The following is a 115,343-nucleotide window of genomic DNA, read 5'->3' on the forward strand; positions in this document are numbered from 1 at the left end:
GCCTCGGGATAGGTGTTGGTGTGCTCCAACTCGCGCACCGACGGCCGCACCTCGCGGTCGACGAACGTGCGGACGGTCTGGACCAGCATGACCTCTTCGTCGCTCAACACCCGTCCATAGTGACCGGGGCCGAGCCGGCTGCCGGCATGGGGCGCGCCCGAGATGGCAGGCTCAGCTCCGAAGCGGCGGACCTGCCCTTACCGTGGAACGGGAGATGGCGCCCCAACCTCGCAAGCTCCGGAAGGACGCAGCGGAGAACGCTGAACGCGTGATGGCAGCTGCGGTCCGATCGGGCTTGGCCGAGGGCAGGTTCGTGCCGCTGGAACAGATCGCGGCGGACGCGGGCGTGGGCATCGGCACCCTCTACCGCCGGTACCCGAGCCGCGAGGCACTGCTCGAAGCGCTGGCGGTGCGCGCCTACCGCTTGATCCTGGCCGAGGCGCACGACGCCATGGCACACGGCGAGACGGGCCTTGATGCGATCGGCCGGTTCCTGCGCCAAACGTTCGACCACCGCGACGAGCTGGTGCTTCCCCTGCACGGCGCACCCATGACGGCGGACACCGAATCCGCCGAGCTGCGCAGTCAGATGCACCAGATCATGGAGGCGATCGTGGCGCGCGGCCACCGCGACGGCAGCGTCCGTCCCGACGTGACCGCGGGAGCGGTCGTGCGATTCGGTGCCATGCTCGCGCGCCCGATGTCCAATGTGCCCGACTGGCCGGACGCCGCGGCCGAGCAGCGGGCCATCTTCCTGCGCGGCATCGCAGCGCACGACGGGTAGGCGTCGGCCGCTCTGGCTTTAATGGAGGATTTCCTCCGCTTGACCTAGGGTGAGGCGGGTGGCCGTCGGCGTGTGACCACCGTCTCCCACCGGGCGGAATTGCTTCGACGTCGAAGCGGTTATAGGCCGCGTAACTGCTTCGACTTCGAAGCAACAACCGAGGAGGAAATCATGAAGGCTGTCCGATTCCACCGTTATGGCGGTAGCGACGTGCTGCAGTACGAGGACGCCCCGCAACCGGCCCCGGGGCCCGGGCAGGTGCTGATCGAGGTCGCCGCCACGTCGTTCAACCCGGTCGACGCCGGCATCCGCGGCGGTTATCTCGCGCAGGTGTACTCGATCGCCTTCCCGCACACTCCGGGGGTCGACGTGGCCGGCACCATCGCCGCGGTCGGCGAGGGCGTGCACGGATGGGACGTCGGCGATGCCGTCGTCGCGTTCCTGCCGCTGGACGCCGACGGGGCCGCCGCGGAGTACGCGATCGCGCCGGCGGAGTCACTCGCCGCCGCCCCGACGTCGGTGCCGCTGGCCGACGCCGCCGCGCTGCCCGAGGCCGCATTGACGGCGTGGCAGTCGCTCTTCGAGATCGCCGGTCTCACGAGCGGCCAGTCGATCCTGATCAACGGCGCGTCTGGTGCGGTGGGCGGCTACGCCATTCAGTTGGCCAAGCAGGCCGGAGCCGTCGTCACCGCAACCGCCAAGCCGCGCGACGCCGACCGGCTGCGCGCCCTCGGCGCTGACCGTCTCGTCGACTACATCGACTTCACGCAGTCGCCGATCGTCGTCGAGGGTGCGCCCTTCGACGTGGTGCTCAACCTGGTCGGAACCACCGACGAGCAGACCGAGGCCTTGATCGGCGTCGTCGCCGACGGCGGCGTCCACGTCGGCACCATGGTCTTCGGGCCGGAGAACCCGGGGCGCGGCGTCCGCAGCCAGCGGGTCTTCGTGCGCAGCGACGCCGCCCAGTTGGCCGAACTGGTCAGCCGCGTCGACGCCGGTCAGCTGCGCATCGAGGTGGCGCACCGCCGCCCGCTCGCCGACGCCGCGGCCGTACACGAGGAATCCGACACCGGACGCCTGCACGGCAAGACCATCCTGGTGCCCGGCGACCGCTGACCGACCGCTCCCGAATCCGACGGCAACACCGATAGCCCGGCGCCGTCCCGCCCGACATCGGGCGGGACGGCACCGTCCACGTCCGTCGTAACGCTTCGACATCGCAGCACTAGTGTGGGGCGCATGGCCGATGCCCTCGACCCGGCCGAGCTGCGCGCCTACTTCGCCCTGATGGAGGCCGTCAGCCTGCTGCAGTACGCGGTGCGGCAGCAACTGCAGGACGACGGTGGCCTCAGCTATGTGCAGTTCGAGATCCTGGCCAAGCTCGCCGACACCGACCATCCCGTGACGATGACCGAGCTGGCCGACGGCGTGGTGTACAGCCGCTCCGGGCTCACTCACCAGGCCAGACTGCTGGAGCAGCACGGCCTCATCACCCGGCAGCCGTCCCCGGACGACCAGCGCGCCACGGTGGTCGCTCTCACCGACCAGGGCCGCGCTCGCGTCGCCAAGGTCCTACCCGGCCACATCCGCGTCGTGCGTGAGCTGCTGTTCGGCGCCCTCGATCGCCGCGACGTGCGAACCCTCGGCGATCTGATGGAGACCGCACGTGACCACATGCGATCCCGACCGCCCCGCTCCGCCGCACCGCGGAAGCGCCGCGCAGCGCACTGACCGCTGCGCGCGGGCGTGGCCGCACGCCTGCCGCCGCCTCCTTGACCGGTGTCGAGCCGGCTGCCAGCATCAGGCGCTGTGACGGGCCCGTACTTCGACGACCTGCACCGCGGACAGGTCTTCGACGCGGCGCCGTCGATGACGCTGACGCCCGGCGCGGCGGCCGTCCACCAAGCCATCCTCGGGGACCGGCTGCGGCTGTCGCTGGACGCCGAGCTCGCGCGGACGGTGACGAAAGCGCATGCGCCACTGGCGCATCCGGCGCTGGTATGCGACGTGGCGATCGGCCAGTCGACGCTGGTGACGCAGCGCGTCAAGGCCAACCTGTTCTATCGCGGGCTGACGTTCCACCGATTCCCGGCGCTCGGGGACACGCTGTACACCCGCACCGAGGTCGTCGGACTGCGGCAGAACACCGCGAAGCCGGGCCGGGCGCCCACCGGGCTCGCCGCGCTGCGGATGACGACCATCGACCAGCTCGACAACCTCGTCCTCGACTTCTACCGCTGCGCGATGCTGCCGCTGCGCCCCGACGCCGGCGACACCGGTCACCACGACGACCTGACGGCGATCGGCAGCGAGGTGGCTCCGGTCGGCGACCCGGCGGACGGCTGGGACGCCGAGGCGTTCCGCGCCCGCGTACCCGGTCCGCACTTCGATCCCGCGCTGGCGGGCGCGGTGCTGCACGGCGCCGCCGACGTCGTGAGCAGTGCTCCGGAACTCGCGCGCCTCACACTGAACATCGCCGCGACACACCATGATTCGCGGGTCGGCGGCGGCCGCCGGCTGGTGTACGGCGGGCACACCATCGGGTTGGCGCTCGCCCAGGTCACCCGGCTGCTGCCGAACCTGGTGGCGGTGCTCGGCTGGCATTCCTGCGACCACACCGGTCCGGTCTTCGAAGGCGACACGCTCGTCAGCGAGGTGCACGTCGAGGCCGCCGAGCCGCGGTCCGAGGGGGGCGGGGTGCTCACGCTTCGCTCGCTGGTCCGCGCGGTCGGCGACGGGCAGGACCGCCCGGTGCTCGACTGGCGATTCCGGGCGCTGCTGTTCTGATCGGCGGCCACAATGGCGTGATGACGCTCGTCGTGCCGGCCGCGGTGGTGCGGGCCGCACAGCAGGTGGCCGACGACATCGGCCGGCTCGGCGGGGTGTGCGTCGACGCCGCCGACGAGCTCGCCGGACGGGCCGCACTGCGCGGGTTCCCGTCGCCGGGGCGGATATCGGCGGGCGGAGCGTCGCGGCTGATCGCCGGAGGCGATGGCTGGTGGGCGCTGACGCTGTCGCGTGCCGACGACGTCGCCGCGGTGCCTGCGCTGCTCGAGGTGGATGCGGTGCCCGACGATCCGTGGCCGGCGCTGCTGGACGCCGCCGCCACTCGGCCCGCCGCCGAGCTGGTGGCGCGGGCGCGGCTGCTCGGCTTGCCCGCCGCACGGCTGGGTGAGGCCGAGCCTGCGCCGCCGACCGTAACGCGTTGCGGCGACCAGCATCCGGTGCAGCTGCCCGACCTCCTGGTGGTCGACCTGTCGGCGATGTGGGCCGGGCCGCTGTGTGGCCGCATCCTCGCCGACGCCGGCGCGACCGTCGTCAAGGTGGAGAGCCCGCAGCGCCCCGACGGCACCCGCGCCGACCCGGATTTCGATCGGTGGATGAACGGCGGAAAGGTCCGGTATACCGTCGATCTCGACGACCCGGCGCTGCGCGAACTGCTCGGGGCGGCCGACGTCGTCATCGAGTCGTCGCGGCCCGGCGCGCTGTCGCGTCGCGGGCTGGGACCCGACGACTGTCGGGCCCGTCCGGGGCGAGTGTGGTTGCAGCTCAGCGGTTACGGCGCCGATCATCCCGACCGCGTGGCCTTCGGTGACGACGCCGCGGTGGCCGGCGGACTGGTGGGCGACGGCCCGGTGTTCTGCGGCGACGCGATCGCCGATCCGCTGTCGGGTCTCGAAGCCGCCCGCTGCGTGCTGGCGAGCCTGGCCGACGGCGGCGGCACCGTGATCGGGCTGGCCATGGCGGCCGTCGCCGCGCGGTACGCCGCGTTGAGCCGGGACGGCTGGGTGACGCTGCCGTCGCGGCGGCCGTCTTTGCGGTGGAAACCTGTGCGCCAGGCTGGTTTTCAGCAGCTGACGGCCGGGCGGGCGGCGCCGTGCTGATCCGCCGCGCTGCCCTTGCCGACGGGCGGCTCGCCGACATTCGGGTGGGCGAACAAATCACTGACGTCGCACCGCAGCTCGATCGCCGCCGGGGTGAGGACGAGTTCGACGCCGACCATGGCGCGGTGCTGCCCGGCCTGCACGATCACCACCTGCACGTGCGTGCGGCGGCCGCTGCGCTGCGGTCGGTGGCGGTCGGACCACCGCGGGTGAACGACGCCGGGCAATTTGCGGCGGCGCTCCGGTCGGCACTGCCCGACGCCGACGGCTGGGTGCGGGCCGTCGGCTACCACGAATCGGTGGCCGGCGACCTCGACCACGCGGTGCTCGACCGGATCGTCGGCAGCACGCCGTTGCGGGTGCAGCACCGCAGCGGCGTGCTGTGGTTCCTCAACAGCGCCGGGCTCGCGCGCGTCGGGATCGCCGGACACCCCGACGGCCGACTCCGCAGCGACGACCGCCGCTGGTCGGCGTCGCTGCCGCGGTTGCAGCCCGACCTCGCGGCGTTCGGCGCCCTGCTCACCCGCTATGGCGTCACCGGCGTCACCGACGCCACGCCCGACCTGCAGGACGCCGCGGCGTTGGCGGCGGCACTGCCGGTGCGGCTCCACGCGCTCGCCCCGGGCAAGCGGATCCTGCACGACGACGAGCTCGACCTCGACGAGCTCACCGCCTGGATCACCGCGCGCCACGCCGACGGTGTGCCGGTCGCCCTCCACTGCGTGACCGTGCCGCAGCTGGTGGTCGCCGTTTCCGCGCTGGCGGCGGCGGGCCGGCAGCCGCGCGACCGGATCGAACACGCCGCGATGGTGCCCGACGACATGGTCGCCGACCTGGTCGGCGTCACCGTCGTCACGCAGCCGGGCTTCGTCGCCGAACGGGGCCGCGAGTACGTCGCCGACGTCCCGGCCGACGAGTGGCCGCAGCTGTGGCGCGTCGCAACCCTGCAGGCGGCCGGCGTCCCGGTCGCCGGGAGCACCGATGCGCCGTTCGGGTCGCCGGACCCGTGGGCGGCGATGCGGGCGGCCGTCTCCCGGCGGACGGCTGCGGGCATAGTGCTCGGCGAGCGCGAATCCGTCACGGCCGCAACGGCGCTCGCGATGTTCAGCGGGCACGCCGCGGATCCGTGCCGGCCCCGCCGCATCGCGCCGGGCGAACCGGGCGACCTGTGCGTGCTCGGCCCGCCGCCCGACGAGGCGCTGCGTGCCCTGGCGTCGGACATGGTGACGGCCACCGTCGTCGGCGGCCGCCTGGTCCACGGTTGACTGTCGCTTGCTGGCGTCGAGATCCACGCCAAGTGCGGCGACACCCCCCGCGAGCGTGCGCGCACGACACGGCTTTCGCGGCGTGTCGGCGTACAGACACGCACGCTCGCGGTGCCGACGGGGGCACGCCCGGGAGCGCGCGGCACTCGCGGGCGACTGGGCAATCGGGGCGCGGGCGCTACTTGATCAGCGGGTCGCGGGGGAGGCCGAGGATGCGCTCGGCGATCGAATTGCGAGTGATCTCCGACGTGCCACCGGCGATGGTCATCGCGCGGTTGCCCAGATAGGTCTGCGTCAGCTGCGGCGTCTCGCCGATGACCGCCGCGGTGCCGGCAATGTCCATCGCGAGCTCGGTGAGGTGCTGCGACTGCTCGGCCACCAGGAGCTTGGTGACGTTGCCCTCCGGCCCGGGCTCGGCGCCGGTGATGGCCCGCGTCGCCCGGCGCAGGTTCAGCAGCCGCAGCGTGTGCGTCTCGGCGATCACCTCGCCCGCCCGCCGGACGTAGTGCGCGGCGGTGTCGGCGGGCGCGCTGTCGAGCAGTTTCACCAGGTCGTCGACGGTGTAGCCGGTCGGGGCGCCCGACCCGCCGCCGATGGAGATCCGCTCGTTGCCCAGCGTCGCCCGCGCCACCAGCCAGCCGCGGTTCACGTCGCCGACCACGTTCTCGTCGGGCACGAACACGTCGTCGAAGAAGACCTCGTTGAAGTGCGAGTCGCCGGTGAGCCCCCGCAGCGGATTCACCGTCACCCCGTCGACTTTCATGTCGATCGCCATCATGGTGACGCCGGCGTGCTTGGGCGCGTCGGGATCGGTGCGGACGGTGGCCAAACCCCACTGACACAGGTGCGCCAGGCTCGTCCACACCTTCTGCCCGGTGACCCGCCAGCCGCCTTCGACCTTCTTCGCCACGGTCCGCACGGCGGCGGCGTCGGAGCCGGCGCCGGGCTCGGAGAACAGCTGGCACCACATGACCTTGCCGCGCAGCACGTCGTCGACCCACCGCTCGCGCTGGTCGTCGGTGCCGGCCTGGGCGATCGTCAGCGCCACCCAGCCGGTGATGCCCAGGTCGGGGCGCTCGACGTCCCGGAACTCCTCCTCGACCACCAGCTGTTCGACGACGTCGGCGCCCCGTCCCCACGGCTTCGGCCAGTGCGGCACGAAGTAGCCGGAGTCCACCAGGAAGTCGCGGCGCTCGTCGGCCGGCAGCGCGCGTGCCCGCTGCGCCGCCTCGCGCGCCGCGCGGCGGTACTCCTCGGCCTCGGGCGGCAACGTGAACGCCGCCCCGTGCGCCTGACCGGAACGCTGCGCGTCGACGACGTCGAGCAGCGGGTCACCGCCGTCGGCGGTCACGGCGGCCAGCGTGCGGGCTCGCCGCAGGTACAGGTGCGCGTCGTGCTCCCACGTGTAGCCGATGCCGCCGTGCAGCTGAATGTTGTGCTGCGCGTTGAAGATCTGGGTGCGGATGGCGTGCGACGCGGCGACCGCCGCGGCGAACCACGCGCTGTCGAGGTCCTCGCCGCGGGCGGCGTCCCACACCGCGGCCGTGGTGGCCTCGGCGTTGACGAGCATGTTCGCAGCATGGTGTTTGACGGCCTGGAACGTGCCGATGGTGCGGCCGAACTGCTCGCGCACCTTGGCGTAGTCGACGGCCATCTGCAGGGTGGCCCAACTGGTGCCGACGGCCTCGGCCGACGCCAGGATGCGGAACGCGGTGCGCGCGGCCCGGGCGGCGCCCCGCAGCACGCGGTCGTCGGCGACGCTGACGCCGTCGAGGGCCACGGTGCCGATGCTGCGGGTGGTGTCCAGACCGGTGCGCGCGGTGACGGTGACGCCCGCGGCGGCGGCGTCGACCACCACGACGTCGTCCCCGGCGACAACAGCAATGACGTCGGCGTCGGGGGCGCCGAGGACCGCCCGGCTCTCCCCGGTGACCGTGCCGTCGCCACCGACGCGCGCCGTGCCGGACACCGCGAGCGCACCGACCCGGCTGCCGTCGGCCAGGCCCGCAAGCAGCTCGCCGCGAAGGCTTTCCGAGCCGGCGCGGTCGATCACGAGCGACGTGACGACGGTGGGCAGGAACGGGCCGGGGCAGACCTCGCGGCCCATCAGCTCCAGCACGATCGCCAGCTCTTCGATCCCGAATCCGGCGCCGCCGAACTGCTCGCCCAGGGCCATCGCCGTCCAGCCCTGCTCGGCGGCGGCCCGCCACACCTCGTCGGGATGCGCCGACCCGTCGGCCAGGGTGGCGCGCGCCAGCCCGCGACATCCCAGCCTCGACAGCTGACCGGCGACCGCGTCCGCCAGGTCGTTGTGTTCCTCGGTGATGGCCAGCGCCGACATGCTCACGAGATGTCCGTCCTTCGCGGGAGAGGTGCTGCCTTGACAGCCGTCAAGCGACGTTAACCGATGGGCGAGGCGGGCGGAACGCCGATCGCGAGAACCGCGACGTCGTCCTCGACGCCCGCGCCGAGCTCGGTGAGCAGCGCGCGCACCGCGGCCACCACGCTCGCGGCGGTGGCGGGCGCATGCCGTGCGGCGAAGTCCAGCAGCGCGCCGTCGTCGTCGAAGCGTTCGGCGCCGCGGCCGGTGCGCGCCTCGGTGAGGCCGTCGGTGTAGAGCAGCAGGGTGTCGCCGGGACAAAGCCGGCCGGCGGCGGCCACGAACCGCGGTGCCCGGAAGATGCCCACGGCCTGGCCGTAGCGGGTGTCCAGCAGTTCCACCGAACCGTCGGCGCGCAGCAGCAGCGCCGGCGGATGACCGCCACCGGCGATGCGCACGGTGAACCCGTCGTTGGTGCGCGACAGCAGCCCGTAGAGCACCGTGGCGAAGCGCATCGGGTCGCCGTGGGACTCCTGGCGCAGCACGGCCTGCAGGTTCTGCAGCACCGCGACCGGGTCGGCGTCGAACACCGCGGCGGCCCGCAGCGTGTAGCGCGTCAGCGACGTCAGCAGCGCGGCGTCGATGCCCTTGCCGCACACGTCGCCCAGGAAGAAGCCCCAGGTGTCGGAGGTCAGCGGAAAGAGGTCGTAGAAGTCGCCGCCGATCTCGCCGGCGGCCGCGGCGTGGTAGTGGGCCTCGGCCGTGAGCCCCGTCGGCGGTGCCAGCCCCGGCGGCAGCAGCGAGGACTGCAGCGTCCGCATCGCCACCTGCACCCGCGCCCGCTCCTCGTCGGCCCGGCGACGGGCATCCAGCAGCTCGCGTTCGTAGGACCGGCGGTCGCGGGCGTCGTCCACCGTGACCCGCCACCCGGCCGGTGCGCCGTCGTCGCCTGCCCAGGTGTTCGCGGCGAGGAACACCGGCATGCGGTTGCCGGCGAGCTCGGCGGCGACGCCCGACAGTTCGCCGCGCAACGTCAGGAGCGGCGCGAAGTGCGTCTCGAAGTGGATCCGGCTGCCGACGCTGAGCAGGTCGGTGAACCGCCTGCCCACCAGGTCCGCCGCGGGCCGGCCGACCCAGCGGGCCAGCGTGGCGTTGACGGCCAGGATGCGCCGGTCCGGCGAGGCGACCAGGAAACCGCAGGGCGCCTCGTCGACAAGCGTCGCCCACCGAGTGTCGTCGGATCCCGTCACGGTGCGGCGAACGACGCGACGGCGGCGGCGGTGTCCTCGGGATGGCTGAGCTGCGGGCAGTGGCCGGTGGCGTCGAGGGTGACCAGCCGGCAGTCCGGGATGTGGTCACGGATGTACGCGCCGACCTCCCGCGGCGCGATCGCGTCGACCGCGCACTCGACCACCAGCGTCGGCACGCTCACCCGCTGCAGGTCCGCGCGGTTGTCGCCCAGGAACGTGGCGCGCGCGAAGATGCGGGCGAACGCCGGGTTGGTGCGGCAGAAGCTGTCGGCGAGCTCGCCGGCGAGCTCGGGCCGGTCCGGGTTGCCCATGATGACCGGCGCGATCGCCTGCGACCAGCCCAGATAGTTGCTGTCGAGGGATTCGAGCAGCTCGTCGATGTCGGCTCGGGAGAAGCCGCCGCGGTAGTCGCCGTCGTCGACGTAGCGGGGCGAGGGCGCCAGCAGCACCAGCTTGGCGAACCGGTCGGGCTCGGCGTTGGCGGCCAACACGCCCATCATCGCGGCGACGGAATGCCCGACGAAGACGACGTCGGTCAGCTCGAGCGCGTGGACGATGTCGAGGATGTCCTCGGCGAAACCCTGCAGCGACGCGTACCGGTCGGCATCCCACGCCGCCGGGTCCGACGCGCCGGCGCCGACGTGGTCGAACAGCACCAGGCGGAATCGGTCCGACAGTGCGGGCACCATGAGCCGCCACAGGTTCTGGTCACAGCCGAAGCCGTGCGCCAACAGCAGCGTCGGCCGGTGCGCGTCCCCGACGATGCGGACGTTGTTCCTCGCGCGGACGTCCATCGGGGCATCTTCGCATCCGCGCGCAGCCCCCGGCGGACGGTCGGGTCAGGGCTGCCGGGCGACCCCGGTGGGCAGCTCCTCGGCCTGGGCGCGGAAACACTGCAGGCTGGCGACGAAGGTCAGCACCGCCACACCACCGGCCAGCGCCGCCGCCGTGACGTCGGCCGCGCCGAACGCACCCAGGGCGATGGCGAAGGCGATCACCGCCGTCATCATCAGCAGCAACCCGGCGGTGGCGACGGTATCGCCGCGGGTGAACTCCGCCGCGGCGGGAACCCGGTCGGTCATGGCCCCCGTGCCTTCCTTTTCTGACGTATGGGTGTCGAAATCGTGTGAAGCGGAGATACCCAGCGCCGCGGCAGGCCAATCACCCGTCCGCGCAGCAAATTCGGCGGAGCTCGGAGCGGCAGCCGCCGCCGAACCGGCCCCATGAGCGTATTTCGCACGCGCGCACAGCCGTTCGTCGACCGCCTCGCGCGTCGGCCCCGTGCCTGGTGAGGCGCACCGCGCGGGCGTCGGCGCCCCCGGCAATGTGCAACCGCGTGAATATCGGTTGGGCATTGCGGGTTTCGGAAAGGCTTCGCGACGGTACAGTGACGCAATGCACACGGCTCATCCCGGCCTGCCCGGGAGCCCAACCCTCCGCGAGCGCGCCGATTGGTGGGCAAGCGCGGGACCTTCCGACTACATTATCGCCCTGACCAGGGCATATGCCTCCCTTCCGGTGGTGGGGAAGCACTTCGAACCGCTCGGCGGGCTCGCCGCCTTCGGCATCTGGGGCTACAAGAACTTGCCCGACTTCGTCGCCGCGGCGGTGCACGCCAAGCTGCAGCCGGGCCGCAGCGAGCTGCGGGCGCAGGACCGCGCGAAGACCAACGAGGTCGCCGCGGAGGCGCTGGCGGAGCTCATCCCCACCGACAGGCTGCCCACCCGCTGGCCGTCGCCGGGGCGCAAGGCGCCGCTGTGGCGCTCGGCGCAGTACAAGCGCCAGTACTTACACCGCAGCTCCGTGCGGTACGGTCCCGCGGCCACCCAGGAGCTCGACGTGTGGCGCAAGAAGGAGCTGCCGGACACGCCGGCCCCCGTCATGATCTTCGTGCCGGGTGGTGCATGGGTGCACGGCAGCCGGATGCTGCAGGGCTACGCGCTCATGGCGCATCTGGCGGCGCAGGGCTGGATCTGTCTGTCCATCGAGTACCGGGTCTCGCCGCACCACCGCTGGCCGCGGCACATCGAGGACGTGAAGGCCGCCATCGCCTGGGCGCGGGCCAACGTCGACCAATTCGGCGGTGACCGCAACTTCGTCACCATCGCCGGTTGTTCGGCGGGCGGCCACCTCGCCGCGCTGGCCGGCCTCACGCCCGACGAGCCGCAGTGGCAGCGGGAGCTGGCCGCCGACGCGGACACCTCGGTGGACGCCGTCGTCGGCATCTACGGCCGCTACGACTGGGAGGACCGCTCCACCAAGGAGCGGCAGGGTTTCGTCGACTTCCTCGAGCGGGTGGTCGTCGGCCGCCGCATCGAGAAGCATCCCGCCGTGTTCCGCGACGCGTCCCCGATCGCGCGGGTGCGGCCCGACGCCCCGCCGTTCCTGGTGGTGCACGGCAGCGGCGACACCGTCATCCCGGTGCCGCAGGCCCGGTCGTTCGTCTCGACGCTGCGGTCGGTGTCGTCGTCACCGGTCGGCTACATCGAGCTGCCCGGCGCCGGCCACGGTTTCGACATGACCGACGGTGTGCGCACCGCGGCGGCCGCGACCGCGATCACCGCGTTCCTCAACGAGATGCATCTCGCCCACACCGCGCAGCAGCGGATCCGCCAAACCGGCTAGTCGCGCCGGCTCGTGGCGTACACCCACGACAAGAAGCGCCCCACCGCCTCCGCGCACTGGTACGCCCGCGGGGAACCGAATAGCTCGAAAGCGTGCTGCGCGCCGGGCAATTCGGCGTAGGGCGCCGGCGCGTTCGACACCCGCTGGATGGCGGCGACGAACTGGCGGGCCTCACCGACCGGGATGATCGAGTCGTCGGTGCCGTGCAGGATGAAGAACGGCGGCGCGTCGGGGTGCAGCCGCCGGATCGGCGACGCCGCCAGGAACACGTCGCGGTGCTCGGCGATGCGTTTCTTCACCACCAGCCGTTCGAGGAACAGCAGGAACTCCCGCCGGCCCTCGCCGTGCGCGGAGTACCAGTCGTAGCGGCCGTACACCGGCACGGCCGCCACCACCGAGGTGTCGGCGCCCTCGAAGCCGGGCTGGAACTGCGGGTCGTTCGGGGTCAGCGCCGCCAGGGCCGCCAGGTGGCCGCCGGCCGACCCGCCGGTGATCGCGACGAAGTCCGGGTCCCCGCCGTAGTCGGCGATGTGCTCCTTCACCCAGGCCAGCGCGCGCTTGACGTCCACGATGTGGTCCGGCCAGGTGTGCAGCGGGCTCACGCGGTAGCCGATGGAGACGCAGATCCAGCCGCGGTCGGCGAGGTGGCTCATCAGCGGGTAGGCCTGCGGGCGTCGCATGCCGATGGCCCAGGCGCCGCCGGGCACCTGCAGCAGCACCGGCGCCTTGCCGTCGCGCGGCAGGTCGCGGCGCCGCCACACGTCGGCGCGGTTCGCGCGGTGCGGGCCGTACCGGATGATGCTGGACCGGTCGACGTAGCGGCGGCGGATCAGCGTCGTGCGCAGGGCTCCGCTCGGCCGGCCGCTGCGCGACGGGCTGGTCGGCAGCGTCGCCAGCGCTTCGGGGTAGTCGGCGCCCAGACCCTCGTCGAGCGCGCGCCGCAGCACCGGTCCCGGCGTCGTCACGTTGCGCCGGTACAGCACCGCCAGCAGCGCCCAGGACAGCGCCGTCAGCCCCAGCGCCGCCCGGCCGCGGCGTCCGTCGAAGTCGCCGCGCAGCCCGCGCCGCACCGCGTCGAGCACCGACGCGACGCCCAGCACGTTCGGCACCTCCGTCGTCGGCCAGCCGAACCAGAACACCGCGATGCTGGCGTAGCCGCGACGGCTCAGCGGCCGGACCCCGTTGAGCGCGTTCGCCACTTCCAGCGACGCCCGCAGCAGCGGTCGCGGCCGGCGCAGCGTCCGCAGCGCGCGGCGGCAGTCGAGGACGGCCATGTCAGCCGAGCACCGGGAACCGGCGCTTGGCGCCGAGGCGGTCGAGCGCCCGCTGCATCACCGTGCGGACGTATTCGTCGGCCTCGTCGACGTCGGGGTCCTCGCCGAACCGCTCGATCAGGTCGATCGGCTCCAGCACCTCGGTGACGATCTTCGACGGCAGCGGCACGTTGAGCGGCAGCACGACCGACAGCCCGAACGGGAAGCCGAAGGAGATCGGCAGGATCTTGACGCGCGCCATGCGGGCGATGGGGCCGAGGCGCTTCGCCAGCCAGGTGCCGCGCGACAGGTACAGCTGCGTCTCCTGGCCGCCGATCGAGACGGCGGGCACGATCGGCACTCCCGCCTCGATCGCGGTGCGGATGTAGCCCTTGCGGCCGGCGAAGTCGATGACGTTCTCGGTGACGGTCGGGCGGTACACGTCGTAGTCGCCGCCGGGGAACACCACCACCACGGCGCCCGACCGCAGGGCGTCGGCGGCGTTGCCCGGGTTGGCGGCGATGAACCCGATGCGCCGGAAGAACGACGCGGTGGCGCCGGTGAGCAGCAGGTCGTGGCTCAGCGTGTAGACGGGCCGGTCGTAGCCGAACCGCTCGTAGTAGTCGGCGGCGAACACCGGGACGTCCATGGCGAACAGCCCGCCGGAGTGGTTCGACACCACCAGCACGCCGCCGGTCGGCGGGAAGCGGTCGAGGCCGCGGACCTCCGCGCGGTGGTACCGCTTGAGGAACGGCCGCAGCACGCCCATCACGCGTTCGGTGAAATCCGGATCGAAGGTGGCGATCTCCGCGGGCTCGGACTGCGTTTCGGTCACGATTCTCCCTTGTCCGGATGCGGGTGCGGATAAACGTGTCGATGGTACCGAGCGGCCAACAGTAGTGCGGTAGCGTCTGGCACTCGTGAGCGACACTGTGGCGCAGCCCGAGGAAGACCCGGTCCTCGTCGAGCGGCGCGACCGCATCCTGCTGATCACCATCAACCGGCCCCGCGCCAAGAACGCCGTCAACAAGGCCGTCGCCGAGGGGCTGGCGGCGGCCATGGACACCCTCGACGGCGACCCCGGGCTGTCGGTGGGTGTGCTGACCGGCGCCGGCGGTTCGTTCTGCGCGGGCATGGACCTCAAGGCGTTCGCCCGCGGCGAGCTGCCGATGGTCGAGGGCCGCGGCATGGGGTTCACCGAGCGCCCGCCCGCCAAGCCGCTGATCGCGGCGGTCGAGGGCTACGCGCTGGCCGGCGGCACCGAGCTCGCGCTGGCGACCGACCTCATCGTGGCGGCCCGCGACGCGGCGTTCGGCATCCCGGAGGTCAAGCGCGGCCTGGTCGCCGGCGGCGGCGGGCTGCTGCGGCTGCCGCAGCGCATCCCGTCGGCGATCGCGATGGAACTGGCGCTCACCGGCGAGCCGCTGACCGCCGAGCGCGGCCACGAGCTCGGGCTGGTGAACGTGCTGGCCGAACCGGGGCAGGCGCTGGCTGCGGCGATCGGGCTGGCCGAGCGCATCACCGCCAACGGCCCGCTCGCGGTGGCGGCCACCAAGCGCGTCATCGTCGAGTCGCGCGGCTGGTCACCGGAGGAGTTCTGGGCGAAGCAGAACGAGATCATCATGCCGGTGTTCGCCTCGAACGACGCCCGCGAGGGCGCGGTCGCGTTCGCCGAGAAGCGGGCGCCGAACTGGACCGGCACCTGAGCGGTCAGCGATAGGCGGTGATCCGGCCGACCAGCGCGGTCCGGCCGTCGTCGCCGATCGCCCGGGCGTCGCCGACCGCGGTGCTGCGCCCGATCCGCAGCGGGGTGCCGACGTAGCGGGACTGCTCGCCGGCGAGGAACGGGCGCAGGAAGTTCACCCGCACCGACGCGGTGTGCAGGGCGCCCGCGGCGTCGACGGCCGCCGACGCCGCGAGCTCCAGCCCGGCCGACGAGACGCCGCCGTGCACGATGCCGATCTGGTTGTTCAGCACCGGGTCCACGAGCTGGCGCAGCACCACCTCGCCGTCGTCGGCGGCGGCGGGCTGCACGCTCATCAGCTCCGCGAGCTGCGGGCGCGGCGTCTTGGGCAGCGTGTCGGCGGGCCGCGGCGGGAACTCGCCGACCCCGGGGATGTAGAACGACCGCACGGTGCCGCCGCCGATCACCGTGTCGCCGCACTGCATGGTGCACACCGCGAGCGCCGTCGCGCCCATCGGGCCCGACGGACGGGCGTGCGCCACCACCCGCTCGGTGCTCGCCGCCATCGTGGCGATGCCGTCGGGGCTGAGCTCCAGAGCCAGCTCGCTCGACACCGTCCAGCGGTCACGGGGCCGTCGCAGGTGGTTGGAGATCCCGCCGACGGCGTCGAGCAGGATCGCCAGCGGCGCCACCGACTGCACGCCGGTCAGCGGGTTCACCAGGCCCGCGACGGGCATCGACACCGTCGCGGTGCCGGCCGGGCCGTCGTAGTCGAGCACGTCGAGCCCGAACCGGGCGTGCACGGTGGTCGGGGTCTCGGTGTCGAGCTCGTCGACGCGCGGGGAGGGCATCGAGGTGAGCTAAGCACGCCCGACGGCACCGGGTGTCACAGCCCCCGCCGCGGGCACCCGAGTTCGCGTGCGCGGAGAGTACGATTCTCGCGTCAGGTGTAACGACCCGAAGCGAGGACCGTGAGCATTTCGCTGCTGTTGGAGATGTCGATGTCGACCGACCCCGACCGGGTCGCGGTGGTGTCCGACGACATCCGCCTCACCACCGCCGAGCTCAGCGAACTCGCCGACGGCGGCGCGGGCGTCGTCGCGGAGTCCGGCACCAAGCACGTCGCCTACGTCGGCACCGGCGGTGCGCTGCTGCCGCTGCTGATCTTCGCCTCGGCGCGGGCCGGCAAGGCGTTCACACCGCTGAACTACCGGCTGTCCGACGAGATGCTGCGCGGGCTGATCGACCGGTTGCCCGATCCGCTGGTGGTGGTCGACGACGAATACCGGGATGTGCTGAGCGGGGCCGGCCGGCAGCTGATGACGTCGACGGAGTTCGTCGCGGCCGCCCGCGGCGCCGAGCCGGCGTCGGAGTTCCCCGACCCGGACGACGTCGCGGTCGTGCTGTTCACCTCGGGCACCACCTCGCAGCCGAAAGCCGTCGAGCTCACCCACAACAACCTCACCAGCTACGTCACCGGCACGGTGGAGTTCGCTTCGGCCGAGCCCGACGACGCCGCGCTGATCTGCGTGCCGCCGTACCACATCGCGGGCGTCGGGGCGGCGCTGTCGAACCTCTACGCCGGCCGGAAGATGGTCTACCTGCGGTCGTTCGACGCCGACGAATGGGTGCGGCTGGCCCGCGACGAGGCCGTCACCACCGCCACCGTCGTGCCGACCATGCTCGACCGGATCGTGGCCGTGCTCGAACGCGACGGCGTCGCCCTGCCGTCGCTGCGCAACCTCGCCTACGGCGGCTCGAAGATCGGGCTGCCGCTGGTGCGCAAGGCGCTGCAGCTGCTGCCCGACGTCGGCTTCGTCAACGCCTACGGCCTCACCGAGACCAGCTCGACCATCGCCGTGCTCACCCCCGACGACCACCGCGAGGCGCTGGCCAGCGACGACCCCGCCGTCGCCCGCCGGCTCGGCTCCGTCGGACAGCCGGTGCCGGGCATCGAACTGCAGATCCGCGCCGACGACGGCGCCGTGCTCGGGCCGGGCGAGACCGGCGAGCTGTACGTGCGCGGCGAGCAGGTGTCGGGCAAGTACACCGGCATCGGTTCCGTGCTCGACGACGAGGGCTGGTTCCCGACCCGTGACGTCGCGATGCTCGACGAGGACGGCTACCTGTTCATCGGCGGCCGCTCCGACGACACCATCATCCGCGGCGGCGAGAACATCGCGCCGGCCGAATTGGAGGACGTGCTCGTCGAGCACCCCGACGTCCACGAGGTCGCGGTCGTGGGCGCCGACGACGCGCAGTGGGGGCAGATCATCGTCGCCGTCGTGGTCCCGGAGCCCGGCGCGACCCCCGACCCCGACGAGCTGCGCAGCTACGTGCGCGGCGCGCTCCGCGGCTCGCGCACCCCGGACCGCATCGTCTTCCGCGACGAGCTGCCCGCCACCCCCACGGGCAAGGTGCTGCGCCGCCAGCTGGTCGCCGAGCTGACCGCCTGAGCGCCGGTGTGCGCTGTCAGCCGGCGTTCTCGAGCGCGACCAGCGCCGCGGCCACCTTGAACAGCTTGTGATCGCCCAGCTGCCGGACGGTCTTGATGTTGAACGCGTCGGCCAGGTGCTGCGCGTCGCTGTCGGAGACGCCGGCCAGCGCCGCCGGCGAGGCGTCGAGAATCTCCTTGAGCGACTTGCCCTCGTAGGCCTTGTCCAGCGCCTTGGACAGGTCGACCGATACCGCCATGGCTCCTCCTCGGTGTCGCGTGGATGGCAGGGATAGCACGGATGTCGTGGGCCCAGCCTAGCGAGCGACCCGGCGGCCCGTCAGCTCTGCGGCGTGTAGCCGAACGGCAGCAGCGTGCTCTTGGCCTGGCAGTACTGCTCGATGCCCTCGGGGCCGTTCTCCCGGCCGATGCCCGAGTTCTTGTAGCCGCCGAACGGCGCGCCGGGATCGAACGCGTACATGTTGACCGCATAGGTGCCGGTGCGGATCTTCGCCGCGATCTGCAGGGCCTTGGCGTAGTCCTGCGTGAACACGCTGCCCGCCAGGCCGTAGGGCGAGTCGTTGGCGATGCGGATCGCGTCGTCCTCGGTGTCGTAGGGGATCACCGCGAGCACCGGGCCGAAGATCTCCTCCTGCGCGATGGTCATGGAGTTGTCGACGTCGGCGAACACCGTCGGCTCGACGAACCAGCCGCTGTCCAGACCCGCGGGGCGGCCGCCGCCGGTGACGAGCCGCGCGCCCTCCTCGGTGCCCTTCCTGATGTAGCTCTCGACGCGCTCGCGCTGCCGCTCGCTGATCAGCGGGCCGATCGCGGCGCCGGGATCGTCCGGGGTGCCGACGGGCATGTTCCGGACGGCTTCCGCGAGCCTCTCCACGACCTCGTCGTAGCGCGACCGCGGCGCCAGGATGCGGGTCTGCGCGACGCAGGCCTGCCCGGAGTTCATGACGCCGGAGAACGCCAGCATCGGCAGCGTGGCGTCCAGGTCGGCGTCTTCGAGGATGATGGCCGCCGACTTGCCGCCCAGCTCCAGCGTGCACGGCTTGAGCTTCTCGGCCGCCAACTTGCCGATCTCCTTGCCGACCGCCGAGCTGCCGGTGAACGTGTACTTGTCGATCTCGGGGTTGGCGGTCAGCGCCCGGCCCGTCTCGGCGCCGCCCGGCACGATCGACAGCACACCCTCGGGCAGGCCGGCGTCGGCGAACATCTGCGCCATCGCGAACACCGACAGCGGTGTCTCGGCGGCCGGCTTGAGCACCACGGTGCAGCCGGCCAGCAGCGCCGGGCCGAGCTTGTTGGCCGCCAGGAAGAACGGCACGTTCCATGCGGTGATGGCGCCGACCACACCGATGGGCTCGCGGGTCACCAGCGTCTGGCCGTAGATGCCGTCGCGGATCTCTGACCAGGTGAACTTGTCGGCGGCGCCGGCGTAGTAGTTGAACGCCGCCATCGCCGCGCCGTACTGCATCATGTCGACGATCGTCGCGGGCTGACCGGTCTCGGCGGCGAGCAGGTACTTCAGCTCGTCGGCGCGCTCGGTCATCAGGTTGACCGCCGCGGCCAGCACGTCCTGGCGCTGCTGCGGCGACATCGTCGGCCACGGCCCCTCGTCGAACGCCGTGCGGGCGGCCGCGCAGGCCGCGTCGACGTCGGCGGCGACGGCCAGCGGCACCTGCCCGACCTTCTGGCCGGTGGCGGGGGAGAACACCTCGATGACGTCGGGGGACGACGGCTCGACCCAGCGACCGCCGATGAACAGCTTGTCGTACTCGGTCTTGAAGGCGACGGTCTGTGTCACGGTCCTGCTCCTCGCGTGCGCGGATGTCTTGCCGGTCACAGTACCGACTCACCCGCAGAACGAGAACCTGTTCCAGTCAGGGCCGTAGCACGAGCACCAGGTTGCTCACCGCCACCTCCCGGACGCCGGGCACCGCGGTCAGCCACCACGCCCATCGCGGGTGGTAGCGGGGGAAAGCCGCGACCAGCGCGCCGGTGCCGCGGGCCCAGCGCAGGCCGTCGGCCGCCGACACCGCGAACAACGACGACCCGTAGTTGTTCTTGGGCGGATGGCCGTGGCGGCGGGTGTACCGGCGCGCCGCGCGGGCGCCGCCGAGGTAGTGCGTCAGCCCCATCTCGTGACCGCCGAACGGCCCCAACCACACGGTGTAGGACAGCACCACCAGCCCGCCGGGCCGGGTGACCCGCAGCATCTCGTCGCCGAGACGCCACGGCTGCGGCACGTGTTCGGCGACGTTCGAGCTCAGGCAGATGTCGCACGCGTCGTCGGCGAACGGCAGCGCCAGCCCGGACGCCCGGACGACGCTGCCGGCGGCCGGCCCGCTGCGCACGGGCGCGGCGTGCGCCTCACGCGGATCGGGCTCCACGCCGACGTAGCGCATGCCCGCGGCGGCGAAGGCACGCGCGAAGTAGCCCGGCCCGCCACCGACGTCGATCACCAGCCGACCGCTCGGCGCGCCGCCATGATGAGCCCGCCACAGGTCGCTGACCAGCTCCGCGGTGTCGGTGGCCAGCGGGCCGTAGAACCGGTCGGGATCCCGCTGCTCGAACCGGAACGACGCCAGCAGGCGCAGCGAGCGCCGCAGCGTCGCGCGCCGGGCCAGCGGGTCGGTAGCGGCCATCGAGAAGACCCTAGCCAGCGGTTAGGGTGAGCGACGATGTCTGTCCCACCCCCGCCGGTCCGCTCCGTGCTGCTGCTGTGCTGGCGCGACACCGGGCACCCGCAGGGCGGCGGCAGCGAAATGTACCTGCAGCGCATCGGCGCGCAGCTCGCCGCCGACGGCGTACGGGTGACGCTGCGCACCGCGCGTTACCGGGGTGCGTCGCGCCGCGAGTTGGTCGACGGCATCAGCGTCAGCCGCGGTGGCGGCGCGTACTCGGTGTATCTGTGGGCCGGCCTGGCGATGGTGCTGGCCCGCGTCGGCCTCGGCCCGCTGCGGCACGCCCGCCCGGACGTGGTGGTCGACAGCCAGAACGGCATCCCGTTTCTCGCCCGGCTGGCGTTCGGCCGCCGCGCCGTGCTGCTCACCCACCACTGCCACCGCGAGCAGTGGCCCGTCGCCGGCCCGGTGCTCAGCCGCCTCGGCTGGTGGGTCGAGTCGCGACTGTCGCCGCGGCTGCACCGCGGCCACCAGTACGTGACGGTGTCGCTGCCGTCGGCGCGGGAGCTCGTCGAGCTCGGCGTCGACCAGCGGCGGATCGCGGTGGTGCGCAACGGCCTGGACCAGGCGCCGCCCGACACGCTGCTGTCGCCCCGCTCGGCGACCCCGCGCATCGCGGTGCTGTCACGGCTGGTGCCGCACAAGCAGATCGAGGACGCCCTGCACGCGGTGGCGGACCTGCGCGACCGGGTGCCGGGGCTGCGGCTCGACGTCGTCGGCGACGGCTGGTGGCGCGGCCGGCTCGAACAACACGCGCGGCGGCTCGGCATCGACGACGCCGTCACGTTCCACGGCCACATCGCTGATGACGCCAAACACACTGTGCTGCAACGCAGTTGGGTGCACGTGCTGCCGTCGCGCAAGGAGGGCTGGGCGCTCGCCGTGCTCGAGGCCGCCCAGCACGGCGTGCCGACCGTCGGCTACCGCTCCTCGGGCGGGCTCACCGACTCCGTCATCGACGGGGTGACGGGCGTGCTCGTCGACGACCGCGCGGAGCTCACCGACCGGGTGCACGCGCTGCTCACCGACGCGGTGCTGCGCGACGAGCTCGGCAGCAAGGCCCGCGTCCGCAGCGCCGAGTTCTCGTGGCGCCAGAGCGCGGCCGCGATGCGCCGGGTGCTCGACGCGGTGTCCGCCGGCGAGCGCGTCAGCGGCCTGGTGTGACCCGCCGGCGCGCCACCGCGTAGCCCAGCGCACCGCCGGCCAGCAGCGCCAGCCACGCCAGATGGGCGGCGATGAGCACCTGGCGCTTCGACGGCGACACCCCCGACGCATACCCACCCACCCGGTACAGCGCGATGTCGCCGTCGCCGTAGACCTGCGGCAGCCGCCGCAACGTCTCGGCGGCCCGGCCCGTCTCGCCCGGGGTGCCGCGCTCCACGACGATCCAGCCGATGCCGGCCTCGGCCAGCGCGTCGGGTGGAGCGCCGTCGAGCAGCAGCCGCTGCAGCCGTCGGCCGTCGCGTCCTTCGCCCTCGACCACCCGGCCGGCGATCAGCAGGTCGCCGCTGCCGCGGACGTCGGCGCGCAGCCACCGCGGCAGCGGGTCGAGCACCGGCGCCGGCCCGGCCCACGCGAACACCCGCATACTGTCGACCGGCACGGTGAGCACCGGCCGCGGATCGGCATTGATCTGCGCGGCCACCGCCGACCAGCCCGCCGGATAGCGCACCGGCGCCACGGCCCCGCCGACACCCCACGCCAGGTCGGGCAGCGCCACGATCGGCAGCACGCAGCACGCCAGCGCGGCGCCGGCCGGTCGCAGCCGCCGCCGCAGCACCAGCGTGGCCGCGGCGGCCGCCAGCGCGTAGCCGGGCATCGCGAGCGCCACCCACTTCTGCCCGTCGCGCAGCATGCCCAGCCCCGGCAGCGCCCGCACCACCGCCTCCAACGCCGTGCGGCCCGGCCCGGTCGCCAGCAGCGCCGGTGCGACGACCGCGACACCGGCCAGCAGCAGCAGCGGCCGCGCCGCCCGCTCCCGCCACAGCCGCGGCAGCCCGCAGCCCACCACCGCGAGCAGCAGCACCGTCCCCACCAGCGCGTAGGCCGTGGTGCGGGTGCCCGGAACGGCGTCGGCGTTCCAGATTCCGCCCAGCCCGGCCAGGCTGCCGATGGTCGCCAGCCCCGGCTCGGCGCGGGCGGCGAACTCGGCGATGCCCGACGCCGGATGCGCGGCCAGCGACGAGCCCAGCAGCGCCGCGGAAAGCCACGGCGCGGCCGTCACCGCGGCGGCCGCCACCGCGCCGGCCGCGCACCGCAGCCGCGGCTGCCCGTCGCCCGGCGCGGCCGTCGCCGCCAGTGCCACCGCCGCGGCCAGCAGCACGCCGGTCGGGGTCAGCCCCGCCAGCGCGATGAACGACACCAGCAGGCACCCGCTCGGCAGCGCCGGGCCGCCCGCGCGCAGCCGCAGCACCGCGATCGCGACCCAGGGCAGCGCGCCGTAGCCCACCAGCAGACTCCAGTGCCCCTGCAGCAACCGCTCGGCGACATACGGGTTCCAGATCGCCACGGTCGCCGCGGCCAGCTCACCGGCACGGCTCGCCGCCGGCAAGACGAGCGCCGCGAGCCGGGCGGCGCCCCAGCCGCCGAGCCACACCCCGAGCATCAGCAGCGCCTTGACCACCACGCCGCCGTCGGAGAGCGTCGACGCCCAGGCGACCGCCGCGTCCTGCGGCACCGCCCGCGGCGCGGCCTCGGTGAGCCCGAGGGCGGCGTCGGAGAGAAACGACCGCGGCGTCGACACCGCGTCGCGCAGCAGCAGATATCCGGGCGCGAGCAGCGGCCCGCACACCAGCAGCGTCAGCGCCAGCGCGTAGCCGGGAACGACGAGCCGGGACGCCGGCCGCACCCTCAGCGGGGTGGGGGGTTGGCTTCGGGCGGCAGGCCCAGCGGACCGGGCGGGCGCTGCGTGGGGATCTTCTCGGTCTCGGCCTCGGCGCCCGGTGTCGGCTCGTCGGCGTCGCCGCGGGGGCGGAAGAAGCCGTGGCCGGCGGTGTCGAGGCCCGGATCGATCAGCGCCGACTCGGCCCGCAGGCTGAACACGCCGAGCAGCGCGCCGCCGATCAGCGCGATCAGGCCGACAGCGGTGAACGTGATCGGCAGGATCCGGCTCCACACCGCGATCCGGTCGCGCTCGTCGCTGGCGGCGGCGACCTGCTGTTCGACGGTGTCCTCGGTGGACGTCACGCGGTAGTCGATCAGCACCACCTCGGGCCGCTTGGCGTCGCGGGCGTAGTACTGGGCCGAATGCTCCTCGGCCTTGACGATGGTGCCGGTCACCGGGTCCACGTTCAGCTCGCGCTCGGCGGCGTAGTAGCGCGTCATGGTGATCGGTTCCTCGGGGTCGCCCTGCAGCCCCCACTGCGACGCCCGCGCCGTCACGGTGCCGTCCTCGTCGTTGTCGTACAGCGACGGGTACTTGATGGGGTCGACGAGGTTGCCCTCGGCGTCGTAGCCGATCTTCTGGGTGAACCGGTAGGTGGTGAGCCCGTTGACGGTCTCCTCACCTTCGTAGTTGGCGTCGAACGCCTGCTGTGCGATGGGGTCGAAGAGCGGATACGTCTTCTTCTCCACGTCGAACGGGAACCGGTAGGCCAACCCCTCGTGCGGCAGCGCGACGTCGACGGCCGGCTGGTCGCCCTCGATGCTGCGCGGCTTCTGCACCGCGCCGCCCGGATTGGTGTCGTCGGAGACCGCCTCGCCGGACCGGCGGTCGACGGTCACGGTGTCCACGATCGCCAGCAGCAGGCCGTTGTCCTGCTGCCGGTCGGTGCGGCGCAGCGTGTCGCCCACCTGCAGCGTGACGACGTCGGCGTTGGCGGGCGCCTCGACGGAGATCTGCTGCTGCTTCACCACCGGCACGTTCTCGTCCACGACGAACTTGGGGCCGGACAGCGACGCGGGGTCCAGCGCGAAGAGGGCGTTGCCCTCGCTGGCGAGGCTGGTGTCGACGTCGAGCGGGATCTTGGCGATTCGGCTGGTCGTGTAGGTCACCAGCAGCAGGGCGGCGATGAGCAGCGCCGCACCCAACCCGACAAGCCCGCACGCCGCGATTCGCATGGCCACTGCGCGGTTCAAAGTGCCTCCCTCTAACCTCCGGCGACCGACAGCCCGCAGACCTGCGCCGCCAGCTGGACTCGGCAGTGGTGGCGAAACTTCACTGACCCTAACAGGCGGGCAGCGGGCCGCCGCGGCACCGCGGATCACTCGGACGGCACACTGGTGCGATGCCCGGTGACGACCTCGCCGCCACGGTCGGCGGCACCCGCCCGTTCCTGCCGGCGGTGGAAGGAATGCGGGCCTGCGCGGCGATCGGCGTCGTGGTGACGCACGTGGCCTTCCAGACCGGCCATTCGAGCGGCGTGGACGGCCGCATCTTCGGCCGCTTCGACCTGGCCGTCGCGGTGTTCTTCGCGCTGTCGGGTTTCCTGCTGTGGCGCGGTCACGCTGCCGCGGCGCGCGGACTGCGGCCCGCGCCGCCGACCGGGCACTACCTGCGGTCGCGGCTGGTGCGCATCATGCCGGGCTACCTGGTCGCCGTCGTCGTGATCCTGACGCTGCTCCCGGACGCCGACGACGCCAGCCCGACGGTGTGGCTGGCGAACCTCACGCTGACGCAGATCTACGTGCCGCTGACGCTGACGGCCGGGCTCACCCAGATGTGGAGTCTCTCGGTGGAGGTCAGCTTCTATCTGGCGCTGCCGGTGCTCGCGCTGCTGGCACGCCGGCTCGGGGTCCGCGTGCGGGTGCCGGCGATCGCGGCGGTGGGCATCGGCAGCTTCGGCTGGGCACTGCTGCCGCTGCAGTCGGGTGGCGTGAACGCGCTCAACTGGCCGCCGGCGTTCGTGTCGTGGTTCGCCGCCGGGATGCTGCTCGCCGAGTGGGCCGTCGGCGACGTCGGGCTGCCGCACCGCTGGGCGCGGCGCCGGCTCCTCATGGCGGCGGTGGCGGTGGCCGCGTTCGGGGTGGCGGCCTCCCCGCTCGCCGGACCCGAAGGCCTGACGCCCGGCAGCCCGGCGCAGTTCATCGTGAAGGTCGCGATGGGCGCGGTGGTCGCCGGCGCGCTGCTGGCGCCGCTGGTGCTCGACCGCCCCGACACGCCGCACCGGCTGCTCGGCAGCCGCGCGATGGTGACGCTGGGCCGCTGGTCCTACGGGCTGTTCGTCTGGCACCTGGCCGCGCTGGCGATGGTGTTCCCGGTGATCGGCGCGTTCCCGTTCAGCGGCGACATGCCGGTGGTGCTGGCCCTGACGGTGGTGTTCGGGTTCGCGATCGCCGCCGTCAGCTACGCGCTGGTGGAATCGCCGTGCCGGAATGCGCTGCGGCGCTGGGAGCAGCGTCGCCGGCAGGTGCCGCCGCTGGACTCGTCGGTGACGGCGGATCCGGAGCCGTCGATCGCGCGGTAGCCCGGCGGCGCCGCGCGAAGACGTCCGGCGCGACCGCCGAGGCGGCCACGGCGGCGACGGCAACCAGCGCGATCAGCTGCAGCCCCCACGAGTGCCCGACGTAACCGCCGACCGCCCGCCAGGGATGGCGCGACAGCACCGCGCCCGCGAGGATCAGCGCCCCCGCCGCCGCGGCGGCGGTCAGCCGGTCGCATCGGCGCGGCCGGTCGCGCAGCAGCCGGCGCGCGGCGAGCGCGGTTGCGAAGACGGCGACGCCCGCCACGCCGGAGATGAGCCAGCCGACGGCCAGCACCCCCGCCGCCGCGGCGCGCCGCGGCTGCCAGCGCCGCGGCGGCTCCCCGCCCGCGCGCCGGCGGGCCGGCAGCAGCGCCAGCACCGCCAGTAGCGGAAGCAGCGCGAGCCCGCCGAAGAGCCCGGCCCGGTACACCGCGTCGGACGGGAACGTCAGCTCGATCGGCCCGGCGGTGCCCGCGGGCACCAGCCAGCCCTGCTGCCAGCCGTTGACCACCACCGACGTCAGCGGCCGCCCGTCGGCGTCGCGGGCGATCCAGCCGGGGTTGACGCTCTCGGGCACCACCAGCACCCGGTCGGCCCCGGCGGCCGCGGTGCCGATCTGCCGGTGCGCCGGCTGCCATGCGGTCACCTCGGCGGGCGCGGCCGCGGCGACGGGGATGCCGGCGGCGCGCGGTGCGGTGAGTTGCAGCCCGTCGGCGACGAACGCGGCGCCGGGGCTCATCAGCACTTCCTGCTCGCCGGCGGGCAGCGCGATCGGCGCCGGATCGCAGAGCGTCACCGGGATCGGCCCGCCGGCGAGCAGCGCCCCGACGGTGGTGTCGATCCGCGTGTTGACGAACCGGCCCGCGGCGGCGATCACCGGTCCGCGGTCGCAGCCGAGGCGCACCGGGCGGTCGTGGTTGCGGGCGGCGTCGGCGGCCGCGACCGGCGAGCCGGCGCCGTCGAGCAGCGTCAGCTCCGCCAGGCCGGGCGGCTTGAGCTGGTCGAACCCGACGGCCGTGCGGTCGATCACGTCCGCCCAGTCGAGCACGCTGACCGTCACCGCGGCGGTGGTGCGGCGCTGCAGCGGCACCGTGACGGTGTCGGACCCGGCGGGGATCTCGCGCACCTGCGGCCCGGCGCCGGCGTCGACGGCGATGCGGGTGGGCCGGGCGGGCACCGGGGATGCCGGCAGCGTGATCCGCAGCGCCGCGACGTCGGCGGGCCGGGGCAGGTCGAGGCGCAGCGTCGCCGGTGTCTTGCGCTGCACCACGCGCTGCGGGGCGGTCCACGCGGTGCGCGGGTCGCCGTCGGCGGCGGCGTACGCCGATCCGGCGATGTCGGCCAGGTCCGCGTCGCCGGTGGCCCGTACCGTGCCCGGCTGCCGCACCAGGTCGGCGAGCGCCGGCCCCTGCCGCGGCCGCACCCAGCCCGCCGGTGCCACGGCCACCGGCTGCGCCACGGCGAGCGTGCGGCTGAGGTTCACCGGCTCTTCGGGCGCCAGCGCCATCGTCGCGGCGCAGCGCACGCTGTCGGGGCCGTCGGCGCAGCCGGGCCGGCCCTGCAGTTCGGAGCCGAGATCCCACATGCCGACCGCCGACCCGGCCGGCGGGCCGGGCACGTCCACGGTGTGGCGCACGTCGACCGGGAACGCGAAGCCGGACGCGTCGTACTGCGTCACCGCCAGCTCGGTGATGCCGAACTGCACGCCGGCCGACCCGTTGTCGGTGCCGATCGCGGTGATCCGCAGCCACGGCGTCTCCCCGTTGGGCAGCGCGACGGTGATCGGCCGGCCGGGTTCGTCGACCCGGGCCGTCGTGGTGCCGTTGACCGTCGAGATCTGCATGCGGGTGACCTGCGCGCCGACGGCGGTCGCGCTGGGCGTGACGGTGACGGTCGCGCTGGTCACCGGGTGGTCGAAGTCGACCTGCAGCCACTGGCCCACCGCAGCCTGCAGCGCATTGGACACCCAGCCGGTGGCGTTGTCCTTGTCGACGGCCGCGGCCGGGCCCGTCGACGGCGACACGCTCGGCAGCGCGGTCGAATCGGCGGCCGAGCTGGAGACCGTCAGCCGGCCGCCCATCCAGTCGCCGCGCACCGGAAGCGCGCCGCCGGCCGGATAGTCCGGCACCCGGTTGAAGGTGTTGCGGCGGTCGCCGGCGGCGCGCACGGCCGACGAGTGGTCGTCGACGCGGCCGTAGTCGGTTTCGCGTTCGACGGGAGTGTCGGTCACCGCCACGACGGGCGCGGCCAGGCCCGCGGCTCGGGCGTCGTCGGCGAGCAGCACCGGCCCGAGCGGCGGCCGGCCCAGCAGGCGGCGGCGTTCGTCGAGCCGCAGCACCGCCTCCGGCCCGCCCTCGACGCGCGCCATGTCGTCGACGTCGGCAAAGTACGGCGCGACGGGCTGCGACGGTGCGACCCGGTAGATCTCGACGGCCGGGTAACGGGGCCGCAGCCCGCTGTCGGAGACGAAGCCCGCCAGTTCGCCGGCGCCGGTCGGCTCGCCGAACTCGGCGACCCGCTGCAGGCCGGGGGAGCCGTCGACCGCGCGGTGCACGAGCAGCGGCCGGGCCGACCGCGACGTCTCGGGGTCGAGGTCGTTGCGCACCACCACATAGGAGATGCCCTGCCGGGCGAGGGTGTCGGCGAGCCCGGCCGACGGCCGGCCGGACGCGAACAGCCGCTGCACCGAGTCGAGCGCCCGGATGGTCTGCGGCGGGGTCAGCGGGATCGAGTCGCGCACGCCCCACGGGCTGTCGCCGAGCACCTGCAGCGGCTCGTCGTGGCTGTTGCCCCACACCTGGGTGGCGAACGGCGCGCCCGGCGCCACGAGCACCCGGCCGCGGACCGGCTCGCCGCGGTTGTGTGCGTCGAGCCACGCGGCCGCCTCGTGCCAGTGGCTCGGCACCGCGGCGAACGCCCCCGGTGGCGTCAGCCGGCCGGTCCAGGCCAGCGACGTCGCCACCGCCAGCGCGACCAGCACGACGGCGCCGACCGCGACGCGGCGGTCGCGTTCGGGATGCGCCCAGGCCGTCACCCAGCGGCGGCGGGACACCGCGCCCGGCAGCGGCACCCGGCTCAACACGTGCGCCACGGCCAGCGCCAGCGGCAACCGGATGAGCGGTTCGAGCTTGTGCACGTTGCGCAGCGGCGCGCCGGCGGCGTCGAGGAACGCCTGCACCTGCGGGGCGATCGGCGAGCCGAGCCCGCCGGAGTAGCCGACCGCGAACAGCGCCAGGCCGACGAGCAGCATCGCGATCAGCGGTCCGCGGGCCGGCATGCTGCGCATCGCCAGGCCGGCCAGCCCGGCGGCGGCGACGAGGACGGTGGCCAAGATCGCGACGGCGCCGGTCACCAGCGACGCGCCGGCGGTCGCGGTCGGGGCGACGAACGGCGTCCAGGCGCCGGTGCCGCGCAGCACCTCGGTGAGCGACGCCCACTGCGTCGTGACGCCCGACGACTCGATGAAGTCCAAAAACGGCGGGCTGATCTGCCCGAGCAGCAGCAGCGCGACCACCCACCACGCGATCGCCAGCGCGATGCCCGCCGCCCACCACGCGGTGAACCGCCACCACCGCCGGTTCGGCCGGTGGCACAGCCACCACAGCACCGCGGGCAGGCACCCGGTGAAGGTGGCGACCGCGTTGACCGCACCCATCAGCGCGATCGCCGCCGCCGAGCGCATCGCCGCCCGCCGCAGCGAGGACGCCTCACCCCGCAGCGCGACGACGACCGGCAGCAGCACCCACGGCGCCAGCATCATCGGCAGCGTCTCCGACGAGATCGACCCGAGCGTGGTGAGCACCCGCGGCGACAGCGTGAACGCGACGGCGCCGACGATCCGCGACGGGGTGGAGCCGATGCCCAGCGCCTCGGCGACCCGGATGACGCCCCAGCAGCCGGCCGTGAGGAGCAGCGCCCACCACAGCCGCTGCGTCACCCAGCCGGGCAGGCCGACGGCGTCACCGAGCAGGAAGAACGCGCCGTGCGGGAAGAGGTAGCCGTAGGCCTGGTTCTGCGCCTGCCCGAACGGCAGCTCGCTGTTCCACAGGTGGGTGGCGCGCGCCAGGAACCGCAGCGGGTTGGCGGTGAGGTCGAGCTTGGTGTCGGGGGAGATCAACCCCGGCGACTGCGCAAAACACAGCAGCAGCGCCACCGCGCCGACGACGGCGAGCCAGCGTCGGCGCAGCCCGGCGGGCGCTTCGGGGAGCGGTGGAGCGGCGGAGATCAGGGTTAGCGGTTGCCGTACTCGACGCGGTTGAGCACCGACGACTGCGGGTCACCGGCCACCAGCGGCGGCTTGGTGTCCTGCTGCACCATCAGGGTCACCCCGAACACCGCGGCGGCGCCGAGCAGCAGGCCGACGACCACGCTGGCCGCCGCCGGAAGTACGAACCGGTCCATGCTGAGCTCCTCGAATCCGGGGGTGTCCCGGGTCGCCAACGTAGCACGTCGCCCGCCTGCGACGGCCGCCCCGCGTCGCACCCGAGCCCGTCCTGCGCGCCGCCGCGTGACAGCATGGCCCGATGGCCGTAACGCGCACGATCGTGACGCCGCTGGCAGCCGCCGCCGTCCTGCTGGGGTGCTCACCGGACTCCGCCGGCCCGCAGGCCGCTCCCGAGCCGCCCACGCCCGCCGCCACCAGTGCGGCAACCCGACCGGTGAGCACCGCCATGCCCGTCGCCCCGCCGGCGGGGTGCGTCACCGATCTCGCCGGCGTGGCCGCGCTGCCGCTGCGCGACCGGGTGGCGCAGCTGCTGATGGTCGGGGTGACCGGCGCCGACGACGCCCGCGCGGTGGTCAGCGAACATCACGTCGGCGGCATCTTCGTCGGCAGCTGGACCGACCTGTCGCTGCTCGGCGCGCCGCTGGCCGAGATCGCGGACGCGGCCGGGCCGCTGCCGCTGGCCGTCAGCGTCGACGAGGAGGGCGGCCGGGTGTCGCGGCTCGCCGGGCTCATCGGGTCGCAGCCGTCGGCCCGCGTGCTCGCGGCCACCAAGACGCCCGAGGAGGTCCGCGGCATCGCGGCCGAGCGCGGCCGAGCGATGCGCGCCCTCGGCATCACCGTCGACTTCGCGCCCGTCGTCGACGTCACCGACGCCCCCGACGACACCGTCATCGGCGACCGGTCGTTCGGCTCCGATCCGGCGACGGTCACGCGGTACGCCCACGCCTACGCGCAGGGGCTGTCGGACGCGGGTGTCACGCCGGTGCTCAAGCACTTCCCCGGCCACGGCCACGCGTCGGGCGATTCGCACGCCCAGGGTGTGGTGTCGCCGGACCTGGCGCAGCTCAAGGCCGTCGACCTGGTGCCCTACCGCGAGCTGACGACGCTGCCCGGCGTCGCGGTGATGGTGGGCCACCTGCAGGTGCCGGGGCTGACGGGCGGCGACCCGGCGAGCCTGAGCCCCGCCGCCTACGGCCTGCTGCGCAGCGGCGGCTACGGCGGCCCGGGGTTTCCCGGCGTTGTGTTCACCGACGACCTGTCGAGCATGCGGGCGGTGTCCGACCGCTACGGCGTCGCCGACGCCGCGCTGAAGAGCCTGCAGGCCGGCGCGGACGTCGCGCTGTGGGTCACCACCGCGCAGGTGCCGGCCGTCGTCGACCGGCTGGCGGCGGCGGTCAAGGCGGGCGAACTCGACGAGGGGAAGGTCAACTCGTCGGTCCTGAAACTCGCGCTGTCGCGCGGCGCCCGCTGCTGACGGGCCGCGCGCGGCCAGGGAGCCGGTTGCTTACCCTGAGGTGAGGAATTCGGCGAAAGGCTTGCGAATGGCGGGTGGCACCAAGCGGTTGCCGCGTGCGGTGCGCGAGCAGCAGATGCTCGACGCCGCCGTGCAGGTGTTCTCGGTGAACGGTTACCACGAGACGTCCATGGACGCGATCGCTGCCGAGGCGCAGATCTCCAAGCCGATGCTCTACCTGTACTACGGGTCCAAGGAGGAGCTGTTCGGCGCCTGCCTGAACCGCGAGCTGGGCCGGTTCATCGAGGCCGTGCGCGCCGACATCGACTTCACCCAGCAGAGCCCGAAGGACCTGCTGCGCAACGCGGTCGTGTCGTTCCTCAGCTACATCGACGCCAACCGCGCGTCGTGGATCGTGCTCTACACCCAGGCCACCAGCTCGCAGGCGTTCGCCCACACCGTGCGGGAGGGCCGCGAGCGCATCATCGAGATCGTCGCCCGGCTGCTGCAGGCGGGCACTCGCCACCCGGACCCCGACGCGGACTTCGAGCTGATGGCGATCGCGCTGGTGGGGGCGGGTGAGGCCGTCGCCACCCGCGTCAGCAGCGGCGACATCGAGGTCGACGCTGCCGCGCAGCTGATGATCAACCTGTTCTGGCGCGGCCTGAAGGGCGTGCCCAGCGAGGCGCCGGCGGCCGCCCGCAGCACCTAGCGGGCGACCGCCGACGACGTCGAGGCGCGACGTCGCTACCGGCCGCCCGACGGGGTGATCGTGCCCGTCAGATGCGGGTCGCCCTTCTTGAGGTTCCGCAACGCCAGCTCCCAGCCGTCGCCGACCTTGTCGACGTAGAGGCCCACCCGGGCGGGCAGCAGCACCGGCTTGCCGAAGCGCACCGAGTACTGTGCGGCGTCGGGCAGTTGGCCCTGCACGGTGCGCAGCGCCGCCGCGGCGCTGAACATGCCATGCGCGATCGCGGTGGGGAACCCGAACAGCTTGGCGCCGACGCCGCTGGTGTGGATCGGGTTGTGGTCGCCGCTCACCGCCGCGTACTTGCGGATCTGCCCGGCCGAGATCGTTAGGATCGCGTTCGGCGGCGGCGGCTTACGGGCCGGCTGCTTGGGCTGCTCGGGCTTCGGCTCGTCGGACAGGCTGGTCCGCTGCTGGTGCAGGAACGTGGTCACCTGATGCCACACCACGTCGTTGCCGACGCTGACGTCGGACACCAGGTCGACGAGCAAACCCTTGCGGTGCTCGCGCAGGTTCTCCGCGCGCACGGCGACGTCGACGGTGTCGGTCACCGCGATCGGGCGGTGCTGCGTGATGTGGTTCTCGGTGTGCACCGCGCCCATCGCGGCGAACGGGAAGTCGAACGCCGTCACCAGCTCCATGACCACCGGGAAGGTGAACACGAACGGGTAGGTGATCGGCACCGTGTCGCCGAAACGCAGGCCCGTCACCGCCGTGTAGGCGGCGACGTTCGCCCGGTCGATGTCGATGCCCTCGACGCGCAGTGTCCGGTCCGGCAGCTTGTCGCCGCGCCGCACCACCGGCAGCGCCCCGGCCGCCGCGCGCAACAGGTTGCGCAGCGGGTTGGGCTGATCGGTCGTCTGAACGGCCATCAGGCTCCTCGGTTCTTCGCGCAAGCGCTCATCAGGCTCCTCGGTTCTTCGCGCAAGCGCTCATCACGCCCCCAGCATGGCCTGGCCGCACACCCGGATCGTGTTGCCGGTGACGGCGTTCGACGCGGGATTGGCGAAGTAGGCGATGGTCTCGGCGACGTCGACCGGCTGGCCGCCCTGGTGCAGCGAGTTCAGCCGGCGACCCACCTCGCGGGTGGCGAACGGGATCGCCTCGGTCATCTTGGTTTCGATGAAGCCGGGCGCCACCGCGTTGACGGTGATGTGCTTGTCGGCGTACTCCTCGGCCAGCGCCTGGGTCAGCCCGATCATCCCGGCCTTGGTGGCGGCGTAGTTGGTCTGGCCGCGATTGCCGGCGATCCCGGCCATGGACGACAGCCCGATGATCCGGCCGTTCTCGGCGAGCGCGCCCCGCTCCACCAGCCCGCGCGCCAGCCGCTCGGGCGCCAGCAGGTTCACCGCGACCACCGAATTCCAGCGGTCGTCGTCCATGTTGACCAGCAATTTGTCGCGCGTGATGCCGGCGTTGTTCACCAGGATGTCGACCTTGCCGGAGTAGTGCTGCTCTAAATGCTCGACGATCCGGTCGACGGCGTCGGGCTTGGTGACGTCGAGCGTCAGCGCGGTGCCGCCGGTCTTCGCGGCGACCTCGCCGAGCGGTTCGGTCGCCGACTCCACGTCGACCGCGATCACCTTGGCGCCGTCGCGGGCGAACACCTCGGCGATGGTGGCGCCGATGCCGCGGGCGGCGCCGGTGACGATCGCCACCTTGCCGGCCAGCGGGGAGTCCCAGTCGGCGGGCGGGGCGGAGTCCTCGGCGCCGACGTAGTACACCTGGCCGTCGACGTAGGCCGACTTGCCGGAGAGGATGAACCGCAGCGTGGACTCCAGGCCCGTCAGCGCCGGGTTGGCGTCCGGTGACAGGTAGACCAGCGAGACGGTGGCGCCGTGGCGCAGCTCCTTGGCCAGCGACCGGGTGAAGCCTTCGAGCGCGCGCTGGGCGATGCGCTCGTCGATGCTGCCGGCCTGGTCGGGCGTGGTGCCGACGACGACCACCCGCGCCGACGGCAGCAGGTTGCGCAGCACCGGGGTGAAGAAGTCGTGCAGCTGCTTGAGGTCCTCCGGCGAGGTGATGCCGGTGGCGTCGAACAGCAGGCCGCCGAACTGGTCGGCCCACCGGCCACCGGTGTTGTTGCCGACGATCTCGTAGTCCGCTGCCAGCGCGCTGCGGACGGGCTCGGCGACGCGGCCGGTGCCGCCGATGAGCAGGGGGCCGGGAAGCGGCGGTTCGCCGGGCTTATAGCGCCGCAACGGCTCGGGCTGGGGGATGCCGAGCTGCTTGGCCAGGAACGAGCCCGGCCCGGAGTTGGCGATCTGCGTTAACAGGTCAGGAGCCACTGCTGCACCTCTCGTGTCGCGTGTCGGGACGTTCGACGTTTCCGTCGAACTTACTCCAGAGTAAGAAGTGTGGTTACTATGGGGTTCGGTTAGTTGCTTAGTACCCGAATCGACAGGGGGAAGACGTGGCGACAGAGAAAAACCTTCGGCGAGTGGCCATCATCGGCGGCAACCGGATCCCGTTCGCGCGGTCCGACGGCGCGTATGCCGAGGCGTCCAACCAGGACATGCTGACGGCGGCGCTGGACGGCCTGGTCGACCGGTTCGGTCTGCAGGGCGAGCAGCTCGGCGCCGTCATCGCCGGGGCGGTGCTCAAGCACAGCCGCGACTTCAACCTGACCCGCGAGTGCGTGCTGGGCAGCAAGCTGTCGCCCTACACGCCGGCCTTCGACATCCAGCAGGCGTGCGGCACCGGGCTGCAGGCCACGGTCGCCGCGGCCGACGGGATCGCCGCCGGGCGTTACGAGGTGGCGGCCGCCGGCGGCGTCGACACCGCGTCCGACGCGCCCATCGCGCTCGGCGACGACCTCCGCAAGACGCTGCTCGGCCTGCGGCGCGCCAAGTCCAACGTCGACCGCGTCAAGCTCGTCGGCAAGCTGCCCGCCACCGTCGGCATCCAGATCCCGGTCAACAGCGAGCCCCGCACCGGCATGTCGATGGGTGAGCACGCCGCGGTGACCGCGAAGGAGATGGGCATCAAGCGCGTCGACCAGGACGAGCTCGCCGTCGCCAGCCACCGCAACATGGCGGCGGCCTACGACCGCGGGTTCTTCGACGACCTCGTGACGCCGTTCCTCGGGCTCTACCGCGACAACAACCTGCGGCCCGACTCGTCGGTGGAGAAGCTCGCGAAGCTCAAGCCGGTGTTCGGTGTACAGGGCGGCGACGCGACCATGACGGCGGGCAACTCGACGCCGCTCACCGATGGCGCGTCGGTCGCACTGCTGGCCAGCGAGCAGTGGGCGCAGCAGCGCGGGCTGGCGCCCATGGCCTACCTCGTCGACGCGCAGACCGCCGCGGTGGACTACGTCAACGGCCCCGACGGCTTGCTGATGGCCGGCACCTACGCCGTGCCGCCGATGCTCGCGCGCAACGGGCTGACGCTGCAGGACTTCGACTACTACGAGATCCACGAGGCGTTCGCGTCGGTGGTGCTCGCGGTGCTGCAGGCGTGGGAGTCCGACGAGTACTGCAAGGAACGCCTCGGCCTCGATCAGGCGCTGGGCGCCATCGACCGCTCGAAGCTCAACGTCAACGGCTCGTCGCTGGCGGCCGGCCATCCGTTCGCCGCGACCGGCGGCCGCATCGTGGCGCAACTGGCCAAGCAGCTGCAGCTCAAGAAGGCGGAAACCGGCAAGCCGGTCCGCGGCCTCATCTCGATCTGCGCGGCCGGTGGGCAGGGCGTCGCGGCCATCCTGGAGGCGTGATCCACGTCACACCGAAAGGGATTCTTTCAGCGTGTAACACCGGAGCCCGGGGTATCGATAGTCAGGTAGCCCCGTGCTGCCGTCTGACCCCCCGACCCGACGTCAGCACGGGGCAACCCTAGCCGCAAAAACGGCCGTCGTTGAAATGAGGGGATTCAGCGGCGGCCGTTTTTCGCGTCGTCCGCTGCGCACGCGGCACCAGATCGTTGACTATTGCAACGAATCGGTTGACGATGGCAATCGTGCCAGGGTTGGTCGATCGGGTTCGCGAGTTCAACCGCTTCTACACGCGAGTGATCGGCGTGCTGCAACCCGATCTCGTCGGGAGCCCGTTCACCCTGGCCGAGGCGCGCCTGCTCTACGAGATCGCCCAGCGCGAGCACGCGGCGGTCGCCGACGTCCGCGCCGCGCTCGGCCTGGACGCCGGTCACCTGAGCCGTTTGCTGTCGGCGCTGGCGGCGCGCGGGCTGATCGAACGGGAGGTGTCGGCGGCCGATCGCCGCAGGCAGGATGTTCGCCTCACCGACGCCGGGCGGGCAGCGTTCACAGACCTCGACGCCAGACAAGCCGCGGCCATCGACGACTTGGTCGGTGACCTCTCGCCGACCGATCGCGACGAGCTGACCGCCGCGATGTCGGTCATCCACCGCACGCTCGGCTCGGCCGGTGAGCGCTCGAGCCTCGTGCTGCGCGCCCCCGAACCCGGCGACCTGGGCTGGGTGGTCGAACGGCACGGCGAACGCTACAACGCGGAGTACGGGTGGGGTATGGACTTCGAGTCCGTGGTGGCCCGGATCGTCGCCGACTTCGGCGCCAGCCGCGACGGTCGCACTGCCGCCTGGATCGCCGAGATCGACGGCCGCCGTGCCGGCTGCGTGTTCTGCACACCGTCTCCCGACGACGGCGTCGCCCAGCTGAGGCTGCTGCTGGTCGAGCCGTGGGCCCGCGGCGCGGGTGTGGGCAGCCGCCTCGTCGACGAGTGCCTGAGATTCGCCGAACGCGCCGGCTACCGTCGAATCATGTTGTGGACCAACGACGTCCTCACGGCGGCCCGACGCATCTACGCCCGGGCCGGCTTCTCGCTGGACCGCAGCGAACCCCATGATCACTTCGGCGAGAACCTGGTGGGCGAGTACTGGTCACGCGACCTGTGACCGCTCTGGGCGCCCGTGGGGCAGCGGCAACGCAAAAGGCCCCCGGACGTATCCGGGGGCCCTTCACGTGAGACCGATCAGAAGGCCGCTTCGGGCACTTCCATGACCTCGTTGTCGATGTTCTCCAGGACGACGCGCGTGCTGGTCAGGAGCGGCAGGAAGTTCTTCGCGAAGAACGACGCGACCGCCAGCTTGCCCTCGTAGAACGCCTTCTCGTCACCGGTCGCGCCGGCGTCGAGCGCCTCGATGGCCACGGCCGCCTGCCGCTGCAGCAGCCAGCCGATCATCAGGTCGCCGACGCTCATCAAGAAGCGCACCGAACCCAGGCCGACCTTGTAGACGTTCTTCGGGTCCTCCTGCGCCGACATCAGGTAGCCGGTCAACGCGGCCGCCATGCCCTGCACGTCGGCCAGCGCGGTGGCCAGCAGGGCCCGCTCCGCCTTGAGCCGGCCGTTGCCGCTCTCGCTGTTGACGAACGCCTCGATGGTGCCGGCGACGTGCGCCAGCGCCGCACCCTTGTCGCGGATGATCTTCCGGAAGAAGAAGTCCTGCGCCTGGATGGCGGTGGTGCCCTCGTACAGCGAGTCGATCTTGGCGTCCCGGATGTACTGCTCGATCGGGTAGTCCTGCAGGAAGCCCGATCCGCCGAACGTCTGCAGGCTCTCGGTCAGCTTGGCGTAGGCCTGCTCCGACCCGACGCCCTTCACCACCGGCAGCAGCAGGTCGTTGACCCGCACGGCCAGGTCCGGATCGATGCCGTGGATGGTCTTGGCCACCTCGGCGTCCTGGAAGGTCGCGGTGTAGATGTAGAGCGCCCGCAGGCCCTCGGCGTACGCCTTCTGCGTCAGCAGCGACCGGCGGACGTCCGGGTGGTGCGTGATGGTGACGCGCGGCGCGGTCTTGTCCGTCATCTGCGTCATGTCGGCGCCCTGCACGCGGGTCTTGGCGTACTCCAGCGCGTTGAGGTAGCCGGTCGACAGCGTGGCGATGGCCTTGGTGCCGACCATCATGCGAGCCTGCTCGATCACGTCGAACATCTGCGCAATGCCGTTGTGCACCTCGCCGACCAGCCAGCCCTTGGCCGGGGTGCCGTGCTGGCCGAACGTCAGCTCGCAGGTGGCCGAGACCTTCAGGCCCATCTTGTGCTCGACGTTGGTGACGAAGACGCCGTTGCGCTCGCCCAGCTCGCCGGTCTCGAAGTCGAAGAGGAACTTCGGCACGAAGAACAGCGACAGCCCCTTGGTGCCCGGGCCCGCGCCCTCGGGACGCGCCAGCACCAGGTGGAAGATGTTCTCGAACAGGTCGTCGGAGTCCGCCGAGGTGATGAACCGCTTCACCCCGTCGATGTGCCACGAGCCGTCGTCCTGCTTGACGGCCTTGGTGCGGCCGGCGCCGACGTCGGAGCCGGCGTCGGGCTCGGTGAGCACCATGGTGGCGCCCCAACCGCGCTCGGCGGCGATGACGGCCCACTTCTTCTGCTCGTCGGTGGCCTGCTTGAAGAGGATGCTCGCGAAGCCCGGGCCGCCGGCGTACATCCAGGTGGCGGGGTTGGCGCCGAGCAGGTGCTCGTGCAGCGCCCACACCAGCGCGCGGGGCATCGGCATGCCGCCGAGCTCCTCCTCGATGCCCACCCGGTCCCAGCCACCGTCGATGACGGCGCGCACGGACTTCTTGAACGACTCGGGCAGCGTCACGGAGTGCGTCTTCGGGTCGAAGACCGGCGGATTGCGGTCGCCGTCGGCGAACGATTCCGCGACCGGCCCCTCCGCCAGGCGGGCGATCTCGCCCAGCATCTCGGTTGCGGTGTCGGCGTCGAGGTCGGCGTAGGCGTCGGCGCCGAGCGCCTTGTCTACACCCAGCACCTCGAACAGGTTGAATACCTGGTCACGGACGTTGCTTCGATAGTGGCCCACGTCTTCCTCCTCGGTGAGAAGCCACAGAGCGGTTGGGTACTCGGCTAAAGTTACCCACCAGTAACCCTGCTGACTATACCGCTCGGTAACATCTACGCAAAGCGAGTGTGAGCTACGTCGGCCGGCTAACTATCACGCGAGTGTCGCGGTCGGGTCCGTTCCGCTGCGCGGGCCGCCGTGTGAAGATGGGTCGTGTGACCAGTGGTAGCACCCACCTGAGTTCCACCGCGCTGCGAGAAGCGTTCGGGCACTTCCCGACTGGCGTCATCGCGATCGCAGCGGAGATCGACGGCGTGCGCGTCGGGTTGGCGGCCAGCACCTTCGTGCCGGTCTCGCTGAACCCGCCGCTGGTCTCATTCTGTGTGCAGAACTCCTCGACCACCTGGCCGAAGCTGCGCAGCGCCCCGCGGCTGGGCATCAGCGTCCTCGGCGAGGCCCACGACGAGGCCGCCCGCACCCTGGCGGCCAAGGCCGGCGACCGCTTCGCCGGACTGGAGACGACCACCACCGATCAGGGTGCGGTGTTCGTCCACGGCACGAGCGTCTGGGTGGACAGCGCGATCGAGCAGCTCGTCGAGGCGGGCGACCACACCATCGTCGTCCTGCGCGTCGAGGACATCACGGTGCACGATGGCATCGCACCGATCGTGTTCCACCGCAGCGGCTTCCATCGCCTCGGCGACTGACGTGCTCGACCGTCACGGCCGCTGCGAGAGCTCCTCGCGGTAGCCGTCGATGCGCCGTTCGATCTCCGCCGCGTCGTCGGGACGGCCCTCCTTGCGGGCCACGGCGGCCCGCACCGACAGCTCACGGATGGCGGTGCGGATGTTGTTGACGCTCTGAACGGTGCGCATACCCACTGACTGCCTTTCGCGATGTCGCCGGGCAGCGCAGGACCGCCACCGCCCATGTGATCCACGTTACAGTCGGCGCCGGCGGCCGTCGATACCGGAAGCGGCTATCGGGAGCTGTCGCTCTTCGCGCAAGCGCTCATCGCCGGAACAGCTTGTTGCCGAGCCAGACGATCGGGTCGTACTTGCGGTCGACCACGCGCTCCTTCATCGGGATCAGCGCGTTGTCGGTGATCTTGATGTGCTCCGGGCAGACCTCGGTGCAGCATTTGGTGATGTTGCAGTAGCCGAGACCGTGCTCCTCCTGGGCGGAGTTGCGCCGCTCCAGGGTGTCGAGCGGATGCATGTCGAGCTCGGCGATGCGCATCAGGTAGCGCGGCCCGGCGAAGTTCTCCTTGTTCTCCTCGTGGTCCCGCACCACGTGGCAGGTGTTCTGGCACAGGAAGCACTCGATGCACTTGCGGAACTCCTGGCTGCGTTCGACGTCGACCTGTGCCATCCGGTAGTCGCCCGGCTGCAGCTCCTTCGGCGGCGCGAAGGCGGGGATCTCACGGGCCTTCTCGTAGTTGAACGACACGTCGGTGACGAGGTCGCGGATCACCGGGAACGCCCGCAGCGGCGTCACCGTGATGGTCTCGTTCTCCCCGAACGTCGACATGCGGGTCATGCACATCAGCCGCGGCCGGCCGTTGATCTCCGCCGAGCAGGAACCGCACTTGCCGGCCTTGCAGTTCCACCGCACCGCCAGGTCCGGCGTCTGGGTCTGCTGCAGCCGGTGGATGATGTCGAGCACCACCTCGCCCTCGTTGACCTCGACGGAGTAGTCGGCGAAGTCGCCGCCCTCGACATCGCCACGCCACACCCGCAGGTTCGCCTCGTAGGTCATGTCCTACCCCTTCCGTCCGGGATGGTCGGCGAGCTCGTCGTCGGTGAAGTACTTCCCGAGCTCCTCGATGTCGAACAGCTCCAGCAGGTCCGGCCGCAGCGGGATCTGGTCCTTCTTCTCCACGCTGACGTCGGGGACGACGGGGTCGTCGCCCTCGGCACGGCACACCAGCAGCTTGTTGCGCCAGTCGGCTTCCATCGCGGGGTAGTCGTCGCGGGTGTGGCCGCCGCGGCTCTCGGTGCGTGCCAGCGCAGCCTTCGCGACGCACTCGCTGACCAGCAGCATGTTGCGCAGGTCGATCGCCAGGTGCCAGCCGGTGTTGAACTGCCGGCCACCCTCGACGCGCAGGTTCTTGAAGCGGGCCCGCAGCTCGTCGAGCTTGCCGAGCGCCTCTTGCACCTCGTCGGCCTTGCGGATGATGCCGACGAGCTCGTTCATGGTGTCCTGCAGGTCGAGCTGCAAGGTGTAGGGGTTCTCGGGCTTGTCGCCGTTGGACGGCCCCTCGAAGGGTTCGATCGCCCGCTTGGCGGCGGCATCGAGCTCGTCCTGCGGCACCGCCGGGCGGTCGTCGAGGGACCGCACGTAGTCCGCGGCGCCCAGGCCGGCGCGCCGGCCGAACACCAGCAGATCCGACAGCGAGTTGCCGCCGAGCCGGTTGGAACCGTGCATGCCGCCCGAGCACTCGCCCGCCGCGAACAGCCCCGGCGTCGTCGCCGCGCCGGTGTCCGGGTCGACCTCGATGCCGCCCATCACGTAGTGGCAGGTAGGACCGACCTCCATGGCCTCCTTGGTGATGTCGACCTCGGCCAGCTCCATGAACTGGTGGTACATCGACGGCAGCCGGCGCTTGATCTCGTCGGCGGGCAGCCGCGACGCGATGTCGAGGTAGACGCCGCCGTGCGGGGAGCTGCGCTCGGCCTTGACCTCGGAGTTGATGGCGCGGGCCACCTCGTCGCGGGGCAGCAGATCGGGGGTGCGGCGGGCGGAGTCGTTGTCCTTGAGCCACTGGTCGGCTTCGTCCTCGGACTCGGCGTACTGGCCTTTGAACACGTCCGGGATGTAGTCGAACATGAAGCGCTTGCCCTCGGAGTTCTTGAGGACCCCGCCGTCGCCGCGCACGCCCTCGGTGACGAGGATGCCCTTCACGCTGGGCGGCCAGACCATGCCGGTCGGGTGGAACTGGATGAACTCCATGTTGATCAGCGTCGCGCCCGCCCGCAGCGCCAGCGCGTGGCCGTCGCCGGTGTACTCCCACGAGTTCGAGGTGACCTTGTAGGACTTGCCGATGCCGCCGGTCGCGAGCACCACGGCCGGCGCCTCGAACAGCACGAACCGGCCGCTCTCACGCCAGTAGCCGAACGCCCCGGCGATTCGACCCTGCTCTTCACCCGTCGCTCCGCTCGCCCCCTTATCTTTCAACAAGTCGGTGATCGTGCACTCGGCGAACACCTTGATGCGGGCCTCGTAGTCGCCCAGCTCGGCCTTGTCCTCCTGCTGCAGCGAGACGATCTTCTGCTGCATGGTCCTGATGATCTCCAGGCCGGTGCGGTCGCCGACGTGCGCCAGCCGCGGATAGGTGTGGCCGCCGAAGTTGCGCTGGCTGATGCGGCCGTCCTTGGTGCGGTCGAACAATGCGCCGTAGGTCTCCAGCTCCCACACCCGGTCCGGGGCCTCGCGGGCGTGCAGCTCCGCCATCCGCCAGTTGTTGAGGAACTTGCCGCCCCGCATCGTGTCCTTGAAGTGGGTCTGCCAGTTGTCCTTGGGGTTGGTGTTCCCCATCGACGCCGCGCAGCCGCCTTCGGCCATGACGGTGTGCGCCTTGCCGAACAGCGACTTGCAGACCACCGCCACGCGCAGGCCGCGCTCGCGGGCCTCGATCACCGCCCGGAGTCCCGCGCCGCCGGCTCCGATGACCACCACGTCGAAATCGTGGCGCTCGATACCGCTGGAGTCGTTCGGCTGGGGGTCGGTGTCCGCCATGGAACCTCGCTATTCGTCGGGGAAAGGGCTGAAAGCGGCTGTCAGCCGATGATTCTGAGGTCGGAGATGGCGCCGCTGGAGACGAGCATGATGTAGAAGTCGGTGAGCACCAGGGTGCCCAGCGTGATCCAGGCGAACTGCATGTGCTTGGTGTTCAGCTTCGACACCTGCGTCCAGATCCAGTAGCGCACCGGGTGTTTCGAGAAATGCTTCAGCCGGCCGCCGGTGACGTGGCGGCAGGAGTGGCACGACACGGTGTAGGTCCACAGCAGGATCACGTTGACGACCAGGATGATGTTGCCCAGCCCGAGGCCGAAACCGGTGGGCGACCGGAACGCCAGGATCGCGTCGTAGGTGTTGATGAGCGAGATGAGCGCGGCCGCGTAGAAGAAGTAGCGGTGGCTGTTCTGCAGGATCAGCGGGAACCGCGTCTCGCCGGTGTAGGTCGCGTGCGGTTCGGCGACCGCGCACGCCGTGGGCGACTGCCACACCGAGCGGTAGTAGGCCTTGCGGTAGTAGTAGCAGGTCACCCGGAACAGCAGCAGGAACGGCAGCGTCAGCGCCGCGTACGGCAGCCACCACACGTCCGGCAGGAACTGGCCGAAGTGGCTCGCCTCGGGCTGGCAGCCGGTGCTGACGCACGGCGAGTAGAACGGCGTCAGGTAGTGGTAGTCCTCGACGTAGTAGTCGCGCTGCAGGAACGCCCGGACCGTCGCGTAGATGATGAACGCCGCGAGGCCCAGGTTGGTGAGCAGCGGCGCCTGCCACCACCGGTCGGTGCGCAGCGTTCGCTGCGGAATCTTGGCTCGCGTCTGTGAGAAGACGCCCGTCCCTTCCCGATCTGCGGTCGGGGCGCTCACGCGCGAGACCTGCTGTGCCCGCCGACGCCCTCGTCGTCGACATCGCGCCAGAACGCCGAGTCGTACGCGGTGTCGGGCACCGGGATCTTCTCGCCCGGATGGTATTTCGCGTGGCTGCGGCCCCATGACTCGTCGAGTTCGCCGGCGTCGATGTCGAGGCGTTCGACGTCGTTGAGGATGCGTTCGGCGTCGTTGACGATGCGGCGCATTGCGGGGCTGTTGCCGTAGCGGGCCTTCAGCGAGGCGACGCACCGCTGCAGGCCACCGACGAGCTGATGGAGCTCGGTCAGGTCAGTGGTGGTGGACAATGGGACCTCCTTGGGCTGAAGGTGGCTCAAATCACAGTACGACACCCGATGCTAGCCACATCGGGAATGAGACGTGACTCAGGTCACGTCCGGTCACGAACCCGACAGGAGAAGCGGTGACGGGAAGCGAAGTGTTGGCGCACCGGGCGAGAACCCTGCTCGACCTGCACAAACCGGGCGACCCGGTGGTGTTGCCGACGGTGTGGGACGCCTGGTCGGCGCGGCTGGCGGTCGACGCCGGGTTCGCCGCGCTGACCGTGGGCAGTCATCCGGTCGCGGACTCGGTGGGCAAGCCCGACGGCGAGGGGATGGAGTTCGGCGACCTGCTCGACCGGGTCCGCCAGATCACCTCCGCGGTGGACGTGCCGGTGTCGGTGGACATCGAGTCGGGCTACGGCGAGAGCCCGGACCGGCTCATCGGTGGCTTGCTCGACGCCGGCGCGGTGGGGCTGAACATCGAAGACACCGTGCACCGCGAGGGCAAGCGGCTGCGGTCGGTCGAAGAGCACGCCGAGCTGGTGGGGAAGCTGCGGGTGGCGGCCGACGACGCGGGCGTCCCGGTGGTGATCAACGCCCGCACCGACCTGTTCCTGCGCCAGGACGGCGACGAATCGGACCGCGTCGAGCGGGCGGTGCACCGGCTGACCGCAGCCATCGAAGCCGGTGCGGACGTGGTGTATCCGGTGGGCCGCCACGACCCCGACACCATGCGGCGGTTGACCACCGAGCTGCCGGCGCCGGTCAACGCGATCGGCCCGCCCGACCAGAGCGACCCGGCGTCGTTCGGCCCGCTCGGAGTGGCCCGCATCAGCTTCGGACCCTTCCTCCAGGCCGCCCTCGCCGAGCGGGCCAGGGAGCTGCTGGCGCGCTGGCGGTAGGCCGCAACGACGAAACCCGGTGGCGCCGTGGCGGCGTCACCGGGTTCCGGAGATCGTTGAGGGGTTACTTCGCCTCGATCGCGATCCGCTGCGGCTGGTGGCCGGCGTAGGCGCCGGCGACGCGCACCGTGAGTACGCCGGCGTCGTAGCTGGCCGATACCGCATCGTCGGTGACGTGCGAGGGGAGCGCGAAGGATCGGCGGAACGAGCCGTAGCGCACCTCGCGCAGCGTCCGGCCGTCGGCGTCGGAGCTGTGCTCGTCACGCCGCTCGCCGCGGATCACCAGGCGGCCGCCGTCGATCTCGACGGTGACGTCCTTGGTGATGTCGATGCCGGGCAGCTCGACGCGCACCACGGCGTCGTCACCGTCGCGGACGACTTCGGCGGCCGGGGTGAACCCCGCGGACAGCCAGTCGTTGGCGGTGGCGGGTCCGAACAGGTCGCGGACCCAGGTGTCCAGGTCGGCGAGGGCGCTGCGAGCCGGGCGATTCCACAGGGTCAGATTGCTCATGATCGTCTCCTTCCGGTTCGTGGCGGGGGCCGGTGATCACCGGCCGGCTATCCCTAGAAACTTGAGTCGCCCCCGCTAATGTTCCGGGTGCTGTTCGCCCTGAGCGAACGGCCGACGGGGCCGCGACCAGTGGAACCGCACGGCTTGACCGGGCCGGAGCTGGGCGACCTTGTCGACGTCGCCGCTGGTCACCACACCCACCACCGGATAGCCGCCGGTCACCGGGTGGTCGGGGCCGAGGATCACCGGCAGACCGTTGGGCGGCACCTGGATCGAGCCGCGGACGGCGCCCTCGCTGGGGAGCTGGCGGTCGGGCTGGCGGTGCCGCAGCGCCGCGCCGGAGAGCCGCACCCCGACGCGGTCGCTGCGATCGGATGCCACCCAGTCGCGGTGCACCAGCGCGTCGGGGTCGGCCAGCCAGTCGTCGCGGGGGCCGGGCACGACGGCCAGCTCGACGACGTCGGCGCCGACGGCCGCGACCGGCGCCTGGTCGAGTTCGGGGAAGTCCGCGGTGTGCTCCCCGACGGGCAGCACGTCACCTGCGCGCAGCGGCGCCGGACCGATTCCCGACAGCACGTCGTGGCTGCGGCTGCCCAGTACGGGTTCCACCGCGATGCCGCCCCGCACCGCGAGATAACTGCGCAGACCGGTCGAGGGTGCCGCCAGGGCGATGCGTTCGCCGTCGCGCGCGTGGTGAACGCTGTTGCCGCCGAACGGGTTACCGTCGGCGGCCGGCCGGGTGTCGGCGCCCGTGACGGCGATGAGCGCGTCGCCGCCGCGCACCCGCAGGTGCAATCCGCCCAGCGTCACCTCGATGGTGGCGCGGTCGACCGGGTTGGCCACCAGCCGGTTGGCGAGTTCGTGGGCGTGCCGGTCCGCCGCCCCTGACGGCGGCACGCCGAGGTGCCCGAGCCCGGGGCGGCCGAGGTCCTCGACCAGCGCGAGCGGCCCGGTCGCGAGCACCTCCAGCACGACGCTCACGTTCGGCCCCGACCGGTGTCGCGGAAAGCCACCCACATCCCGGGCCGCAAGAGCGCGGGTTCGTCGCGCCCGAGGTCCCACAGCACGGCGTCGGTGCGCCCGATGAGCTGCCAGCCGCCGGGACCCTCGCGCGGATAGATGCCGCTGAACTCACCGGCGAGCGCGACGGATCCGGCGGGCACCCGGGTGCGCGGTTCGCTTCGCCGGGGCACGGCCAGCCGGGCGTCGCCACCCAGCAGGTAGGCGAAACCCGGTGCGAAGCCGCCGAATCCGACGCGCCACGGCGTTCCGGTGTGCGCCGCGACCACCTCGTCGACCGAGAGCCCGGTGTGGTCCGCGACGTCGGCGAGGTCGTCGCCGTCGTAGGTGACGTCGATGACGACGTCCACGGTGTCCGGATGGTGCAGGACGTCGTCGGCCGGTGCCGTCAGCGGCTCGACCGCCCGGCGGACCGCACCCAGCCGGTCGGGACCCGTGGTGGTGACCAGCACCGTGCGGGCGGCGGGCACGATGTCGACGACCCCGGCCGGCGGCGCGCTGCGCAAGGCCTCGGTCCACGCCAGAACCTCGGCGGGCGAATCGAATTCGGCGAGCAGCGCCGCGTCGCCGTAGTCGAGGATCCGGGTCGGGCGCATGTCACTCCACGGGCACATAGGTCGGTTCGCGGCGCTTCAGCGCGCCGATCACCGCGTACGTTACGGGCAGCATGAGCGCCTCGACCGCGGTCTTGTAGAACCAGCCGAGCACCGTGTACGTCGCGAAGTCGTGCCACGTCGAGATGCCGATGGCGCCGGCGGCGATGCTGCAGAACACCACGGTGTCGGCGAGTTGGCCCACGACGGTCGAGCCGAGCAGGCGCGCCCACAGGTGCTTCTCCTTGGTGCGGGCCTTGATGCGCACCACCAGCCACGCGTTGACCGTCTGGCCCACCAGGAAGCCGGCCAGCCCGGCGGCGATCAGCTGGATGAACGCGCCGAAGATCGCCTCGAACGCGGCCTGGTTCTGGTAGAAGTCGGCGGCGGGCAGTCGGATGGTGGTCCAGAACGCCAGCGCGGCAAGCGCTTCCATCGCGAACCCGACGACGATGGCCCGGCGGGCGGCGGCGAACCCGTACACCTCGCTCAGCACGTCGCCGATGACGTAGCTCAGCGGGAAGACCAGGAAACCGCCGTCGGTGATGATCGGCCCGAACGCCACGCCCTTGGTGGCGGTGACGTTCGAGATGAGCACCAGGCCGGTGAAGGCGGCGACGAGCAGCGGGTAATACCTCGAACCCGTCTCGGCGTAGCCGCGGGGCAGGTCACGGATCTCCTCGACGCCGGTCACGCCAGCGAGTATGCCCCGCCGGTCAGGCGGCGTCGAAGCCCGCGAACAGCACCGTCGCCAGTCCCAGCGCGACAACGATGTTGACCACGGTGGCCGATGCGAACACCGCGACCGGTCGCCAGCCGGCCTCCCGCACGCCCCGCAGCGAGAAGTCCAGGCCGATCGCGACGAAGGCGAAGATGAGGAACCAGGTGCGCACGTCGTTGACGGTGGTGATCGCGGTCTTGTCGCCGCCCCACTGCAGATAGAGCGTGCCGATGATCGACGCGGCCACGAACCCCAGCACGAACTTGGGGAACCGCGCCCAGAACTCGCGCAGCGAGGGGCTCGCATCGTCGGCGCTGCGTTGTTCGACCTTGAGCGCGAAGTACGCGGTGAGGGCGATCGCGACGACGCCGATGAGCGCGTTCTGGGTGGTCTTGACGATGGTGGCGATCTGCAGCGCCTCCTCGCCGGCGATGGCGCCGGAGGCGGCGACGGCCGCGGTGGTGTCGATGTTGCCGCCGATCCAGGCGCCCGCCACCTCCGGCGACAGGCCCAGCAGGTCGGCCAGCCAGGGCAGCAGGAAGATGGACGGCAGCGCGAACGCGATCACCAGCGACGCCGCGTAGGCCAACTGTTCGCGTCGGGCCTGCACGGCGCCGGCCGCCGCGATCGCCGCGCTGACCCCGCAGATGGACACCGCCGACGCCAGAAGCGCACGCAGCTTGTCCTCGAGCCCCAGCCGCCCGCCGAACCACCAGGTGAACCCGAACACGATGGTGATGAGGAGCAGCGCCTGCACGATCGACGGCAGTGCCGCGGTGGCGAGCAGCTTGAGGTTGATCGACGCGCCGAGCAGCACCAGGCCGGTCTTGATGAAGAATTCGGTGCGGAATCCGGCCGCGAGCGCGTCCCGCAGCGACAACCGGCTCAGCACCACGTTGCCGAGTAGGCCGAGCGCGATCGCGTAGATCGGGAACTCGATGGCCTTCGCGACCTTCGCCAGCGGTGTGTCGGCCGTCCAGTGCGGCACCTGCTGCTCCAGGAACCGGGCGGCCGCGCCGAATACGAGGACGACCACCACGCCGGCGATCGCCGCGGTGCGGGGCGAGCGGCCGGACCGACGTGCGGCCGGCTCGGTGTCGGCGGCCTGCGCTTCCGTCACGGGATCACGCTGCCCGGAATCGCGCCGACCAAGATCAGTGCCAGCAGCACCAGCCCCGCGGCGACCGCCAGCCAGTCCTCGTTGAGCGTCATGGCGGTGAACGCTAACCGCGGTGCCCGCCGCCGGCGCGGGTTGCGATCAGCGGGAACGGAACGGTCAGCGCGCCGTCAGCGGCATCCCGGCCTCGAGGAAGTCGAGGGCGCGCAGCACCTGCTCCTTGGTCATCGGCTCGTCGCCCATCGCACCCAGCATCGCGCCGGCGACGGCGCCCGAGAACACCCGGACCTCGAAGTCCTCCGGGTCGCGGCCCACCCGCTTGGCGATGCCGGCGCCGAGGGTCTTGATCACCTGCCAGTGACTCTCCAACAGTACGCCGTGCAGTGCGGGATCGGACAGCACGAGCCGCTGTCGGGTGCGCTCCTGCTCCCACTGGTCGTCCGGTAGTTCGGCGAAGGCGGTGGTGAGGGCCCGGCGCAGGGCGGCGGCGGGCGGTAGGTCGGCGGGCAGCGCGGTGAGCGAGTGGACGACGGGTCCGCTGAGGTCGTCGCCGCGCACCAGCGCTTCCTTGCTCGGGTAGTAGCGGAAGAACGTGCTGGGTGAGACGTCGGCCGCTTCGGCGATGCGCTCGACGGTGGTGTTGGCGAACCCGTATCGCTCGAACAGCCGAAACGCCTCCCGGCGGATCGTCTCGCGGGTTCGCACTTTCTTCCGCTCGCGCAGCCCGAGGTGTCCGTTCTCCGCCATGGAGGGATTGTGACCCATCGTGCTGTTTCCTCGGCGCAAGGCGGGCGCGGTTCTCAGGGAGATCATGATCACGGCGTCGCACATCGGCGAAGCACCCGCGGAGCTGCGCCCCGGCGGGTTCAGCGGTGGCCGAAGCGCCCGAGCACGATCCGCACCGTGTCGGCGATCGCGTCGTTGTACGGGCCGGCGTCCCGGCGGTCGTCGCGCGACCGGGCGAGGACGGCCAGTGCGACGCGTTCGCCCGCCGGGCCGATCAGCAGGCCGGCGTCGTTGGTGGAGCCGTAGTCGCCGGCGCCGGTCTTGTCGGCGCTGGTCCAGCCGGGCGGCAGCGCGGCCCGGAACCGGGTACCGGAGGTCTGGGTGGCGCGCATCCACCCCGCCAGCCGGTCGCGGGCGGCCGGATCGAGCGCGTCGCCGACCAGCAGCCGTTCACAGCCCGTGCTCAACGCGCGCGGTGACGTGGTGTCGCGGGGATCGCCAGGCAGCGCCTCGTTGAGCGCGGTCTCCCAGCGGTCGAGTCGGGTGCGGTCGTCACCGATCGCGCGCGCGAACGCCGTGATGGCGGGCGGGCCGCCGACGGTCCGCAGCAGCGCGTTGCCCGCGGCGTTGTCGCTGAGCGTCAGGGCGGCCTCGCACACCTCCGCCAGGGTCATGGTGGATCCGACCCGGGTGCTGGTGACCGGGGAGTTCGCCACGATCTCGGACGCGGCGATCGGCACCGGCGTCGCGAGGTCCAACCCCAGCTGCAGCACGCGGGCCGCGGCGTAGACCTTGAAGGTCGAACACACCGCAAAGGTTTCGTCGCTGCGGTGCGCGAGCGTCGCGGGCGACGCCAGGTCGCGCGCCCACACGCCGATGCGGGCGCCGTAGCGGTCCTCGCAGGCGGCGATGTCGGGATCGGCGGCCGGCGGCGCTGCGGCCGCGGGCGGGTCGGCGGCGAGCACGCCGACGGCCACGGCGCCCAGCAGGACAGTGCGTCGGGTCAGTCGAATCGGCACGCCGACCACCGAACCAGCTGCGGCGCCCGCCGACAAGCCGTCAACGAAGACCGAGACTGGCGCGAAAGCCCGTGTCGGGCGCCGGCGCGCGGCTTACGATCCTCGGACAACGCCCGATGCCGTCACCTGGGGGTCGCCATGAGAGCCGTCCGTCGCACGCCGGCATTCGGGATCGCCGCCGCCGCAGTAGGAGTCGGCGTCGTCGTCGGCGCACCCGCGGCCGCCGCCGACTGCACCGACGCCGGGGCCACCACCGTGTGCGCGCAAGGCACCGTGACGGGCTCGTCGGGCGACACCGGTCCGACGGCCGGCCCCACGTTCCCCTACCCGTGCGAGTACGACTGGTACTGCGGCAACGCCGGCAGCCTCAGCATCATCAACGACCAGGCGCAGGCGGGCATCGTCTGGACCGATCCGGGGCGGGCGTGATGCGCGACGACCGCTGCGGCTGAGCCGTGCGCCGGCAGTTCCGCGGGGTGAGGGTGGACGCCGGCGTCGTCCTCGAAGCGGCCTTGTGGGCCGCGCTCGGCCACATTCTGGTCGGCGTGCTCTACACCACCCTGCACATCGAGCTGATGGGCCAGCTGAGTGCCGCGCTGAGCCCGCGGCTGACGGTGTTCGCCGACCTCGCGGGCCTGCTGACGATGGTGGCGCTGTGGCCGGTCCTGTTGGCGAGCGCGTGGCTCTGCGGCGTCACCGGCTGCGGGCTGATCTAGCCCGACGCAACCGATCACGCCACCACGCGAGCCGCTGCGGGTCGGTGACGGCGTAGCGCGCCACCGCGGCGGGATCCGGTGCGGGGGGCCCCGGCGCGACGGGCAGCGTCCCGGCCGTCGGCCACAGCACGCGCCCGGCGCTCACCACGTCGGCGGCGAGCCGGTGCAGCGAGCACGCGAACGGCATCGCCGGCAGCGCCCCGGCCAGCGCCAGCGCGGAGGCCACGCCGATGCTCGTCGACGGCCCGGCCGCCACCGCGCAGGGCAGCGCCGAGCGTTCCGCGAGGCGCAGTGACCGCCGCACGCCGCCGGCAGCGGCCCCGTCGAGCACCGCCACGTCGGCGGTGTCGGTCGTCGCCACCGCGGCCGGCAGGGCGATCGGGACGTCGATTCGGCGCCGCAGCTCGGCTGTCTCCGTCGTCGTGCGGCACGGCCGGGTGACGAACTCCACGCCGCCGGCCGCGGCGGCCAGCCGGGGGATGACGGCGGCCGCGGTGCGGACGTCCCAGGCACCGCCTGCGTCGCAGCGGATGGTGCCGGTCGGGCCGAGCGTGGTGCGCACCGCCGCCAGCCGGGCGGCGTCGTCGCCGCCCGCACCCACCCGGACGTCCGCGGCCCGGCAGCCCGCGAGCTGCGATGCGGCCGCCGCCGGGTCGGTGGCGGTGATGACCGCGGCCACCGGCACCCGGCCGCGCCGCGGATCCGGCCAGCCCACGGTGCCGCCCTCCATGGCGGCCGTGAGCCGGCGCGCGGCGGCCTGGTCGTCGGCGTCGGGCGGCGGCGCGAACTCGCCCCAGCCCTGCGGCCCCTCGAGCAGCATCGCCTCGTGCAGGAATCCGCCGGCCGCCGGGATGGCGATCACCGGCGCGCCGTCGAAGTCGATGAGGGCCTCCACCAGCTCAAGACGCTAGCGGGCCGCGGGTGGCCGTCGGTCGGCGCGCCCGCCCGCGCTGTAGGGTGATGTCCCCGGTGGCGTGTGAGGAGCGGTATCGCGGTTCCGCGCCGGACGACCTGTGCGACTTTTTCAATGCGGAGTAGGTCCAGATGCGGAGTAGGTCTTGACGCTGAACACCGTCGCGCTCGAGCTCGTGCCGCCCAACGTCGAACACGGCCACGAGCGGGCTCGCGAGGACGCCGAGAAGGTGCTGCGGTTCTCGAAGGCGTCGGGCATCGAGGGCCGGATCAACCACGTGATGATCCCGGGGATGATCGACGAGGACGACGGTCGGCCGATCGAGATGAAACCGAAGTTCGACGTGCTGGACTTCTGGTCGATCCTGCAGCCGGAGCTGCCGGGCATCCGCGGGCTCTGCACCCAGGTGACGGCGTTCATGAAGGAAGCCGAGCTTCGCGACCGGCTCGCCCGGCTCGGCTCTGCCGGCTTCGACGGAATCATCTTCGTCGGCGTACCGCGCGGCCTCAACGACGGCGAGGGCGGCGGCGTCGCACCCACCGACGCGCTGTCGCTGTTTGCGAACACGGTGGCGGAGCGCGGCGTCATCGTGATCCCCACCCGCGACGGGGAGCAGGGCCGCTTCGCGTTCAAGTGCGACCGCGGCGCCACCTTCGGCATGACCCAGCTGCTGTACTCCGACGCGATCGTCGACTTCCTCACCTGGTTCGCCCGCGAGTCGGACCACCGCCCGGAGATCCTGCTGTCGTTCGGTTTCGTGCCGAAGGTCGAGGAGCGGATCGGGCTGATCAACTGGCTCATCCAGGATCCGGGGAACGCCGCGGTGGCGCGCGAGCAGGAGTTCGTCCGGACGCTGGCGGCCAGCGAGCCGGCTGACAAGCGCCGGCTCCTGCTCGACCTCTACCAGCGGGTGATCGACGGTGTCGCCGACCTGGGGTTCCCGCTGAGCCTGCACTTCGAGGCGACCTACGGCGTGTCGGGCGCGGCGTTCGACACCTTCGCCGAGATGCTCGCCTACTGGTCACCGCCCTCGGCCTAGCCGGCTCAGCGCCGGCTCAGTGCCGGATCAGTGCGTGACGCCGGGCTGGGGTGCGACCGCGCGGTGACGGCGGCCGAACAGGTACTGCAGCCAGCGGATGTCGATGAGCATGGGAAACCTCTCGGTCAGACGGCTTTGGTGAGCAGCGGCAGCAGTCGGCGCCGCTCGTTGATGGCATCGGAGAATGCGTGCAGCGCGTGCGGCACGGAGTCCGCGCAGGGATAGCCGGCGGCGTCGCCGTGGTGCTGCACCGTGCGCGCGACGGCGGCATTGGGCACCAGGCACCAGCCGACACCCACCGCCTGGCACCGGACCTCGAGCGCGTCGAAGAGTCCGAGAGCTTCCGCCGCGAATTCGGTGATATCGCTGAGATCGAGCACGACGGGCTTCTCGGGCAATACGAACCGGGTGACGTGCCGAATCAGCTGGTCCAGGTTCGGCCCGTCGGCCCGCCCCGCGACGGAGACCACCGTGGCGAGCTGCCGGCATTGCGTGCGGATCTCCGCCCCGTCGCAGTCGAGGGCCGGATTGCCGTAGCGGAAGCCATTTTTCGAGGCGGCGCCGATGGTGGAGAGAGTCACCGCGAGCCTCCCTTCTCTCGCTGCGCGAGCGACGGCCCGATACCGTCGTCACGTCGTATAGCCATGACGCTAGGGGGCCAACCTAAGGGTCCGGGGAGTAGCCTTTAATACGTCGCTAAGAAAAGCGGTCAGCAAATCGCGGTCAGCGGCGGAACTGGCCGCCGGAGTAGTTCTCCCACGGGCTGTAGTCCGCGATCAGCTCCTCCTGCGGCGGTCGGTCCGCCTCGGCGACGTGCTGCAGGTTCACCCGGATCCGGTACCAGATCGAGCTCGGCCCGCGCATTCCGTCCACCAGCACGTCGATCGGCTGCAGCTGGTCGGACGCCCGCGGATGGCGCTCCCGCCACACCTGCAGCGCCGCCATCGCCTCGTCCTTCGTCTTGGTGCGGGCGATCTCGATGAGCGGCATCGTGGACTGCCGGCGCCCCGTTCCGTCACCGCGGCGGGCGCCGCGCGGCGCCTTCTCGGCCGGCCCCAGCTCCTCGGCGAGCGTCAGCAGCGCGTCGAGCCCGCCGGCGGCCTCGGCCATCGGCTCCCACGGGTCGCCGATCTCGGCGTAGCGGGCGGGCACGGTCCGCAGCGTGAACGCCTCCGCGCGGCAGTCGGCCACCTCGTCCCAGTGCAGCGGCGTGGAGACCCGCGCGTCGGGGGTCGCCCGCACCGAGTACGCCGACGCCACGGTCCGGTCCTTGGCGTTCTGGTTGAAGTCGACGAAGACGCCCTCGCGTTCCTCCTTCCACCACCGGGCGGTGGCCAGGTCGGGTGCGCGGCGTTCGACCTCGCGCGCCACCGTCTCGGCCGCCAGCCGCACCTGCTTGTAGGGCCAGTCCGGCCGGATGCGCGCATAGATGTGGAAGCCCCGCGACCCCGACGTCTTCGGCCAGGCGGTGAGCCCGTGGTCGGCGAGCACCTCGCGGGCCACGGCGGCGACGTCGAGGATCTGCTGCCACTCGACGCCGGGCATCGGGTCCAGGTCCACCCGCAGCTCGTCGGGGTGCTCCAGATCGTGCGCCTGCACCGGGTGCGGGTTGAGGTCGACGCAGCCGAGGTTCACCGCCCACGCCAGCCCCGCCGCGTCGGAGATCACCGACTCCTTGGCCGACGTTCCCGAGGCGTACCGCAGCTCCGCGACGTCGATCCACGCGGGCCGCTTCTCCGGCGCCCGCTTCTGGAACACCGCCTCGTGCGAGATGCCCTTGACGAAGCGCTTGAGCACCATGGGCCGGCCGGCCACCCCGCGCAGCGCGCCGTCGGCCACCGCCAGGTAGTACTCGATGAGGTCGAGTTTGGTGACGGGCGGGCGGCCGGCGTAGGCGGGGAACACCACCTTGTCGGGGTTGGTCACCGACACCTCGCGACCCGCGACGTTCAGCGTCAACGGCCGCGCCATCGCACCATGCTAGTTCTCGGTGACCGTGAGAGCCCGGTCACATAGGGTGTTCCGCATGTCGCCGCTGAACGTCGCCGCCGTCGCCAATCACGCCGCCGCGAAGGCCAAGCAGTACGCAGGGCGGGGAGCCGCGGAGCTGCACTACGCGCGCAAGATGTTGGAGGCGGGCGCGTTCAAGGTCGAGCCGCCGCAGCACGTCGCCGCCATGGTCGCCGACATCGTCCGGTGGGGCGAGTTCGGGATGCTGCCTGCGCTCAACGCCCGCCGGACCCCGCACAAGGCCGCGGTGATCGACGACGAGGGCGAGTTCACCTACGCCGAGCTCGACGCTGCGGCGCACGCCGTGGGCAACGCGCTGCTCAAGAAGGGCGTCACCGGCGGCGACGGGGTGGCGATCCTCGCCCGCAACAGCCGCTGGTTCCTGGTCGCGGTGTACGGCGCGGCCCGGGCCGGGGCGCGGATCATCCTGCTGAACAACGAGTTCTCGGCGCCGCAGATCAAAGAGGTGTCCGAACGCGAGGGCGCCAAGGTGCTCATCTACGACGACGAGTACACCGCCGCGGTCGCCAAGGCCGAGCCCGAGCTGGGCAAGCTGCGCGCGCTGGGCACCAACCCCGATTCCGACAAGCCGTCGGGCAGCGCCGACGAGACGCTGGCCGACCTGGTGGCCCGCAGCGATTCCACGCCGGCGCCCAAGGTGACCAAGCATTCCTCGATCATCATCCTCACCAGCGGCACCACCGGCACCCCCAAGGGCGCCAACCGCGGCACCCCGCCGTCGCTGGCGCCGATCGGCGGCATCCTGTCGCACGTGCCGTTCAAGTCCGGTGAGGTCACCTCGCTGCCGGCGCCGATGTTCCACGCCCTGGGCTACCTGCACGCGACCATCGCGATCATGCTCGGCTCGACGCTGGTGCTGCGGCGCAAGTTCAAGCCCGTCACCGTGTTGGAGGACTTGGAGAAGCATCGGGCCACCGCGATGGTGGTAGTGCCCGTGATGCTGTCGCGCATCCTCGACGCGCTGGAGAAGATGGAGCGCAAGCCCGACCTGTCGAACCTGCGGATCGTGTTCGTTTCCGGCTCGCAGCTGGGCGCCGAGCTGGCGCAGCGGGCGATGCGCGACCTGGGCCCGGTGGTCTACAACATGTACGGCTCCACCGAGATCGCGTTCGCGAGCATCGCCCGCCCGCAGGACCTGCAGAAGAACCCGGCGACCGTCGGGCCGGTGATCAAGGGCGTCAAGGTGCGCATCCTCGACGAGCACGGGAAGGACGTGCCGCGGGGCGAGGTGGGCCGCATCTTCGTCGGCAACACCTTCCCGTTCGAGGGGTATACCGGCGGCGGCGGCAAGCAGATCGTCGACGGCCTGCTGTCGTCGGGCGACATGGGCTACCTCGACGAGGACGGCCTGCTGTACGTCACCGGCCGCGACGACGAGATGATCGTGTCGGGCGGCGAGAACGTGTTCCCCGCCGAGGTCGAGGACCTCATCAGCGGCCACCCCGAGGTCGTCGAGGCCACCGCGCTCGGCGTCGAGGACAAGGAGTGGGGCGCGCGGCTGCGGGCGTTCGTCGTGCTGCGCGACGGCGCCACCGTCGACGAGGACGGCATCAAGGCCTATGTGCGCGAACACCTGGCGCGGTACAAGGTGCCGCGGGAGGTGGTGTTCCTCGACGAGCTGCCGCGCAACCCGACCGGCAAGATCCTCAAGCGGGAGCTGCGGAAGGTTTCGGTCGGCGGAGCCGACGATCAGGCCCCGGTGGACGGAGCCGACGACACCCCGTCCGACGGCCGGTCGGACACGCCCGCCGAGGCGACGTAGCTACGCCGAGCGCCGCTGCCGGCGGTGCCGGTAGGCGGCGGCGGCGACGGTGAGCGCGACGGCGCCGACCGCCCAGATTGCCAACACGACGACGTTCGGCGCGGCGCCGACGCCGTCGAAGTACACGATGCGCCGGATGGCGTCGGTGCCCGCGCCGTTGGGCAGCGCGCTGCTGATCGCGCGCCAGAACGGCGGCAGCAGGCCGGGCTGGTAGGCGCCGCCGGCCGACGGGTTGCCCAGGATCACGAACAGCAGCACCGTGAGCCCGATGCCGAACACCCCGAACAGCATCTGCAGCGCGATCGTGACCGCGGCGGCGACCAGGGAGACGAGCGCGCCGATGCCGGCGATCGGCCAGAAGTGGCCGGCCATCGCGTGCAGCAGCGGTCCGGCGATCAGCGCGCCGCCCAGCCCGCTGAGCAGGCTGTAGGGCACGGTGGCGCCCAGTCGCCACAGCGCGCGCGGGAAGTTCGCCGGCCGGGCGCCCTTGGCGATGCCGAGCATCGAGCCGAACAGGTAGCCGCCCACCGCCCAGCCGACGACGAGGTAGAAGCCCGACAGGCCGCGCGCGTCGCCCGGCTGCACCGGCACGACGTCGTCGACGGTAACCGTGCGCCGCTGCTGCAGGTCGGCCTGCTCGAAGAGCTGCTCGACGGCGGCGGCGATCGACGTGCCGCCGCCCGACGCCACCAGCAGCGTGTCCGCGGGCTGCGCGGCGTCGACCACGAAGACGGCGGAGGTCTCGCCGCGGCGCAGCGCCTCGCGGGCAGCGTCCACGTCGTCGGACGTGACGGCGTTGACGGGTTCGCCGGTGATGTGGTTCAGCCGGTCGACCACCTGCCCGGCGACCGGCGGGGGCGCGACCACGGTGACCGGGATGCGGTGGGGCGCCGGGGCGTGGAACGCGCCGATGTAGGACAGGATGAACGCGAACTGCAGGGCGAGGACGCCGATGCCGAGCGCCAGGCTGCGCGGTGAGACGGCGTCCCGAAACCGGTCCGCGACGGTCTCCGGTGGTTCGGGCGCGACGTGTCGGTTGGTCATGGGGTCAGGGATCCTGGCGTTACGGGTCGCGCGGCAGACCCAGCAGCCGCTCGGCGATGATGTTGCACTGCACTTCGGTGGTGCCGCCGTAGATGGTGGTCGCGCGGCTGCCCAGCAGGTATTCCACCCATTTGCCCTGCAGCTCGTTGTTGTCGCCTATCGCGCCGTCGAAGCCGAAGGACTCCACCGCGAACTCGGCGTAGCCCTGGCCGGTGCGCATCGACAGCAGCTTCGAGATGGCCGCCGACGGCATCGGATCGCCACCGGAGAGCGTCAGCAGCGTCTGGCGCATGTTCATGATCTTCGCGGCGTGTCCCTCCGCGATGAGCTGCCCGGCGCGGTTCTGCGCGATCTGGTCGAAGTGCCCGTCCCGCACGAAGCCCACCAGCCCGTCGAGGTTGGCCAGAAACGGCGGCTCGCTGCTGCCGATGGAGACGCGCTCGTTGGTAAGCGTGTTGCGGCTGACCTCCCAGCCGCGGTTGACCTCGCCGAGCACCAGCTCGTCGGGGATGAAGACGTCGTCGATGAAGACGGTGTTGAACATCGCGTTGCCGGTCAGCTCCCGCAGCGGGGACACCGTGACGCCCTCGGCGTGCATGTCGAGCAGGAAGTAGGTGATGCCCTGATGTTTGGGCGCGCTCGGATCGGTGCGGGCCAGCAGCGCGCCCCACTGCGAGAACTGCGCGCCGGTGGTCCAGATCTTCTGCCCGGTGATGCGCCAGCCGCCGTCGACCTTGGTGGCCTTGGTGGCCAGGCTCGCCAGGTCGGAGCCGGCGCCGGGCTCGGAGAACAGCTGGCACCAGATCAGCTCGCCGCGGAACGTCGGCGGCAGGAAGCGCTGCTTCTGCTCCTCGGTGCCGTAGGCGACGATCGACGGCACGAGCCAGGCGGCGATACCGAGCTGCGGCCGCTTGACCCGCCCCGCGGCGAACTCCTGGGCGATGATGATCTGCTCGATCGGCTTGGCGTCGCGGCCCCACGGCTTCGGCAGGTGCGGCTGCACCCAGCCGCCCTCGGCGATCGCGGCGTCGCGCTCCTCGCGGGGGATCTGCTTGAGCGCAGCCACCTCTGCGCGGATCTCCTCGCGCAGCTTCTCGGTGTCGGGATCGAGGTCGATGGTGAGTTCCCGCATCCCGGTGGAGGTGGCGGTGTCGACGACGCGCTGCGGGTAGTCGGCGCGACGGCCGAACGCGGCGGCGATGCCCAGCGCGCGGCGGTAGTAGACGTTGGTGTCGTGCTCCCAGGTGAAACCGATGCCGCCGTGCACCTGGATGCATTCCTGCGCGCAGTGCTGGGCGGCGGCCGGCGCCAGGGTCGCGGCGACGGCGGCGGCGAACTCCACCTTCGGAGTCGTTGCGTCCCAGCCGTGTTCGCGCGCCTCGTCCAGCGCGCGGGCGGCGTCCCACACCGCGGCGGTGGCCCGCTCGGTGTCGGCGATCATTTCGGCGCACTTGTGCTTGATGGCCTGGAACTGGCCGATCGGGCGGCCGAACTGCTCGCGGATCTTCGCGTAGCCGGCGGCCTCGTCGGTGGCCCACTTCGCGACGCCGACGGCCTCGGCCGACAGCAGCGTCGTGATGAGCGCCCGGGCGACGACCCCCTCGAGGTTCGACAGCACCCGGTCGTCGCCCACCTCGACGGCGTTGGCGCGGACGTGGGCGATCGGGCGCAGCGGGTCGACCGCCTTGACGGGCTCGATCTCCAGGCGCTCGGCGTCGAGCACCACCCACTCGGTGGTGGATTCGATGGCCACCGGCAGCACCAGCAGCGAGGCCTGCGCGGCCGCGGCGACGGAGCGGGCCTCGCCGCGGATGACCAGCGCGTCGCCCTGTCGGGTCGCGGTGAGGCCGGAGGCCAGCGCATAGGTGGCGATCGCGGCCCCGGACGCCAGGTCGGCGAGCAGCGGCGACGCTTCGTCGTGCGCGGCGATCAGCGCGCCGGCGATCACCGACGGCACGAACGGTCCGGGCACGGCGCCGTAGCCGAACTCGGCGAGCACGACGGCCAGCTCCAGGATGCCGAAGCCCTGACCGCCCACCTGCTCGGACAGATGCAGCCCCTGTAGGCCCTGTTCGGCGGCGCTGCGCCAGTACGGCGGGGGATTGTCCAGCGGCGTCTCGAGCGTCTCGTGGAGCAGCTCCGAGGGCGCCACCCGCTCGACCAGCGAGCGGACCGAGTCGGCCAGGTCTTCGTGCTCAGGAGTGATTGCGATCGGCATTCGTTGCCTCCTCGTCCCCGCTCGGGCCGCAACCCGATCAAATAACCGGTCGGTTGGGAGGAAGGATACCGAAGGAGTCAGCCCTGGCCGCCGTCGACCACGTCCACCAGGTCGTCGCCGGCGTAGAGCCGGCGGCAGTTGTCGACGGCGCGTTGCAGATAGCGCCGCATGGTGTCGGCGGTGTACCAGGTGACGTGCGGCGATACGACGGTGTTGGCGAGCCGCAGCAGCGGGTTGTCGGTGCTCACCGGCTCCTCGGCGAACACGTCGAGACCCGCCGCGCCCAGCCTGCCGTCGCGCAGCGCGTCGGCCAGCGCCGCCTCGTCGACGATCGCGCCGCGCGACGTGTTCACCAGCACCGCACCCGGTTTCAAGTGCGTCATCGCGTCGCCGTCGAGGAGGCCGGCGGTGGCGTCGGTCAGCGGCAGGTGCAGGCTGACGATGTCGGAGCTGCGCAACAGCTCGGCGAGCGGGCGCCAGGCCGGGCTGCCGTCGTCGCGGGTGCTGGTGTGCAGCACCGTCGCGTCCATCGCGGCGAGAATCCGTTCGACGCGCCGGGCGATGTTGCCGTAGCCCACCAGCCCGACGGTGCAGCTGCCGATGTCGCGCACCGTCTCGCCAAGCGCCGGATCGTTGGGCCAGCCGGTGCCGGCCCGCGTGCGCCGGTCCTGTTCGGGTAGGCGGCGCAGCGCGGCCAGCATCAGCAGCACCGTGCCCTCGGCGACCGACGGTGCGTTGGCGCCCGGCATGTTCGCGACCGCGACGCCCTGGCGGCGGGCCGCATCGACGTCGATCGTGTTGACCCCGGCGCCGAGCTTGTGGATGAGCCGCAGCCGCGGGGCGCGTGCGATGTCCCGGGCGCTGATCGGCCGCAGCACGTGCCAGATCACCTCGGCGGCGGGCAGCGCGCGGAAGAAGGCGTCGTCGTCGTGCTCGTCGCACCAGGTGATGTCCAGCCAGTCCGCGCGCACGCCGGCCTCTCCCAGCACGCGATGCACCGACGGGGTGGGCGTGAAGCGGGCGAGCACCGACAGCGGCGGCGGAGCGGGCACGTCGCGAGCGTAGTGCGGCCGTTCACCCTGCCTCCAGGGTGAGCGCCAACGCAGCGACGCCGCCGCGTCAGCGGTACAGCCCCGGGTCGCCGAGCTGCTCGATGACGGCGGTGAGCTGGTCGACGAGCTCGTCGTTGGTCAGGCGCACAGCCCCGGCCAGCCACGCGCTCACCGTCTGCCCGACGCCGCCGACGACGAAGTGCGCGGTGGCCTTGAGGCGCTCGTTGTCGCTCATCCGCAGCGCGTCGCGGGCGTGCCGGCCCGACAGCATCGCGAACAGCGCACCGGATTCGGCCCGCTTGCGCACCACCACGGCGTTGGCGAGCTGGGGGTCGAACAGCAGCCGGCCGATGCGGGGATCGCCGGCGATGGTCTCGACGATGGTGGCCATGCCGGCCCGGGTCTGGTGCTCGGGCGGCGCGGCGGCGACGCTGGCCTGCGTGCGCTCGGCGAGGTCGGCGATCACCGCGTCGAAGATCGCGGCGGTGAAATCGTCGCGGTCGGTGAAGGATTCGTAGAAGTAGCGCGCCGCCACGCCGGCCCGGCGGCAGGCGCCGCGCACCGTCAGCTCCGTCAGGTCGGTGCCGGCGCCCAGGATGTCCAGGCCCGCCGCGAGCAGCCGCGCTCGCCGCCCCGCCAGCCGGTCGGCGGCGGCCACACCGGCGTAGGGACGGCTCACGTCCTCGATGTTGACACCACCGCGAAGCCGAGGCAACATCAGGAAACACGCGTTCGCAGATTTGCGCACGCCCGAGGCGAGGTGGCCGACATGACGGTGAGTGAATCGCTGAGCCGGGACGAGCGCCCGGCGGGTGCCCGGCCGCGGCGCACCCGGCGCGGCCCCGGTTTCGACGACGGCGTGATGGGTGTGGCGCTGCTCGCCGGCCCCGCCAACGTCATCATGGAGCTGTCGCGCCCCGGCGTCGGCTACGGCGTCATGGAGAGCCGGGTGGAGAGCGGACGGATCGACCGGCACCCGATCAAGCGGGCCCGCACCACGTTCACCTACATCGCCGTCGCCACCAAGGGCACCGACGCCCAGCGGGCCGCCTACCGCCGCGCGGTCAACGCGTCGCACGCGCAGGTGTACTCGACCGCGGAGAGCCCGGTCAGCTACAACGCCTTCGACAAGGACCTGCAGCTGTGGGTCGCGGCCTGCATCTATCGGGGCACCGTCGACATCCTGCGGACGTTCGTCGGCGAGCTGGACGACGAGACGGCCGACCGCGTTTACCGGGAGAGCGCCGCGATCGGCACGACGCTGCAGGTGCCGCCGGACATGTGGCCGAAGGACCGCGCCGCCTTCGAGCGCTATTGGAACGACGCGCTCGCCGAGGTGCACATCGACGACGCGCTGCGCGAGTACCTGTATCCGATCGCTGCCGGCCGGGTGCCCGGTGTCCGGCTGCCATCGGCTGTGCAGCGCCGGCTGGACGAGGTGAACCTGTTGATCACCGCGGGCTTCCTGCCGCAGCGGTTCCGCGACGAGATGCACTTCGACTGGGACGACGACAAGCAGCGTCGGTGGGACCGGCTGATGGGCGCGGTGCGGGCGGTCAACAACGTGCTGCCGCGGGTCGTCCGGGAGTTCCCGTTCAATCTCTGCCTGGTGGACCTCGACCGGCGGATCCGGGCCGGCAAGCCGCTGATCTGACCGGCCTAAGCTCTCGCTCATGCGGTACGAGGGCGACAGCTGGGACATCACCACGAGCGTGGGGTCCACCGCGCTCTTCGTCGCGGCGGCCCGGGCGCTGCACGCCCAGCGGCCGGACCCGCTGGCGGTCGACCCGTTCGCGGAGGTCTTCTGCCGCGCCGTCGGCGGCGACTGGGGCGCGCTGCTCGACGGCAACGCGCCCGAGCACGTCCTCGAATCCGAGTTCGGCCAGTTCTTCCGCACGTACCAGGGCGCGCGGACCCGCTACTTCGACGACTACCTGCTGCGGGCCGCCGCCGCCGGGATCCGGCAGGTGGTGATCCTCGCGGCCGGCCTCGACTCGCGGGCCTACCGGCTGGACTGGCCCGCCGGCACCCGGATCTTCGAGCTGGACCAACCGGCGGTGCTGCAGTTCAAGGCCGACGCGCTCGACGGAACGCCGCCACGGGCGAAGCGGCGGGCGGTTGCGGTCGACCTGCGCGAGGATTGGCCGACCGTGTTGCGGCAGCACGAATTCGACGGCGACGTGCCGACGGCGTGGCTGGCCGAGGGGCTGCTGATGTATCTGCCGGCCGCGGCGCAGGAGCAGTTGTTCGCCGGCATCGACGGCCTGTCGGCGCCGGGCAGCCACTGCGCGGTGGAGCAGGCCGCCCCGCTGCCCGCCGACGTGTTCGCGGCGGCGGCCGCGGAGGAAGCGGCCGACGCGCAGCGCCGCGGCACCTTCTTCACGCTGATCTACAACGAGGACGTGCCCGCCGGACCGTGGTTCTCCGAGCGCGGCTGGCGGGCCGAGACCACGGCCCTGCCGCAGTACCTCCAGCAACTGGGTGAACCCGTGCCGGCGCCCGATGCCGAGCACGGGCCGATGATGCAGAACATGCGCCTGGTGAGTGCCGTCAAGCGCTGACGGACGTCTCGACAGTTAGCTTAGGCAATGCTAACGTCGCTGCGATTCCGGCGGGGCATCACAGCTTCGCGGGGGCTGACACTCGCAGGCATGGAGACCGATGACAACGGGCAGTGGTATCGCCGCGCCGCGGGTGGACCGCGACGTGGTCAGCCGGTTCGCGACGTGCTGTCGCGCCCTGGGCATGACGGTCTACGACCGGACCCGGCCGGCCGACCTCGACGCCGCACGCTCCGGCTTCGAGGCCCTCACCCGCGTCGCGCACGACCAGTGCGACGCATGGACCGGCCTGGCCGCCGCCGGTGACGTCTCACCCGCCGTGCTGCAGCAGGTGCACCGCACGGTCGCCTCCGCCGGATTGCTGCAGCGCGAGATCGAGCTGCCCCCAGGCGCACTGGGATTCAGCTACGACACCGGGCTGTACCTGACGTTCCGCGCCACCGGCCCCGACGACTTCGCGCTGGCCCACGCCGCGGCGCTGCTCAGCGCGGGGGAGTATGCGCGCGCCGACGCGCTGATCGGCGAGGTGGCCCAGCGGCGCGGTGAGTGGCTCGACGCGCGCTGGCTGCAGGTCGCGCTGCACTACCGGGCGCAGCGGTGGTCCGACGTGGTGCGGCTGCTCACGCCGATCGTCAACGACCCCCGGCTCGACGAAACGTTCCGGCACGGCGCCCGGACGGCGTTGGGAACCGCGCTGGCACGCCTCGGGATGTTCGCTCCGGCGCTGTCGTATCTGGCGGAACCGGCCGGTCCCATCGCGGTGGCGGCGGTCGACGGCGCGCTTGCCAAGGCGTTGGCGCTGCGCGCGCACGGCGAGGACGACGAAGCCGGCGACGTGCTGGCACAGCTGTACGCAGCAAACCCGGGAAACGAACAGGTCGAGGCGGCCCTGTCCGACCCGACCTTCGGGATGGCGACCACCACCGCCGCGCGGATCGATGCCCGCACCGACCCCTGGGACGTCGACACCGAACCTGGCGAAGCCGACTTCATCGACCCCGGCGCGCACGAGCGCAAGGCCAGCCTGCTCGCCGAGGCCGAAGCGGAGCTGTCGCTGTTCATCGGCCTCGACGAGGTCAAGACGCAGGTGTCGCGGCTCAAGAGCTCGGTGGCGATGGCGCTCTTGCGCCAGGAGCGGGGGCTGGCCGTCGCCAACCGGTCGCACCACCTGGTGTTCGCCGGCCCGCCCGGCACCGGCAAGACCACGATCGCGCGCGTCGTCGCGAAGATCTACTGCGGCCTGGGCCTGCTCAAGCGGGAGAACGTCCGCGAGGTGCACCGCGCCGACCTGATCGGCCAGCACATCGGCGAGACCGAGGCCAAGACCAACGCCGTCATCGACAGCGCGCTCGACGGGGTGCTGTTCCTCGACGAGGCGTATGCGCTGGTGGCCACGGGCGCCAAGAACGACTTCGGGCTGGTGGCCATCGACACGCTGCTCGCGCGGATGGAGAACGACCGCGACCGCCTGGTCGTCATCATCGCCGGCTACCGCGCAGAACTCGACCAGTTCCTCGACACCAACGAGGGCCTGCGGTCGCGTTTCACCCGCTCGATCGACTTCCCGTCCTACACACCGTCCGAACTGGTCGAGATCGCCACCTCGATGGCGGCCATGCGCGACAGCACCTTCGAGCCCGCCGCCGCCGACGAACTGCGGCGGCTGTTCGCCGCGCTCGTCGACACCGAGTCACCCGACACCCGCGGGGTGGCGCGGCGCAGCATCGACATCGCCGGCAACGGACGGTTCGTGCGCAACATCGTCGAGCGCTCGGAAGAGGAGCGCGAGCACCGCCTGGACAACTGCGGACTTACCCAGTTCACCGACGAGGAGCTGATGACCATCACGCTCGACGACGTGCGGAACGCCGTCGTCCCGCTGCTGCAGGGCCTCGGACTGCCGGCGCCGGCCGCGCACGCGAGGAGCGGTTCTGGTGGCTGAGCGCGAGGACGACCGGCGCGGCTTCGCGTCGCGCACCCCGGTCAACACCCACCCCGACGGCATCACCTACCGCCGCGGTTTCGTCACCCGGCACCAGGTGTCGGGCTGGCGATTCCTGATGCGGCGCATCGCGTCCGGCGTCGCGCTGCACGACACCCGGATGCTCGTCGAACCGCTGCGCACCCAGTCGCGAGCGGTGATGACGGGCGCGCTCGTGGTGATCACCGGGCTGTTGGGCTGCCTCATGTTCTCCTGGATCCGGCCCGGCGGCGTGCCCGGCACCGAGCCCGTGCTCGCCGACCGCGACACCGCCGCGCTCTACGTGCGCATCGGCGACACGCTGCACCCGGTGCTCAACCTGACCTCGGCGCGGCTGATCGCCGGCGAGGCCGCCAAACCCCGCATGGTGCGCGGTTCGGAGCTCGACTCCTTCCCCCGCGGCAGCCTCGTCGGCATCCCGGGCGCCCCGGAACGCATGGTGCAGAGCACCTCTCGCGACGCCGACTGGACCGTCTGCGACGCCGGCCCGGCGTCGGGCGTCACGGTGATCGCGGGTGCGCCGGCAAGCGGCGGCGAACGGGCCGCGGTGCTGCACGACGACGAGGCGGTGCTCGCCGACAGCGGCGCCGGGACGTGGCTGCTGTGGCAGGGCCGCCGCAGCCGGATCGACCTGGCCGACCGCGCGGTGACCGGCGCGCTGGGCATCGGCCCGGGCGCGGCGGTGCGGCCCGTCGCCGACGGCCTGCTCAACGCCGTCCCCGAGGCACCGGCCCTGCGCGCACCCGCCATCCCGGGCGCGGGGTCGCCGGCGCCGTACGCGCTGCCGGTCGCCGCGCCCGTCGGCGCGATCGTGGTGTCCTACACCGCCGACGGCGCGCTGCGGCACTATGCGGTGCTGCCGACCGGTGTGCAGCAGGTGTCGCCGGTGCTCGCCGCGGTGCTGCGCAACACCGACTCGTTCGGGCTCGACCAGCCGCCCCGGCTCGCCGCCGACGAGATCTCGCGGCTGCCGGTGGCCGACACCCTCGACGCCGACGCGTTCCCGGCGCGGCAGGTGGAGCTGCGGGACGCCGGCGCCGATCCGGTGACCTGCGCCCACTGGTCGAAACCGGACCGGGCGGCGACGAGTTCGCTTGCGCTGCTGGCCGGTTCGACGCTGCCCATGGCCGACGGCGTGCAGGCGATCGACCTCGTCGGGGGCGGGAGCGGCGGCACCGCGCAGCGGATCGCGATGCGCCCGGGCAGCGGATACCTCACCCAGATCGTCGGCCCGCAGCCCGCGGCCACCACCGCCGGATCGCTGTTCTGGCTCGCCGACACCGGTGTGCGGTACGGCATCGAAGGCTCCCGCGACGGGATCGGCGGGTCCGGCGGCTCCGGCGACGTCGAAGGGACCGTCGCCGCGCTGGGCCTCGCCTCGCCGCCGGTGCCGGTGCCGTGGGCCGTCGCGGCGCTGTTCGCCCCGGGCCCCACGCTGTCGCGCGACGACGCGCTGGTGGCCCGCGACAGCCTCGGAACGGCCGCCGTGGCGGCCCGCCGCATCGAGGAGACACCATGAGCAGAGTCATCTTCGAGGCGCGGCGGCGGCTGCCGGTGCCGGGCGCCCGGCGGGGCGTCATCACCATCGAGCCGCCGCCCGAACTGCCGCGGCAGATCCCGCCCTCGCTGCTGCGGCGCGCGCTGCCCTACCTCATCGGCCTGCTGATCGTCGGCATGATCGTCGCGCTGGTGGCCACCGGCATGCGGCTGATGTCGCCGACCATCCTGTTCTTCCCGTTCGTGCTGCTGCTCGCCGCGACGGCGCTCTACCGCGGCTCGGACACCAAGGTGCGCACCGAGCAGATCGACGCCGAGCGCGCCGACTACCTGCGGTACCTGTCGGTGGTGCGCGACAACGTCCGCGCCGCGGCCGCCGAGCAGCGCGCCGCGCTCGAGTGGTCCCACCCCGAGCCGGCGAACCTCGCGCACGTTCCGGGATCGCGACGGCAGTGGGAACGCGATCCGGGCGACGCCGATCACCTCGTGGTCCGCACCGGCCGCGACGACGTACCGCTCGCGACCGCGCTGCGGGTCACCGACATCGCCGACGAGGTGGACCTGGAACCGGTGTCGCACACCACCCTTCGCGGGTTGCTCGACACCCAGCGCACCGTGCGCGACGCCCCGGTGGGCATCGACCTGCGGGCCGTCTCGGCCGTCATGGTGCTCGGGGAGCGCGACGAGGTGCGCGCCGCGCTGCGGGCCTGGCTCGCCCAGGTGATCACCTGGCACGACCCGACCGTCGTCGGCGTCGCGCTCGCCGGCCCCGACGTGGAGAGCGACGCCTGGTCGTGGCTCAAATGGGTGGCGCACGTCGACATCCCGGGTGAGGTGGACGGCGTCGGGCCGGCGCGGTACCTCACCGCGGACGCCGCGGCGCTGCCGTCGCTGCTGGCGCCGGCGCTGCGCGGCCGCAACGCGTTCACCGGCGGGCGCGACGACGCGCTCAAGCACCTGGTCGTCATCGTCGACGACCCCGACGCCGACGTCGACGCGCTGTTCGGCCGCACCGGCGTGGCGGGCGTGACGGTGATCGCCCGCTCGACCACGCCGCCGCACCCCGAGCAGTACCCGCACCCGGAGCGGCCGGTCCTGCGGCTGTCGGCGGGCGCCTGGGAGCGGTGGGGCAGCGGCGGCTGGGAGCCCTACGTCGCCGCCGCCGACACGCTCGCCGCCGACGACGCCCGGCACCTGGCCCGGCGGCTGGCGCGCTGGGACTCCAACCCGCTGCACACCGGCCTGCGGTCGGCTGCCACCGGCGGCGCCGCCTTCACCACGCTGCTGGGCATCCCCGACGCCGCCGCGCTCGACGTGCCGGCGCTGTGGGCGCCGCGGCGCCGCGAGGACGAGCTGCGAGTGCCCATCGGCGTCACCGCCACCGGCGAACCGCTGTACTTCGACCTCAAGGACGAGGCGGAGGGCGGCATGGGCCCGCACGGGCTGATGATCGGCATGACCGGCTCCGGCAAGTCGCAGACGCTGATGTCGATCCTGTTGTCGCTGTTGACCACTCATTCCGCCGACCGGCTCATTGTCATCTACGCCGACTTCAAGGGCGAGGCCGGCGCGGACATCTTCCGGCACTTCCCGCAGGTCGTCGCGGTCATCTCGAACATGGCGGACAAAAAGGCGCTCGCCGACCGGTTCGCCGACACCCTGCGCGGCGAGGTGGCGCGGCGCGAGCGGCTGCTGCGGGAAGCGGGCCGGCGCATCCAGGGCAGCGCGTTCACCTCGGTGACCGAGTACGAGAACGCCCAGGCGGCCGGGGCGAGCGGAGCGACGGGGGATGGGCCGGCGCACGACCTGCCGCCGATCCCCACCCTCTTCGTGGTCGCCGACGAGTTCAGCCTGATGCTCGCCGACCACCCCGAGTACGCCGAGCTGTTCGACTACGTCGCCCGCAAGGGCCGGTCGTTCCGCATCCACATCCTGTTCGCCTCACAGACCCTCGACGTGGGCCGCATCAAGGACATCGACAAGAACACGTCGTACCGGATCGCGCTGAAGGTGGCCAGCCCCAGCGCATCTCGGCAGATCATCGGTGTCGAGGACGCCTACCACATCGAGAGCGGCAAGGACCACAAGGGCGTCGGCTTCCTGGTGCCGGCCCCCGGCGCGGTGCCGGTCAAATTCCGCAGCACCTACGTCGACGGCATCTACGACCCGCCGCGCGTCGAGCCCGCGGTGGTGCTGCGTGCGACGCCCGAACCCCGCGAGTTCCCGGCCGGGCGCGTCGAACCCGAGCCGGAAACCGTGATCGTCAAGGCCGCCGACGCCGGGCCGGCGAGGGTGCCGCAGAAGCTGATCGCCACCATCGGCGACCAGCTCGCGCAGTACGGCCCCAAGGCGCCGCCGCTGTGGCTGCCGCCGCTCGACGAGCCGATCCCGCTGCCCGGGCTGCTGGCCCGCGCGCAGGTCGCCGAGCGGCAGTGGCGGTGGCCGCTCGGCGAGATCGACCGGCCCTTCGACATGCGGCGCGACCCGCTGCTGTTCGACGCCACCTCGGCGGCGGGCAACCTGCTCATCCACGGCGGCCCGAAGTCCGGCAAGACCACCGCGCTGCAGACGTTCGTGCTGTCCGCGGCGGAGCTGCACTCGCCGCGCGACGTCACGTTCTACGGCATCGACTACGGCGGCGGGCAGCTGCGCGCGCTGGCGTCGCTGGCCCACGTCGGCAGCGTGGCGTCGACGCTGGAGGACGAACGGATCCGGCGCACCTTCGGTGAGCTGACGCAGCTGCTGCAGCACCGCCACCGGCTGTTCCGCGACCGCGGCGTGCACTCGCTCGAGCAGTTCCGGGCGCGGCGGGCAGCAGAACCGGAACTCGACGACGGCTTCGGCGAGGTGTTCCTCGTCATCGACAACCTGTATGCGTTCAGCCGCGACAACACCGACCAGTTCACCACCCGCAACCCGCTGCTGGCGACGGTGACCGAGCTGGTCAACACCGGGCTGTCCTACGGCATCCACGTCGTCGTCACCACCCCGAACTGGATCGAGGTGCCGCTGGCGATGCGCGACGGGCTCGGGCTGCGGCTCGAGCTGCGGCTGTCCGATCCGCGCGACAGCAACGTGCGGGTCGTCGGGGCGCTGCGCCGGCCCGCCGAGGCCGTGCCGCACGACCAGCCCGGCCGCGGCCTGACCATGGCCGCCGAGCACTTCCGGTTCGCCGCACCGCGACTCGATCGCATCGCCGGGATCAACGCCCGCCATCCCGGCATCTCCGCGCCGCCGGTCCGGCTGCTGCCCACCGACCTGTCGCCGGCCGAGCTCGGGCCGCTTCACCCGGCACCCGAGCAGATCGTCATCGGCCGCCGCGAGACCGACCTCGCGCCGGTGCGGCTCGACCTCGCCCGCAACCCGCTGGTCCTGCTGCTCGGGGACACCCGGTCGGGCAAGACGACGTTCCTGCGCCACGTCATCCGGACGATCCGGGAGCACTCGACGCCCGAGCAGGTGGCGTTCACCGTCGTCGACCGGCGGCTCCACCTGGTCGACGAACCGCTGTTCGCCGACAACGAGTACACCGCGAACCTCGACCGCATCACCCCGGCCATCCTCGGGCTGAGCGCGCTGCTGGAACGGCGCCGGCCGCCGGCGGGCCTGTCGCCGCTTGCGCTGCGGGCGTGGACCTATCAGGGGCACACGCACTACCTGATCGTCGACGACGCCGACCAGATCCCCGACGGCCCGGCGCTCACCGGTCCCTACGCCGGGCAGCGGCCGTGGACCGCCCTGCTGCCGCTGCTGAGCTCCGCCGCCGATCTCGGGCTGCGGGTGATCGTCACCGCGCGGGCCAGCGGATCTGGGCACGCGCTGCTGACCAACCCGCTGCTGCGTCGCCTCAACGACCTGCAGGCCACCACGCTGCTGCTGTCGGGCAACCCGCAGGACAGCGCCAAGGTGCGCGGCGTGCGGTTCAGCCGGCTGCCCGCGGGCCGGGCGGTGCTGCTCGACGAACGCGACGAACCCAGCTACGTCCAGCTCGTCAACCCGCTTGTCGCCGAACACTCTTCACAAGGAAAGGACCACCGCTGATGACGCTTCGCGTCGTACCCGAAGGACTCACCGCCGCCGGCGCTGCCGTCGAGGCGCTCGCCGCGCGGCTGGCGGCCACCACGGCCGGCGCCGCGCCGGCGATCGGCGCCGTCGTGCCACCCGCCGCCGACCCGGTGTCGCTGTCGACCGCGGCCGGCTTCTCCGGGCATGGCGCCGAGCACGCGACCGTCGCCACCCAGGCCGTCGAGGAACTGGCCCGCGCCGGCGTCGGCGTCGGGCAGGCCGGCACCAGCTACGCCACCGGCGACGCGCAGGCCGCCACCGCCTACCTCACCGCACGCGGCTGAGCTCGTGTCTTTCCCCGTCGCTCCGCTCGCCCCGGGATCATGACCGCCCCCATCTGGTTCGCCTCACCCCCGGAGGTGCACTCGGCGCTGCTGTCCGCCGGCCCCGGCCCCGGGGCGCTGCTGGCCGCCGCGGGGGCGTGGACGACGCTCGCCACCTCCTACACCGAGGCCGCCACCGAACTGACCGCGCTGCTCGACGCCGTGCACGCCGGCTCGTGGCAGGGGCCGAGCGCCGAACAGTACGTCGCCGCGCATACGCCGTACCTGGCGTGGCTGCAGCAGGCGAGCGGCAACGCCGCCGCCGCCGCGGCGCAGCACCAGGCCGCGGCCACGGCCTACACGTCGGCGCTGGCCGCCATGCCGACGCTCGGTGAGCTGGCCGCCAACCACGCGATCCACGGGGCGCTGCTCGCGACGAACTTCCTCGGGATCAACACCATCCCGATCGCCCTCAACGAAGCCGACTACGCCCGGATGTGGGTGCAGGCCGCCACCACCATGAGCAGCTACCAGGCGGTGGCGGGCGCCGCGCTGGCCGCGACACCGGCGACGCTGCCCGCGCCCACCGTGCTGGCCCCGGGCGTGGGGGAGGCGGGCGCGGCCGTCGCGAGCCTGCAGCAGGGCGGCGCGCAGGCCCGGGCGGCGCAGTCCGGGCTGGCGCTGCAGAACAGCGACCTCATCTCGCAGCTGCTGCAGTACTACCTCGACTACACCTATTCGCTCTACGAGCCGATCATCGACTTCCTGCAGGACCCGATCGGCAACACCCAGCAACTGATCGTCGGGCTGCTCACCAACCCCGGCCCGACGCTCGTGCAGTACGGACCGTTCCTGTTCGCCGTGCTCTACCAGGTGGTCTCCTGGATCGGCGCCTCACTCACCTATCCGCAGTTGCTGCTGCAGCCGCTGCTGGCGATCGTGTTGCCCATCGCGATCAACCTCGGTCAGCAGCTGCTCCAGCAGTTGCCGCCACCCGCCGCCGCGCCCGCCGCCGAACCGGCGCCCGCGCCGCAGCAGGCGCCCGCCCCGGCGCCCCAGGCCGAACGGCAGAGCGGGTTCCCCGGAGCCGGGCTGCCCGCCGGCAGCTCGGCCGGGATGACGGCGAGCAGCGGGGGCGCCGGCAGCCCCGGTACGTCCGCCACCGCTGCCCCGTCGGCGCCGGCGCCCTCGCCCACCCCCTACGCGGTCCGCGGCGACGACCCCGGCGAGGGCTCCACCCCGACGCTCACCGACCGCACCGGCGCGACGGCGCCCGCCTCGGACATGGCGGCGTCGTCGGCGGCCGCGGCGGCAGCGGCCGCGCAGGCACGCCGCCGGGCCCGTCGCCGCCGCGGCGCCGGGGTCAAGGACAGGGGTCACCGCGACGAGTACATGGACCTCGACGCCGGGGCCGACTTGCCGCCCGACCCCGCCGACGCGCCGCGCGGCGCCGCCCGCCCCACCACCGGGGCGTCCGAATCCGGCGCCGGCGTGCAGGGATTCACCGGAACCGTCGCCCGGCCCGGCACCGCGGCCGGCCTCACCACACTCGCCGGCGACCCGTTCGGCGGCGGACCCGTCGAGCCGATGCTCCCCACCACCTGGGATCCCGGCGCCGACACGTCACCGGACCGGGCGGAAGGGGGCCGCGAGCACTGACCCGTAACCACCCGACCGGCCACCCGAACACCATCCGAAAGGACACCCGATGAGCCTCCTCGACGCTCACATCCCCCAGCTGATCGCCGCCGAGTCGGCGTTCGGCGCCAAGACCGCGCTGATGCGCAGCACCATCGCCCAGGCCGAGGAGGCCGCGATGAGCTCGCAGGCCTTCCACATGGGCGAGTCCTCCGCCGCGTTCCAGGCCGCGCACGCCCGCTTCGTCGAGGTGGCGGCGAAGGTCAACCACCTGCTCGACGTCGCGCAGGCGAATCTCGGTGAGGCCGGCGCCACCTACACCGCCGAGGACTCCGCCGCCGCCGGCCGCTACGGCACCGCGCTGTAGAGCCACCCGAAACACCCAGGGAGACACCATGAGCCAGATCATGTACAACTACCCGGCGATGCTCGCGCACGCCGGGGAGATGAACACCTACGCCGGCGTGCTCGCCGCCGTCGGCGCCGACATCGCCAGCGAGCAGGCCGCGCTGGCCGGCGCCTGGCAGGGCGACACCGGCAGCACCTACCAGGCGTGGCAGGCGCAGTGGAACCAGGCGATGACCGAGCTGGTGACCGCCTACCGCGCCATGGCGGGCACCCACGAATCCAACACGCTGTCGATGAACGCGCGCGACGCCGCCGAAGGCGCCAAGTGGGGCTGAGCTGGTCAACGCAGTCGAGCTGACGGTCGAGCAGGCCTGGTACCTCGCCGAGCAGACCGGCGCCGGGAGCTTCCCGTGGGTCCTGGCGATCACCCCGCCCTACACCGACGCCACGCAGCGCGGCGCCTTCGCCGCCGCCCGCCGCGACGAGCTGCGGGCGCTCGGCATCGTCGACGGCAACGGCGCCGTGGACGCCCGGGTGGCGCGGTGGGTCCGCCTGGTCTGCCACCCGCAGCGGTGGCTGGAGCTGCGCTTCGTGGGCCGCTCTCCGAACGTGCTGCGCGGGATCGTCGCCCGCCGCGGCGACGAGACCGTGGTGTCTTTCCGCAACGCGCAGCTGGTCACGTTCACCGCGATGCGGATCGACCACCCGCAGGCGCTGGTGCCGGTGCTGGTGGCCGGCCTCGACGGCCGCCCGCCCGCCTGGTGCGCCGAGTTCCGGCTGCCGGCGGCGGCCGGCGCCCGCGCCGACGAGCGGATCCGCGGCGGCGCCGACGTCGCCGACGTGCTGGCGTTCGCCGGCGTGCCCGTATCGGCGCGGCCGCTCGCCGAGGCGGTGTTCGCCGGCGACCGCAGCTACGTCGAGGTGGTCGCCGGGGCCCGCCGCGACGGCGTCGTCGCCACCTCTGAGGTCGGGATGAGCGTGGTGGACACCCCGCACGGCCGACTGGTCGTCAGCGCCGCCCGCGCCCACGACGGCGAGTGGATCTCGACCTTCGCGCCCGGCACGCCGCTGGCGATTGCGCGCGCCGCCGAGGCGCTTTCCGCCACGCTGCCCGACGGGCAGTGGTTCCCCGACACCACCCTGACCCGGGACTTCACCGCCCGCCGGGCCTGACACGAAAGACACCGATGCCCGACAACACGCTCGCCCACCGCTTCGCCGGCGCCGACACCGCGCTTCCCCTCGTGCGGGTGGCGGTGGTGTCCGACACCCGCCTCGTCGAGCTGGCGCTGCCGGCCGACCTGCCGCTGCGCGAGATCCTGCCCGCGGTGCAGCGGCTCGCGGCGCCCACCGACCCCGACGAGCCGGCCACCGGCCCCGCCGAACAGCTGAGCCTCGCACCCGTGGGCGGCGCGCCGTTCAGCCTCGACGCCACGCTGGACACCGTCGGCGTCCTCGACGGCGACCTGCTGGCGCTGCAACCGGTGCCGCGCGGTCCGGCGGCGCCCGGCATCGTCGAGGACATCGCCGACGCGGCCGTCCTCTTCTCCGCGTCCCGGTTCCGGCCGTGGGGTGCCGCGCACCTGCAGCGCGGCGCCCGGCTGGCCTTCGCCGGCCTGGTGCTCGCGGTGACGGGCGGGGCCGTCGCGCAGCACCTGGCCGACGGCGGCATCGCCGGCCCGCTCACCGCCGGCGCCGCCGCGATCGTCACCGTCGTCGCCGCCCTGGTCGCCGGCAGCCGCTCGCCCGGCGTCGCCGCCGAGCTGTCGGTGCTGGCGCTGGCGCCGGTCGCCGCCGCGTTCGCGCTCGCGGTGCCGGGTGACATCGGACCCGCGCACCTCGTGCTCGCCGCCGCCGGCGTGACGGCGTGGTCGCTGATCAGCGTGATGCTGACCGACCGCCGGGTCGCGATCCTCACCGCCGCGGCCGTCGTCGGTGTCGGCGTGCTGCTCGCCGCGCTCGCCGACACGCTGTGGGAGCTGCGCACGCAGACCGTCGGCGCCGGCGTCATGGTGTTCGCGCTGCTGGTCACCGTCTGCGCGGCGCAGCTCTCGGCGGCCTGGGCGCGGCTGCCGCTCCCCGCGCTCCCCGCGCCGGGCGACCCCACCCCGTCGGCGCTGCCGCTGCGGGTGCTGCAGGACCTGCCGCGCCGGGTGCGGGTGAGCGACGCCCACCAGACCGGGTTCATCGCCGGCGCGGTGCTGCTGTCGGTGGCCGGATCGCTGGCCGTCGTCGCGCCGTCCGCCGCGCCGGGGGCGGTGGCCTGGTACGTCGTCACCGCGGCCGCCGCCGCGTCGGCGCTGCGCGCGCGGGTGTGGGACTCCGCGGCCTGCAAGGCGTGGCTGTTGGCGCATCCGTACCTGCTGGCGGCGGCGGTGCTCGTCGCCTCGCTCGCCGCCGGCGACCACGGCACCGCGCTCGGCAGCGTCCTCGCGCTCGCGGTGCTCACCGCCGCGTGGGTGGTCGTGGCGCTGAACCCGCGCATCGCCGCCCCGGACACCTATTCGCTGCCGGCCCGCCGGCTGACCGGGTTTGCGGCCGCGGCGCTCGACGCGTCGCTGCTCCCGGCGATCGCCCACCTCGTCGGCCTGTTCGACGCCGTCCTGAACCGATGACGCCCCGTTGCACCGCGAGCGTGCGTGTCTGCACGCCGACACGGCGCGCATACCGGACAACCGCGCACGCTCGCGGCAATCGAGCGCGCACCGTTGTCCGCGCGGGCGCCCTGGCCGCGGCGATGCTGCTCACCGGCACGCCGGCCGCCGGGGCGATTCCGCCGCCGCGGGCCGACGCCGCCGCCCTGCCCGCCGACCCGGCGCCGGGCGGCGCGGCCATGGAGCAGCGCACCCAGTGCACGGCCACCTCGCTGCGGCCCGGCACCGACGTGCGCGCGGTCCCGCCGAGCCAGGCGATGCTGGACCTGCCCGACGCGTGGCGGTTCTCCCGAGGCGAGGGGCAGACGGTCGCCGTCATCGACACCGGGGTGCAGCCCGGTCCGCGGCTGCCGAACGTCGAGCCCGGCGGCGACTACCTGGCCGCCACCGACGGCCTCACCGACTGCGACGGGCACGGCACGCTGGTCGCCGGCCTCATCGCCGGCCAGCCCGGCCCCGACGGCTTCTCCGGCGTGGCGCCGCGCGCCCGGCTGGTGTCGCTGCGGCAGAACTCGGCGAACTTCGCGCCCCGCGCCACCGGCGGCGACCTAACCGGCGTGCGGATCGCCACCGACGTCGCGACGCTGGCCCGCGCCGTCGTACACGCCGCCGACCTCGGCGCCCGCATCATCACCGTCGCGGTCGTCACCTGCCTGGCCGCCGACGAGCAGGTCGACCAGGCGGCGCTGGGCGCGGCGCTGCGCTACGCCGCCGTCGACAAGGACGCGGTGATCGTCGCCGCGGCCGGGAACACCGGCACCTCGATCGCCGGCACGCAGTGTTCGGCCAACCCCCTGCCCGACGCCGGGCGGCCCGGCGACCCCCGCAACTGGGCGGGCGTCACGTCGGTGTCCATCCCGTCGGTGTGGCAGCCGTACGTGCTGTCGGTCGGGGCGGTCGGCAGTTCGGGTGCGCCGTCGCGCTTTTCGATGGCCGGCCCGTGGGTCGGCATCGGTTCGCCGGGGGAGAACGTCGTCTCGGTGTCCAACGCCCCCGGCGGCGGGCTCGCCGACGGCGTCCCCGGCAACGACGGCACGCTGTTGCCGATCAACGGCACCAGCTACGCCGCCGCCTACGTCTCCGGGGTGGCCGCCCTGGTGCGCAGCCGCTTCCCCGAGCTGTCCGCCGCCCAGGTGATCGACCGGCTGACCCGCACCGCGCGCCAGTCCGCGCGTACGCCGTCGAATCTGGTCGGCGCCGGCACCGTGGACCCGGTCGCGGCGCTCACCTGGGAGCTGCCCGCCCGCGCGGCCGACGAGGCGCCGACCCGCCCGGTGGCCGCGCCACCCGAGCCCGCGCCCGCCGACGCGACGCCGCGGACCGTGGCGCTCGCCGGTACCGGCGTGCTGGCGGTGGTCGCGGCGCTGGCCGCCCTGCAGATCCGCGCGATCAGACGACGAAAGGACTTGTCCTCGTGAGCGTTTCGAGTGGCCGGCGACCCGGCACGGCCCGACTGACCGTGGTCGCGCTGGCCGTCGTCGCGGCCGTGCTGGCCCAGCCGTGGTCGACGGTCCGCGAGCGCTGGGTGCTCGGCGCGGCCGTGGCGGTGGTCGTGCTCGCGGTGGCGTACCGGCGCGGCAGTGACGCCACCACGCTGCTGCGCCGCCGCGTCGCGCTGTGGCGGCGCCGCGGCAGTGGCCCCGACCCGCGCGGGCTGTCGGCCACCGCCACCGACGTGCGGACGACGGTGGTGGCCGCGCTCGCGCCCGCGGCCGACCTGCCCGACCGCGTCCCGGCCGAACTGCTCGCCGGCTACCTGCACCGGTACGGACTGCGGTGCGAGGCGGTGCGCATCGTCAGCTGCGACGGCGTCGCCGGCCGCAGCACCTGGGTGGGCCTCACGCTGTCGGCAGCCGCCAATCTTCCGGCGCTGCAGGCACGTTCGGCCGAGCTGCCGCTGCAGCAGACGGCGACGGCGGCGCTGCGCCGACTCGCCGACCACCTGCGTGAGCTCGGCTGGGAGGTGCGCACCGTCGACGCCGACGACGTACCCGCCGTGCTGACCGGATCGCGAACCGCGCGCGAGACGTGGCGCGGCGTCGCGGACGGCGACGGCCACCTCGCCGCGTACCGGATCCGCGTCGACGACGCGCTGCCGCAGCGGCTCACGCAGGTGTGGCAGCACCCCGCGCGCCAGACGTGGACCGTGCTGGAGCTGACCGGTTCACCGGGGGCGGTGACGGCGAGCGCGGCGTGCGCGTTCCGCACCGACGAGCAGCCCGGCGCCGGGGCGCCGCTCGCCGGGCTGACCCCGGCGCACGGCGACCACCGGCCGGTGCTGGCGGTCATCGACCCGCTGTCCACCCGACTGCTCGGGAACGCGACGCCGGTGTCGGACGCGGACCTGGCCGGCATCGACTGGGCGAGCGGACGCCGGGCCGCCCTCGAAGACGAACCGGTCAGTCGAACATGACGTCGCCGAGGAAACGCGTCATGCGGCGCAGGTAGTCGCCCTGGCTGACGTGCACGATGTGGTTGCCCGGGAACCAGTGGAACGCGCACCGGTCCCAGTGCTCCCACAGCAGCTCCGCCTGCTCGGGCGGGGCGAGCCGGTCGCCGAGCCCGGTGATGATGAGCAGCCGGTCCTTGTCGACCACCGGTGCGTAGTTCAGCGGCGAGTGGAACGCCGACGCGGCGACCTGCTCGTCGTGCGTACCCGTCAGCTTCCGGCCCAGCGCCACCAGCAGGTTCGCCGGGAACCACTCGTCGAAGGCCGATTCCGGCGTCACCACCGGCACGTTCGGGATGACGGCCTGCAGCCGGTCCTCGACGGTCGCGAGCAGCGCCGCGGTGTAGCCGCCCAGCGACATGCCCGTCAGCGCGATCCGGTCGACGCCGGTGAACTCCAGGTAGTCGACCACCGAGCGGAAGTCGTACACCGCCTGCGCCACGGCCTCCGACAGGCCGGCCATGCCGTGCGAGAAGTAGCCGTAGCCGCTGAACGGCGAGAACCGCTCGGCGCGCGCACCGTGGAACGGCAGCTGGTACAGCAGCACGTCGTAACCGGAGCGGTAGAACCACGGCAGCGCGAAGAACTGGCCGTTGAACAGGTATGCCGAGCCCATGAACCCATGAATGACGCACAGTGTGGGCCGCGGCCCGTCCTCGTGCCGCCAGTGCTGTGCGTGCACCACGTTGTTGCGGCCGTAGCCCCGCCACTGCTCACGCATCGCGGGGTTGACGGCCTCGAAGCTGCTGGCGAACCGGATGTTGTGGACCCGGCCGTGCGCCATCCGCTCGGCGACCGGATTGGCCGGTCGTGAGGACACCCGCGGCGGCGCAGTCGGTTTCGGGAACGACAGCGTCGCGTCGCGGTGGGCGGCGAGCTCGGCGTAGCACCGCAGCGACTCGCGTTCGCGACGGCCGGCGGCGGGCCGCAACACCGTGGCGGCCATCGGGCCGAGCATGGCGCCGCCCACCAGCGAGGCGAGCGCGGTGCGCAGCGCCACGTCGGCCAGCGCCGACGAGTCGACGATCAGCCGGTTGCGCAGGCTGAGCTCGGAGCGGTCGGGCAGCCCGTGCGGACCGGCGTCGGCGCCCGCAACGTCCGGCAGCGGAACGGGCGGATCGAGGGGAGCGACGTCAGTCGTCATCCGGGTGCCTTTCGCGGGCGGGAGGCCGACGGGCGTGGCGCCGCAAGCCAATCAACCGGATGGTAGACCCTTAGCCGGGCGGCGGAGTCGGTTGCAGCGTCGCGCAATCCGACCATGCCTGCCGCCAGACGTCCTCGGCGACGCCGGGCGGGGCGGGCGGCGGCGCGGGCGAGCCGGTGGCCGCCGCGGGTCCGGGAGCCGGCCCGGGCGGGGGACCTTCCGGGGCGCCCGGCTGCGGCACGAAGTCGGCGGGCACGCCGTGGTCGGTCAGGCACTGCCCGAACGCCCCGTGGGCCTGCTCGGGCGGCGCGCTCGAACCGGTGGCTGTCGTCGTGGTGACGGTCGAGGTGGTCGCGGTGACGGTGGAGGTGGTCGTGGATTGCGGCCCGTCCTGGGAGTCGTCCGAACAGCCCGCGAGCAGCGCGAGCACCGCGGCGACAGCCGGCAGCAGCGTCTTGACAGCCATGGTTCTTGCTTACCGCATAGGCTGGTCGGGTGCGGTGGGACCCCACGCAGTACGGCCGGTTCGCGGCGCAGCGCGACCGGCCGTTCCTCGACCTGACGGCGCGCATCGAGGCGGACACGCCGCGGCGGGTGGTCGACGTCGGGTGCGGGCAGGGCCACCTCACCGCGCTGCTCGCCGAGCGCTGGCCGGGCGCCGCCGTCGAGGGCGTCGACTCCTCACCGGAGATGATCGCCGAGGCCGCCCACCTCGACGGGGTGTCGTTCGCGCTGGGCGACGCCCGCGACTTCGTCCCGGCCGACGACGTCGATGTCGTGGTGAGCAACGCTGTGCTGCAATGGGTTCCGCGCCACGACGAGCTGCTGGCGCGGTGGGCGGCAGCATTGCCGCGCGGCGGCTGGCTGGCGGTGCAGGTGCCCGGCAACCACGACTCGCCGTCCTACCGCGTGCTGCGCGAGCTGGCCGACGCCCACGGACTGCGCGACGCCGTGCCCGCCGTCGACACCGTCTTCGGACCGGCCGACTATGCGCGGGTGTTGCTCGACGCCGGGCTGCACGCCGACGCGTGGGAGACGACGTACGTGCATGTGCTCGACGGGCCCGACCCGGTGCTGGAGTGGATGCGCGGCACCGGGCTGCGGCCGCTGCTCGCGCGGCTGTCTCCCGACGACGAGCGCGAATTCACCGCCGAGTACGCGGCCCGGCTGCGGGAGTGCTATCCGCGCGGCGAGCACGGCACGCTGTTCGCGTTCCGCCGGGTGTTCGCCGTCGGGCACAAGCCCTAGCTACGACGGCCGCGTCTTGGCGTCGAGCAGCTCCAGCACCTGCGCCACCAGCTGGTCGACGTCGGCGCCGGTGGTGTCGAGCACCAGGTCCGGGTGCTCGGGCGGCTCGTAGGGCGCCTCGACGCCCGTGAGCCCCTTCAGCTCGCCGGCCCGCGCCCGCTTGTAGAGGCCCTTAGGGTCCCGCTTCTCGCACTCGGCCAGCGGCGTCGCGACGTAGATCTCCAGGAACGGCAGCTTCGCGGCGTCGTTGAGCGCGCGGGCGATCTCGCGGTCGGAGCGCAGCGGCGACACCAGCGACGCCAACGCCACCACGCCGGCGTCGGCGAGCAGCCGCGTCAGGTGCCCGACGCGGCGGATGTTCTCCGCGCGGTCGCCGGGGCTGAAGCCGAGGTCGTCGGAGAGCCCGTGGCGCAGGTTGTCCCCGTCGAGCAGGTACGCCACTCGCCCCTGCTCCACCAGCGCCCGCTCCACCGCCACCGCGACCGTCGACTTGCCCGACGCCGGCAGCCCGGTGAACCACAGCGTCGCGCCGCGCTGACCCGTCGACGACCACCGGTAATCGCGGTCGAGCGACGACGGATGCCACCGGATGTCGTTGCGCGTCTGCGCCCCCGGCTTCACCTCGCGGGCGGCGAGGATGGTGCCCGCGCCGACCGTGTCGTTGGTCTGCTCGTCGATGAGGATGAACGCGCCGGTGTCGCGGTTCTCGGCGTAGGTGTCGGCGATCACCACCGAACTGGTGCGCAGCGTCACCGTGCCGATGTCGTTGAGCGTCAACTCGACCGGCCCGTCCAGCTCGTCGAGCGTCTCCGGGTCGAGCCGGCTGTGCAACTCCTGCACGGTCGCGCGCACGGTCTTCGTCGTCTGCTTGAGCGCCAACCGGTCGCCCGCCCGCAGCGGCGCGTCGGAGAACCAGCAGACCGTGGCCTCGACCTCCCGCGCGAGCACCGGCAGCACCGCGGAGTCGGCGCCGCTGACCAACACGTCGCCGCGGCCGACGTCGATGTCGTCTGCCAACTCGACCGACACCGACAGCGGCGCGACGGCAGTCGTCCGGTCGTCGTCGAGGGTGTCGAGCGCCGTCACCGTCGAGCGCGTCCCCGCCGGCAGCGACACCACCGGATCGCCGACCCGCAGCGTGCCCGCCGCCAGCCGGCCGGTGTAGCGCCGCCGCACTTCGGCTACGGTCTGATCGCTCCTCACGTGCGCGGAGGGCCGCGACACCCACTGCACCGGCAGCCGCAGATGCTCCGGCTGCGCCTGCGGCGCTTCGAGTTCCACGTTCTCCAGGTACTCCAGCAGCGTCGGCCCGTCGTACCAGGGCGTGCGCTCGGAGCGGTGCACCACGTTGTCGCCGAGCTTCGCGGCGATCGGGATGACGGTCAGCTCGTCGAGGTGCAGCCGCGCGGCCACCTGCCGCAGCTGCTGCTCCACCTCGTCGAACCGGCCGGCGTCGAAGTCGACGAGGTCGATCTTGTTGACCGTCGCGACGAAGTGCCGGATGCCCAGCAGCTTGGCGATGCGCGCGTGGCGCCGCGTCTGCCGCAGCACCCCGGCGCGCGCGTCGACCAGCAAGATCGCCACGTGGGCGTTGCTGGCGCCGGTGAACATGTTGCGGGTGTAGCGCTCGTGGCCGGGGGTGTCGGCGAGGATGTAGCTGCGCGACTCGGTCGAGAAGAACCGGTACGCCACGTCGATCGTGATGCCCTGCTCGCGTTCGGCCCGCAGCCCGTCCGACAGCGCCGCCAGGTCGGCGACCCCTTCGGCGTCCTTCACCGCCTCCAGGTGGTCGAGCGGCAGGCTGTCGGTGTCGTGCAGCAGCCGGCCGATCAGCGTGCTCTTGCCGTCGTCGACCGAACCGGCCGTGGTGAGCCGCAACAGCTGCCGGGTCTTGGTGGTGGTGGCGATGTCCGCCGGACTCGTCGAAACCATCAGAATTCCTCGTTCTTCGCGCGAGCGCTCATCAGAAATAACCCTCCCGCTTGCGGTCCTCCATCGCGGCCACCGACGTCCGGTCGTCGGCGCGGGTCTCCCCGCGCTCGGACACCGTCGCCGCCGAGATCTCGGCGATCACCCCGGCGATCTCGGTGGCCCGCGACCGCACGGCACCGGTGATGGTGAGGTCCCCGACGGTGCGGTAGCGCACCCACTCCACCGACGACCGCTCGCCCGCAGCGGGTTTCGCGTACTCCGACACCGCGAGCAGGATGCCGTCCCGTTCGAACACCTCACGCTGGTGCGCGAAGTAGATCGACGGCAGCTCGAGGTTCTCCAGCTCGATGTAGCGCCAGATGTCGAGCTCGGTCCAGTTCGACAGCGGGAACACGCGCACCTGTTCGCCCTTGCGGATGCGCCCGTTGTACAGCGACCACGGTTCGGGGCGCTGCGCCCGGGGGTCCCACTGCCCGAATTCGTCGCGGAAGCTGAGGATGCGCTCCTTGGCGCGGGCCCGCTCCTCGTCGCGTCGCGCGCCGCCGAACGCGGCGTCGAAACCGCCGGCCTCCAGCGCGTCGAGCAGCGTGCGGGTCTGCTGCCGGTTACGTGACGCGCCCGGCCCCGGATCGGGCACCCGGCCGGCGTCGATCGACTCCTGCACCGACGCCACGATCAACTGATGCCCGTGCTCGCCGAGGCGGCGGTCGCGGAACTCGATCACCTCGGGGAAATTGTGGCCGGTGTCGACGTGCATCACCGGGAACGGCAGCGGTGAGGGCCGAAACGCCTTCTCCGCCAACCGCAGCAGCACGATCGAGTCCTTGCCCGCCGAGAACAGCAGCACCGGGCGTGCCAGCTCGGCCACCACCTCGCGGATGATGTGCACGGACTCGGCTTCGAGCAGCCGCAGCTCGTCGACCCGACGGGCCTCGGTCACCGTGCTGGCAGTCATGTCGGCAGCCCTTCCCTCTCGGCGTCGCGCTTGTAGCGATCGACCCATTCGTCGGAGCGTTGATCGGCCTGGCGTTCCAGCACCGGCGCGGGCGCGAGCCGGCGGTCCTGGCCGAGCGCCTCCAGGATGTCCCCGACGATCTGGGTGAGGTTGCGCCACAACACCGGATACGGGACGTCCATCGGTGCGACGTTCTCCTCGGCGAACCACCGCCGCCAGCCCTCCTCCTGCGCCCGCAGCATGCGGACGACGTGGGCGATGGCGCCCGCGTGGTACTCGGCCCGGCTGTCGCGCACCGGATCGGGCCGGCCGCGCCACACCCGCGTCTGCACCGCGCGCCAGAACGACACCGCCTGCGAGATCACGTCGGGCCGGTAGACGTGCACCAGCACCGGGTCGCTGCCGATCACGTCGCGGATCGCCGCGAGCAGACCGTCGCCCGACCGGTCGGGCAGCCCGGCGGCCCGCTGCAGCAGCAGCGGCGTCTGGTTCCACATCAGCTTGCCGCCCCACACGCCGTTGGGTGTGCGGCCGACGGTCCGGATGTAGTCGCGCCAGATCTCGGGGGGCGCGATGTCGGGTGTGCCGGCGTCCAACGGGTCGAGCAGCCGCAGGATGCTCTCGTCGTCGACGTCGGCGAACCACTCGCGCGGCTGCGGGGCCTGGCTGGTGGTCGGCAGGTACTGGAAGAACTCCTGCGGCTCACCCGCGACGCCGGTGGCGCGCAGCGACTCCACCAGCAGGGTGCTGCCGCTGCGTTGCGACGCCAGCACCAGATACGAAGACGCGCTGCGAGTCATGGCCACACCCTAACCACACCCGATTCACGCCGCTGACCTGCGGATACCGTCACCATGCGCAAAACCCTTGCGCGTCAGCCGGTCTGTTGATCCACACCGCGCTCGGTGGCGATCGCCGACCGCGACGGCAACCGCAAACCCCGGATCGCCCGGTACGTCTCGGTGTAGCGCTCCGAGATCCGGGTGCCCGCGAACTCGGACGGGATGACGTCGCCGGTGTAGGTCCGCCACTCGTGGAGCTGCTCCGCGAGGTCCTTCGCGACGGCCTCGGCGTGCGCGTCGGGTTCGCCGGCCAGCAGATTGTGTTGCTCGGCCGGGTCGTCGGGCAAGTGGTACAGCTCGCGCTCGGGCCGCTCGTCGGTGACCAGCGGCGCCACGACCTGCCCGGACGGGCTCGCCTCGATGTCCAGCGGCAGGTCCAGCAGCGGCCGGCGGGCGTAGTTCTCGATGTAGCTCCACTCCTTGGTGCGGATGGCGCGGATCGGGTCGAAGCTGTCGTGGTAGGTCTTCGACGTGTACACCTGGCGGCGCACCGGCGCGGTGTCGACGGCCGTCAGCGCGGCCGCGTGCGAGAGGCCCTGGATGTCGGCGGGCTCCTCGACGCCCAAGAGCCCGAGCAGCGTCGGCACCAGGTCCACCCCGCTGAACAGCTCGTCGTAGACCCGTGGCGGCAGCCGCAGCGCGCGGGGCGGCCGCATGATGGTCGCGATGCCGGTTCCGGCGTCGTACAGCGTCGACTTGGCCCGCGGGAAGGCCGGGCCGTGATCGGTGAAGAACACCACCCAGGTGTCGTCGGCCAGCCCCGTGTCGTCGAGGACGTCGAGCAGCTCACCGACCGCGGCGTCGGCGACCGCGATGGCGCCGTAGAACTCGGCGAGGTCGGCGCGGACGTCGTCGGTGTCGGGCAGGTAGCCGGGCACGTCGACCGCGGCCGGGTCGGCGGGCTCGTAGCGCTCCCGCGGATAGGGCCGGTGCGTCTCGAAGAACCCGGCGGTCAGCAGGAACGGCTGCTGGTCGGTGCGGCGTCGCAACCAGTCGGTGGCCTGGGCGACGACGTACTCGCAGTAGGAGTTCGAGACGTCGAACTCGTCGAAGCCCAGCCGCGCCGGGTGCGACGTCTCGTGCTGCATGCCGAACAGCGCCGAGTACCAGCCCGCCTCGCCGAGCAGCTGCGGCAGCGTGCGGACGCCGCTGCGGTACTCCCAGCCGTGGTGCGCCAGCCCCACCAGGCCGTTGCTCTGCGGGTAGCGGCCGGTGAACAGCGAGCCGCGCGCCGGCGAACACAGCGGCGCGGTGGCGTGCGCGCGGGTGAACAGGATGCCTTCGGCGGCCAGCGCGTCCAGCCGCGGGCTCGTCACACCGGGGTTTCCGTACACCCCGAGCTGGCGGCCCAGATCGTGCCAGTGCACCAGCAGGACGTTGTGCCGTTGCGGCTTGGTCACCGAATCTCCTCCCGTCGTCTCCGACGCCGGTACACGCTGGTCGGTCGGAACCGGTTGCGCAAGGGTTGCCCTCATCCGGGCCGCGCGCAGCAACGCGGCCATGCCCGGCAGGTGTCGCCCGGCATGGCCGCGTCTGGGTCGCGTGCGCTACGACTGTGCGGGCAGCACGTGTTCACCGGCCTTGTCGGTGGACAGGCACAGCGAGCAGATGTGGTCGCCCTTGGCGCTGGCGATCATGTCGGGCCGCTCGTAGTCGTGGTGGCACACCTGGCAGCGCAGCCGGTCGTCGGCGGGGTTGCCGAGCGCGTCGTACATCGGCAGGTCGATGCCGTCGTCGGTGCGGCGCAGGTAGTAGCGGCCCTTCGTCGCGATCGCGAACAGCGGCGGCAGCACGAGGCCCAGCCCGATCGCCACCAGCGGCGAGTACGGCCGCACCGCCTCACCCAGCCCGCCGAAGAACGCGAGGATCGACAGCCCGGCGGCCAGCAGCATCGAGCCGAAGCCCACCGGGTTGACGGCGTAGAGCATGCCGCGGCGGAACTCGGGCTGCATCGGCGACAGGTGCAGCAGGTACTTGTTGAACACGATGTCGCTGGCCACCACCACCACCCACGCCATCCCGCAGTTGGCGTAGAAGCCAAGGATGGTGTTGAGGAAGTCGAACATGTTGGCTTCCATCAGCACCAGCGCGATCAGCAGGTTGACGCCGAGGAACACCAGCCGGCCGGGGTAGCGGCCCGTGACCCGGGTGAAGGAGTTCGTCCACGCCAGCGACCCGGAGTAGGCGTTGGTCACGTTGATCTTGATCTGGCTGATGACGACGAGGACGACGGCGAGCGTCATCGCGAGCCAGCCCGGCATGAAGTTCTCGTAGATCTCCAGGAACTGGTGCACCGGCTGGTTGGCGATGCCGGCGCTGTCGGCGACGTTGGCGATCAGGTACACCGCGAGGAACAGCCCGACGATCTGCTTCACGGCGCCGAAGATCACCCAGCCCGGGCCGGCGAGGAACATCCAGGTCCACCAACTGCGCGCGTTCTCCGCGGTGCGGGGCGGCATGAAGCGCAGGTAGTCGTTCTGCTCGGCGATCTGCGCGATCAGCGACAGGCACACGCCGGCGGCCAGCAGCGTCGAGCCCAGGTCGAAGCCGTCGACGCCGTTCTCGCCCCGGTAGGCGAAGAACTGGCTGACCGACTCGGGATGGCTGACGACGAGGTAGATGAACGGCGCCACCATCAGGATCAGCCACAGCGGCGTCGTCCAGACCTGCAGCGTCGACAGCGCCTTCATGCCGTAGATCACCAGCGGGAAGATGATCAGCGTCGACACCGCGTACCCGAGCCACAGCGGGATGCCGAGCCCCAATTTCAGGCCCTGGGCCATGATCGAGCCCTCGAGCGCGAAGAAGATGAAGGTGAAGGTCGCGAAGATGACGTTGGTGACGACGGAGCCGTAATAGCCGAAGCCGCTGCCCCGGGTCACCAGGTCGAGGTCGATGTTGTAGCGCGCGGAGTAGTAGGCCACCGGGAAGCCCGTCGCCATCACCACGACCGCGAAGATGAGGATGCCCCACAGCGCGTTCACCGTGCCGTAGGAGATGCCGATGTTGGCGCCGATCGCGAAGTCGGCGAGGTAGGCGATGCCGCCCAGTGCGGAGATGCCGACGACGCCGGTGGACCACCTGCGGTAGCTGCGCGGTGCGAAGCGCAGCGTGTAGTCCTCCAGCGTTTCCCTGGTGGCGGTCATGGTGTCGAGGTCGGTGGTGACGGCCACGATCACCGGCGACCCGGTCCCGGAGGCCGGTTTCCGCTCGAGGTTCTGCGTCATGGGTTCCCTTCGGATGGTCGGCGAAGCGCTGCCCGACGCTAAGCAGGATGTGTTTCGGCGCGTTTACGGCGATGTTGCTGTCGTCGATCGAAGTGCGGGGGTCGGGTGCTGCGGCCGCACCTAGGCTGGGACGATGCGCCGCTGGTGGACCGTCGCTCACGCGGTGCTCGCGGTGGCGGTCGTCGCAGCGATGTGGGCCGGCTACGCGCTGCAGTGGCCGCTGGTGGTGGCCGTCGACGACAACGGCGTCGGCGCCGCCGCGGCGTTCGGCGCGGACCGGCCGGGATGGATCCGGTTCTGGGGCCTGTGCTGTGACGTGTTCAGTCCCACCGGCTTCCGGTTGGCCGCCGTGGTCGTGGCGGTCGCGGCCTGGCGGCAGCACAACCGCCGCGCCGCGGTGTTCCTCGTCGCGGCCGCGGGCCTCGGCGGCCTGGCGGTGGAGGTGCTGAAGGCCGTCGCGAACCGGCCCCGGCCCGCCGAGGCGTTCGTCGACGCGCACGCGACGTCGTTCCCGTCGGGGCATGCCGCGGGTGCGGTGGTGGGCGTCGTGGCGCTGCTGGTGGTGCTGCGGCCCCGCCGGTGGTGGTGGGCGCCGGGCGTCGCCGTCATCCTCGCGGTGGGAATCGGCCGGGTGCTGCTGTGCGTGCACCACCCGTCCGACGTGCTGGCCGGCTGGGCCGTCGGCTACCTGTGCGTGCTGCTCTGCCTCGCGGTGATCCGCCCGCAGCCGCTGTCGCGGCCGGCTAGCGGCGAGAACGCGGCCGGTACACCGGCAGCGCCCGGTAGTGCGCCGTGAAGGTCGCCTGCTCGTGGGCGTCACCGAGCTCGCCGTCGCGCGCGATCACCGTCGGCCCGTCCTCGCTGACGAAGGTGAACTCGGGCACCTGCATCTCGTGATACAGCGGGCTGCGCTCGAGGCGGCCGGTGGCCAGCGCCGCCAGCACCCGCAGCCGGCCGAACCGGCTGCCGTTCTCCAGGATCCGGACATCGATGAGCCCGTCGTCCATGCGGGTGCGGCGTGACGGCGCGAAGCCGCTGGGTAGATAGGTCGAGTTGCCGAGGAAGAACAACGACGTGTCCACCGTCTTGTTGTCGAAGCGGATGCGGATCGGCTTGTCCTCGCGCAGCACCCGCAGCAACGCATAGGCGCTGGCGAGCGGCTTGCCGATGCGGCGCTCGTAGCGCTCGCGCAGCTCCACGTAGCGCGGGTAGGCGCCGATGCTGGCGGTGTTGACCACCAGCTGATCCTCGTTCAGGTACACCAGGTCCACCCGCGACAGGTGGCCGTCGCGGATCGCGTTCACGGTGTCGGCGACGGTGCTGCAGCCGATGTCCTTCGCAAAGTGGTTGAACGTGCCGGCCGGGAACACCGCCAGCGGCAGGCCCGTCTCGATCGCGACGCCGGACGCGCAGGACACCGAGCCGTCGCCGCCGCCGATGGCCAGCACTTCGGCGCGGGTCGCGGCGTCGCGCAGCGCGGCCACCAGGTCGTCGTCGGGGCCGAGCTCGACGATCTCCGCGGCCGGCAGCGCGCGCCGCACCTCGGCGATCACGCGGGCCCCGGTGCCGCTGCCCGACGCCGGGTTGATCACCAGCACGACGCCCTGCCCCTCGGGTCGCCGCGGCGCGTCCAGCCACAGCGGCTCGGTGGCCGGCACCTTGCTGACCACCAGGGGAGGCACCAGCCGCCCGCCGATCACCGCGACCGAGGCGCCGATCCCCAGCCCGGCGATGACGTCGCCCGGGTAGTGGGCGCCGGTCGCGACCCGCGACAGCCCCACCAGCCCGGCGAGCAGCGCGAGCGGCAGCCCGAGCAGCGGCGCCTCCAGGCCGACGCCCACGGCGAACGCGGCGGCGCTCGCGGAATGACCCGACGGCAGCGAGTTCGACGTCGGCATCCGCTTGCTGCGCCGGATCAGCGGCACGGCGTCGAACAGCGGCCGCGGGCGGCGCCGGATCCGCTTGGCCACCTGGTTGGTGAACAGGCTGGTGACGGCGAGGGTCGCGACCCCGCGGGCGGCGCCGCGCCGGGCCGTCGGCTTGTTGCTGGCGATCAGTGCCGCCGCGATGACCAGCCACAGCTTGGAGAAGTCGGCGGCGCGCGTCAGCGGCGGCATCACGGTGTCGAGCAGCGGGGTGGGCGTTTCCGCGACGGCGTCGAAGATCTCGCGGTCGAGCGTGCCGAGGCCGTGGGTGATCCGGTGCAGTCCCTGCGGTCGCCGCCATGCCACCCTCGTCATGGCATCAACGTAGCGGCCGCCGCCGTGTCTAAACCTTTACTTGACCCCGCAATGTGGGCGCACCGACCATGAACCGGTGTTGCGATGGCTGGCCGCGCTGTGGGTGTCGGTGCTGGCGCTGGCCGCCGCCCCGGCCGCCGGCGCCGTGGGCGCGCCGTGGTTCGCCCGCTCGGTGGGCGCTGCGACACAGGTGATCTCGGTGGTCGGCGGCGGCGGGTCGGCGGCGACGATGGACGTCTACCAGCGCACCGGCGCAGGCTGGCAGCCGGTGGCGGCGGGTATCCCGGCGCACATCGGCGCCAAGGGCATGTCGGCCGACCACGTCGACGGCTCGATGATGACCCCGATGGGCGTGTTCACGCTGGACTTCGCGTTCGGCACCGCGCCCAACCCGGGCGGCGGCCTCCCCTACGTGCGGGTGGGGCCGAACCACTGGTGGGACGGCGACATGAAGAGCCCCACCTACAACACGATGCAGGTGTGCGAGAAGGCGCGGTGTCCGTTCAGCACGTCGCCCGCCGACGGCACCGAGAACCTCGCCATCCCGCAGTACGCGCACGCCGTCGTCATGGGCGTGAACAAGGAGCGGGTGCCGGGCCGTGGCGGCGCCTTCTTCGTCCACACCACCGACGGCGGACCGACCGCCGGCTGCGTGGCCATCGACGACGCCACGCTGGTGGCGATCATGCGGTGGCTGCGCCCGGGCGCCCTGATCGCGATCGCCAATAGCTACACCCGCAGCGCTTTTCCGGGCCGCAGCGTGAAGTCGAGCGCCTTGAGCGACAGCGTCGCCTCGTAGGTGCGCTGGTAGCCGGTGTGGCTGATCCGCCAGCCGTCGGACGTGCGGCGGTAGCTGTCGGTGTAGAACGCCGCGCCCATGAGCATGAAGTCGAAGTCGGGCACGATCACCTTGTCCTGCAGGTACCAGATGCCCGTCGCCTCGTCCCCGTCGACCGTGATCTCCGGATGGGTGACGCGGTGCTCGGTGACGACGTTCGCGGGCATGGCCGTCCGCATGAATTCCACCAGCGACGCCCGATCGGTGAAGCGGTGTTCCTGGCCGAGCGACGAGCCGTAGTCGCCGACGATGTCCTCGGTGAGCGTGCCGGCGAACGCATCCCAGTCCTTGGTGTCCAGCGTTCGCAGATACCGGTATTTCACCTGCTCGATGGCGTCGATGTCGTCGCGATGTCCGCTCATCGGGTCATTGCACCACGCCGCCGTCGCAGGTGTTGCGGGTCTCACTGCGCTTTTCGCGGTGCAACACGCGCCAACCCGGGTAGCCCACCCCCATGCGAGCTGAAGAAGGCGACGAATCCCTGCAGGACTACGCCGACAAGGCGGAGGACACCAAGAAGACCGTCGAAGAAGCGACCGACCGCCCCAACCTTTCCAGTGAGGACGTGAGCCCGTCCGCCAAGCGATAAGCTGCGCCTCCTGGTGCAGGAGGTGCCATGGCGGCTGCCGATCTGGTGTTCTACGGCACGATCCTGCCCGTCGACGACGCCTTCTCCACCGCTGAGGCGCTCGCCGTCACCGGCGGCCGGATCGCAGCGGTGGGCCGTCGCGCCGAGGTCGAGCCCCTGGTGGGACCCGAGACCGCGGTGCGCGACCTCGGCGACGGCTGTCTGCTGCCCGGCTTCGTCGAGGCCCACGGCCACCCGGTGATGGAGGCCATGATCCTGTCGGACCGCATGGTCGACATTCGCCCCGTCACCCTCCCCGATGCCGACGCCGTCGTGGCGGCCGTCGCGTCGGAGGTCGCCCGCCGCGGCGCCGACGGCGCCTACCTGTCCGGCTGGGATCCGCTGCTGCAGCGGGGCCTGCCGCAACCGACGCTGGCGTGGCTCGACGCCCGGGCCCCCGACACGCCGCTGGTGATCATCCACAACTCCGGCCACCTGGCGTACTTCAACAGCGCGGCGGCCGCGCGCGCCGGCATCACCCGCGACACCCTCGACCCGGTGGGCGCCGAATACGGCCGCGACGCCCACGGCGATCTCGACGGCTCGGCACGCGAGACCGGCGCGGTGTTCCCGCTGCTCGCCGGCGCCATCGAGCCGGCCGACTATCCGGCGATGCTGCTCGCCGAGTGCGGGCGGCTCAACGCCGCCGGGCTCACCATGTGCTCGGAGATGGCGTTCAGCCCGATGTTCCGGCCACTGGTCGACGGGCTGCGCGACGCCGGGGCGCTCACCGTGCGACTGCGCACCTACGAGATCTCCACACCCGAGAGGGCCGCCACCGCAACGCTTTCCAACGGCGACGACATGCTCCGGCAGGTCGGCGTCAAGATCTGGGTCGACGGCTCGCCGTGGATCGGCAACATCGACCTGACATTTCCGTACCTCGACACCGACGACACCCGGACCATCGGCGTGCGGCCCGGCTCCTGCGGCCACGCCAACTACACCCGCGACGAGCTCACCGACATCGTCGAGGCGTACTTCCCGCGGGGCTGGCAGCTGGCGTGCCACGTGCAGGGCGACGCCGGCATCGACACGATCCTGGACGTCTACGAAGCGGCGCTGCGCCGCTGGCCGCGGACCGACCACCGGCTCCGGCTCGAGCACGTCGGCGCGATGACCGACGAGCAGTTCCGCCGCGCCGCCGAGCTCGGCGTGACGTGCAGCATCTTCGTCGACCAGCTGCACTACTGGGGCGACGTGCTCGTCGACGGACTCTTCGGACCCGAGCACGGCAGCCGGTGGATGCCGGCCGGCTCCGCGGTCGCCGCCGGCATCCGCATCTCGCTGCACAACGACCCGCCCGTCACGCCGGAGGAGCCGCTGCGCAACATCGCCGTCGCCGTCACCCGCACGGCGCCCAGCGGTCGAGTGCTGGCCCCCGAGCAGCGGCTCACCGTCGAGCAGGCGATCCGCGCGCAGACCATCGACGCGGCGTGGCAGCTGTTCGCCGACGACGTCACCGGGTCGCTGGCGGTGGGGAAGTACGCCGACCTCGTGGTGTTGTCGGCCGACCCGCGGACGGTGGCGCGGGAAACCATCGCCGACCTGCAGGTCCGGGAGACCTATCTGGCCGGCCGCCTGGTCAGCGGCGGCTGACCGGGCTGGGGCACACTGGAGTGGTTCCGGCCCGTTCGTCGGGGCCGGTGAGGAGGACACCATGGCAGGCAACGATCCGTTCGGTTTCGACCCGGATGACCTCGACAGGGTGCTGCGCGAGGTGGGCGACGGGTTGCGCGGCGCGTTCTCGCAGTTCGGCCGGCTGCTCGACGGCTCCGGTGAGCGTGCCGGCTGGTCGGTCCTCTTCGACGACCTGGGCCGCCGCGCCAAGCCCGCCGAACCGGAGACCACCGGCGAGAAGGGCGACGGCGTCTGGGTCATCTACACCGTCGGCGACAACGGCGGCGCGCAGGTGGAGCAGGTGTTCCGCACCGAGCTCGACGCGCTGCGGGCCAACCAGCACAACACCGACGGCCGGCGCCGGGTGCGGTTCCTGCCGTACGGCATCGCCGTCAGCGTGCTGGACCCCGAGTAACCGTGGCAGCACCCGGGGTGACGGCCGCGCCCGTGCACCCGCGCCGCAGGCTGGCCACGGTGGTGACGGTGACGTCGCTCGTCGTCGCCGTGGCCGCGCTGGCGGTCGCCGGGTGGGCGCTGGCGCGCACCTACCGCGACCCGGCGCCGGCCTACACCGAGGCGCAACGGGCGGCCGCCAAGGACCGGATCTGTGCGGCCGTCGAGCTGGTGCGCAGCGGCGTCTCCCTCAACACCAACCTGCAGAGCCCCGGCGGGCCGGCCGACGCCACCGGCGCCATGGCCGCCGCGGCCAATGCGCGGATCTCGCTCTACGACGGCGGGCAGTATCTGCTGGCTCGCCTCGATCCGGCCACCGACGCCGAATTAGCGGACGCGGTACGGACATTCGCCGACACGCTGGTCGACATCGGTGCCGCCGCAACCGCCGGCGCGTTGAACACCGATCCCGATCAGGCGGCCCGAATCCAGCAGGCCGACGCCGCGCAGCAGCGGATCGCGACGAGCTGCGCCTAGCCGGGGTCACGGGACGTCGGTCGGCGTCCCGTCGACCGTCAGCCCCGACACGGTGTAGGTCTCGCGGGGCGCGTCGGAATACAGCCGCATGGCGGCGGCGCTGCGCTGAATCGCGATGTTGCGCAGCGAGATCCCGCCGACGCTGCCGCCGTCCTTCACCCACACCACGATGTCGCGCTCGGCGTTGGCCGGCGTGTCGGCGACGGTGATGTCCGAGATCGCGACGTCGGTGGTCGCGTAACCGGGGTGTTCGCCGTAGACGGCGATGGCGCCCATCACCACGCCCGGCGTCCAGTTGGCCCCGGTCACGGTGCCGCCGTTGACGCGCACGTGGGTGGTGTTCTGCGTGAAGAACGGCGCCCCCTCGGTGGTCACGTAGATGCCGGCGCCGCTGGTGCCGCTGACGCGGACGTTGTTGTAGGTGACGTTCTCGCCGCCGCCCACCGAGACGCCGCGGCCCCAGGTGGTGCCGTTGACCACCGGCGAGTTGATCGTGATGTTGCGGCACGGCGGGGCTTGGCGGCCGTAGGCCCGCTCGGTGTAGGAGATCACGGCGACGCCGTCGTCACCGGTGCGCTCGGTGAGCGGGTTGTTGACGACGCCGTCGTGCGCGCCGTCGGTCATGTGGATACCGTCGGCCCGCGAGTCGCGCACCGTCACCCGGTCGAACCGGAAGTCGCCCGCCCGGTTGTAGACGAAGACACCCGCCGCCGCAGACCCGTCGATCGTCACGTCGCTCAGCGTCACCCCGTCAGCCTCGACGGTGAGCTTGTGCTGTTCGTTCGCGCTGTAGCGGGGGCCGCCGCGCGGCGCGCTCAACGTGATGTTGCTCAGCGACACCCCGGGCGCCTTGATCTGCACCGCCGAGGTGAGGTCGTTGGTGGCCTGCAGGGTGGCGCCGTTGCCGTTGATCCGGACGTTCGGCACCTTGATCTGCAGGATGCCGCCGTGCCAGTAGGTCTGCGGGTCCAGTGTCAGTGTGTCGCCGGGCGCCAGGGCGTCGAACTTCGCCTGCAGTGCGGCGGTGGCATCCTCGGCCTGCGCGGGCGCTGCCGGCAGCACTATTGCCGCCGCGAGCAGCATCGCGAACACCAAGCTCTTCATCGCTTCGCTCCTGTCGACCACAGTGCCAAAGAACAGCCGTATCAGACGTGCCGATCGGTGTCGAGCGCCGGCCCGTCGGTGATGACATCGCACCGCCGGCGCCGATCATTACCCCCGGCGGTGCTCCGTTGAGTTCCACACGTCGGCGTTGAGGTTCACGCCCCGGCGGCGACACGCCGAGGACCGCCGCCGTCAGGTGAAACTCAACGCCCGGGTGTGAGGCGCGTGCGTCAGCCGCCGGGAGGCGATGGGGTGACGGTCACCGTCGTGGTTTTGGTGGTGGTGCTGGTCGTCGTGCTCGTAACGGTGGTGGTCGACGGCTCGGCCGACGAGGTGGTCGTGGTGGGCGTCGTGGTCGTCGTGCTCGGCGTCACCGTCTCGGTGACCGTCACGGTGCTGGTGCTCGGCGACGACGATCGCGGCGCGGTGGTGGTCGCCGTCGCCGTGGGGGTGAGCGGGCTGATCGACGTCCGGGTGGTCGTGGCGGCGTTGTCGTCGTTGCCGAAGATCGACCACACGATGAGCGCCAGCAGCAGTCCCGACAGCGCGCCGGCGGTGAAGATCGCCGCCGGCCTCCGGTACCAGGGCACCGGCGGCTCGGGCGGTGGGCCGACCGGGGGGCGCGGGCGGCCGTACGGATCGGGCTGGTCGTCGTAGTACCCGCCGCCGGGCGGCCCGTAGTTCGCCATGGCTCGGATGCTAGTTCAGCCGTCCCGCGCGGACCGTTGCGCCGACACTTAAGCTGTTGCGACGACACGCCGTCGGCCGTCGCAGTGGAACACGTCTCGGCGTTATGGAGCCGATGACGGGAATCGAACCCGCGTATTCAGCTTGGGAAGCTGATGTTCTGCCATTGAACTACATCGGCCGTGGATGACCACGAAGGTTAGCATCCGCGGCGGCTAGGCTCACCGCGTGCTGCTCTCCGATCGGGACCTGCGGGCCGAGATCGCGGCCGGCCGGCTGGGCATCGAGCCGTTCGACGACACGCTGGTGCAGCCGTCGAGCGTGGACGTCCGGCTCGACAACCTGTTCCGCGTCTTCAACAACACCCGCTACACGCACATCGACCCGGCGCTGCAGCAAGACGAGCTGACGACGCTGGTGCAGGCGGCCGAGGGCGAGCCGTTCGTGTTGCATCCGGGGGAGTTCGTGCTCGGCTCGACGCTGGAGCTGTGCACGCTGCCCGACGACCTCGCGGGCCGGCTGGAAGGCAAGTCGTCGCTCGGGCGGTTGGGGTTGCTGACGCACTCGACGGCGGGCTTCATCGACCCCGGTTTCAGTGGCCACATCACCCTCGAGCTGTCCAACGTCGCCAACCTGCCGATCACGCTGTGGCCCGGCATGAAGATCGGCCAGCTGTGCCTGCTGCGGCTCACCAGCCCGGCGCAGCATCCCTACGGCAGCGCGTCGGTCGGCTCGAAGTACCAGGGCCAGCGCGGGCCGACGCCGTCGCGGAGCTACCTCAACTTCCGCCGCGACGACTGAGCCCGCTGTCGGCGCCGCGAGTAGTCTCTTTCCTGTAACGGGAACGCCGTCCGGCGCGAAAAACCTGACGGGTGAGGCCTGCGGTCAGGGCGCCCTGGATGCGCGAACCCGGCGCACAGCAAACTAGACGGAGGCTCCGCGTGGACATCGTGCTCGGCGTGTCGATGACACCCCAGACGGTCCGCATGGTGCTGGTCGAAGGAACGCGAGCCGACGGGAAGACCGTCGACCACGACACCTTCGACGTCGGCGCCATCGACAGCCCGGCAACCACCCACGCGGCGGATCACGTGATCGCCGCAGTGCTCGGCACCCGCGAGAGCGCCGAGGCCGGCGCACACCGCTTGCACGCCACGGGTGTGGCCTGGAGCGATCACGCCGAAGCCGCGCGGCTCAGCCAGACCCTCAAGGCGCGCGGCATCGAGGACGTCGTGCTGGTGTCCGAACTTCACGCCGCCAGCTCACTCGCGCAGGCGGTCGGCCGCACCGTCGGCTACGACCGCACCGCGCTGCTGTTCGTCGAGCGCGACACCGCCACCCTGTCGGTCGTCGACACCGCGGACGGCTCGGTGATCAAGGCGCTGAGCCAGGACCTGCACGCCGACGACGCGATGGCGTTGCTCCGCGACATGGCGATCACGCTGGAAAACGGTGACGCACGGCCCGACAGCCTGCTCATCGTCGGATCGGGCGTCGACGTCGCGTCGGTCAAGGCGGACCTGTCGGCGGTGCTGTCCATTCCGGTCAGCGCGCCCGAGGAGCCCGAGCTGGCCCTGGCCCGCGGTGCGGCGCTGGCCGCGGCGCAGTCGCCCCGCTACGAAGCCGCCACCGAAGGGCTCGGCCTGGCCTACTCGGCCGTGCCGGCCGGCGACGGAAGCGGCGTCGGCATCGACCCGCTCGCGGCGACGCAGCTGCGCTCGACCATCGCACCGCCCCCCGCGCCGGTTGCCGCGCCGGACGAGGACGCATCGCCCGAGCGCAAGCCGTTCCTGCTCGTCGGCAGCTCGCTCACGGCGGTGTTCATCGTCGGGGTGGTGGCCCTCGTCATCTCGCTGGCCGTGAACATCCGCCCGACGGTCGACGAGCGACCGGTGCCCGGCGACAACAAGATCATCACCAATACGGCCGCGCCGCCGCCTGCGGCTGTCGAGGCGCCGCCCGCGCCCGCCGCGCCGGCGCCCGCGCCCGCCGCGGTGGAGGAGCAGCGCGCGGCGCAGATCGTCGAACCGGCGCGCGCACCGCTGATTCCCGCGGCCGCCCCGGCGCCCGCGGCAGCACCCGCGCCCGCCGCCGCCGCGGCGCCGCCCGCTCCGGTCGCGCCCCCGCCCGCCCCGGTCGCACCCCCGCCCGCCCCGGTGGCGCCGCCGGTCGTCGCACCGGCGCCCGTCGCCGTGCCGCCGCCGGTCATCCTGCCGCCGGCGCCGCCGGCGTACCGCCCGCAGTGGCCGGCCTACCGGCCGCCGGTGTGGCTGCCGCCGGTGCCGCAGCAGCCCCCGACGTCGCGGCCGCCCTCCACACCACCCACCGTGCCGACCCAGCCGACGGTGCCCACCCAACCGACGCAGCCGACCTATGTGCCGCCCGCCCCGCAGTACCCGGGCAACGGCAGTGGTAATGGCAACGGGGGCTATCCGTCGTATCCGAACGGCGGCGGGTATCCGAACGGCGGCTACCCCAGCGGCGGAAGCAGCTACCCGAACACCGGCAGCTACCCGAACAGTGGCGGCTACCCGAGCGCTGGCTCGGGTGCCCAAGGCGGATCGGGTGCGCAAGGCGGCTCCGGCGCGCAAGGCGGATCGGGCGCGCAGGGCGGATCGGGTCTGTGCATCGGCCCGCTCTGCATCGGCGGATAGCGCGCCGTACCGCCCGAGCGCGCGGCGCTCGGAGCCTAGGCTGAAGGGCGTGTACTTCACCGCCGCACTGCTCGACGAGAACCGGACGCTGGGCGAACTGGTCCGCGACGCCGACGATTCCGTCGAGGTGCCGACCTGCCCCGGCTGGACGGTCCAGCAGCTCTTCCGCCATGTCGGCCGCGGCCACCGCTGGGCGGCGCAGATCGTCGAGGACCGCCGCACCGAACCGCTCAGCCCGCGCGACGTCCGCGACGGCAAGCCGCCCGAAGACCCCGACGCGGCGATCGACTGGCTGTACGGCGGCGCCGAGCGGCTGATCGACGCGGTGCAGACCACCGGCGAGGACACCCCGGTGTGGACATTCGTCGGCCCGCGGCCCGCCGCGTGGTGGATCCGCCGACGCGCGCACGAGGTGCTGGTGCACCGCGCCGACGCCGCGATCGCGCTAGGGCGGGAGTTCGACGTCGCACCGGCGATGGCCGCCGACGGAGTCACCGAATGGTTCGAGATCGTGCTCGGAATCGGCGCACAGCCGACGCCACTGGACCCGGGCACCAGCCTGCACCTGCACGCCACCGACGACGGCCTCGGCGACAGCGGCGAATGGCTGCTGGAGAACGCCGACGGCCGGCTGGCGATGAGCCGTGGCCACGCGAAGGGCACCGTAGCAGTGCGCGGCACTGCGGAGAACCTGCTGCTCGGGGTCACGCGACGCATCGCCGCCGACGACCCGCAGCTCGACGTGGTCGGCGACTCGCAGGTGTGGCGAACGTGGCTGGAGCGCACGCCGCTGTAGCCGCCGCCTAGTCTGGCGCCATGCGTGGCATCATCCTGGCCGGCGGGTCCGGAACGCGGCTGTACCCGATCACCAAGGGGATCAGCAAGCAACTGGTGCCGGTGTATGACAAGCCGCTCATCTACTACCCGCTCTCGACGCTCATCATGGCGGGCATCCGCGACATCCAGGTGATCACCACCCCGCAGGACTGCGAGGCGTTCAGCCGGCTGCTGGGTGACGGTTCGGCGTTCGGCATCAATGTGACCTACGCCGTGCAGGATTCGCCCGACGGGCTCGCGCAGGCGTTCGTCATCGGCGCCGACCACATCGGCACCGACTCGGTGGCTCTGGTGTTGGGCGACAACATCTTCTACGGCCCCGGCCTGGGCACGGGCCTGCGGCGCTTCCAAACCGTCAGCGGCGGAGCGATTTTCGCGTACTGGGTGGCGAACCCGTCGGCTTACGGGGTGGTCGAGTTCGACGACGCCGGCAGGGCGCTGTCGTTGGAGGAGAAGCCGACCACCCCGAAGTCGCACTACGCGGTGCCCGGGTTGTACTTCTACGACAACGACGTGATCGAGATCGCTCGCTCGCTGAAGCCCTCTTCCCGAGGCGAATACGAGATCACCGAGATCAACCAGCGCTACCTGGAGGCGGGCCGGTTGCAGGTCGAGGTGCTGACCCGCGGCACCGCCTGGCTGGACACCGGGACCTTCGACTCGCTGCTGGACGCGGCGGATTTCGTGCGCACCATCGAGCGGCGGCAGGGGTTGAAGATCAGCGTGCCCGAGGAGGTGGCGTGGCGCGTCGGGTTCATCGACGACGACCAGCTAGCCGCTCGCGCAACCGAGCTACTGAAATCGGGTTACGGGGGCTACCTGCTCGAACTGCTGGATCGGACATGAGCGGCGCGCCGGGCGTCGCCAGCAGCGCCGCGATAGCCGTCGTCAACGGCACCGACAACGCCAGCGCGATCCCGCCGACCGCCGACCGGGCGATCTCGATGGCCACGCTCTCGCTGGTCAGCACGTCCGACAGCGAGCGGTTCGCCACGCTGAACAGCAGCAGCAGCGGCAGCGACGTCCCCGCGTAGGCCAGCACCAGCGTGTAGACCGTGCTGGCGATGTGGTCGCGGCCCACCCGCATCGCGCCCACGAAGACGTCCTGGCGCGTGGCGCCGGTGCTCAGCCGGGCCAACTCGAACACCGCCGACGACTGCGTGACGGTGACGTCGTTCAGCACGCCCAGCGAGCCGATGATGAAACCGGCGAGCAGCAGTCCGGTGACCGACACGTTGCCGAGGTAGGTCGACACCTCGGTGCTCTGCTCCTCCGACAGGCCGGTGATGTTCGCCAGTTTGATGGCGCCCCAGCTCAATACGGCCGCCAACAGCAGCGACACCAAGGTGCCGAGCAGTGCCGCGCTGGTGCGCAGGCTGACGCCGTGCGCCAGGTAGATCACCGCGTACAGGATCGCGGCCGACGCCACCAGCGCCACCGGCACCGGCGGTGCCCCGTCGCGCAGCGCCGGCAGCAGGAACATGACCAGGACGAGGAAGGCGATGACGATGCCCACCATGGCGAGCAGCCCGCGCATCCGGGCGACGAGCACCACGACGATCGCAAAGGCCGCGGCCAGCAGCAGCAGCGGCCAGCCGCGCGAGTAGTCGTAGAACGTGTAGGTGGTGGCGCCGCGGGCGTCCACCTGGCGGCTGAGCCGGATACGCTCGCCGGCAACGAGATTGGGCTGCCCGGGACCGGGGCTGAACTCCAGCATGGTGTTGGCGCGGTCGTTGGGCCCGGACTCGATGCGGATGAGCGCCTGACTGCAGTCCAGCCCGCCCGAGCTCGCCGGCACCGGGTCGGCGGTCAGCACCTGCCCCGCCGACGGGCTGCCGCAGCTGGCGAGCGTCGTCGACAGCACCCGTCCGGCCTCGGTGGTCACCGCGCCGCCCGACGCGTTCTGGAACGGCAGCGGGATCTCGACTTGCTGCTGACTCGGCCACAGCAGGGCCGCCCCGATCACGACGACCAGCGCGATCGCGGCCAGCGCGCCCACGACGATCCGCGCAGCCAGCGGCGTCAACGGCGACGGCTCACCGCGCAGCGCGTGTGAGTGGGGGTGGGAGTGCGTCACCTGCTGAGCGTATGTGGCACTACTGGCGATAGCTCGCCAAGAAGTTGCCGAGCCGCTCGACGGCGTCGGCGAGGTCGCGCGCCCACGGCAGCGTCACGATGCGCAGATGGTCGGGGTTCGGCCAGTTGAAGCCGGTGCCCTGGGTGACGAGGATCTTCTCCTGCAGCAGGAGGTCGAGCACCAGCTGCTCGTCGTCGTGGATGTCGTGCACCTCGGGGTCCAGCCGCGGGAACGCGTAGAGCGAGCCGCGCGGCTTGACGCACGACACCCCCGGGATCTCGTTCAGCTTGGTCCAGGCGACATCTCGCTGTTCGAGCAGCCGGCCGCCGGGCAGCACCAGGTCCTCGATGCTCTGGTGACCGCCGAGCGCCACCTGGATGCCGTGCTGCGCGGGCACATTCGGGCACAGCCGCATGTTGGCCAGCAGGCTGACGCCTTCGAGGAAACTGCGGGCATGCTCCTTGGGGCCGGTGATCGCGAGCCAGCCGGCGCGATAGCCGGCCACGCGGTACGCCTTGGACAGTCCGTTGAAGGTGAGGCACAACAGATCCGGCGCCAGCGTCGCGGTGCTGATGTGCTCGGCGTCGTCGTAGAGGATCTTGTCGTAGATCTCGTCGGATAGCAGCAGCAGCTGGTGCTTGCGCGCGAGTTCCACCATGGCGGTGAGGGTTTCGCGGCTGTACACCGCGCCCGTCGGGTTGTTCGGGTTGATGATCACCAGCGCCTTGGTGCGGTCGGTGATCTTCGCCTCGAGGTCGGCGACGTCGGGATTCCAGCCCTGCGTCTCGTCGCACAGGTAGTGCACCGGCGTGCCGCCGGCCAGCGACGTCGACGCCGTCCACAGCGGATAGTCCGGCGCCGGGATGAGGACCTCGTCGCCGTTGTCGAGCAGCGCCTGCAGCGTCATGGTGATCAGCTCGCTGACCCCGTTGCCGAGGTATACGTCGTCGACGTCGAACCGCGGGAAGCCGGGCACCAGCTCGTAGCGGGTGACCACGGCGCGGCGGGCGGGCAGGATGCCCTTCGAGTCCGAGTAGCCCTGCGCGTACGGCAGCGCCTGGATCATGTCGCGCATGATCACGTCGGGCGCGTCGAACCCGAACGGCGCCGGGTTGCCGATGTTCAGCTTCAGGATGCGGTGCCCCTCGGCCTCGAGCCGGGTGGCGTGCTCGTGCACGGGCCCCCGGATCTCGTAGAGGACGTCCTGCAGTTTGCTCGACTGCCGAAGCGTCCGCTGCCGCGGCTGCGCCGGCGCGATCCACGGCTGCTGGGAGATGCTCACACCCCTCATGGTGCCATCGGTGTCCACCGATTTACCGCTTGCCGGGCGGGCGGACACCGCGCGCGATGCCCAGCCCCTTCACCGGCGGCTCGGGCTTCGGCGCCTCGCCGTTACCCGCGGACCCGCCGTCGGCCTCGGCCTGGGCGTCGGACTGCGCACCCGCAGCGTCGGACTGCTCCGCGGTGGGGGCCGGCGCCAACTCGGTCTTCGGCTCGCCGGACGCCGCCTTCTTGGCGCCGGGCCGTCGAGCGCCGGCAGCGATGCCGAGCCCCTTCACCGCTGGCTCGGCCTTGGCCGGCTCCTTGGTGGGCGCCGGCTTGGTGTCGACCTGCGGATCGCGCGTGGTCGACTGCTCCTCGACCGCCGGCTCGCTCTTCGCCTGCTCGGCGGCCTTGGGCGCAGCGGCCTTCTTCGCGCCCGGCCGCTTGGCACCGGCCGCCAGCCCGAGACCCTTCACCGGCGCCTTCGCCGCCGCGCCGGCCTCGGCCTTGTCCGGGTCGACGTTCGGCTGCTGCTTGACCGAGGTGTCCTCGGCGTGCGGGGTGTCGGCCTTGGGCGCCGCTTTCTTGGCTCCCGGCCGCTTCGCGCCGCCGGCGATGCCGAGGCCCTTGGCGGGCGGGGCGGCAGTCGCGGGCTTCGCCGCGGCAGCAGGCGCGGCGGGCGGCTGCGGCGCAGCCTCCTCCTTGGCAGGAGCCTCCGTCGTGGCCGTCGCCGTCGCCGGCGCCTCGGCGGCCCGCTTCTCGGCTTCCTTCGCGGCGGTGCCCTTCTCCGGCAGCGTCACGCCGGACAGGTCGAGCGAGCCGAGCAGCAGCTGCGCGACGTCGAGCACCTCGACGTTCTCGGCCTTCGGCACCTCGGCGGCGCGGTCGCCCACGCCGTCGGTGATCATCACGCGGCAGAACGGGCAGCCCGTCGCGATCTTGGTGGCGTCGGTGGCCAGCGCCTCGTCGACCCGCTCGTGGTTGACGCGCTTGCCGATGTGCTCTTCCATCCACATCCGGGCACCGCCGGCGCCGCAGCACAGGCCGCGGTCGGCGTGGCGCGGCATCTCCGTCAGCGTGGCGCCGGATGCGCCGACCAGCTCACGCGGCGCGCTGTACTCCTTGTTGTGGCGGCCCAGGTAGCACGGGTCGTGGTAGGTGACCGGCTCGTCGGTGACGGACTTGACGGGCACCAGCAACTTGTCCCGCACCAGCCGGTTGAGCAGCTGCGTGTGGTGCAGCACGGTGTAGTTGCCGCCCAGCTGCGGGTACTCGCGGCCGAGCGTGTTGAAGCAGTGCGGGCAGGTGACGACGACCTTGCGGTCGACGCGCTCGACGCCGTCGAACAGGTCGTTGAGCGTCTCGACGTTCTGCGCGGCGAGCTGCTGGAACAGGAACTCGTTGCCGGAGCGGCGGGCCGAGTCGCCGTTGCAGGTCTCACCCTCGCCGAGCACCAGGAACTTCACGCCGGCGATGGACAGCAGCTCGGCGACGGCCTTCGTGGTCTTCTTCGCGCGGTCCTCGTAGGCGCCGGCACAGCCGACGAAGAACAGGTACTCGTAGCCGGCGAAGCTGTCGACGTCGCGGCCGAACACCGGCACGTCGAAGTCCACCTCGTCGATCCAGGCGGTGCGGGCCGACGCGTTCTGGCCCCACGGGTTGCCCTTGGTCTCCAGGTTCTTGTAGAGCACGCCGAGCTCGCCGGGGAACTCGGACTCCATCATCACCTGGTAGCGGCGCATGTCGACGATGTGGTCGATGTGCTCGATGTCCACCGGGCACTGCTCGACGCAGGCGCCGCAGGTGGTGCAGGACCACAGCACGTCGGGGTCGATCACGCCGCCCTGCTCGAGGGTGCCGACCAGCGGGCGGGTGGCCTGCTCCGGGCCCGAACCGAGGACGCGCTCGAAGCCGGACTCCGGAACGGCGTGGTGGTCGGCTTCCTTCTTGCCCTTAAGGTCCTCGCCGAGACCGCCCTCGGGGGTGTTGTCGAGCACGGTCTGGCCGCCGATGATGTACGGCGCCTTGGCGAACAGGTGGTCGCGCAGGTTCATGATGACGAGCTTGGGCGACAGCGGCTTACCGGTGTTCCACGCGGGGCACTGCGACTGGCACCGACCGCACTCGGTGCAGGTCGTCATGTCGAGGTAACCCTTCCACGTGAAGTCCTCGATCTTGCCCCGGCCCAGCACCGCGTCCTCGGCGGGATCTTCGAAGTCGACCGGCTCGCCCTTGAATTCGACGGGCAGCAGCGGGCCCAGCGCGTCGGGCAGCCGCTTGAACGTGACGTTGATGGGCGCGGTGCCGATGTGCAGGTGCTTGGAGTGCAGCACGATCAGCAGGAAGACCAGCATGACGCCGATGTGCAGCAGCAGCGCGACGGTCTCGATGACGTGGTTGGCGCTCTCACCGAGCGGTTCGAGCGCGGCGCCGACCAGCTGCGAGGCGAACGCGCCGTCGCCGTAGGGCAGTGTGCCGATGACGGCCGACGAGCCGCGGAACAGCAGGTACGTCCAGATGACGTTGAAGATCATGAAGAGGATCAGCCAGGCGCCGCCGGTGTGCGAGCCGTAGAACCGTGAGTCGCGGCCGTACTCCTTGGGCTCGCTGCGCAGCCGGATGATCGAGAACACGATGATGCCGGCGAGCACCGCGATGGCGAAGAAGTCCTGCAGCCCGCCGAGCAGGTCCCAGCGGCCGACGAACGGGATGTGGAAGTCGGGGTCGAACAGCACGCCGTAGGCCTCGAGGTAGACCGTGGCGAGGATGAAAAAGCCCCACATGGTGAAGAAGTGCGCGATACCGGGGATCGACCACTTGAGCAGCTTCTTCTGCCCGAACACCTCGGTGAACTGCGCCTTGATGCGCCCGGGGATGTCGTCCTTGCGGCCCTGGCTGTCGCTGACCGGTTGGCCCGAGCGGATCAGCCTGGTGAGGAACAGCACGCGGCGCGCGGCAAACGCCAGCACGACGACGGTCAACAACAGGCCCAGCGCCAGTCTCACCCATTCGAGAGCGTCCACGGCTGCCTCCCCTTAGTAAGTTACTCAACAGTAACTTAACGGAAGTTACTCGTCGGTAACTTGTAGTCGGTGCAGCTCATAGTGGCACCTTCGGCGAAGCCGCCGCTACGAAGGCTGCCCTAACCGGCAGTCGAGAGCATCGAGCGCAACATCGACAGCAGCTCGGAGCGGGACTGCGCGCCGAGCCGGCGCCGGATGCGGGCGACGTGGTGCTCGACGGTCTTGGCCGAGATGAACAGCTGGCTGCCGATGTCGCGGTACGGCAATCCCAGCACCAGCAACTCGGCCACCTCCCGCTCGCGCTCCGACAACACCGGCGACGCCGCCGACGGCCGGGTGGCCGACGCGTCCTCCGCCGCGCCGGCGCCCTTGAGGTCGCGGGCCAGCTGCAGCATGGCGGCCGAGGTCCGCGCATCCGCCGCGTGCAGCGCCGCCTGGCTGGCCAGCCGGGTGGCGTCCCAGGTGTGGCCGTGACCGGCGAGCGCCCGCGCCGCGGCCGCCACGTCGTCGGCGTCGACCTGACCGGCGAGCACCCGCAGCCACACCCGGCCGGCGCCGGCCAGCACGCGGGCCAGCGGATACTGCCCGGCGGCGGCCGCGAGCGCCTGCCCGTGCGGGGCCACCGCGTCGGGCGCATTGGCGAGGATGCCCGCGTGCACCCCGGCCCAGCGCAGCGGCACCGCCCACAGCGGCGGCTCGCCCAGGTCCCGGAGCAGCGCGAACGCCCGGTCGACGACGTGCTGCACCCGGTCGGTCTGCCCGAGCCGGACCGCCGACACCCACAGCTCGCCGAGCGGCAGCAGGGCGTAGAGGTCGATGGCGTAGGCGTCGAGCACGCCGGCCGCGACCGCCCAGTACTTGCGGACGCCGCCGTCATCCCCGGTGCGCCGGGCGATGCCGCACCGCAGCGCCGCCGACCACAGCGCGTCGCGGCGGTGCATGTGCTGCTCGTCGACCGCCGCGGAGTCGGCGATCGCGGCCATCAACTGCCCGTCGAACAGGTGCGCCCAGCCCAGCAGCAGCCGGTGCCGGTTGGCGAAGACGTCGTCGGCGGGCCGGGCGAGCACCCCGCGGGCCCGCGCCGGGTCACCGCCGTGCAAGGCGACCAGCGCGGCGATCGCGGCGGGCGTGTCCGGGGTGATGGCCGGCGTCGGCACCTCGGTGGACACCGCCTGGCCCAGCGTGCTGACGGTGACCGGATACGGCTCGCGCAGCGATGCCCACACCCCGGCGGCGAGGCTGCGGGCCGCCCGCGCCGCCGCGGTCGGCGGGCCCGCGGCCGCTGCCTCGAGCACACGGCGGGCCGCGGCCAGCTCACCGGCGCCCAACAGGGCCACCACCGCTGCGGCGTTGACCGTGGCGTCCGCGTGCGGGCCGAGCCAGCCGAACAGCTCGGCGGCCTGCGTCATCGCGCCCTCGTGCGCGGCGATCGACGCCGCAATCCGCACCGCGGCTCCACGGACCGCTTCGTCGTCGGCGGCGAGCAGTCCGTCGGCGAGCCGGGCGGCGGCCGGGAAGTCGCCGGTCAACGCCAGCGCATCGGCCAGCCGGACGTCCACCGCGGTGGCGCCGGCGCTCACCGCGGCCCGATACAACCGGGCGGCTCGCATCGGCTCCGTGGCCGCGCTGGCGTGGGCCTGCAGCTGCGCGGCGAGCCGCTCGTCGACGGTGCCGTGCTCGGCGAGCCGCAACGCGAGTTCCTCCTCGAGGGCGGCGGCGGCCAGCTGCGAGGCGATCAGCGACGACTCGATGGTGCGGTGGCGGGCCGCACCGACCACCTCGCCGGCCACCGCGTGCACCGTCGCCACGAACGCCGCAGGATGCGCCGGATCCGCGAGCCCGCTCGCCCGCGCCGCATCCACCAGCGGCTCGGCGTCGGCTTCCGGGACGGCCAGCGCCGCCGCGACGTCTGCGGCCCCGAGCGCGGCACCCAGACTGACCACCAGCAGCGCTTCGGTGACCGGCGCCGGCACGCGGTGCACCCGATCGACCAGCGCCCGCCGCGCCGCGCGCGCCGGATCATCGGAACCCTGCAGCGCGCCGAGCGCCGCGTCGAGCAGCAGCGGCAACCCGGCCGTGGCGTCGAGCAGCTGGTGGACCAGCTCGCGGGGAGCCGGTGCGCCGAGCGTCGCGGAGGCCAGGTGCGCCACCTCGGCCGCGATCAGCGGGCGCAGGGCGACGACCCGGTTGGCGCGCTGCAGCGCCGCCACCAGCTGCCGCAGCGACGGCCGGTGACGCTGCGGCTCGGTGGCCACCACCACGGTCGCGGCGGGGTCGGCGACCAGCTCGGTGAGCGCGGCGAGCTCGCCGTCATCGAGCAGCTGGGCGTCGTCGACGACGACGGGCGCGGGCGGGTCGCCGGGTCTCGGTGGCCGGGTGAGCAGCGTCGCGCCGGCGTCACGCAGCGTGCCGCGGACGGTGTCGACGACGGCGCTCTTGCCGCTGCCCGTGCCGCCGACGATCAGCAGCTTGACCGGATCGCCCGGGCGGGCGGCCAACGCCGCGAGCGCCGGCCGCGCCGGCGGCGGGATGAGCCGTTGGGTGTCCACCGCCGGGACGCGTCAGCCGAGCGTCACCGGCAGCGGGACCAGCAGCGGCGGCTGGGCGTCCGCCTCGGTGACGCCCTGCTGGGCCGGCGTGCTGGGCACCACCGTCGTCGGCGGAGCCGGTGCGGCCGTGGTGGCCGGGGCCTGCGTCGTCGGCGGCGGCTGGGTGGTGGTCGGCGGGGCCTGCGTGGTGGTCGGCGGCCGGGTGGTGGTCGGCTGCGTGGTGGTGCGGGTCGTCGTGGTGGTCGGCTGCGTGGTGGTGGTCGTGGTCGTGGGCTGCGTCGTCGTCGTGGTCGACGTCGTCGTGGGCGCCTGCGTGGTGGTCGTGGTGGTGCCGGCCGTCGGCTGCGCGGATGGCGGAGGTGCGCCGGCCGACGTGCGGGTGGGCTGCGGGTCGTCGCCGCTGTCTGCGGTCGGCGCGGCGCCGTCGGGCGAGGTGGTGGTGCCGCCGGGACGGGTGATGACGGTCTGCGTCTCCGGGCCGAGCGGGCTGCTGGAGCTGGTGAACGTCCACGCCAGCCCGCTCACGGCGGCGACCAGCGCGACGACGGCCGCCGCGAACAGCACGCCGGGCCGCCGATACCAGGGCAGCGGCGCGTCGGCGTCCGGTCCACCCACGGCCTCGTGGGGTTGGAACGCCATCGCCGGGCGGGCGTCGGTGGCGCCCTGCCCGTAGTACTCGCCGCCGGTGTAGGGCAGCGGCTCGCCGCCCGTGTGGGCCTCGTCGTCCTCCGACCACGCCATCGCGCCGCTGCCCGCGGCCGCCGCGGCGGCCGGGCCGAGCTGGGTCGCCATCCCCGTCGCGTCCGCGGCCGTCGGGCCGAGCTGGGTGGCGTCGGGATCGGCGGCCGGGGCCAGCGCGGTGGCGTCGGCGGCCGGCCCGCGCGCGGCGAGCAGCGCGGCGCCGGCGGCGGTGTTCAGGGCCGGGCCGGGCGTGGTGACGACGGGCACCCGCAACGTCTCGGAGAGCCGCTCGGTGACCAGCGGCATGGCCGCCCCGCCGCCGACCGTCGCGACCGCGGCCAGGTTGGCGGCCGGAACGCGGTTGCGCTCCAATGCATCCCCGAGCGCCGACAGCGCGCCGTCGAGCGCGGGCCGCACGAGGTGCTCAAGCTCGGCGCGCGTCACGCGGATGTCGGAGCGGAAGCCGGGCAGCTCGACCGCCACCCCGGTGGCGGTGTCGGCGGACAACCGTTCCTTGGCGAGGCGGCACTGCTCACGCAGCCGGTTCAGCGCGTTGACGTCGGTGGTGGCCGAGGGGTCCAGGCCGCCCTGCTCGGTGACGCCGCGCAGGACGTGGCTGAGCAGCGCGGCGTCGATCTGGTCGCCGGAGAAGTCGGTGAAGCGGACGGTCTGCCCGATGGGCTCGAACCCGGCGGCCGCGTCGGCGAGGGTGATCGCGGTGCCCGTGCCGCCGAAGTCCAGCAGCGCGACCACGCCGCGGGCCGGCAGGCCGGGGCTGGCCGCCAGCGCGGCGAGCGCGGCGCGGGCGTCGGAGACCAGCGCCGGCGGCCGACCGTTCGGCGACAGGGTGGGCACCGCAGCCAGCGCGTCGCGCAGCACACCCTGGGTGCCGGGCCCCCAGTGGGCGGGCACGGCCACCGCGACCGATTCCGGTGTCGCGCCGCCGGTGACCTCGCGGGCCAGCGCGTCCAGCGCCGCCACCAGCAGCCGCTCGGCGCGGTGCTGCGAGCCGTCGGCGGCGATGATCGGCACCGGATCGCCGACCCGCTCGACGAAGCCGGTGAGCACCAGCCCGCGTTCGGTCAGGTTCGGGTTGTCCGCCGGCACCCCCACCTCGAGCGGCCGGTGCGGGAACAGGGTGACGACGGCCCGGCGGATCAGCGCGGGAGTGCCGACGCGTGCGGCGACCAGGTGGGTCATCCCGACGGACAACCCGAGCGCGTCGCTCATGTCGCTCACCTCTGTCGGACGGGGTCTGGGCCGTTGCTCACCCTAGCCGCTGCGCCGGACACCGGGCGGGAGGTGCGCGGGCCGTCGGCGCCACCCCCTAACGGCCGGCGATCCCCTACCCGCCGATCCCCTAATGCCGGCCCGCGACCAGTGGGCTGTGCACCGATCACAGGCGCGTTCGGCGGACCTAGCATCGCTGCATGCCCAACGAACTGCTCGATTTCGTGCTGTCGCTGGTGCGCGATCCCGGGGTCGCCGCCCAGTACGCGGCCGACCCGAACGGCGCGCTCGCCGACGCCGGCCTTTCCGGCGTGACCACCGCCGACGTCAGCAACCTGATCCCGGTGGTGAGCGAATCGCTGCCCGTCGCCGACGCCGGCAACGTGTGGGCCAGCGGCGCGGCGACGGCGGCCTTCGACGCGTTCGACTCCTTCGACGTCATCGACGTCGTCGACGCGCCGGTGGTCGACGAGCCGGCGATCGACACCGGCCCGGCGCTCGAACAGCCGTCCTACGACCACGTCGACGCCGGCCTGGCGCCGCCGGACCCCCTGCCGGATCCGGTGATCGACGCCGGTGCGCCGCCGGCCGCGGACGTGTTCGACGCGCCGGTGATCGACGCCCCGATCCTCGACGCGCCGTACGACGGCCCCGACCCGTCGCACGTCGACCTGTTCTGACCTCACCCGGACGAGCCCCGGCCCCCAGCGGGCCGGGGCTTTTTCGTGCGGCGACCCCGACCCCCTAATCCCCTAATGCCCGCACGGCCGAACCCCCGGGAGGGCGTCGGCCAAACAGGGGAGTCGACCCCGTTTCCAGGGGTGCGGCGCCGCCATAACGTGTGTGTCAGGTCGCCGAGAGGCGGCGACACACCCCCTCACCAGAGGACGAGAAAGGGACCACCATGACCACGCTGATCGACTTCATCCTGGACCTGTTCCGCGACCCGTTCCGCGCCCAGTCGTTCGTCAACGACCCCGATGATGCGCTCCGCGTCGCCGGCCTCTCGAACGTCACGGCCGCGCAGCTGCAGGCAGTCGCCGCGACCGCGGCGCCGGCCGGCGTGATGCTCGGCGGCGGCGACCCGATCGTCGGGCTGCAGCGGGCGGTGGCCGACCACCACCAGCTGGCCAGCAACTTCGCCTCGCCGTTCTCGCCGCAGACCTCCTACGCGCCCAACTTCGCGCCGGAGACCAACACCGACCTGCTCAGCGGCAACGAGGTGGCGAGCCCGGACCAGCACGCGGGCGCCAACGCCCAGAACGGCGCCTTCAACCTCGGCTTCGGCGACATCACCTTCGGTGACAAGACCAGCAACACCGCGACCAACGGCGGCGTGGTGGTCGACGGCGACAACGACGGCGACATCGTCAGCGGTGACGGCGCGGTGCTCGGCGACAACAACGACGTCAACAACGGCGACGTCGTCGCCGGGTCGGGCAGCCACGTCGCGGTGGGCCGCGGCAACGAGATCGAGGACAACTCGCAGCACGCCGGCGGTGACGTGATCTCCGACAACCAGGGCACGGTCATCAAGGACAACGACCTGTCCGGCGGCCACGGCGGCGGTGCGGCCGGCGGCGACAGCCTGATCGGCATCGGCAGCGGCGGCGCGTCGGGCGGCGACGGCGGCAACGCCGGCTCGATCATCGTCAACGACAGCCACGCCAACTCCGGCACGCAGACCCACGTCGGTGGCGATTCGGGCAGCGACAACACCGTCGACAACTCGGTGCACACCAGCACGCACACCGATACCAGCACCGAGGCCAACACCTCGATCGACAACCACTCCTCGTCGTACGAGTCGAGCGTCGCGTCGCACAACGACACCGACTTCGCCTCGCACAACGACGCCGTCAACAACCTGGCGTCGCACAACGACGTCGCGTCCGACAACGGCTTCGACGCGTTCTGAGCAACACAACTCCACGAGCGACACTGGCGGGGACCACACCGGTCCCCGCCAGTTCGCATGTCTACCGTTGAGCTCTCGGCCGAAAGGGATCGATGACGCAACCGAACAGCTCGCAGCAGGCTCCGGGCAGACCCGTCAAGGTGATCGTCGAGCTGATCGACCACACCAGCAAGATCGCCGACGCCAACGACCGCGACGACCTGGTGCAGCGGCTCGCCCGCGCCAAGGCCCGCATCACCGACCCGCAGATCCGGGTGGTCATCGCCGGGCAGCTCAAGCAGGGCAAGAGCCAGTTCCTCAACTCGCTGCTCAACATGCCGGTGGCGCGCGTCGGCGACGACGAGACGACCGTGCTGCCCACCGTGGTGTCCTACGGCGAGCAGGCGACGGCCCGGCTGGTCGTCAGCAACGGCCCCGAGGTGCCGCCCGACCTGGTCGCCATCCCGCCGGCCGATCTGACGAAGGACCTGCGACGGGCGCCGCAGGCCGGCGGCCGGGAGGTGCTGCGCGTCGAGGTGAGCGCGCCCAGCCCGCTGCTCAAGGGCGGGCTGGCGTTCATCGACACCCCGGGCGTCGGCGGGCACGGCCAGCCGCACCTGTCGGCGACGCTGGGTCTGCTGCCCGACGCCGACGCGATGCTGATGCTCAGCGACACCAGCCAGGAGTTCACCGAACCGGAGATGACGTTCCTGCGGCAGGCCTACGAGCTGTGCCCGGTCGCGACCGTCGTCGCCACCAAAATCGACCTGTATCCGCACTGGCGCCGGATCGTCGACACCAACGCCGCCCATCTGCGCCGCGCCGGCGTGCCGTTGGGCATCATCCCGGTGTCGGCGGTGCTGCGCAGCCACGCGCTGCAGCTCAACGACAAGGAGCTCAACGAGGAGTCGAACTACCCGGCGATCGTGAAGTTCCTGTCCGATCGCGTGCTGTCGCGCGAGAACGACCGCATCCGCGATCAGGTGGTCGACGAGGTGCGGGCGGCGGCCGAGCACCTCACGATGGCGGTGTCGGCGGAGCTCTCGGCGCTCGACGACCCGGATGCCCGCGAACGGCTCACCGCCGATCTGGAGCGCCGCAAGCAGGAGGCGCAGGACGCGCTACAGCACACCGCGCTGTGGCAGCAGGTGCTCAACGACGGCATCGCCGACCTGACGGCCGACGTCGAACACGACCTGCGGGGCCGGTTCCGGACGATCACCCAGCACACCGAACGAGTGATCGATCACTGCGACCCGACGGTCCACTGGGCGGAGATCGGCGCAGAACTCGAGGAGGCCATCGCCACCGCCGTGGGCGACAACTTCGTCTGGGCCTATCAGCGGGCCGAGGTGCTGGCCCGCGAGGTGGCCCGCACGTTCGTCGAGGCCGGGCTCGACGCGGTGAAGATGCCGGCACTGTCGGCGAGCGAGATGGGTGCTGAGTTCGGCGAGCTGAGCTCCGTGGCGCAGCTGGAGGCCAAACCGATCAAGACCGGCCACAAGATCGTCACCGGCATGCGCGGCTCCTACGGCGGCGTGCTGATGTTCGGCATGCTCACCTCGTTCGCCGGGCTGGGCATGTTCAACCCGCTGTCGCTGGGCGCCGGACTCATCCTCGGCCGCAAGGCCTACAAGGAGGACATGGAGAACCGGATGCTGCGGGTGCGCAACGAGGCGAAGACCAACGTGCGCCGGTTCGTCGACGATGTCGCGTTCGTCGTCACCAAGGAGTCCCGCGACCGGCTCAAGACCGTGCAGCGCCAGCTACGCGACCACTACCGCGAGATCGCGAACCAGACCACCCGCTCGCTCAACGAGTCGCTGCAGGCCACGCTGTCGGCGGCCAAGCTGCAGGAGAACGAACGCAACACCCGCATCGCCGAGCTCAAGCGGCAGCTCAACATCCTCAACCAGGTCAGCCAGCACGCCGCGGGGCTGTCGCCGGCCCGATCCGCCGGCTGACGCCACCTAGAATCGAGGCCTTGGCGGGGACGGCGTCGCACGAGGGGATGCAGCGGTGAGCACGAGCGAGGATGTGCGCGCCATCCTGGGCGGCACCATCCGCGCCTACCGCACCGACCCGGCGTACCGGCAGCGCGCCGACGTGCTGGCCGAGTTGGACCGGATCACCCGCCGGCTCAACGAGCCGATCCGCATCGCGCTGGCCGGCACCCTCAAGGCGGGCAAGTCGACGCTGGTCAACGCGCTGGTGGGGGAGGAGATCGCACCCACCGACGCCACCGAGGCCACCCGCATCGTCACCTGGTTCCACCACGGCCCCACCCCGAAGGTGACGGCGAACCACCGCGGCGGGCGGCGCTCCCACGTCCCGATCGCGCGGGGGCCCGACGGGCGCGGCCTGACCTTCGACGTCGCACGGCTCGACCCCGAGGACGTCGTCGACCTCGACGTCGAGTGGCCCGCCGCCGAGCTGGCCGACGCCACCATCATCGACACCCCGGGCACGTCGTCGCTGTCGCGTGACGTCTCGGCGCGCACGCTGCGCTTGCTGGTGCCCGACGACGGGATGCCGCGCGTCGACGCGGTGGTGTTCCTGCTGCGCACCCTCAACGCCGCCGACATCGCGCTGCTCAAGCAGATCGGCGAGCTGGTCGGCGGATCCACCGGGGCGCTCGGGGTGATCGGCGTGGCGTCGCGCGCCGACGAGATCGGCGCCGGCCGCATCGACGCCATGCTGTCGGCGCGCGACGTCGCCACCCGCTTCACCGAGGAGATGGACCGCACCGGCATCTGCCAGGCCGTCGTGCCGGTGTCCGGCCTGCTGGCGCTCACCGCGCGAACGCTGCGCCAGAGCGAGTTCGTCGCGCTGGAGAAGCTCGCCGGTGTCGACGCCACCGAGCTGACGAAGGCCATGCTGTCGGCCGACCGCTTCATGCGCGAGGACAGCACGCTGCCGGTCGACGCGGCGACCCGGCGGCAGCTCATGGAACGGTTCGGCATGTTCGGCATCCGGATCTCGATCGCGGTGCTGCGGTCCGGCGTCAGCGATTCGGTGGCGCTGGCGAACGAGCTGCTGGAGCGCAGCGGGTTGACCGCGCTGCGCGACGTGATCGACCAACAGTTCGCGCAGCGCTCCGACCTGTTGAAGGCGCACACCGCGCTGCTGTCCCTGCGCCGCATCGTCACCGCGCATCCCATCCGCGCCACCCCGCAGATCGTCGCCGACATCGACCCGCTGCTGGCCGACACGCACGCGTTCGAGGAGCTG

General features: G+C 72.3%; 102 protein-coding genes, 1 tRNA gene and 1 pseudogene (2 of these 104 cut by a window edge). 50 read left to right on the top strand and 54 right to left on the bottom strand.

What is annotated here, in order from left to right; translation table 11 throughout:
- Positions 1-110: the start of an acyl-CoA dehydrogenase family protein gene (locus LV457_RS06875; RefSeq protein WP_308192173.1), read on the bottom strand. It extends 1,042 nt beyond the left edge of the window; only the first 110 of its 1,152 coding nucleotides appear in the window; the start codon lies at positions 108-110; its stop codon lies beyond the left edge, outside the window.
- Positions 111-271: 161 nt separating this feature from the next.
- On the opposite strand from LV457_RS06875, the gene LV457_RS06880 reads away from it, so the two are divergent.
- The 6 genes from LV457_RS06880 to LV457_RS06905 all read left to right on the top strand — a co-directional run bounded on the left by LV457_RS06880 (position 272) and on the right by LV457_RS06905 (position 5,933).
- The gene (locus tag LV457_RS06880) at positions 272-784 is read left to right on the top strand and encodes a TetR/AcrR family transcriptional regulator (protein WP_232170039.1); all 513 of its coding nucleotides are present in this window, start codon (positions 272-274) and stop codon (positions 782-784) included.
- A gap of 171 nt (positions 785-955) precedes the next feature.
- Positions 956-1,900 carry an NADP-dependent oxidoreductase gene (locus LV457_RS06885; protein WP_232170040.1) on the top strand — a complete coding sequence of 315 codons (945 nt, stop codon included), beginning with the start codon at positions 956-958 and terminating at the stop codon, positions 1,898-1,900.
- A gap of 123 nt (positions 1,901-2,023) precedes the next feature.
- Entirely contained in the window at positions 2,024-2,515 is a 492-nt protein-coding gene (locus tag LV457_RS06890; RefSeq protein WP_232170041.1) for a MarR family winged helix-turn-helix transcriptional regulator, read from the top strand.
- 138 nt (positions 2,516-2,653) lie between these two features.
- A complete protein-coding gene (locus LV457_RS06895) occupies positions 2,654-3,571 on the top strand; it encodes an acyl dehydratase (protein ID WP_232170423.1) in 918 nt (305 codons plus the stop codon).
- Positions 3,572-3,591: 20 nt separating this feature from the next.
- Entirely contained in the window at positions 3,592-4,668 is a 1,077-nt protein-coding gene (locus LV457_RS06900; protein ID WP_232170042.1) for a CoA transferase, read from the top strand.
- The gene (locus LV457_RS06905) at positions 4,662-5,933 is read left to right on the top strand and encodes an amidohydrolase family protein (protein WP_232170043.1); all 1,272 of its coding nucleotides are present in this window, start codon (positions 4,662-4,664) and stop codon (positions 5,931-5,933) included. The genes LV457_RS06900 and LV457_RS06905 overlap by 7 nt, the downstream gene beginning before the upstream one ends.
- A gap of 178 nt (positions 5,934-6,111) precedes the next feature.
- On the opposite strand, the gene LV457_RS06910 is transcribed toward LV457_RS06905, so the two are convergent.
- Genes LV457_RS06910 through LV457_RS06925 form a run of 4 tightly spaced genes read right to left on the bottom strand, consistent with a single transcriptional unit; the run spans position 6,112 to position 10,585 of the window.
- The gene (locus tag LV457_RS06910; RefSeq protein WP_232170044.1) at positions 6,112-8,280 is read right to left on the bottom strand and encodes an acyl-CoA dehydrogenase; all 2,169 of its coding nucleotides are present in this window, start codon (positions 8,278-8,280) and stop codon (positions 6,112-6,114) included.
- 53 nt (positions 8,281-8,333) lie between these two features.
- Positions 8,334-9,503 (bottom strand): PP2C family protein-serine/threonine phosphatase, encoded by a 1,170-nt coding sequence (locus tag LV457_RS06915; protein ID WP_232170045.1) that lies wholly within the window; start codon positions 9,501-9,503, stop codon positions 8,334-8,336.
- Positions 9,500-10,297, bottom strand: a complete 798-nt coding sequence (locus tag LV457_RS06920; RefSeq protein WP_232170046.1) for an alpha/beta fold hydrolase — start codon at positions 10,295-10,297, stop codon at positions 9,500-9,502. Before LV457_RS06920 ends, LV457_RS06915 begins: the two co-directional genes overlap by 4 nt.
- A 45-nt stretch (positions 10,298-10,342) precedes the next feature.
- Positions 10,343-10,585 (bottom strand): hypothetical protein, encoded by a 243-nt coding sequence (locus LV457_RS06925; RefSeq protein WP_232170047.1) that lies wholly within the window; start codon positions 10,583-10,585, stop codon positions 10,343-10,345.
- A 313-nt stretch (positions 10,586-10,898) separates the two neighbouring features.
- On the opposite strand from LV457_RS06925, the gene LV457_RS06930 reads away from it, so the two are divergent.
- Positions 10,899-12,128 carry an alpha/beta hydrolase gene (locus LV457_RS06930; RefSeq protein ID WP_232170048.1) on the top strand — a complete coding sequence of 410 codons (1,230 nt, stop codon included), beginning with the start codon at positions 10,899-10,901 and terminating at the stop codon, positions 12,126-12,128.
- Here LV457_RS06930 and LV457_RS06935 read toward each other — a convergent pair.
- Both LV457_RS06935 and LV457_RS06940 read right to left on the bottom strand, forming a co-directional pair.
- Positions 12,125-13,402, bottom strand: coding sequence for an alpha/beta hydrolase (locus tag LV457_RS06935; protein WP_232170049.1), 1,278 nt, complete (start codon positions 13,400-13,402; stop codon positions 12,125-12,127). The genes LV457_RS06930 and LV457_RS06935 overlap by 4 nt on opposite strands.
- A 1-nt stretch (position 13,403) precedes the next feature.
- On the bottom strand, positions 13,404-14,150 hold the full coding sequence (locus tag LV457_RS06940) for a lysophospholipid acyltransferase family protein (protein ID WP_232170424.1): 747 nt from the start codon (positions 14,148-14,150) through the stop codon (positions 13,404-13,406).
- A 151-nt stretch (positions 14,151-14,301) separates the two neighbouring features.
- Here LV457_RS06940 and LV457_RS06945 point away from each other — a divergent pair, with 151 nt between their 5' ends.
- Positions 14,302-15,087, top strand: a complete 786-nt coding sequence (locus LV457_RS06945) for a crotonase/enoyl-CoA hydratase family protein (RefSeq protein ID WP_232170050.1) — start codon at positions 14,302-14,304, stop codon at positions 15,085-15,087.
- Between the two features lie 4 nt (positions 15,088-15,091).
- Here LV457_RS06945 and LV457_RS06950 read toward each other — a convergent pair whose 3' ends face one another.
- The gene (locus LV457_RS06950) at positions 15,092-15,916 is read right to left on the bottom strand and encodes a PaaI family thioesterase (RefSeq protein ID WP_232170051.1); all 825 of its coding nucleotides are present in this window, start codon (positions 15,914-15,916) and stop codon (positions 15,092-15,094) included.
- 120 nt (positions 15,917-16,036) lie between these two features.
- Between LV457_RS06950 and LV457_RS06955 the strand changes: the two genes are divergently transcribed.
- Positions 16,037-17,521, top strand: coding sequence for a class I adenylate-forming enzyme family protein (locus tag LV457_RS06955; RefSeq protein WP_232170052.1), 1,485 nt, complete (start codon positions 16,037-16,039; stop codon positions 17,519-17,521).
- 16 nt (positions 17,522-17,537) lie between these two features.
- Here LV457_RS06955 and LV457_RS06960 read toward each other — a convergent pair whose 3' ends face one another.
- The 3 genes from LV457_RS06960 to LV457_RS06970 all read right to left on the bottom strand — a co-directional run bounded on the left by LV457_RS06960 (position 17,538) and on the right by LV457_RS06970 (position 20,156).
- Positions 17,538-17,759: a hypothetical protein gene (locus LV457_RS06960; protein ID WP_232170053.1), complete on the bottom strand. Its 222-nt coding sequence runs from the start codon at positions 17,757-17,759 to the stop codon at positions 17,538-17,540.
- Between the two features lie 80 nt (positions 17,760-17,839).
- Positions 17,840-19,315 carry an aldehyde dehydrogenase gene (locus tag LV457_RS06965; RefSeq protein WP_232170054.1) on the bottom strand — a complete coding sequence of 492 codons (1,476 nt, stop codon included), beginning with the start codon at positions 19,313-19,315 and terminating at the stop codon, positions 17,840-17,842.
- A gap of 76 nt (positions 19,316-19,391) precedes the next feature.
- Positions 19,392-20,156 (bottom strand): class I SAM-dependent methyltransferase, encoded by a 765-nt coding sequence (locus LV457_RS06970; protein WP_232170055.1) that lies wholly within the window; start codon positions 20,154-20,156, stop codon positions 19,392-19,394.
- 36 nt (positions 20,157-20,192) lie between these two features.
- Between LV457_RS06970 and LV457_RS06975 the strand changes: the two genes are divergently transcribed.
- A complete protein-coding gene (locus LV457_RS06975) occupies positions 20,193-21,359 on the top strand; it encodes a glycosyltransferase family 4 protein (RefSeq protein WP_232170056.1) in 1,167 nt (388 codons plus the stop codon).
- Here the strand turns inward: LV457_RS06975 and LV457_RS06980 are convergent.
- A complete protein-coding gene (locus LV457_RS06980; protein WP_232170057.1) occupies positions 21,343-23,043 on the bottom strand; it encodes a hypothetical protein in 1,701 nt (566 codons plus the stop codon). The two genes, LV457_RS06975 and LV457_RS06980, sit on opposite strands and share 17 nt — an antisense overlap.
- Positions 23,044-23,045: 2 nt before the next feature.
- Positions 23,046-24,272 carry a DUF3068 domain-containing protein gene (locus LV457_RS06985; RefSeq protein WP_232170058.1) on the bottom strand — a complete coding sequence of 409 codons (1,227 nt, stop codon included), beginning with the start codon at positions 24,270-24,272 and terminating at the stop codon, positions 23,046-23,048.
- A gap of 149 nt (positions 24,273-24,421) precedes the next feature.
- Here LV457_RS06985 and LV457_RS06990 point away from each other — a divergent pair, with 149 nt between their 5' ends.
- The gene (locus LV457_RS06990) at positions 24,422-25,600 is read left to right on the top strand and encodes an acyltransferase (protein ID WP_232170059.1); all 1,179 of its coding nucleotides are present in this window, start codon (positions 24,422-24,424) and stop codon (positions 25,598-25,600) included.
- Positions 25,601-25,628: 28 nt separating this feature from the next.
- On the opposite strand, the pseudogene LV457_RS06995 reads toward LV457_RS06990, so the two are convergent.
- A pseudogene (locus LV457_RS06995) lies at positions 25,629-29,783 on the bottom strand (alpha-(1->3)-arabinofuranosyltransferase family protein); the annotation flags it as partial.
- A gap of 44 nt (positions 29,784-29,827) precedes the next feature.
- Complete coding sequence (locus tag LV457_RS07000) at positions 29,828-29,998, bottom strand: DUF2613 domain-containing protein (protein ID WP_232170060.1); 171 nt, start codon at positions 29,996-29,998, stop codon at positions 29,828-29,830.
- A gap of 122 nt (positions 29,999-30,120) precedes the next feature.
- Between LV457_RS07000 and LV457_RS07005 the strand changes: the two genes are divergently transcribed.
- Together LV457_RS07005 and LV457_RS07010 are read left to right on the top strand one after the other, a co-directional pair.
- A complete protein-coding gene (locus tag LV457_RS07005) occupies positions 30,121-31,296 on the top strand; it encodes a glycoside hydrolase family 3 N-terminal domain-containing protein (RefSeq protein WP_232170061.1) in 1,176 nt (391 codons plus the stop codon).
- 67 nt (positions 31,297-31,363) lie between these two features.
- Entirely contained in the window at positions 31,364-31,987 is a 624-nt protein-coding gene (locus LV457_RS07010; protein ID WP_232170062.1) for a TetR/AcrR family transcriptional regulator, read from the top strand.
- 35 nt (positions 31,988-32,022) lie between these two features.
- On the opposite strand, the gene LV457_RS07015 is transcribed toward LV457_RS07010, so the two are convergent.
- Positions 32,023-32,895: a MaoC/PaaZ C-terminal domain-containing protein gene (locus LV457_RS07015; RefSeq protein ID WP_232170063.1), complete on the bottom strand. Its 873-nt coding sequence runs from the start codon at positions 32,893-32,895 to the stop codon at positions 32,023-32,025.
- A gap of 63 nt (positions 32,896-32,958) precedes the next feature.
- Positions 32,959-34,311, bottom strand: a complete 1,353-nt coding sequence (locus LV457_RS07020; protein ID WP_232170064.1) for a 3-oxoacyl-ACP reductase — start codon at positions 34,309-34,311, stop codon at positions 32,959-32,961.
- 125 nt (positions 34,312-34,436) lie between these two features.
- Between LV457_RS07020 and LV457_RS07025 the strand changes: the two genes are divergently transcribed.
- Positions 34,437-35,738, top strand: a complete 1,302-nt coding sequence (locus LV457_RS07025) for an acetyl-CoA C-acetyltransferase (RefSeq protein ID WP_232170065.1) — start codon at positions 34,437-34,439, stop codon at positions 35,736-35,738.
- A 233-nt stretch (positions 35,739-35,971) separates the two neighbouring features.
- The gene (locus tag LV457_RS07030; protein WP_232170066.1) at positions 35,972-36,892 is read left to right on the top strand and encodes a helix-turn-helix domain-containing GNAT family N-acetyltransferase; all 921 of its coding nucleotides are present in this window, start codon (positions 35,972-35,974) and stop codon (positions 36,890-36,892) included.
- A 77-nt stretch (positions 36,893-36,969) separates the two neighbouring features.
- On the opposite strand, the gene LV457_RS07035 is transcribed toward LV457_RS07030, so the two are convergent.
- Positions 36,970-38,805, bottom strand: coding sequence for an acyl-CoA dehydrogenase (locus LV457_RS07035; RefSeq protein WP_232170067.1), 1,836 nt, complete (start codon positions 38,803-38,805; stop codon positions 36,970-36,972).
- A 215-nt stretch (positions 38,806-39,020) separates the two neighbouring features.
- Here LV457_RS07035 and LV457_RS07040 point away from each other — a divergent pair, with 215 nt between their 5' ends.
- The gene (locus LV457_RS07040; protein WP_239030448.1) at positions 39,021-39,491 is read left to right on the top strand and encodes a flavin reductase family protein; all 471 of its coding nucleotides are present in this window, start codon (positions 39,021-39,023) and stop codon (positions 39,489-39,491) included.
- A gap of 12 nt (positions 39,492-39,503) precedes the next feature.
- Here the strand turns inward: LV457_RS07040 and LV457_RS07045 are convergent, their stop codons facing one another.
- The 5 genes from LV457_RS07045 to LV457_RS07065 all read right to left on the bottom strand — a co-directional run bounded on the left by LV457_RS07045 (position 39,504) and on the right by LV457_RS07065 (position 43,690).
- A complete protein-coding gene (locus tag LV457_RS07045; RefSeq protein ID WP_232170069.1) occupies positions 39,504-39,659 on the bottom strand; it encodes a hypothetical protein in 156 nt (51 codons plus the stop codon).
- A 136-nt stretch (positions 39,660-39,795) separates the two neighbouring features.
- Positions 39,796-40,542 (bottom strand): succinate dehydrogenase/fumarate reductase iron-sulfur subunit, encoded by a 747-nt coding sequence (locus LV457_RS07050; RefSeq protein WP_232170070.1) that lies wholly within the window; start codon positions 40,540-40,542, stop codon positions 39,796-39,798.
- A 3-nt stretch (positions 40,543-40,545) separates the two neighbouring features.
- Entirely contained in the window at positions 40,546-42,522 is a 1,977-nt protein-coding gene (locus tag LV457_RS07055; RefSeq protein WP_232170071.1) for a fumarate reductase/succinate dehydrogenase flavoprotein subunit, read from the bottom strand.
- Between the two features lie 41 nt (positions 42,523-42,563).
- Positions 42,564-43,382, bottom strand: a complete 819-nt coding sequence (locus LV457_RS07060) for a hypothetical protein (protein WP_232170072.1) — start codon at positions 43,380-43,382, stop codon at positions 42,564-42,566.
- Entirely contained in the window at positions 43,379-43,690 is a 312-nt protein-coding gene (locus tag LV457_RS07065; protein ID WP_232170073.1) for a hypothetical protein, read from the bottom strand. The genes LV457_RS07060 and LV457_RS07065 overlap by 4 nt, the downstream gene beginning before the upstream one ends.
- 116 nt (positions 43,691-43,806) lie before the next feature.
- Here LV457_RS07065 and LV457_RS07070 point away from each other — a divergent pair, with 116 nt between their 5' ends.
- On the top strand, positions 43,807-44,568 hold the full coding sequence (locus tag LV457_RS07070; RefSeq protein WP_232170074.1) for an isocitrate lyase/phosphoenolpyruvate mutase family protein: 762 nt from the start codon (positions 43,807-43,809) through the stop codon (positions 44,566-44,568).
- A gap of 64 nt (positions 44,569-44,632) precedes the next feature.
- Here LV457_RS07070 and LV457_RS07075 read toward each other — a convergent pair whose 3' ends face one another.
- The 8 genes from LV457_RS07075 to bla form a co-directional block, all read right to left on the bottom strand.
- A complete protein-coding gene (locus LV457_RS07075; RefSeq protein WP_232170075.1) occupies positions 44,633-45,079 on the bottom strand; it encodes an Hsp20/alpha crystallin family protein in 447 nt (148 codons plus the stop codon).
- Between the two features lie 75 nt (positions 45,080-45,154).
- Positions 45,155-46,060 carry a biotin-dependent carboxyltransferase family protein gene (locus LV457_RS07080; RefSeq protein WP_232170076.1) on the bottom strand — a complete coding sequence of 302 codons (906 nt, stop codon included), beginning with the start codon at positions 46,058-46,060 and terminating at the stop codon, positions 45,155-45,157.
- Positions 46,057-46,695: an allophanate hydrolase subunit 1 gene (locus LV457_RS07085; RefSeq protein WP_232170077.1), complete on the bottom strand. Its 639-nt coding sequence runs from the start codon at positions 46,693-46,695 to the stop codon at positions 46,057-46,059. Before LV457_RS07085 ends, LV457_RS07080 begins: the two co-directional genes overlap by 4 nt.
- Before the next feature lies 1 nt (position 46,696).
- Complete coding sequence (locus tag LV457_RS07090; RefSeq protein WP_232170078.1) at positions 46,697-47,386, bottom strand: queuosine precursor transporter; 690 nt, start codon at positions 47,384-47,386, stop codon at positions 46,697-46,699.
- Positions 47,387-47,408: 22 nt separating this feature from the next.
- A complete protein-coding gene (locus LV457_RS07095; RefSeq protein WP_232170079.1) occupies positions 47,409-48,533 on the bottom strand; it encodes a putative sulfate exporter family transporter in 1,125 nt (374 codons plus the stop codon).
- Positions 48,530-48,625 carry a cytochrome c biogenesis protein ResB gene (locus tag LV457_RS07100; protein WP_232170080.1) on the bottom strand — a complete coding sequence of 32 codons (96 nt, stop codon included), beginning with the start codon at positions 48,623-48,625 and terminating at the stop codon, positions 48,530-48,532. The genes LV457_RS07095 and LV457_RS07100 overlap by 4 nt, the downstream gene beginning before the upstream one ends.
- A gap of 64 nt (positions 48,626-48,689) precedes the next feature.
- Positions 48,690-49,277: a TetR family transcriptional regulator gene (locus LV457_RS07105; RefSeq protein ID WP_232170081.1), complete on the bottom strand. Its 588-nt coding sequence runs from the start codon at positions 49,275-49,277 to the stop codon at positions 48,690-48,692.
- 119 nt (positions 49,278-49,396) lie between these two features.
- Positions 49,397-50,269, bottom strand: coding sequence for a class A beta-lactamase (gene bla, locus LV457_RS07110; RefSeq protein WP_374198769.1), 873 nt, complete (start codon positions 50,267-50,269; stop codon positions 49,397-49,399).
- A gap of 144 nt (positions 50,270-50,413) precedes the next feature.
- Between bla and LV457_RS07115 the strand changes: the two genes are divergently transcribed.
- Positions 50,414-50,704 carry a hypothetical protein gene (locus LV457_RS07115; protein WP_232170083.1) on the top strand — a complete coding sequence of 97 codons (291 nt, stop codon included), beginning with the start codon at positions 50,414-50,416 and terminating at the stop codon, positions 50,702-50,704.
- A gap of 26 nt (positions 50,705-50,730) precedes the next feature.
- Positions 50,731-50,991 (top strand): addiction module protein, encoded by a 261-nt coding sequence (locus LV457_RS07120; protein WP_232170084.1) that lies wholly within the window; start codon positions 50,731-50,733, stop codon positions 50,989-50,991.
- Here LV457_RS07120 and LV457_RS07125 read toward each other — a convergent pair.
- On the bottom strand, positions 50,969-51,886 hold the full coding sequence (locus LV457_RS07125; protein WP_232170085.1) for an enolase C-terminal domain-like protein: 918 nt from the start codon (positions 51,884-51,886) through the stop codon (positions 50,969-50,971). The two genes, LV457_RS07120 and LV457_RS07125, sit on opposite strands and share 23 nt — an antisense overlap.
- 163 nt (positions 51,887-52,049) lie before the next feature.
- Here LV457_RS07125 and LV457_RS07130 point away from each other — a divergent pair, with 163 nt between their 5' ends.
- On the top strand, positions 52,050-52,943 hold the full coding sequence (locus LV457_RS07130; protein WP_232170086.1) for a mycobacterial-type methylenetetrahydrofolate reductase: 894 nt from the start codon (positions 52,050-52,052) through the stop codon (positions 52,941-52,943).
- Between the two features lie 125 nt (positions 52,944-53,068).
- On the opposite strand, the gene LV457_RS07135 is transcribed toward LV457_RS07130, so the two are convergent.
- Positions 53,069-53,524, bottom strand: a complete 456-nt coding sequence (locus LV457_RS07135; protein WP_232170087.1) for an STAS domain-containing protein — start codon at positions 53,522-53,524, stop codon at positions 53,069-53,071.
- A 142-nt stretch (positions 53,525-53,666) separates the two neighbouring features.
- Positions 53,667-54,914, bottom strand: coding sequence for a DNA polymerase domain-containing protein (locus LV457_RS07140; protein WP_232170088.1), 1,248 nt, complete (start codon positions 54,912-54,914; stop codon positions 53,667-53,669).
- 55 nt (positions 54,915-54,969) lie between these two features.
- Here LV457_RS07140 and fadD2 point away from each other — a divergent pair, with 55 nt between their 5' ends.
- Positions 54,970-56,736 (top strand): long-chain-fatty-acid--CoA ligase FadD2, encoded by a 1,767-nt coding sequence (gene fadD2, locus LV457_RS07145; protein ID WP_232170089.1) that lies wholly within the window; start codon positions 54,970-54,972, stop codon positions 56,734-56,736.
- Here the strand turns inward: fadD2 and LV457_RS07150 are convergent, their stop codons facing one another.
- The 4 genes from LV457_RS07150 to LV457_RS07165 form a co-directional block, all read right to left on the bottom strand.
- Entirely contained in the window at positions 56,737-57,780 is a 1,044-nt protein-coding gene (locus tag LV457_RS07150; protein WP_232170090.1) for an ABC transporter permease, read from the bottom strand. It abuts the gene before it with no gap.
- Between the two features lie 19 nt (positions 57,781-57,799).
- Positions 57,800-59,998 (bottom strand): acyl-CoA dehydrogenase, encoded by a 2,199-nt coding sequence (locus LV457_RS07155; protein WP_232170091.1) that lies wholly within the window; start codon positions 59,996-59,998, stop codon positions 57,800-57,802.
- A gap of 77 nt (positions 59,999-60,075) precedes the next feature.
- Positions 60,076-61,050, bottom strand: a complete 975-nt coding sequence (locus LV457_RS07160) for a 2-hydroxyacid dehydrogenase (protein ID WP_374198751.1) — start codon at positions 61,048-61,050, stop codon at positions 60,076-60,078.
- Between the two features lie 67 nt (positions 61,051-61,117).
- Complete coding sequence (locus tag LV457_RS07165; RefSeq protein ID WP_374198752.1) at positions 61,118-61,768, bottom strand: TetR/AcrR family transcriptional regulator; 651 nt, start codon at positions 61,766-61,768, stop codon at positions 61,118-61,120.
- 51 nt (positions 61,769-61,819) lie between these two features.
- On the opposite strand from LV457_RS07165, the gene LV457_RS07170 reads away from it, so the two are divergent.
- The 13 genes from LV457_RS07170 (at position 61,820) to eccE (ending at position 78,470) form a co-directional block, all read left to right on the top strand.
- The gene (locus LV457_RS07170; RefSeq protein ID WP_232170093.1) at positions 61,820-62,704 is read left to right on the top strand and encodes an oxygenase MpaB family protein; all 885 of its coding nucleotides are present in this window, start codon (positions 61,820-61,822) and stop codon (positions 62,702-62,704) included.
- Between the two features lie 19 nt (positions 62,705-62,723).
- The gene (locus LV457_RS07175) at positions 62,724-63,611 is read left to right on the top strand and encodes a class I SAM-dependent methyltransferase (protein ID WP_232170094.1); all 888 of its coding nucleotides are present in this window, start codon (positions 62,724-62,726) and stop codon (positions 63,609-63,611) included.
- A 100-nt stretch (positions 63,612-63,711) separates the two neighbouring features.
- Positions 63,712-65,553, top strand: a complete 1,842-nt coding sequence (gene eccA, locus LV457_RS07180; RefSeq protein WP_232170095.1) for a type VII secretion AAA-ATPase EccA — start codon at positions 63,712-63,714, stop codon at positions 65,551-65,553.
- Positions 65,543-67,111: a type VII secretion protein EccB gene (eccB, locus tag LV457_RS07185; protein WP_239030458.1), complete on the top strand. Its 1,569-nt coding sequence runs from the start codon at positions 65,543-65,545 to the stop codon at positions 67,109-67,111. Before eccA ends, eccB begins: the two co-directional genes overlap by 11 nt.
- A complete protein-coding gene (gene eccCa, locus LV457_RS07190) occupies positions 67,108-71,130 on the top strand; it encodes a type VII secretion protein EccCa (protein ID WP_232170097.1) in 4,023 nt (1,340 codons plus the stop codon). Before eccB ends, eccCa begins: the two co-directional genes overlap by 4 nt.
- The gene (locus LV457_RS07195; protein WP_232170098.1) at positions 71,130-71,438 is read left to right on the top strand and encodes a PE family protein; all 309 of its coding nucleotides are present in this window, start codon (positions 71,130-71,132) and stop codon (positions 71,436-71,438) included. The genes eccCa and LV457_RS07195 overlap by 1 nt, the downstream gene beginning before the upstream one ends.
- Positions 71,439-71,477: 39 nt before the next feature.
- Positions 71,478-73,076 (top strand): PPE family protein, encoded by a 1,599-nt coding sequence (locus LV457_RS07200; protein WP_232170100.1) that lies wholly within the window; start codon positions 71,478-71,480, stop codon positions 73,074-73,076.
- 49 nt (positions 73,077-73,125) lie between these two features.
- Positions 73,126-73,422 (top strand): type VII secretion protein EsxS, encoded by a 297-nt coding sequence (locus LV457_RS07205; RefSeq protein ID WP_232170101.1) that lies wholly within the window; start codon positions 73,126-73,128, stop codon positions 73,420-73,422.
- Positions 73,423-73,450: 28 nt separating this feature from the next.
- Positions 73,451-73,738, top strand: a complete 288-nt coding sequence (locus tag LV457_RS07210) for a WXG100 family type VII secretion target (protein ID WP_232170102.1) — start codon at positions 73,451-73,453, stop codon at positions 73,736-73,738.
- A gap of 82 nt (positions 73,739-73,820) precedes the next feature.
- Complete coding sequence (locus tag LV457_RS07215; RefSeq protein ID WP_374198770.1) at positions 73,821-74,576, top strand: ESX secretion-associated protein EspG; 756 nt, start codon at positions 73,821-73,823, stop codon at positions 74,574-74,576.
- Between the two features lie 14 nt (positions 74,577-74,590).
- Positions 74,591-76,018: a type VII secretion integral membrane protein EccD gene (gene eccD, locus LV457_RS07220; RefSeq protein WP_232170103.1), complete on the top strand. Its 1,428-nt coding sequence runs from the start codon at positions 74,591-74,593 to the stop codon at positions 76,016-76,018.
- A 122-nt stretch (positions 76,019-76,140) separates the two neighbouring features.
- Complete coding sequence (gene mycP, locus LV457_RS07225) at positions 76,141-77,475, top strand: type VII secretion-associated serine protease mycosin (protein ID WP_232170105.1); 1,335 nt, start codon at positions 76,141-76,143, stop codon at positions 77,473-77,475.
- Positions 77,472-78,470 (top strand): type VII secretion protein EccE, encoded by a 999-nt coding sequence (eccE, locus tag LV457_RS07230; protein ID WP_232170106.1) that lies wholly within the window; start codon positions 77,472-77,474, stop codon positions 78,468-78,470. Before mycP ends, eccE begins: the two co-directional genes overlap by 4 nt.
- Here the strand turns inward: eccE and LV457_RS07235 are convergent.
- Together LV457_RS07235 and LV457_RS07240 are read right to left on the bottom strand one after the other, a co-directional pair.
- Entirely contained in the window at positions 78,457-79,650 is a 1,194-nt protein-coding gene (locus tag LV457_RS07235; protein ID WP_232170107.1) for a S9 family peptidase, read from the bottom strand. The genes eccE and LV457_RS07235 overlap by 14 nt on opposite strands.
- Before the next feature lie 70 nt (positions 79,651-79,720).
- Complete coding sequence (locus LV457_RS07240; protein WP_232170108.1) at positions 79,721-80,116, bottom strand: hypothetical protein; 396 nt, start codon at positions 80,114-80,116, stop codon at positions 79,721-79,723.
- Positions 80,117-80,145: 29 nt separating this feature from the next.
- Here LV457_RS07240 and LV457_RS07245 point away from each other — a divergent pair, with 29 nt between their 5' ends.
- Positions 80,146-80,898, top strand: a complete 753-nt coding sequence (locus LV457_RS07245) for a trans-aconitate 2-methyltransferase (protein WP_232170110.1) — start codon at positions 80,146-80,148, stop codon at positions 80,896-80,898.
- Here the strand turns inward: LV457_RS07245 and cysC are convergent, their stop codons facing one another.
- The 5 genes from cysC to LV457_RS07270 all read right to left on the bottom strand — a co-directional run bounded on the left by cysC (position 80,899) and on the right by LV457_RS07270 (position 87,773).
- A complete protein-coding gene (cysC, locus tag LV457_RS07250; protein ID WP_232170111.1) occupies positions 80,899-82,830 on the bottom strand; it encodes an adenylyl-sulfate kinase in 1,932 nt (643 codons plus the stop codon). It abuts the gene before it with no gap.
- 31 nt (positions 82,831-82,861) lie between these two features.
- Positions 82,862-83,785: a sulfate adenylyltransferase subunit CysD gene (gene cysD / locus LV457_RS07255; RefSeq protein ID WP_232170112.1), complete on the bottom strand. Its 924-nt coding sequence runs from the start codon at positions 83,783-83,785 to the stop codon at positions 82,862-82,864.
- Entirely contained in the window at positions 83,782-84,585 is an 804-nt protein-coding gene (locus LV457_RS07260) for a Stf0 family sulfotransferase (protein WP_232170113.1), read from the bottom strand. Before LV457_RS07260 ends, cysD begins: the two co-directional genes overlap by 4 nt.
- 74 nt (positions 84,586-84,659) lie before the next feature.
- Positions 84,660-86,027, bottom strand: coding sequence for a sulfatase (locus LV457_RS07265; RefSeq protein WP_232170114.1), 1,368 nt, complete (start codon positions 86,025-86,027; stop codon positions 84,660-84,662).
- A 147-nt stretch (positions 86,028-86,174) separates the two neighbouring features.
- Entirely contained in the window at positions 86,175-87,773 is a 1,599-nt protein-coding gene (locus LV457_RS07270) for a cytosine permease (protein WP_232170427.1), read from the bottom strand.
- A gap of 214 nt (positions 87,774-87,987) precedes the next feature.
- Here LV457_RS07270 and LV457_RS07275 point away from each other — a divergent pair, with 214 nt between their 5' ends.
- Positions 87,988-88,650: a phosphatase PAP2 family protein gene (locus tag LV457_RS07275; protein ID WP_232170116.1), complete on the top strand. Its 663-nt coding sequence runs from the start codon at positions 87,988-87,990 to the stop codon at positions 88,648-88,650.
- Here LV457_RS07275 and LV457_RS07280 read toward each other — a convergent pair.
- Positions 88,598-90,094, bottom strand: a complete 1,497-nt coding sequence (locus tag LV457_RS07280; RefSeq protein ID WP_232170117.1) for a bifunctional phosphatase PAP2/diacylglycerol kinase family protein — start codon at positions 90,092-90,094, stop codon at positions 88,598-88,600. The two genes, LV457_RS07275 and LV457_RS07280, sit on opposite strands and share 53 nt — an antisense overlap.
- A gap of 76 nt (positions 90,095-90,170) precedes the next feature.
- Between LV457_RS07280 and LV457_RS07285 the strand changes: the two genes are divergently transcribed.
- Positions 90,171-90,893: a L,D-transpeptidase gene (locus LV457_RS07285; protein WP_374198753.1), complete on the top strand. Its 723-nt coding sequence runs from the start codon at positions 90,171-90,173 to the stop codon at positions 90,891-90,893.
- Here the strand turns inward: LV457_RS07285 and LV457_RS07290 are convergent.
- Complete coding sequence (locus LV457_RS07290) at positions 90,824-91,294, bottom strand: nuclear transport factor 2 family protein (protein WP_232170118.1); 471 nt, start codon at positions 91,292-91,294, stop codon at positions 90,824-90,826. The two genes, LV457_RS07285 and LV457_RS07290, sit on opposite strands and share 70 nt — an antisense overlap.
- A 92-nt stretch (positions 91,295-91,386) precedes the next feature.
- Here LV457_RS07290 and LV457_RS20080 point away from each other — a divergent pair, with 92 nt between their 5' ends.
- From LV457_RS20080 to LV457_RS07305, 4 genes are all read left to right on the top strand, one after another.
- On the top strand, positions 91,387-91,521 hold the full coding sequence (locus tag LV457_RS20080; RefSeq protein WP_255701617.1) for a hypothetical protein: 135 nt from the start codon (positions 91,387-91,389) through the stop codon (positions 91,519-91,521).
- 27 nt (positions 91,522-91,548) lie between these two features.
- Positions 91,549-93,159, top strand: coding sequence for an amidohydrolase (locus LV457_RS07295; RefSeq protein ID WP_232170119.1), 1,611 nt, complete (start codon positions 91,549-91,551; stop codon positions 93,157-93,159).
- A gap of 61 nt (positions 93,160-93,220) precedes the next feature.
- Complete coding sequence (locus tag LV457_RS07300) at positions 93,221-93,595, top strand: hypothetical protein (protein WP_232170120.1); 375 nt, start codon at positions 93,221-93,223, stop codon at positions 93,593-93,595.
- A gap of 2 nt (positions 93,596-93,597) precedes the next feature.
- Positions 93,598-94,110, top strand: coding sequence for a hypothetical protein (locus LV457_RS07305; RefSeq protein ID WP_374198754.1), 513 nt, complete (start codon positions 93,598-93,600; stop codon positions 94,108-94,110).
- Positions 94,111-94,116: 6 nt separating this feature from the next.
- On the opposite strand, the gene LV457_RS07310 is transcribed toward LV457_RS07305, so the two are convergent.
- A complete protein-coding gene (locus LV457_RS07310; protein ID WP_232170121.1) occupies positions 94,117-95,214 on the bottom strand; it encodes a right-handed parallel beta-helix repeat-containing protein in 1,098 nt (365 codons plus the stop codon).
- Between the two features lie 252 nt (positions 95,215-95,466).
- Between LV457_RS07310 and LV457_RS07315 the strand changes: the two genes are divergently transcribed.
- A complete protein-coding gene (locus LV457_RS07315; protein ID WP_232170122.1) occupies positions 95,467-95,871 on the top strand; it encodes a hypothetical protein in 405 nt (134 codons plus the stop codon).
- Positions 95,872-96,008: 137 nt separating this feature from the next.
- Here the strand turns inward: LV457_RS07315 and LV457_RS07320 are convergent.
- Positions 96,009-96,082: transfer RNA gene (locus tag LV457_RS07320), tRNA-Gly, on the bottom strand.
- A gap of 47 nt (positions 96,083-96,129) precedes the next feature.
- On the opposite strand from LV457_RS07320, the gene dcd reads away from it, so the two are divergent.
- The 4 genes from dcd to rfbA all read left to right on the top strand — a co-directional run bounded on the left by dcd (position 96,130) and on the right by rfbA (position 100,238).
- The gene (dcd, locus tag LV457_RS07325; protein WP_232170123.1) at positions 96,130-96,702 is read left to right on the top strand and encodes a dCTP deaminase; all 573 of its coding nucleotides are present in this window, start codon (positions 96,130-96,132) and stop codon (positions 96,700-96,702) included.
- Positions 96,703-96,842: 140 nt separating this feature from the next.
- A complete protein-coding gene (locus LV457_RS07330; protein ID WP_232170124.1) occupies positions 96,843-98,555 on the top strand; it encodes a hypothetical protein in 1,713 nt (570 codons plus the stop codon).
- A gap of 49 nt (positions 98,556-98,604) precedes the next feature.
- Entirely contained in the window at positions 98,605-99,351 is a 747-nt protein-coding gene (locus LV457_RS07335; RefSeq protein WP_232170125.1) for a maleylpyruvate isomerase family mycothiol-dependent enzyme, read from the top strand.
- 20 nt (positions 99,352-99,371) lie between these two features.
- Positions 99,372-100,238, top strand: a complete 867-nt coding sequence (gene rfbA / locus LV457_RS07340; RefSeq protein ID WP_232170126.1) for a glucose-1-phosphate thymidylyltransferase RfbA — start codon at positions 99,372-99,374, stop codon at positions 100,236-100,238.
- Here the strand turns inward: rfbA and LV457_RS07345 are convergent.
- The 5 genes from LV457_RS07345 to LV457_RS07365 form a co-directional block, all read right to left on the bottom strand.
- On the bottom strand, positions 100,147-101,469 hold the full coding sequence (locus tag LV457_RS07345) for a YibE/F family protein (protein ID WP_232170127.1): 1,323 nt from the start codon (positions 101,467-101,469) through the stop codon (positions 100,147-100,149). The genes rfbA and LV457_RS07345 overlap by 92 nt on opposite strands.
- Before the next feature lie 19 nt (positions 101,470-101,488).
- Positions 101,489-102,778: a pyridoxal phosphate-dependent aminotransferase gene (locus tag LV457_RS07350; RefSeq protein ID WP_232170128.1), complete on the bottom strand. Its 1,290-nt coding sequence runs from the start codon at positions 102,776-102,778 to the stop codon at positions 101,489-101,491.
- Positions 102,779-102,782: 4 nt separating this feature from the next.
- Positions 102,783-105,755 (bottom strand): (Fe-S)-binding protein, encoded by a 2,973-nt coding sequence (locus tag LV457_RS07355; RefSeq protein WP_232170129.1) that lies wholly within the window; start codon positions 105,753-105,755, stop codon positions 102,783-102,785.
- Positions 105,756-105,874: 119 nt separating this feature from the next.
- On the bottom strand, positions 105,875-108,304 hold the full coding sequence (gene iniR, locus LV457_RS07360) for an isoniazid response ATPase/transcriptional regulator IniR (RefSeq protein ID WP_232170131.1): 2,430 nt from the start codon (positions 108,302-108,304) through the stop codon (positions 105,875-105,877).
- A gap of 12 nt (positions 108,305-108,316) precedes the next feature.
- Positions 108,317-110,215 (bottom strand): Hsp70 family protein, encoded by a 1,899-nt coding sequence (locus LV457_RS07365; protein ID WP_232170133.1) that lies wholly within the window; start codon positions 110,213-110,215, stop codon positions 108,317-108,319.
- A gap of 200 nt (positions 110,216-110,415) precedes the next feature.
- Between LV457_RS07365 and LV457_RS07370 the strand changes: the two genes are divergently transcribed.
- From LV457_RS07370 to LV457_RS07385, 4 genes are all read left to right on the top strand, one after another.
- Positions 110,416-110,895, top strand: a complete 480-nt coding sequence (locus LV457_RS07370) for an Rv0340 family IniB-related protein (protein WP_232170134.1) — start codon at positions 110,416-110,418, stop codon at positions 110,893-110,895.
- Between the two features lie 224 nt (positions 110,896-111,119).
- The gene (locus tag LV457_RS07375; protein WP_232170135.1) at positions 111,120-112,133 is read left to right on the top strand and encodes an IniB N-terminal domain-containing protein; all 1,014 of its coding nucleotides are present in this window, start codon (positions 111,120-111,122) and stop codon (positions 112,131-112,133) included.
- 92 nt (positions 112,134-112,225) lie between these two features.
- Entirely contained in the window at positions 112,226-114,076 is a 1,851-nt protein-coding gene (locus LV457_RS07380; protein WP_232170136.1) for a dynamin family protein, read from the top strand.
- A gap of 55 nt (positions 114,077-114,131) precedes the next feature.
- Positions 114,132-115,343 carry the 5' portion of a dynamin-like GTPase family protein gene (locus LV457_RS07385; protein WP_232170137.1) on the top strand. It continues 276 nt past the right edge of the window, so 1,212 of the gene's 1,488 nt are visible here — the first part of the coding sequence; its start codon is at positions 114,132-114,134; its stop codon lies off the right edge, out of view.

Source organism: Mycobacterium sp. MYCO198283, assembly GCF_021213805.1.
In the GTDB taxonomy this organism is placed as follows: domain Bacteria; phylum Actinomycetota; class Actinomycetes; order Mycobacteriales; family Mycobacteriaceae; genus Mycobacterium.

Coding starts and splice junctions, on each gene's coding strand:
- LV457_RS06880 (WP_232170039.1), top strand. CDS start 272: ATGGCAGCTGCGGTCCGATCGGGCTTGGCCGAGGGCAGGTTCGTGCCG.
- LV457_RS06885 (WP_232170040.1), top strand. CDS start 956: ATGAAGGCTGTCCGATTCCACCGTTATGGCGGTAGCGACGTGCTGCAG.
- LV457_RS06890 (WP_232170041.1), top strand. CDS start 2,024: ATGGCCGATGCCCTCGACCCGGCCGAGCTGCGCGCCTACTTCGCCCTG.
- LV457_RS06895 (WP_232170423.1), top strand. CDS start 2,654: ATGACGCTGACGCCCGGCGCGGCGGCCGTCCACCAAGCCATCCTCGGG.
- LV457_RS06900 (WP_232170042.1), top strand. CDS start 3,592: ATGACGCTCGTCGTGCCGGCCGCGGTGGTGCGGGCCGCACAGCAGGTG.
- LV457_RS06920 (WP_232170046.1), bottom strand. CDS start 10,297: ATGGACGTCCGCGCGAGGAACAACGTCCGCATCGTCGGGGACGCGCAC.
- LV457_RS06925 (WP_232170047.1), bottom strand. CDS start 10,585: ATGACCGACCGGGTTCCCGCCGCGGCGGAGTTCACCCGCGGCGATACC.
- LV457_RS06930 (WP_232170048.1), top strand. CDS start 10,899: ATGCACACGGCTCATCCCGGCCTGCCCGGGAGCCCAACCCTCCGCGAG.
- LV457_RS06935 (WP_232170049.1), bottom strand. CDS start 13,402: ATGGCCGTCCTCGACTGCCGCCGCGCGCTGCGGACGCTGCGCCGGCCG.
- LV457_RS06940 (WP_232170424.1), bottom strand. CDS start 14,150: ATGGGCGTGCTGCGGCCGTTCCTCAAGCGGTACCACCGCGCGGAGGTC.
- LV457_RS06950 (WP_232170051.1), bottom strand. CDS start 15,916: ATGCCCTCCCCGCGCGTCGACGAGCTCGACACCGAGACCCCGACCACC.
- LV457_RS06960 (WP_232170053.1), bottom strand. CDS start 17,759: ATGGCGGTATCGGTCGACCTGTCCAAGGCGCTGGACAAGGCCTACGAG.
- LV457_RS06970 (WP_232170055.1), bottom strand. CDS start 20,156: ATGGCCGCTACCGACCCGCTGGCCCGGCGCGCGACGCTGCGGCGCTCG.
- LV457_RS06975 (WP_232170056.1), top strand. CDS start 20,193: ATGTCTGTCCCACCCCCGCCGGTCCGCTCCGTGCTGCTGCTGTGCTGG.
- LV457_RS06990 (WP_232170059.1), top strand. CDS start 24,422: ATGCCCGGTGACGACCTCGCCGCCACGGTCGGCGGCACCCGCCCGTTC.
- LV457_RS07000 (WP_232170060.1), bottom strand. CDS start 29,998: ATGGACCGGTTCGTACTTCCGGCGGCGGCCAGCGTGGTCGTCGGCCTG.
- LV457_RS07005 (WP_232170061.1), top strand. CDS start 30,121: ATGGCCGTAACGCGCACGATCGTGACGCCGCTGGCAGCCGCCGCCGTC.
- LV457_RS07010 (WP_232170062.1), top strand. CDS start 31,364: ATGGCGGGTGGCACCAAGCGGTTGCCGCGTGCGGTGCGCGAGCAGCAG.
- LV457_RS07015 (WP_232170063.1), bottom strand. CDS start 32,895: ATGGCCGTTCAGACGACCGATCAGCCCAACCCGCTGCGCAACCTGTTG.
- LV457_RS07030 (WP_232170066.1), top strand. CDS start 35,972: ATGGCAATCGTGCCAGGGTTGGTCGATCGGGTTCGCGAGTTCAACCGC.
- LV457_RS07045 (WP_232170069.1), bottom strand. CDS start 39,659: ATGCGCACCGTTCAGAGCGTCAACAACATCCGCACCGCCATCCGTGAG.
- LV457_RS07050 (WP_232170070.1), bottom strand. CDS start 40,542: ATGACCTACGAGGCGAACCTGCGGGTGTGGCGTGGCGATGTCGAGGGC.
- LV457_RS07055 (WP_232170071.1), bottom strand. CDS start 42,522: ATGGCGGACACCGACCCCCAGCCGAACGACTCCAGCGGTATCGAGCGC.
- LV457_RS07075 (WP_232170075.1), bottom strand. CDS start 45,079: ATGAGCAATCTGACCCTGTGGAATCGCCCGGCTCGCAGCGCCCTCGCC.
- LV457_RS07085 (WP_232170077.1), bottom strand. CDS start 46,695: ATGCGCCCGACCCGGATCCTCGACTACGGCGACGCGGCGCTGCTCGCC.
- LV457_RS07100 (WP_232170080.1), bottom strand. CDS start 48,625: ATGACGCTCAACGAGGACTGGCTGGCGGTCGCCGCGGGGCTGGTGCTG.
- LV457_RS07105 (WP_232170081.1), bottom strand. CDS start 49,277: ATGGCGGAGAACGGACACCTCGGGCTGCGCGAGCGGAAGAAAGTGCGA.
- LV457_RS07115 (WP_232170083.1), top strand. CDS start 50,414: ATGAGAGCCGTCCGTCGCACGCCGGCATTCGGGATCGCCGCCGCCGCA.
- LV457_RS07140 (WP_232170088.1), bottom strand. CDS start 54,914: ATGGCGCGGCCGTTGACGCTGAACGTCGCGGGTCGCGAGGTGTCGGTG.
- fadD2 (WP_232170089.1), top strand. CDS start 54,970: ATGTCGCCGCTGAACGTCGCCGCCGTCGCCAATCACGCCGCCGCGAAG.
- LV457_RS07150 (WP_232170090.1), bottom strand. CDS start 57,780: ATGACCAACCGACACGTCGCGCCCGAACCACCGGAGACCGTCGCGGAC.
- LV457_RS07155 (WP_232170091.1), bottom strand. CDS start 59,998: ATGCCGATCGCAATCACTCCTGAGCACGAAGACCTGGCCGACTCGGTC.
- LV457_RS07165 (WP_374198752.1), bottom strand. CDS start 61,768: ATGTTGCCTCGGCTTCGCGGTGGTGTCAACATCGAGGACGTGAGCCGT.
- LV457_RS07170 (WP_232170093.1), top strand. CDS start 61,820: ATGACGGTGAGTGAATCGCTGAGCCGGGACGAGCGCCCGGCGGGTGCC.
- LV457_RS07175 (WP_232170094.1), top strand. CDS start 62,724: ATGCGGTACGAGGGCGACAGCTGGGACATCACCACGAGCGTGGGGTCC.
- eccA (WP_232170095.1), top strand. CDS start 63,712: ATGACAACGGGCAGTGGTATCGCCGCGCCGCGGGTGGACCGCGACGTG.
- eccCa (WP_232170097.1), top strand. CDS start 67,108: ATGAGCAGAGTCATCTTCGAGGCGCGGCGGCGGCTGCCGGTGCCGGGC.
- LV457_RS07195 (WP_232170098.1), top strand. CDS start 71,130: ATGACGCTTCGCGTCGTACCCGAAGGACTCACCGCCGCCGGCGCTGCC.
- LV457_RS07200 (WP_232170100.1), top strand. CDS start 71,478: ATGACCGCCCCCATCTGGTTCGCCTCACCCCCGGAGGTGCACTCGGCG.
- LV457_RS07205 (WP_232170101.1), top strand. CDS start 73,126: ATGAGCCTCCTCGACGCTCACATCCCCCAGCTGATCGCCGCCGAGTCG.
- LV457_RS07210 (WP_232170102.1), top strand. CDS start 73,451: ATGAGCCAGATCATGTACAACTACCCGGCGATGCTCGCGCACGCCGGG.
- eccD (WP_232170103.1), top strand. CDS start 74,591: ATGCCCGACAACACGCTCGCCCACCGCTTCGCCGGCGCCGACACCGCG.
- mycP (WP_232170105.1), top strand. CDS start 76,141: ATGCTGCTCACCGGCACGCCGGCCGCCGGGGCGATTCCGCCGCCGCGG.
- LV457_RS07235 (WP_232170107.1), bottom strand. CDS start 79,650: ATGACGACTGACGTCGCTCCCCTCGATCCGCCCGTTCCGCTGCCGGAC.
- LV457_RS07240 (WP_232170108.1), bottom strand. CDS start 80,116: ATGGCTGTCAAGACGCTGCTGCCGGCTGTCGCCGCGGTGCTCGCGCTG.
- cysC (WP_232170111.1), bottom strand. CDS start 82,830: ATGGTTTCGACGAGTCCGGCGGACATCGCCACCACCACCAAGACCCGG.
- cysD (WP_232170112.1), bottom strand. CDS start 83,785: ATGACTGCCAGCACGGTGACCGAGGCCCGTCGGGTCGACGAGCTGCGG.
- LV457_RS07260 (WP_232170113.1), bottom strand. CDS start 84,585: ATGACTCGCAGCGCGTCTTCGTATCTGGTGCTGGCGTCGCAACGCAGC.
- LV457_RS07270 (WP_232170427.1), bottom strand. CDS start 87,773: ATGACCGCCACCAGGGAAACGCTGGAGGACTACACGCTGCGCTTCGCA.
- LV457_RS07275 (WP_232170116.1), top strand. CDS start 87,988: ATGCGCCGCTGGTGGACCGTCGCTCACGCGGTGCTCGCGGTGGCGGTC.
- LV457_RS07280 (WP_232170117.1), bottom strand. CDS start 90,094: ATGACGAGGGTGGCATGGCGGCGACCGCAGGGACTGCACCGGATCACC.
- LV457_RS07290 (WP_232170118.1), bottom strand. CDS start 91,294: ATGAGCGGACATCGCGACGACATCGACGCCATCGAGCAGGTGAAATAC.
- LV457_RS20080 (WP_255701617.1), top strand. CDS start 91,387: ATGCGAGCTGAAGAAGGCGACGAATCCCTGCAGGACTACGCCGACAAG.
- LV457_RS07295 (WP_232170119.1), top strand. CDS start 91,549: ATGGCGGCTGCCGATCTGGTGTTCTACGGCACGATCCTGCCCGTCGAC.
- LV457_RS07300 (WP_232170120.1), top strand. CDS start 93,221: ATGGCAGGCAACGATCCGTTCGGTTTCGACCCGGATGACCTCGACAGG.
- LV457_RS07310 (WP_232170121.1), bottom strand. CDS start 95,214: ATGAAGAGCTTGGTGTTCGCGATGCTGCTCGCGGCGGCAATAGTGCTG.
- rfbA (WP_232170126.1), top strand. CDS start 99,372: ATGCGTGGCATCATCCTGGCCGGCGGGTCCGGAACGCGGCTGTACCCG.
- LV457_RS07365 (WP_232170133.1), bottom strand. CDS start 110,215: ATGAGCGACGCGCTCGGGTTGTCCGTCGGGATGACCCACCTGGTCGCC.
- LV457_RS07370 (WP_232170134.1), top strand. CDS start 110,416: ATGCCCAACGAACTGCTCGATTTCGTGCTGTCGCTGGTGCGCGATCCC.
- LV457_RS07375 (WP_232170135.1), top strand. CDS start 111,120: ATGACCACGCTGATCGACTTCATCCTGGACCTGTTCCGCGACCCGTTC.
- LV457_RS07380 (WP_232170136.1), top strand. CDS start 112,226: ATGACGCAACCGAACAGCTCGCAGCAGGCTCCGGGCAGACCCGTCAAG.